This is a genomic window from Lysinibacillus sp. FSL L8-0312, assembly GCF_038003285.1.
Classification (GTDB): Bacteria; Bacillota; Bacilli; order Bacillales_A; family Planococcaceae; genus Lysinibacillus; species Lysinibacillus fusiformis_D.
On the sequence record NZ_JBBOOV010000001.1, the window covers coordinates 4,550,395 to 4,651,954 of the forward strand.

Annotated in this window: 88 protein-coding genes (1 of these 88 cut by a window edge); 58 read left to right on the top strand and 30 right to left on the bottom strand. The window is 35.2% G+C overall.

The window, feature by feature from the left end; genetic code table 11:
* A protein-coding gene (locus MHI22_RS22670) for an NUDIX hydrolase (RefSeq protein ID WP_036127689.1) crosses the window boundary here: on the bottom strand, positions 1–244 show its 5' portion. 242 nt of this gene lie to the left of the window's left edge; only the first 244 of its 486 coding nucleotides appear in the window; the start codon lies at positions 242–244; the stop codon falls past the left edge of the window.
* A 129-nt stretch (positions 245–373) separates the two neighbouring features.
* Here MHI22_RS22670 and MHI22_RS22675 point away from each other — a divergent pair, with 129 nt between their 5' ends.
* Both MHI22_RS22675 and MHI22_RS22680 read left to right on the top strand, forming a co-directional pair.
* Complete coding sequence (locus MHI22_RS22675) at positions 374–820, top strand: DUF523 domain-containing protein (RefSeq protein WP_036127686.1); 447 nt, start codon at positions 374–376, stop codon at positions 818–820.
* Positions 821–889: 69 nt separating this feature from the next.
* Entirely contained in the window at positions 890–1,624 is a 735-nt protein-coding gene (locus MHI22_RS22680; RefSeq protein WP_036127684.1) for a DUF4184 family protein, read from the top strand.
* A gap of 50 nt (positions 1,625–1,674) precedes the next feature.
* Here MHI22_RS22680 and MHI22_RS22685 read toward each other — a convergent pair whose 3' ends face one another.
* The 4 genes from MHI22_RS22685 to MHI22_RS22700 form a co-directional block, all read right to left on the bottom strand.
* Complete coding sequence (locus MHI22_RS22685; RefSeq protein ID WP_036127682.1) at positions 1,675–2,382, bottom strand: hypothetical protein; 708 nt, start codon at positions 2,380–2,382, stop codon at positions 1,675–1,677.
* The gene (locus MHI22_RS22690; protein WP_036127678.1) at positions 2,375–3,247 is read right to left on the bottom strand and encodes an ABC transporter ATP-binding protein; all 873 of its coding nucleotides are present in this window, start codon (positions 3,245–3,247) and stop codon (positions 2,375–2,377) included. Before MHI22_RS22690 ends, MHI22_RS22685 begins: the two co-directional genes overlap by 8 nt.
* Positions 3,248–3,380: 133 nt before the next feature.
* Positions 3,381–4,397, bottom strand: a complete 1,017-nt coding sequence (locus MHI22_RS22695; protein ID WP_036127675.1) for an ABC transporter permease — start codon at positions 4,395–4,397, stop codon at positions 3,381–3,383.
* Positions 4,394–5,122 (bottom strand): ABC transporter ATP-binding protein, encoded by a 729-nt coding sequence (locus MHI22_RS22700; RefSeq protein ID WP_036127672.1) that lies wholly within the window; start codon positions 5,120–5,122, stop codon positions 4,394–4,396. The genes MHI22_RS22695 and MHI22_RS22700 overlap by 4 nt, the downstream gene beginning before the upstream one ends.
* A gap of 116 nt (positions 5,123–5,238) precedes the next feature.
* Between MHI22_RS22700 and MHI22_RS22705 the strand changes: the two genes are divergently transcribed.
* Positions 5,239–5,835 carry a TetR/AcrR family transcriptional regulator gene (locus MHI22_RS22705; RefSeq protein ID WP_036127669.1) on the top strand — a complete coding sequence of 199 codons (597 nt, stop codon included), beginning with the start codon at positions 5,239–5,241 and terminating at the stop codon, positions 5,833–5,835.
* Positions 5,836–6,284: 449 nt separating this feature from the next.
* Here MHI22_RS22705 and MHI22_RS22710 read toward each other — a convergent pair whose 3' ends face one another.
* Positions 6,285–7,184, bottom strand: a complete 900-nt coding sequence (locus MHI22_RS22710; protein ID WP_340812670.1) for a hypothetical protein — start codon at positions 7,182–7,184, stop codon at positions 6,285–6,287.
* Positions 7,185–7,598: 414 nt separating this feature from the next.
* On the bottom strand, positions 7,599–8,156 hold the full coding sequence (locus MHI22_RS22715; RefSeq protein WP_340810152.1) for a hypothetical protein: 558 nt from the start codon (positions 8,154–8,156) through the stop codon (positions 7,599–7,601).
* A 289-nt stretch (positions 8,157–8,445) separates the two neighbouring features.
* On the opposite strand from MHI22_RS22715, the gene MHI22_RS22720 reads away from it, so the two are divergent.
* The 4 genes from MHI22_RS22720 to MHI22_RS22735 are packed head-to-tail and all read left to right on the top strand — an operon-like array spanning position 8,446 to position 11,861.
* Complete coding sequence (locus tag MHI22_RS22720) at positions 8,446–9,018, top strand: class I SAM-dependent methyltransferase (protein ID WP_089932113.1); 573 nt, start codon at positions 8,446–8,448, stop codon at positions 9,016–9,018.
* Entirely contained in the window at positions 9,018–9,605 is a 588-nt protein-coding gene (locus MHI22_RS22725) for a DedA family protein (protein WP_271912642.1), read from the top strand. Before MHI22_RS22720 ends, MHI22_RS22725 begins: the two co-directional genes overlap by 1 nt.
* Before the next feature lie 53 nt (positions 9,606–9,658).
* Positions 9,659–10,360, top strand: coding sequence for a response regulator transcription factor (locus MHI22_RS22730; RefSeq protein ID WP_036127280.1), 702 nt, complete (start codon positions 9,659–9,661; stop codon positions 10,358–10,360).
* Complete coding sequence (locus tag MHI22_RS22735) at positions 10,344–11,861, top strand: ATP-binding protein (RefSeq protein ID WP_445668844.1); 1,518 nt, start codon at positions 10,344–10,346, stop codon at positions 11,859–11,861. The genes MHI22_RS22730 and MHI22_RS22735 overlap by 17 nt, the downstream gene beginning before the upstream one ends.
* On the opposite strand, the gene MHI22_RS22740 is transcribed toward MHI22_RS22735, so the two are convergent.
* A complete protein-coding gene (locus MHI22_RS22740; RefSeq protein WP_340812671.1) occupies positions 11,856–12,173 on the bottom strand; it encodes a hypothetical protein in 318 nt (105 codons plus the stop codon). The genes MHI22_RS22735 and MHI22_RS22740 overlap by 6 nt on opposite strands.
* Positions 12,174–12,371: 198 nt before the next feature.
* Positions 12,372–13,265: a LysR family transcriptional regulator gene (locus MHI22_RS22745; RefSeq protein ID WP_340812672.1), complete on the bottom strand. Its 894-nt coding sequence runs from the start codon at positions 13,263–13,265 to the stop codon at positions 12,372–12,374.
* 100 nt (positions 13,266–13,365) lie between these two features.
* On the opposite strand from MHI22_RS22745, the gene MHI22_RS22750 reads away from it, so the two are divergent.
* Complete coding sequence (locus MHI22_RS22750) at positions 13,366–14,547, top strand: YbfB/YjiJ family MFS transporter (protein WP_271912647.1); 1,182 nt, start codon at positions 13,366–13,368, stop codon at positions 14,545–14,547.
* 42 nt (positions 14,548–14,589) lie between these two features.
* Here MHI22_RS22750 and MHI22_RS22755 read toward each other — a convergent pair whose 3' ends face one another.
* Entirely contained in the window at positions 14,590–15,450 is an 861-nt protein-coding gene (locus tag MHI22_RS22755; protein ID WP_036127272.1) for a YitT family protein, read from the bottom strand.
* Positions 15,451–15,482: 32 nt separating this feature from the next.
* Complete coding sequence (locus MHI22_RS22760) at positions 15,483–16,022, bottom strand: helix-turn-helix domain-containing protein (RefSeq protein ID WP_036127271.1); 540 nt, start codon at positions 16,020–16,022, stop codon at positions 15,483–15,485.
* 268 nt (positions 16,023–16,290) lie between these two features.
* Between MHI22_RS22760 and MHI22_RS22765 the strand changes: the two genes are divergently transcribed.
* Positions 16,291–16,629, top strand: a complete 339-nt coding sequence (locus MHI22_RS22765; RefSeq protein ID WP_340812673.1) for a hypothetical protein — start codon at positions 16,291–16,293, stop codon at positions 16,627–16,629.
* Positions 16,630–16,791: 162 nt separating this feature from the next.
* Here the strand turns inward: MHI22_RS22765 and MHI22_RS22770 are convergent, their stop codons facing one another.
* Positions 16,792–18,186: a hypothetical protein gene (locus MHI22_RS22770; RefSeq protein WP_089932118.1), complete on the bottom strand. Its 1,395-nt coding sequence runs from the start codon at positions 18,184–18,186 to the stop codon at positions 16,792–16,794.
* Between the two features lie 505 nt (positions 18,187–18,691).
* Between MHI22_RS22770 and MHI22_RS22775 the strand changes: the two genes are divergently transcribed.
* Both MHI22_RS22775 and MHI22_RS22780 read left to right on the top strand, forming a co-directional pair.
* A complete protein-coding gene (locus tag MHI22_RS22775) occupies positions 18,692–19,330 on the top strand; it encodes a GntR family transcriptional regulator (RefSeq protein ID WP_058843316.1) in 639 nt (212 codons plus the stop codon).
* 19 nt (positions 19,331–19,349) lie between these two features.
* Positions 19,350–20,399 (top strand): 2,3-butanediol dehydrogenase, encoded by a 1,050-nt coding sequence (locus MHI22_RS22780; protein WP_058843317.1) that lies wholly within the window; start codon positions 19,350–19,352, stop codon positions 20,397–20,399.
* Between the two features lie 250 nt (positions 20,400–20,649).
* Here MHI22_RS22780 and yiaA read toward each other — a convergent pair whose 3' ends face one another.
* Both yiaA and MHI22_RS22790 read right to left on the bottom strand, forming a co-directional pair.
* A complete protein-coding gene (yiaA, locus tag MHI22_RS22785; RefSeq protein WP_036127227.1) occupies positions 20,650–21,120 on the bottom strand; it encodes an inner membrane protein YiaA in 471 nt (156 codons plus the stop codon).
* Positions 21,121–21,704: 584 nt separating this feature from the next.
* On the bottom strand, positions 21,705–23,123 hold the full coding sequence (locus tag MHI22_RS22790; protein WP_340812674.1) for an aminotransferase-like domain-containing protein: 1,419 nt from the start codon (positions 23,121–23,123) through the stop codon (positions 21,705–21,707).
* Between the two features lie 113 nt (positions 23,124–23,236).
* On the opposite strand from MHI22_RS22790, the gene MHI22_RS22795 reads away from it, so the two are divergent.
* The 5 genes from MHI22_RS22795 (at position 23,237) to MHI22_RS22815 (ending at position 27,869) form a co-directional block, all read left to right on the top strand.
* Positions 23,237–24,160, top strand: coding sequence for a DMT family transporter (locus MHI22_RS22795; protein ID WP_089932122.1), 924 nt, complete (start codon positions 23,237–23,239; stop codon positions 24,158–24,160).
* A 76-nt stretch (positions 24,161–24,236) separates the two neighbouring features.
* Positions 24,237–24,896, top strand: coding sequence for an MBL fold metallo-hydrolase (locus MHI22_RS22800; RefSeq protein WP_101966356.1), 660 nt, complete (start codon positions 24,237–24,239; stop codon positions 24,894–24,896).
* A gap of 160 nt (positions 24,897–25,056) precedes the next feature.
* Positions 25,057–25,266: a hypothetical protein gene (locus tag MHI22_RS22805; RefSeq protein WP_058843320.1), complete on the top strand. Its 210-nt coding sequence runs from the start codon at positions 25,057–25,059 to the stop codon at positions 25,264–25,266.
* A 433-nt stretch (positions 25,267–25,699) separates the two neighbouring features.
* Positions 25,700–26,635 carry an EamA family transporter gene (locus tag MHI22_RS22810; RefSeq protein ID WP_271912657.1) on the top strand — a complete coding sequence of 312 codons (936 nt, stop codon included), beginning with the start codon at positions 25,700–25,702 and terminating at the stop codon, positions 26,633–26,635.
* Between the two features lie 292 nt (positions 26,636–26,927).
* Positions 26,928–27,869 (top strand): alpha/beta fold hydrolase, encoded by a 942-nt coding sequence (locus MHI22_RS22815; RefSeq protein WP_330493504.1) that lies wholly within the window; start codon positions 26,928–26,930, stop codon positions 27,867–27,869.
* 414 nt (positions 27,870–28,283) lie between these two features.
* Here MHI22_RS22815 and MHI22_RS22820 read toward each other — a convergent pair whose 3' ends face one another.
* A complete protein-coding gene (locus tag MHI22_RS22820; RefSeq protein WP_089932129.1) occupies positions 28,284–28,904 on the bottom strand; it encodes a flavin reductase family protein in 621 nt (206 codons plus the stop codon).
* Positions 28,905–29,157: 253 nt separating this feature from the next.
* Between MHI22_RS22820 and MHI22_RS22825 the strand changes: the two genes are divergently transcribed.
* The 6 genes from MHI22_RS22825 to MHI22_RS22850 all read left to right on the top strand — a co-directional run bounded on the left by MHI22_RS22825 (position 29,158) and on the right by MHI22_RS22850 (position 35,998).
* On the top strand, positions 29,158–29,769 hold the full coding sequence (locus tag MHI22_RS22825) for a TetR/AcrR family transcriptional regulator (protein ID WP_058843324.1): 612 nt from the start codon (positions 29,158–29,160) through the stop codon (positions 29,767–29,769).
* Between the two features lie 15 nt (positions 29,770–29,784).
* The gene (locus MHI22_RS22830) at positions 29,785–30,474 is read left to right on the top strand and encodes an ABC transporter ATP-binding protein (RefSeq protein WP_058843325.1); all 690 of its coding nucleotides are present in this window, start codon (positions 29,785–29,787) and stop codon (positions 30,472–30,474) included.
* A 46-nt stretch (positions 30,475–30,520) separates the two neighbouring features.
* Complete coding sequence (locus MHI22_RS22835; protein ID WP_340812675.1) at positions 30,521–32,197, top strand: ABC transporter permease; 1,677 nt, start codon at positions 30,521–30,523, stop codon at positions 32,195–32,197.
* A 504-nt stretch (positions 32,198–32,701) separates the two neighbouring features.
* Entirely contained in the window at positions 32,702–34,300 is a 1,599-nt protein-coding gene (locus tag MHI22_RS22840) for an ATP-binding protein (RefSeq protein WP_036124914.1), read from the top strand.
* 13 nt (positions 34,301–34,313) lie between these two features.
* Positions 34,314–34,988: a response regulator gene (locus MHI22_RS22845; protein ID WP_058843327.1), complete on the top strand. Its 675-nt coding sequence runs from the start codon at positions 34,314–34,316 to the stop codon at positions 34,986–34,988.
* A gap of 35 nt (positions 34,989–35,023) precedes the next feature.
* The gene (locus MHI22_RS22850) at positions 35,024–35,998 is read left to right on the top strand and encodes a tripartite tricarboxylate transporter substrate binding protein (protein ID WP_036124911.1); all 975 of its coding nucleotides are present in this window, start codon (positions 35,024–35,026) and stop codon (positions 35,996–35,998) included.
* 48 nt (positions 35,999–36,046) lie between these two features.
* On the opposite strand, the gene MHI22_RS22855 is transcribed toward MHI22_RS22850, so the two are convergent.
* From MHI22_RS22855 to MHI22_RS22885, 7 genes are all read right to left on the bottom strand, one after another.
* Positions 36,047–36,835 (bottom strand): ABC transporter ATP-binding protein, encoded by a 789-nt coding sequence (locus tag MHI22_RS22855; RefSeq protein WP_058843328.1) that lies wholly within the window; start codon positions 36,833–36,835, stop codon positions 36,047–36,049.
* Positions 36,836–36,850: 15 nt separating this feature from the next.
* Positions 36,851–37,864: a FecCD family ABC transporter permease gene (locus tag MHI22_RS22860; protein WP_058843329.1), complete on the bottom strand. Its 1,014-nt coding sequence runs from the start codon at positions 37,862–37,864 to the stop codon at positions 36,851–36,853.
* Positions 37,861–38,865, bottom strand: coding sequence for a FecCD family ABC transporter permease (locus MHI22_RS22865; protein WP_340810167.1), 1,005 nt, complete (start codon positions 38,863–38,865; stop codon positions 37,861–37,863). The genes MHI22_RS22860 and MHI22_RS22865 overlap by 4 nt, the downstream gene beginning before the upstream one ends.
* Before the next feature lie 87 nt (positions 38,866–38,952).
* A complete protein-coding gene (locus tag MHI22_RS22870; protein WP_058843331.1) occupies positions 38,953–39,930 on the bottom strand; it encodes an ABC transporter substrate-binding protein in 978 nt (325 codons plus the stop codon).
* A gap of 377 nt (positions 39,931–40,307) precedes the next feature.
* Entirely contained in the window at positions 40,308–41,435 is a 1,128-nt protein-coding gene (locus MHI22_RS22875) for a Ger(x)C family spore germination protein (RefSeq protein ID WP_340810168.1), read from the bottom strand.
* Between the two features lie 29 nt (positions 41,436–41,464).
* A complete protein-coding gene (locus MHI22_RS22880) occupies positions 41,465–42,865 on the bottom strand; it encodes a spore germination protein (protein ID WP_089932134.1) in 1,401 nt (466 codons plus the stop codon).
* Complete coding sequence (locus MHI22_RS22885) at positions 42,858–43,922, bottom strand: GerAB/ArcD/ProY family transporter (protein WP_330493508.1); 1,065 nt, start codon at positions 43,920–43,922, stop codon at positions 42,858–42,860. Before MHI22_RS22885 ends, MHI22_RS22880 begins: the two co-directional genes overlap by 8 nt.
* A gap of 391 nt (positions 43,923–44,313) precedes the next feature.
* Here MHI22_RS22885 and MHI22_RS22890 point away from each other — a divergent pair, with 391 nt between their 5' ends.
* The 17 genes from MHI22_RS22890 to MHI22_RS22970 all read left to right on the top strand — a co-directional run bounded on the left by MHI22_RS22890 (position 44,314) and on the right by MHI22_RS22970 (position 68,613).
* A complete protein-coding gene (locus tag MHI22_RS22890) occupies positions 44,314–44,988 on the top strand; it encodes a response regulator transcription factor (protein ID WP_058843335.1) in 675 nt (224 codons plus the stop codon).
* 438 nt (positions 44,989–45,426) lie between these two features.
* Positions 45,427–46,920 (top strand): helix-turn-helix domain-containing protein, encoded by a 1,494-nt coding sequence (locus MHI22_RS22895; protein ID WP_058843336.1) that lies wholly within the window; start codon positions 45,427–45,429, stop codon positions 46,918–46,920.
* 425 nt (positions 46,921–47,345) lie between these two features.
* A complete protein-coding gene (locus MHI22_RS22900) occupies positions 47,346–49,055 on the top strand; it encodes a methyl-accepting chemotaxis protein (protein ID WP_051891747.1) in 1,710 nt (569 codons plus the stop codon).
* A gap of 577 nt (positions 49,056–49,632) precedes the next feature.
* A complete protein-coding gene (locus tag MHI22_RS22905; protein WP_231744971.1) occupies positions 49,633–50,427 on the top strand; it encodes a nicotianamine synthase family protein in 795 nt (264 codons plus the stop codon).
* A 23-nt stretch (positions 50,428–50,450) separates the two neighbouring features.
* A complete protein-coding gene (locus tag MHI22_RS22910) occupies positions 50,451–51,782 on the top strand; it encodes an opine metallophore biosynthesis dehydrogenase (RefSeq protein WP_036127187.1) in 1,332 nt (443 codons plus the stop codon).
* A 423-nt stretch (positions 51,783–52,205) separates the two neighbouring features.
* Positions 52,206–53,033 (top strand): helix-turn-helix transcriptional regulator, encoded by an 828-nt coding sequence (locus MHI22_RS22915; protein WP_340812676.1) that lies wholly within the window; start codon positions 52,206–52,208, stop codon positions 53,031–53,033.
* An 83-nt stretch (positions 53,034–53,116) separates the two neighbouring features.
* Positions 53,117–54,100 (top strand): iron-siderophore ABC transporter substrate-binding protein, encoded by a 984-nt coding sequence (locus MHI22_RS22920; protein ID WP_036127182.1) that lies wholly within the window; start codon positions 53,117–53,119, stop codon positions 54,098–54,100.
* 67 nt (positions 54,101–54,167) lie between these two features.
* Positions 54,168–54,506, top strand: a complete 339-nt coding sequence (locus MHI22_RS22925; protein ID WP_036127180.1) for a cupin domain-containing protein — start codon at positions 54,168–54,170, stop codon at positions 54,504–54,506.
* A 478-nt stretch (positions 54,507–54,984) separates the two neighbouring features.
* On the top strand, positions 54,985–55,491 hold the full coding sequence (locus tag MHI22_RS22930; RefSeq protein WP_036127178.1) for a phage tail protein: 507 nt from the start codon (positions 54,985–54,987) through the stop codon (positions 55,489–55,491).
* Between the two features lie 17 nt (positions 55,492–55,508).
* The gene (locus tag MHI22_RS22935; protein ID WP_058843341.1) at positions 55,509–56,009 is read left to right on the top strand and encodes a phage tail protein; all 501 of its coding nucleotides are present in this window, start codon (positions 55,509–55,511) and stop codon (positions 56,007–56,009) included.
* Between the two features lie 21 nt (positions 56,010–56,030).
* Positions 56,031–56,555, top strand: a complete 525-nt coding sequence (locus MHI22_RS22940) for a phage tail protein (protein WP_058843342.1) — start codon at positions 56,031–56,033, stop codon at positions 56,553–56,555.
* A gap of 87 nt (positions 56,556–56,642) precedes the next feature.
* Positions 56,643–61,187, top strand: coding sequence for an S-layer homology domain-containing protein (locus MHI22_RS22945; RefSeq protein ID WP_340812677.1), 4,545 nt, complete (start codon positions 56,643–56,645; stop codon positions 61,185–61,187).
* 471 nt (positions 61,188–61,658) lie between these two features.
* Positions 61,659–62,351, top strand: a complete 693-nt coding sequence (gene isdC / locus MHI22_RS22950; RefSeq protein WP_082673684.1) for a heme uptake protein IsdC — start codon at positions 61,659–61,661, stop codon at positions 62,349–62,351.
* A gap of 77 nt (positions 62,352–62,428) precedes the next feature.
* Positions 62,429–63,352 (top strand): heme ABC transporter substrate-binding protein IsdE, encoded by a 924-nt coding sequence (isdE, locus tag MHI22_RS22955; protein WP_330493514.1) that lies wholly within the window; start codon positions 62,429–62,431, stop codon positions 63,350–63,352.
* 21 nt (positions 63,353–63,373) lie between these two features.
* Positions 63,374–64,342, top strand: a complete 969-nt coding sequence (locus tag MHI22_RS22960) for a FecCD family ABC transporter permease (RefSeq protein WP_036127110.1) — start codon at positions 63,374–63,376, stop codon at positions 64,340–64,342.
* 15 nt (positions 64,343–64,357) lie between these two features.
* On the top strand, positions 64,358–65,128 hold the full coding sequence (locus tag MHI22_RS22965; protein WP_340812678.1) for an ABC transporter ATP-binding protein: 771 nt from the start codon (positions 64,358–64,360) through the stop codon (positions 65,126–65,128).
* A 380-nt stretch (positions 65,129–65,508) separates the two neighbouring features.
* Positions 65,509–68,613: an NEAT domain-containing protein gene (locus tag MHI22_RS22970; protein WP_058843347.1), complete on the top strand. Its 3,105-nt coding sequence runs from the start codon at positions 65,509–65,511 to the stop codon at positions 68,611–68,613.
* Positions 68,614–69,195: 582 nt separating this feature from the next.
* Here the strand turns inward: MHI22_RS22970 and MHI22_RS22975 are convergent.
* Positions 69,196–69,522 carry an antibiotic biosynthesis monooxygenase gene (locus MHI22_RS22975; protein WP_036127104.1) on the bottom strand — a complete coding sequence of 109 codons (327 nt, stop codon included), beginning with the start codon at positions 69,520–69,522 and terminating at the stop codon, positions 69,196–69,198.
* Between the two features lie 221 nt (positions 69,523–69,743).
* Between MHI22_RS22975 and MHI22_RS22980 the strand changes: the two genes are divergently transcribed.
* The 5 genes from MHI22_RS22980 (at position 69,744) to MHI22_RS23000 (ending at position 77,038) form a co-directional block, all read left to right on the top strand.
* Positions 69,744–70,715, top strand: a complete 972-nt coding sequence (locus tag MHI22_RS22980; RefSeq protein WP_340810181.1) for an ABC transporter substrate-binding protein — start codon at positions 69,744–69,746, stop codon at positions 70,713–70,715.
* A 21-nt stretch (positions 70,716–70,736) separates the two neighbouring features.
* The gene (locus MHI22_RS22985; RefSeq protein ID WP_036127100.1) at positions 70,737–71,765 is read left to right on the top strand and encodes a FecCD family ABC transporter permease; all 1,029 of its coding nucleotides are present in this window, start codon (positions 70,737–70,739) and stop codon (positions 71,763–71,765) included.
* Complete coding sequence (locus MHI22_RS22990) at positions 71,752–72,540, top strand: ABC transporter ATP-binding protein (RefSeq protein WP_442916420.1); 789 nt, start codon at positions 71,752–71,754, stop codon at positions 72,538–72,540. The genes MHI22_RS22985 and MHI22_RS22990 overlap by 14 nt, the downstream gene beginning before the upstream one ends.
* Positions 72,541–72,658: 118 nt before the next feature.
* Positions 72,659–73,567, top strand: a complete 909-nt coding sequence (locus tag MHI22_RS22995; RefSeq protein ID WP_271912685.1) for a ferrochelatase — start codon at positions 72,659–72,661, stop codon at positions 73,565–73,567.
* A gap of 984 nt (positions 73,568–74,551) precedes the next feature.
* Positions 74,552–77,038: an S-layer homology domain-containing protein gene (locus tag MHI22_RS23000; protein WP_340812679.1), complete on the top strand. Its 2,487-nt coding sequence runs from the start codon at positions 74,552–74,554 to the stop codon at positions 77,036–77,038.
* Between the two features lie 75 nt (positions 77,039–77,113).
* On the opposite strand, the gene MHI22_RS23005 is transcribed toward MHI22_RS23000, so the two are convergent.
* Together MHI22_RS23005 and MHI22_RS23010 are read right to left on the bottom strand one after the other, a co-directional pair.
* The gene (locus MHI22_RS23005; RefSeq protein ID WP_271912686.1) at positions 77,114–78,241 is read right to left on the bottom strand and encodes an acyltransferase; all 1,128 of its coding nucleotides are present in this window, start codon (positions 78,239–78,241) and stop codon (positions 77,114–77,116) included.
* Positions 78,242–78,550: 309 nt separating this feature from the next.
* Positions 78,551–79,543, bottom strand: a complete 993-nt coding sequence (locus MHI22_RS23010) for an NADPH:quinone oxidoreductase family protein (protein ID WP_340812680.1) — start codon at positions 79,541–79,543, stop codon at positions 78,551–78,553.
* Between the two features lie 332 nt (positions 79,544–79,875).
* Between MHI22_RS23010 and MHI22_RS23015 the strand changes: the two genes are divergently transcribed.
* The 11 genes from MHI22_RS23015 to MHI22_RS23065 all read left to right on the top strand — a co-directional run bounded on the left by MHI22_RS23015 (position 79,876) and on the right by MHI22_RS23065 (position 91,583).
* Positions 79,876–80,463, top strand: coding sequence for a TetR/AcrR family transcriptional regulator (locus MHI22_RS23015; protein ID WP_036127086.1), 588 nt, complete (start codon positions 79,876–79,878; stop codon positions 80,461–80,463).
* A gap of 374 nt (positions 80,464–80,837) precedes the next feature.
* Positions 80,838–81,743 (top strand): arginase, encoded by a 906-nt coding sequence (rocF, locus tag MHI22_RS23020; protein WP_058843353.1) that lies wholly within the window; start codon positions 80,838–80,840, stop codon positions 81,741–81,743.
* Between the two features lie 279 nt (positions 81,744–82,022).
* A complete protein-coding gene (locus MHI22_RS23025) occupies positions 82,023–83,450 on the top strand; it encodes an amino acid permease (RefSeq protein WP_271912692.1) in 1,428 nt (475 codons plus the stop codon).
* Between the two features lie 200 nt (positions 83,451–83,650).
* Positions 83,651–84,424, top strand: a complete 774-nt coding sequence (locus tag MHI22_RS23030; protein WP_058843355.1) for a DUF817 domain-containing protein — start codon at positions 83,651–83,653, stop codon at positions 84,422–84,424.
* Between the two features lie 130 nt (positions 84,425–84,554).
* Positions 84,555–85,133, top strand: coding sequence for a pyridoxamine 5'-phosphate oxidase family protein (locus MHI22_RS23035; RefSeq protein ID WP_058843356.1), 579 nt, complete (start codon positions 84,555–84,557; stop codon positions 85,131–85,133).
* 192 nt (positions 85,134–85,325) lie between these two features.
* The gene (vanR, locus tag MHI22_RS23040; protein WP_197412989.1) at positions 85,326–86,018 is read left to right on the top strand and encodes a VanR-ABDEGLN family response regulator transcription factor; all 693 of its coding nucleotides are present in this window, start codon (positions 85,326–85,328) and stop codon (positions 86,016–86,018) included.
* A gap of 22 nt (positions 86,019–86,040) precedes the next feature.
* Positions 86,041–87,135 carry a sensor histidine kinase gene (locus MHI22_RS23045; RefSeq protein WP_170829796.1) on the top strand — a complete coding sequence of 365 codons (1,095 nt, stop codon included), beginning with the start codon at positions 86,041–86,043 and terminating at the stop codon, positions 87,133–87,135.
* 88 nt (positions 87,136–87,223) lie between these two features.
* The gene (locus MHI22_RS23050; protein WP_058843359.1) at positions 87,224–88,141 is read left to right on the top strand and encodes a D-alanyl-D-alanine carboxypeptidase family protein; all 918 of its coding nucleotides are present in this window, start codon (positions 87,224–87,226) and stop codon (positions 88,139–88,141) included.
* 89 nt (positions 88,142–88,230) lie between these two features.
* Positions 88,231–88,626 carry a VOC family protein gene (locus MHI22_RS23055; RefSeq protein WP_036127069.1) on the top strand — a complete coding sequence of 132 codons (396 nt, stop codon included), beginning with the start codon at positions 88,231–88,233 and terminating at the stop codon, positions 88,624–88,626.
* A 325-nt stretch (positions 88,627–88,951) separates the two neighbouring features.
* A complete protein-coding gene (locus MHI22_RS23060; protein WP_101966346.1) occupies positions 88,952–90,085 on the top strand; it encodes a CamS family sex pheromone protein in 1,134 nt (377 codons plus the stop codon).
* A gap of 211 nt (positions 90,086–90,296) precedes the next feature.
* Positions 90,297–91,583: an NtaA/DmoA family FMN-dependent monooxygenase gene (locus MHI22_RS23065; protein WP_369802718.1), complete on the top strand. Its 1,287-nt coding sequence runs from the start codon at positions 90,297–90,299 to the stop codon at positions 91,581–91,583.
* Positions 91,584–91,995: 412 nt separating this feature from the next.
* Here the strand turns inward: MHI22_RS23065 and MHI22_RS23070 are convergent, their stop codons facing one another.
* The 3 genes from MHI22_RS23070 to MHI22_RS23080 form a co-directional block, all read right to left on the bottom strand.
* Positions 91,996–92,922 (bottom strand): TIGR03943 family putative permease subunit, encoded by a 927-nt coding sequence (locus tag MHI22_RS23070; RefSeq protein WP_036127048.1) that lies wholly within the window; start codon positions 92,920–92,922, stop codon positions 91,996–91,998.
* An 11-nt stretch (positions 92,923–92,933) separates the two neighbouring features.
* Positions 92,934–93,932: a permease gene (locus tag MHI22_RS23075; RefSeq protein ID WP_340812681.1), complete on the bottom strand. Its 999-nt coding sequence runs from the start codon at positions 93,930–93,932 to the stop codon at positions 92,934–92,936.
* Between the two features lie 120 nt (positions 93,933–94,052).
* Entirely contained in the window at positions 94,053–95,252 is a 1,200-nt protein-coding gene (locus MHI22_RS23080; protein ID WP_340812682.1) for a helix-turn-helix domain-containing protein, read from the bottom strand.
* Positions 95,253–95,417: 165 nt separating this feature from the next.
* Here MHI22_RS23080 and MHI22_RS23085 point away from each other — a divergent pair, with 165 nt between their 5' ends.
* Positions 95,418–96,176, top strand: a complete 759-nt coding sequence (locus tag MHI22_RS23085; protein WP_036127043.1) for an SDR family NAD(P)-dependent oxidoreductase — start codon at positions 95,418–95,420, stop codon at positions 96,174–96,176.
* A gap of 610 nt (positions 96,177–96,786) precedes the next feature.
* Here MHI22_RS23085 and MHI22_RS23090 read toward each other — a convergent pair.
* Both MHI22_RS23090 and MHI22_RS23095 read right to left on the bottom strand, forming a co-directional pair.
* A complete protein-coding gene (locus MHI22_RS23090) occupies positions 96,787–98,448 on the bottom strand; it encodes a methyl-accepting chemotaxis protein (RefSeq protein ID WP_340812683.1) in 1,662 nt (553 codons plus the stop codon).
* Positions 98,445–99,431 carry a BMP family lipoprotein gene (locus tag MHI22_RS23095; protein ID WP_058843790.1) on the bottom strand — a complete coding sequence of 329 codons (987 nt, stop codon included), beginning with the start codon at positions 99,429–99,431 and terminating at the stop codon, positions 98,445–98,447. The genes MHI22_RS23090 and MHI22_RS23095 overlap by 4 nt, the downstream gene beginning before the upstream one ends.
* A gap of 453 nt (positions 99,432–99,884) precedes the next feature.
* On the opposite strand from MHI22_RS23095, the gene MHI22_RS23100 reads away from it, so the two are divergent.
* Both MHI22_RS23100 and MHI22_RS23105 read left to right on the top strand, forming a co-directional pair.
* Positions 99,885–100,391 (top strand): helix-turn-helix domain-containing protein, encoded by a 507-nt coding sequence (locus MHI22_RS23100; RefSeq protein WP_180957783.1) that lies wholly within the window; start codon positions 99,885–99,887, stop codon positions 100,389–100,391.
* The gene (locus MHI22_RS23105; RefSeq protein WP_340812692.1) at positions 100,376–101,230 is read left to right on the top strand and encodes an IS3 family transposase; all 855 of its coding nucleotides are present in this window, start codon (positions 100,376–100,378) and stop codon (positions 101,228–101,230) included. The genes MHI22_RS23100 and MHI22_RS23105 overlap by 16 nt, the downstream gene beginning before the upstream one ends.
* Positions 101,231–101,560 lie beyond the last annotated feature (330 nt).

Here is a 101,560-nt window from a genome sequence, read left to right on the forward strand (position 1 = left end):
AAGCATACATACAGCCATAGTTAACAACACCATCTGTCCATGTGATTTTTCCTTTATAAGTAATTTCTTCAACCGTAATACCTGTTTCTTCTTTAATTTCTCGTATAGCACCTGCTAATGGCGTTTCGTCCTGTTCAATTTTACCACCTACACCATTCCAGGCTCCCATCCATGCTGGGTAATTTCTATTCAATAAAAGAATTTGTTCACCCTTCTTTAGAAAACAAATTGTAAATTCAGCCAAAATTGTTTCTCCTTTTCTATTTAGTCGTTACTAAAAATATTGTATCAAAGAAATCATTCTATCACGTCAAAATTGCATCCTGTATGCGTGTTATAGTTAATAAAGATAGTTGAAGGAGTGAGAATCGCTGTGATATTAATAAGTGCTTGTTTAGCAGGGTTAAGTGTTCGTTATAATGGCACCAACAGTTTAGATGAAAAAATACAAAGGCTTATGTTAGAAAATAAAGCGATTACTGTTTGCCCAGAGCTGATGGGCGGTTTTTCAACCCCTCGGGAGCCTGCTGAAATTGTGGGAGGCAATGGAGGGGATGTACTTGATGGCAAAGCAACCGTTATTGAAAGGACTGGGCGTGATGTCACAGAGCTGTATTTAAAAGGAGCCTATGCGACTTTACAAAAAGCACTTGAAGTAGACGCCTCTCTGGTCGTTTTAAAGGAGTATAGTCCATCTTGTGGTAGTGCAATGATTTATAATGGGGCGTTCAATGGTACTAAATTATTGGGTGAAGGGGTAACTACAGCATTACTACGAAGGTATGGGATTGAGGTTCTATTAGAAGAGCAATTTTTATGAAAGGTCGGTTTTAACGAGAGAGTAACCTTTGTCAGTTAGAAACGTCTGAACTGGTGGGAGGTGGCTTATATGCCATTAACATTCGCACATCCAGCCGCAATTTTACCTTTTTCAAGACGAAGTAAGTACATCCATTTTTCAGCACTTGTACTAGGAAGTATGGCACCTGATTTTGAGTATTTTTTTAGAGGTAGACCAATAGGTGAGATAGGTCATAGCTTAACGGGATTTTTCATTTTTAATTTACCTCTTATTATTGTGATTTACATCATTTATTGTAAGTATGTTCGGCAGCATGTAGTTCATCATTTACCAGTATGTTTACAGGATACAGCTAACCAAACAACTTCCAGGAGTAAACGACTCAATGTCATTGTCTTTGGTTATTCAGCGTTTTTGGGTATGCTCACACATGTCATTTGGGATTCCTTTACACATAAAAATGGATTTATGGTTTCGCATCTATCTATTTTATCAGAAACAATGCCCATTTTCGGTTTTCAATTCCCCCTTTATAAATACTTACAGCATGGCAGTACTTTAGTAGGCATTACGTTGATTATCGGTTATGTCTATGTTAGAGCAGCCCATCAATCAACGAATTCATTGCTCACTATTCATCCTAAACAAAAATTATTTTTCTGGATACAGGTACTTGGATTAGCAATCTTCTATGTATGTTGCTGGTCTATTATAGATGGGGTATCAGTTAGCAATTATGGTGTATGGGTGGTCCGTATGATTGATTCATTTTTCTGTAGCTTGCTAACCATTTGTTTATTGAAAACATATTGGCAAAAATAAATAATAACGAGCATGACAGGACTTCCTTTAAGTGGGAGTCCTTTTGTTCGTTACCTCCTTTTCAGTTTGGATAAAAAGAAAAATACATAGATAACGAAGCTAGCATAAACTAGTATCCAGATGAACTGCCAATAGAACTTACTAGGGATGGATTTTATTTGATCGCCAACAGTCATTATTTCTAAAGAAAGATGGAGTGGTGGTAGAACCAAAATAAGACCTTTCATTTGCGGGATTGAATCTTTTAACGTTGCGACTACCAAGGTTAATAATAAGACGCTAATGACTCCCCACCAAGTGTTTTGTTTATTTTTGACAAGCTCTCTTGTAAAGATAGCAGAGAGAGCAATCCCCAAAATCGCTAAGCTAACATGAGAGAGAAATCCAAGAAATAGGTGTGTAAAGCTTGGTTCCTCGGCAAAAGCATGGATAGCTGTGGGATAAATAACAGAAACCATACTTAAGCTAAAAGCAATCAAAATGGCAATTATAAACAGGCTGAAATGATAAGATGTCGCACCATTTGCATGTAATATCGTTATCATTTTTTGCCCTTCATCCTCTGAATGAAATAGTGTGACGGTAAACCAGCCCATCAGGAAAAAGAGGATTATAGAGGTAAATGAAAAGCTATCTAATATAGGGTTTGGGACGAATGTGTAGTTAACAACAAGACATAAAATAAAAATAGAAAAAGGTGGAATATACTGATAGGTTCTCAAATAATTTTGTAACTGATATCGGCCTAAACTAATCATGTTGTATGAACTTCTCCTTATCATTGATCGGTATGAGTTGTTTAATAGAAGCGTTTTTATCAAGTAGCTGTTGTAAAAGATGGTCAGTACGCTGTGCTTGGATATGGACAATCACTTCATAAAAACCATTCGCTAATGGTGATTGCTGCTGTATTTCCGTTACATGTAATAGATCTTTTATGTATGTAATATTCGAAATTTCAAAAATTAATTGATTGTAGGTTGTAGGAGTAACAGATAAATCCGTTTGCATCACTTCTTTATGGTGAATCATTAGAATCGTATCAACGACATGCTCCAGTAGCTTTGTTTCGTGACAGGATAAGATAATCGTCATCCCTTGTTGTTTGAGCGTCTTCAGTGTTTCTTCCAAATCATTCTGTGTTTGCAAATCCAGCCCTGATAAAGGTTCATCTAATATTAACAAGTCCGTTTCGTTGAGCATAGCCTGCATAATCATTATTTTTTGTTTCATACCTTTAGAAAAATGGGTCATTCTAGTATCCTGTACATCTTCCAGATGAAATAGTATTAATAAATCATTTATTCTCGATAAAAGTTTTTGTTTAGCCATCCCACGGATTCGCCCCATATGCTGAAGATATTCCTTGGGGGTAAATAGAATAGTGGAAGGGGCAACCTCTGGTACATAGCCAATGTTTAAAGCTTGTTTAGAAGACATAAAGGAACCATTGTCTGGCGTAATAAGCCCAGCAATCATTTTTAAGAGCGTGCTTTTGCCAGATCCGTTTTTTCCAACAATAGCAATTATTTGATTGTCGTAGATGGTAAAGGAGACATTTTCTAAAATGGAAGTACCTCTGTATTGCTTAGTGATGTTTCGTGCGTCGAGCAATATGTTCATCAATCTGCACCTACTTATACTGAAATTCATTCATTTCATTGTAAATGATTTGTAGTATGTATGGCAAAAGAAACCATTTTTATTGAAAAACAGTAAGGAGCTGTTGATGATGAACAGAACCTTACTGTATTTTTTACAGCGACCGATATTTTTTTAAACTAATGATATTTAAGGTAATAAATACTACAGCGAAACAAGCAAGAATACTGAGATTAATTATAATATCATTGAAGGAATAACCTTTATACATAACCCCATTTAATGCGTCCGCTGCGTAGTAAAGTGGCATGATACGTCCAATATTTTGAAGCCATTCCGCCATACTATCAAGCGGAAAAATGCCTGAAAAGAATACTTGTGGAACAATAACAAGCGGAATAAATTGCATCATTTGGAATTCTGAAGCGGCAAAGCTTGAAAGCAGGGCACCTAAGGATAACGATACAAGGGCAATCATCATATTAATGAGTAAGACAAGCCAAATGGAGCCTACATGGACAATATCAAGCACATAGATGCCAAACAGTACGATAATAATTGTTTGTAGGAAGGCAAATAAACCATAACCGACCATATAGCCTGCTACAATTTCTGAGCGTTTGATAGGTGTTGCAAGTAAACGTTCCAATGTCCCAGATGTTCGTTCCTTTAACAAGGCAATCCCTGTAATTAAAAAGACAAAGAAAAATACGAAGAAGCCAATGAGCATGGGACTAAATATATCAAAAATGGCCGTATCCTTATCACCATAAACATAGTCTGTTTCTAAACTACCTATGGAGTCTTGAGAAGTCTGTAAAAGTTGAGCAAGCTGCATTGTTAAAGCTTTTGACTGGGAAGGATCATCATTTAATAAAGTTAACTTTAGTTCGTTTTGCTCTATTGCTAGCCATCCATCATACTCTTTGTCCTGTAGCTGTTTTTTCGAAAAATCATCGTCTTCAATAATTGTAAAATCTGTCTCTTTCAATTTGTCAATCAATGGTGTGGGACCATTAGAGACGACAAGTGTGACAGAAGCCTCGTTACTATTGAAAATAAAATACATTAATGACAAGACAAGAAGTGGGGCTAAAAATAATAAAGCAAGTGTCCGCTTATCTCGTTTCATTTGTTGTATGATTCTTGTGACGATAGCACCCATTCTCATTGTACGTCACCTCCAGCCTTTAAAAACACTTCATCAAAATCTTTTGCCTGATAAAAGGCTTTTAATGCCTGTGGTGTCCCTTGTGCAATAATATGCCCGCTTCTGAGCATAGCTAATTGATCGCATCTTTCCGCTTCATCCATCGCATGTGTCGTCACTAAAATCGTTTTATGTTCGTGTTCTTTTAAACGAATAAGTTCTTGCCAAATTTCCTTTTTTAAAACAGGATCAATGCCAACCGTTGGCTCATCTAAAATCAATACCTTAGGATTTTGAATAAGGGCAATGGCAAGGGACAGCCGACGTTTCATACCTCCAGAATAATTCATCACTTTAAGCTGTAAGTCATCGGTCAAACGAACAAGGCTTGCGGCATAGGCTACACGCTCCATTTGCTCCGCCTTCGATAATGAATAAAGCTTGGCAAAAAAATGTAGATTTTCTTCACCAGTTAAATCCGTATAAAGTGCATCTGACTGTGCCATATAGCCGATATCATTCAATAATTGCTTATGTGGAACAGCTAAATCTAATACTTCAATAGTGCCATTATCAGGCTTTAGCATGCCCATAATCATTTTAATTAGCGTTGTTTTTCCACAGCCTGACGGACCAAGTAAGCCCATCAATTGTCCCTTGGGAATATCTAAGGTAAGGGGGGCAATAACTTGCTTATGTTGAAATCTTTTTTCAAGGGTTTTAATAGAGATTGCATGGTTTCCCATATGGATCTCACTCCTTCACTGAACACTATGTTGATTTGATAAAAATTTTACGGTAGCATGTGAACAAATACAATCAACAGTTTGCCTGTAAGTGTTAAGTAACTGGAGGGAAGTTTGTGTCTGTACATGAAAAGATGAATTTTGAAACAAAGCAAGCCATTAAAAAGGTTTTTATCCAGCAAGTAGAGGAGGTCGGCTTTGAACGTGTGACCGTCAAAAATTTAGCGTTAGCGGCCCAAATCAATCGTGGAACGTTTTATTTACATTATACGGATAAATATGACGTAATGGAGGATTTGCAACAGGAGCTATTAATGGAATTAGAACGCTATGTCAAACATGTTCAACCAGTGGAAGCATTCCAAACATTAAAAATGGGTCAATTCTATCAACCCTTTATTAAAGTGATAACATGTATAAAAGAGCATGCAACAGCCTTTCGTATGTTATTAGGAGAGCAAGGAAGTCCTGCTTTTACACAAAAGATGAAAACTATCTTTGGCAATCATATTTTGGACAGATTATCAGTGATTCGTGAGGAAGTAAAGGATCCGGAATTTCAGCAATACTTACAAGCCTTTATCGCATCTGCCATTCTGGGTGTAATTCAGGAGTGGCTTGACAAAGGCAATGAAAATTTAACGGTAGAAGAAATGGTCGCCCTCCATTTTCGATTATTACGATTTTTAGGAAATGTAGTAGCCAATAGTTAACGGCACTGTAGCGGTTGGGGATGATAATTGTCAATCTCGTTTAACGAAAAAATGACTAGCTAAACTATCGCAAAGTACACCAATTAGAAAATGACTGCCAAGCATCCACCGGTAAGAGCAATCTAGTTGAATTTTATTTGAACCGAACAATGTATAGATTGCCCCCTATTATTAAGTGCTTCAATGTGATAAAAGATATTAAAAATTCCAGCACGATAGGCATAGCAAGTTTTAAAGCCTTACTGCTACAACAAAAGTAGACCGAAATTTTGCAGCAATAGCCTTGTTATGTTTAGCTCATAAGAAAACAACATTTCGAAGATTGTCACCAAGGTAGTAATAGTAAGGAGTATAAATAGCTAGCGCATTATGCGCATATAAAAAAGAACATGACGATGAGCCTTTTAGCTAGTCTCACGCATGTTCTGCTGATAACCCTTTGTTCAAATTTATTTGTCATAATAATCGTTCAATGCCACTTCCAAGCGTTCTTCTAAATGCTGAGAAATATAGCTTAGCACAAATTGCTCCTTATCCATCTCAATTTGAGCTGACTTGAACATTTTAGTGAAAAAACTTACTTTATGCTTCTCTGAAAAAAGCCGTAATGCTTCCGTTCGCAAAGTAGATACAATCTCATTTTCTATATGACGCTCTCTAATCTTCTGCACAATATCCTTCACACTGTTTTCTTGTAGCTCTGAAATTTGCTGTTGGAGATGTTCATTTTCTTGTTTCAATTCTACTGTTTCTTTTTGAATTTCCTCTACTTGAAGAGCGGAGTCTGCGGATAATCGCTGAATATTTTGAGCAAGAAAATCCTGATTGATGTTTACTTGTAATGTTCCTTGCTCTTCATCTGGCAAAATCTGAAAGAGGCCAGTTTGGATCATCTGCTGTAGGACGTTTCCAAGCACATCAATTTTATGTGATAAATCATCAGAATCCATAGTCGTTGCGGTAATTTGATGTTTCAGCAATTGACCATTATCATCAATGCCTAGCAATAATTTTATCCCCCTCACACGATACTCATCCTTCAATAATAAAATCATTCTTAGCCTTACTATAGCAGGCAGGTTTAAACGAATATTACCATTCACATTCGGCGATGCATTGTCAAAAATGTATTGTTCAAATGGTTTTAAATAGTAGCGAAGCATAGCGTCTGTAATATCAAACCAGCCCGCGACTTCTGCTATTGTATAGTGTTTGGATTCATCGATGTCTGTTAAATAGGCATCCTGATAAAGATTCTCCTCTAAAGGCGTATGTTGTAGTGCAACAAACAATGGGTCATCTTGCACAATTTCAAGTACCATTTCTTTTGCATCATTTACTTTAAGCATCCTTTCACACCCCACTTTATTTTTCCCATGACTAATTGTTCTCTATATAGGTTTCTATTCGTTTGGCAGCAATTGTATGCCTATTTTATGTAGGAAATAATCATTAGAACAATGGACCTTTTAATCTTTTATGACTCTTGAGGAAAAAAGTCGTTCTCAGTGGGAATGTATTGATACATAAGTGATAGCGGGGGACACATATAATGTCTACTCCAATGTGTACCTCAAAATTTAATAAATCATACAAACTTCAGCAAGTAATATGTGAGGAACTAAAGAAAGACTCAAAAATCAAATTAGTTTTCAAAAACACCCTCCAACTGTTTGGAAGGTGTTCTAATAATTTAAAATTGAATTCCTGGTGACTTTTCATTGTGTACTTCATATTTGAAAAGCCGATTTTACTTAAAAACACTATGTACTATAGTAATATGAAGCTATCTTTTTCAAGTCAGATGCTTGGAAATTAGCTAAATCAATCTTGTCCATATCCGTCCTTTTAATGACCGTGGTCATTGCAGACCCAGTAGTAGGGTTACCATAATCATCTTTGAAGTGATCTTGCCAATTGATGTGGATATTACCCATATCCTCTACATCCTTTAAAATTTTAAGTAATTTAACTGTATTTTGTTGAGCATCATTTAGCTTTTTCTTTTTTGTTATGGAATCATCAATCATCAGCTTTAAATAATAGGTATCTCCCATGCTTTCAACCCTAATATCTCGATCGCGGCCATCAGTTGTAGTAGTTCCAAATAAATCAGCAGCTATCTTGGCAATACGTTCCTCTAGGGGGATACTTGTATCATTTGCAGCTTTCATATCAATAACGATGGTATCATTTTTCTCCTTTAATTCCTTTTCAGAAGTTTTCTGATCGTCACCAATCCTTGTAGTTCCAATAGCACCAATTACAATAAATGTGATGATTAAAATAAACCACCATTTTTTATAAAAAGGTTTATTCATAAATGTTGTCTCCTTACATAATTCGTTATTCTATTAAATTATATCAATAATGGAAGGTGTTGTCAGCAGTCGCTCCATATAGCTATTTGTCAAAAATTACTCATCTCAAAGAATGAGTGATTTTTTTTATTAACCTACAAATATTCCATACAAAGATGTAACCATTATGGAATCAACCAAATATTGTAAAACCTTAAGAAAAAGTTAAGAATTCTCCTTGCAAATCTTTAAGAAATACTCTTTATAGTTAGAACCATCAACAATGTAAGCAAAGCGAGGAGAAAACGACATGCAACTCATTACCTTCCTAACTGAATTTATCAAACATCCGAAAACAATTGGAGCAATATCACCTAGCTCCAAAAAGTTGGCTCATAAAATGGTACAACCCATTTGCTTTGAAACGGCTCAATGCATTGTCGAGCTTGGACCAGGGATGGGTTCCTTTACTACAGAGCTTGTGAAAAGAAAGCAGCCAGCTACATTGCTTATTCTCATTGAACATAATGCGATTTTTTGTGAAAAGCTACGTCATCAATTTGCACATGAAGCCAATGTTGTGGTAGTCAATGGCTCAGCAGAAAACTTAAGGCAGTTTATGGACGAACTCCATATAGAAAAAATTGATTATGTCATTTCTGGGCTGCCATTTACCTCTTTAAAGTCTGATGTATCATGTTGTATTTTAAGCAATGTGAAGGATTGTTTACACAATGGAAAATTTATAACATTCCAATATTCACTTGTGAAAAAAGCATTCTTTCAAACATATTTTGAAGATATTTCTCATGAAAAAGTATGGATGAATATGCCGCCAGCATATGTACTAAGCTGTAAACTTGGTCATACGAGGGCTAGTTAATGGAGCTACAGGATCTTTTAGGATTCATTGAACAATATGGCTATTTTGCTTTGTTTTTTAGTTTATGGTTAGGCATTATAGGGATGCCGCTACCAGATGAGATGATTGTGATGAGTGGTGGCTTTTTATCTTCGTTAGAAAAAATGGTCGTATGGAAATCCTTTTTACTGACCTATTTAGGTGTTGTTTCGGGGCTTTCACTAGGGTATTTCCTTGGTAAAATCTTTGGACATCGAGTGCTCGACAAACTTATCAAAAAGAACAAGGCAAAATACCTTGTAAAATCAAAGGAATTACTAAATAAATATGGTCGCTTTGCATTAGTTCTGAGCTATTTTATTCCGATTGTTCGACATATCCTACCGTACTTGGTGGGGATGAATAATATGCCCTTTAAAACGTATGCCTTGTTTTCCTATACAACAGGCTTTGTTTGGACATTGATGTATTTTACACTTGGTTTATTATTTGGCAGTCAAATGGAAGTTATTTCGATGCTGGCTATTAAATATGGTATTTATTTTGGAATTTTCAGCGTAATCATCAGCAGTTTTTATTATTTTTATATACGAAAATTAAAAAAATAGTTAAAATGAGGAAACGTTATAATGGACAAATATTTGATTATTGGTGGGGTTAGATGAGTAAAGAAACCATTTTAATTGTAGATGATGAAAAAGAGATAAGAAATCTTATTGCTATTTATTTAAAAAATGAAGGCTATCATGTGCTAGAGGCTTGTGATGGGGATGAAGGCTTACAGCTATTAAAGAAGCATCAGGTGCACTTAATTGTATTGGATTTAATGATGCCTAAAGTGGATGGTACTGAAATGTGTATGAAGGTAAGAGAAATTGCGGAAATGCCTATTATTATGCTGACAGCAAAATCTCAGGATATGGACAAGATTGTTGGCTTAACAATAGGCGCTGATGACTATGTGACAAAGCCCTTTAATCCGTTAGAGTTAATTGCCCGCATTAAATCACAGCTTCGTCGCTATCTGAAAATGAATGGCATGAATAGCAGCAATAATGAAGAGCTGGAAATCGGTGATTTACGTATTAATACTGCAACACATGAGGTTTTTGTCAATAATGAAAAAGTCAAGTTAACACCAAGAGAGTTTGCGATTTTAGAATTGCTTGTCCGTAATCCAGGCATCGTGATGAGTGCAGAGCAAATTTATGAAAGGGTTTGGAAAGAGGAGGCTTTTCAATCAGAAAATACAGTGATGGTCCATATACGTAAAATTCGAGAGCGAATTGAAACAAATCCAAGAAATCCTCAATATATCAAAACAGTATGGGGAGTAGGATATAAAGTTGAAAAAGATCTTTAGGTTTTTATGTAAGCTCATAGGGCTCTTCAAACAAATCGGTACGAAGATAAAAAACAATATTCAGCGTAGCATTCGAATTCAACTATTTACAACGTTTATCCTATGTGCGCTGGGCAGCTTTTTGGTGTCACGTGCAGTCCTCCCATTGTTTGAGAATATCAATGAGACCGTGATGGTGGATTATAGTGCCAGTATGCAGATGATGTATTATCAGGCACAGGATACAGCAGAATTAGCGATCCAAGAAAATAGTGTTAATGTGTTAAAGCAATGGATTGACCAAGAAAATGACAAGGTGGACAGTGACCAGAATGCTTTACAAATTATTGTGACAGATGAGGGCGGGAAGATTTTATATAAAACCAAGCAGGTCAAAGAGCAAGAAATTGATCTGCATGAAGAAATAAGAAATGTCATGGATTTTGCAATCAATCAACCGTTTAACCATACGTATCCAGGTGCGATAGAAACATCACGAGAGGCATTTACCACGTTAGTGCCGCTAACCCTGCAAGATAAAAATTATTATTTCTTCGTGAGTGGGCTTCCACAAGGTGAAGCGATAACTAGTACAAGCGAAGGGCCCATACCTTTTTTCATTGGGGTTATTTTGTTTATCGTATCTTTTTTCTATAGTACCAAGCGTAAAATGAATCAAATTGAGGCATTGGCAGAGGGGGTTATGGTCATCGCAAAAGGAAATTTAGCTTATCGTATTGAGAAAAAAGGACAAGATGAAATTGCATTACTAACCGATAATATTAACCAAATGGCGGAAGAAATTATGACAAGCATCGAAATGGAGCGAAAAATCGAGCAACAAAAAAATGAGCTTATTACAAATGTTTCACATGACCTGAGAACACCTCTTACCTCTATTATGGGTTATTTACGTTTATTAAGCGAAGAGAAGTATGAGACGAAAGAGCAGTATGACGAATATTTGAAAATAGCTTTTTCTAAATCTGAGCAATTGAAAAATTTAATTGATGATTTATTTGAGTATACCAAGCTAACGAATGATAAAAATACAATAGTACGACAACAGGTTTGTGTGAATGAGCTACTCGATCAACTAATGGAGGAATTAGTACCCTTAGCAGAGGAAAAACAACGGATTTTTATGAAACATTTCTCAGAGGAAAAAATTTTTGCGGCGCTTGATTCGGAAAAAATTGTTCGTGTGTTTGATAATTTACTCATCAATGCTATTAATTATAGCGCTGATGATGGAAAAATTATGGTTTCTCTTGAAGGGCAAGACGATCATATGCGTATCTGCGTGGCAAATCAAAGTGATGCCTTTACAACGGAGGAGCTTGATAGTTTATTCGAGAGATTTTATAAAAAGGATCAAGCGAGAACAAATGTTACAGAAGGTTCGGGACTTGGGTTAGCGATTGCCAAAAGCATCGTAGAGCTTCATGGAGGAACGATTCACGCTAAATATAAAAATGAGACATTGTATTTTATTATTACATTGCCATTAGCAGCTTCATAAGTTCAATTGCAGTGGAAGAATGTAAATAGCATGTTGTTTCTGTTTATGATGAGCCAGCATTTCCTGCATGGTTGCTAGGAGAGCTGTGTCCTTGATGAAGAGTTGAATTTCTGTTTGCTTGTATTGTTTTTGAAAGTCAAAAATATAGTCTGTAATGATTTGTAAGTTATAGTGGTTTTGAATCTCTACCTCGACGAAAAACGGCAGTGTTAACTCTGGCAGTTTTGTGCTCCCTCCACGACGAATCCAGACCGCTTCCTGCACATAGTAGCGGATAGGTAATTGTCGATTACTAGCGATAAAAATATCCATAAAAAGCTCCCTTCAGTATGTAATTACAGCCTAAAGGAAATGTATTCAGTCGTCAAAAGAAAACATAAGCTGCTCAGCCAAGGATTATGTGCTGAACAGCTTTTTAGTAGAAGGTGGATAGTAAAGGATAGCGTTACTAAAGTGGTGGATAGCGTTATCAAAGTGATGGATAGCAATACCAAAGTGATAGAAAGCATTTCAAAACTTTTGGCTAGTATTCTCGCAACGTTGGTAAGCATCAAGAGATTCTAAAAAATACTGTAGTATAGGAGACTGTACATCATCCTTACGATAAATAAACCACGTAGGAATTTGTGCTTGCTTGTTCGTGATCGCATGCAGTGCCAATGCTTGTGTGGCACTATATTTTTCCGTGATGGCACGAGGAAGTAAGGTAAAACCTAATCCCGCAGCAACACAGCCTAAGATTCCATCAAGTGTTCCAAACTCCATTCGATTTTGTGGGCGTACACCATCCTCATGTAACCAATGATCTAAAATAGCCCGATAGGAACAGCCATGACGGAATGTAATTACAGTGCTACTCGCTAAATCTCGCAGCTGCTTAATTGGTTTATGCTTGCTAGATGTGACAATAACAAGCTCCTCGTAGACAAACTCCTTTACCAATAGATTTTCTTTATAAACAGGTCCAGTGACAAATGCACCATCTAATTCATAATTTTCTAACCGGTCAATATTATCCTGTGAAGGGCTTGTCAAAATGGTAATATCCACCTGTTCATGAGCTTGATGAAATATGGTTAATAACGCTGGTAAGTGTAGTGCTGCAGTCGTTTCCATTGATCCAATTCGTAATACACCTTTTGGTTCTCCTGTATCCTGAACAATCTCAAAGGATTTTTCATAGAGGTGAAGCATTTTTAAGACTAGCTCGTAAAATTGTTCTCCTTTCGGTGTAAGCTGTATTCCACGATGTCCGCGATAAAAAAATGTTGTGCTATACAGCGTCTCAAGACTTTGAATTTTCATAGAGATGTTGGATTGCGTGTAATTAAGTGCTGTGGCAGCTTTAGAAAAACTACCTGTTTGGACGACTGTCCGAAAGATCGTTAAATCATTAATATTCATAGATCCTCCAACTATCAGTTTTTTTGATACCTATTATAACGAATTGAGTCTATTTGTGATATCTGGATATTTGTTATAGTAAATTGGAAGGAGTGATTCTATGCACAAGCAAACGATTCAATATGTAATTGGTGGGATTTTTACATTGGTAATCGCCATGGGCATCGCTCGTTTCTCCTATACAGTTATTTTACCGTATATGCAAGAAACATTTGAATTTAGCCGTGCAACAGCAGGATATTTAGCCACAAGCAATTATTTAGGCTATCTAGTAGGAGCATTGGTGGCAGGGCGTTTACCTATAGCAAATAAACGCATTCCTTTTTTACAGCTAGCACTCGTTATTAGCATTTTAACTACTGCCTTCATGGGCATTACGAATGCAATCCTTATATGGTACATACTGCGGTTTATCTCAGGTGTAATGAGTGCCTTTATTTTTGTCGTCATTGCGAGCCTTGTCCTTGATCAGTTAGCTAGCAGTCGTAACATGCATCTATCAGGACTTTTCTATAGTGGGGTAGGGACAGGTATTGCTTTAAGTGCCATCATTGTTTCACCAATACATGCCATTTTTCAATGGAATGGAACTTGGATTGCTTTAGCTCTGTTTTGTGTCGTATTGTTTGTGCTGATTATAAGATTCATCAAACCGATCCCACCGTATGAACAACACTTAGTAAGTCAAGCCATTGCGCCTCAGAAAGCTCCACCGAAGACGTGGCTAAAATGGTTAATCATAGCTTATAGCCTTGAGGGGCTTGGCTATATTGTCACAGGTACCTTTATTGTGTCGATTGCACAGGAGTCAACAAGCTTTCATGGAGATGCAGCTTTTGTATGGTTTGTAGTGGGCGTTGCGGCGATTCCTTCATGTATTGTATGGTCGAAGCTAGCACAGCATTATGGCTATGTAAGAACATTACTGATCTCTATGCTATTGCAAGCATTTGGTATCGTGTTACCTGCATTTACAACGAATACGCTTACCCTTTATGCCAGTGCCTTTACTTTTGGTGCAACCTTTATGGGCATTACAACAGTTGGCACAACATTAGCAAGACATATTGTACCGATAAACAGTCATCAAATTATAGGCTATTTAACTGCTGGTTATGCATTTGGCCAAATGATTGGCCCATCCATAGCAGGGACAATGGCGAATATGACGAATAGCTATCAGTATGCATTGATAGGCGCTGCAGCCGTAGTAGTGCTTGGGGCTCTATGTTTAATTGGTGGAGTAAAATATGATAGGACGACTGCTCCCATAAGTGAATAAAAAAAGTAAGTAAGACCTATCTGTGTCTTACTTACTTTTACATTAATGGATATCTCGTTTCTTAAAGTTCCCACCACGAACTTCTGAAACATCAGAAATGACAACAAAAGCACCTTCATCGATATCCTTTATAATTGAAACTAATTTATTTTCTTCCATACGGTTAATGACACAGTTTAAAATTTCCGTTGGTTCGTTAGAGAAACCACCACGTCCATGTGTATAAGTAACACCACGTCCTAGACGAGCTTGGATCGCGTCCCCAATTTCCTCAGATTTTGCACTAACCACACGAACTTCTTTTGATTTCTCTAAACCAACTTGGATAATATCAATAACATTTTTTGCAATATAATATGTTAAAGCTGAGTATAAAGCACTCTCTAAGCCAAAGATAAAGCTTGCCCCTAAGAAAATAAAGGCGTTGATAAATAAGATAATATCGCCGACTGAAAATGGAATTTTACGTGATAATAGTACAGCTAAAACTTCAGAACCATCTAAAGCACCACCGTTACGTAATACAATCCCGATACCCACACCGAGCAGCATACCACCAGATAAGACAATCAGTAAGGGATCATTTGGGCCTAAAATGGTTTTAACATCATGTAAAAGCACCGTAGAAATGGATAATGCTGCGATACCAGCACTACTCATTAATGCAAAGGTTTTTCCAACTTGCTTATAACCGATATAAATGAACGGAATATTTAAGACAAAGAGCAGTATGCCTAACGGGATTCCGAAGAGGTGAGCCCCCATAATACTTAGACCCGTTACACCGCCGTCAATGACAGCATTTGGAATTAATACAGCTTCTAGTCCATAAGCGGCAATCACTGCTCCAATAATAATCATAATTAATTTTCGTATATTTTCTAGTGACTTTCCTTTTTTCATAAATCTTCTCCATTTCTTTACGTCAATAGTACTTAAGGTTTTGGAATAATATTTATCGCAATTGTTTTAGTCTCAGAACCTTTATTTGAGTCGGCCATATTATAGTATTTAGTGAGTAAATTGTTAAGATCATGTTCGAAGCTTACAAATTGATCAGTAGTTAAGGTTAAATCATGTAAAGAAAAAGTAGCTAAGTCGCTTTCACTTTCTTTTTCTTCAAGTGAGGATAAATAATGTTGATATTTAGACAGTAATGTTAATTGATAATAGGACATATACGTTAATTTTTGCTTCTTCGTTAGTTTTCGCCAATCCTCCTCGCTAAATTTTGCCGCATGTTCATTTAAGGCATAAAATTTTTCTGTAACTGAACGGATTTTTCGCTCTCTAACAATTTTGATGATGTTTTCGTCCATAAGGATTTGAATGTGGCGATATAAAGTAGCTTGTGGCACATCCTTAATGATTGTAATCATCTCTAAAGTACTTAAGCCTTCCTTTTTCATATGCAACAGAGCTTGTAAAATCTTCATTCTCACAGGATGTATTAAGACATCTGCTTTGCTGTGCATCAATTCTCCTCCTTCTAAAAATGAGATGGCTTTAAGGAAAGAAAGTAATATTATCAAAATGAGAACGTTATCAAATATAATATATTTTTTTTAAGATGTACAGTCATATGGCAAGTGAATTTTCCTCTTTTATAGAAGGAACAGGAAATAATTCATTGTATCACTCTCTACTAAGATGGTAGATTAAAAACATAGCAACTATCGTCCCCATCATTAATATCTTCAAAGTCATAGCCTAAATAAATACTTGTAAAAAGGGTGCAAAAGGATGAAGTATAAAGTTTTAACTATTTTACTTTGTGTGATGTTTGTATCTGGTTGTATGCCTAAAGTTTTGACTTTTGTAGGAGAAAATGAAAACTGGGAAGTGCAGTTTGAGGTAACTTCCGACAAAATGAAAAGTGATCAGTGTGGTGCAACGAGTGGCACTATTCGATATATTGGTGATCAACCTCTGCCTAAAGAAGTGAACTATACACTTAAACATGGTATAGAAACTTCTGGTTCAGATTCATTGGATAAAAACGGCGTAATTCTAATGGGGGAAGGCTGTTCCAATGCACTACAAGATACAGAGGTAGAGATAACGATCGCCAATCAGAAATGATTCCTTTAACAGTAAAATAAACACTATAAACTGTATTTCTGAATGCACTTTTAGAAAAATGTCAAAAAGAGAGAAATCGATGGTGTTCGATTTCTCTCTTTCTTTTCGCCTAGTTACGTCTACTCTCATTAGGAGAATTCATTTCGAAGTAGTTTTATTTAATTAAATCAAAAACACCGCAACTATCGTCGTCGCAACAAGCCCAATGACCACAGGGATTAAGTTTCGTCTTGCTAGCTCAAATGGGCTCACATTACAAATGGCAGCGGCTGGAATTAATGCCCAAGGAATCAATGTTCCGCCACCAACCCAAATAGCTGTGATTTGTCCTAAAGCAGTTAATGTTGCGGTTCCTTCACCAATGGCATTGCCAAATAGACTGCCGACAGAGCCAGCTAGGGAAATTCCCGAAAAGCCTGAGCCATCTAATCCTGTAATAGCGCCAACCACTGCTAAAGTGACCACGGCAATTTCCTTTGTTAAAGGTACTACCGCAGCAAGACCAACACCAAGATCATTGACAATTCCATGTGAGGTAGCGGGTAAATGGTCACCGAGAATTTGTGTAAAGCCAGCATCTCCAAGATAGAAAAAGGCGGCAATAGGGATGACAGGTCCGAACACTTTAAAGCCGAATTGGAATCCTTGAATCAAATAGCTTGTCGTCTTTTCGAGCCCCTCAGCTTTGTGAGTAACAACACTAAGCAAAAGTAAGATGAAAACAGAAGTTCCTCCGATTAAAGCTGTTGCATCGCCACCTTGCAATTTAAAGACAGCCATTGCAATGACATCTAAGACGAAAGCAATGGGAATGAGTACAGCAAAAAATCGTCTTTGCCCGACAGACAGTAAATTTTCCACAATTTCATGTCTATCTTCACCAGCTTCACCGACAGTATTCAAAAGTAAGGTTCCTCTTTTCATATCTCGTCGTAAGAAAAAATAAGCAACAATTGTCGTTACAATCCCCATTGTAATGACGAGTGGAATACTAGCTGAAACGACATCACCAACAGGAATTCCAGCAGCATCAGCCGTTAGTTTTGGAGCCCCTTGTATGACAAAATCACTTGATAACGCAATACCGTGCCCAAATAAGTTCATCGCCATGGCAACGCCAAGTGCTGGGAGGCCAGCCCGAATCGCAACAGGTAAGAGCACCGCCCCTAACAGTGCGACTGCAGGGGATGGCCAGAAAAACCATGAGATAAACATCATTAATAGACCAATCGTCCAATAGGCGAGTGCTGGTGTTTTAATAATCTTCGTGAAAGGTGCAACCATAACCTCATTAATACCAGAAGTCATCATCACTCGACTCATGGCAACAATAATCGAAATAATAAGAATCGTTGATAGCAGCTCTGTAATAGCATAAATAAAGCTGTTAAACACACCACTTATGGACGAAGTGAAATCGCCAGTCGCAACAATCGCTAGCATAAAGATGCCTACTACACAAATGAGGGTGGTATCGCGACGTTTAACCATAAATCCGATGATGAGTACAATAAAAACAACATAAATCCAATGGAGAGCTGTGAATTCAATCCCCATACGTTTCCCCCTCAATATTCTGATTCTATAGAATATGAAGAGAAAAAAAGATGGTGATGATTTTGAAAAATTTTGACCTAGGTGAAATGCTGTGTGAATTGAAAATAGAAATAATTAACTAATAATGATGGGAAATTAAGTTATTAATGAAGTGCTCAAATTGTAAGGAGAACTTTAAGCAATCTAAACTATAGGATTTTCTAGTGTCTTTATCTGCATCTTTGCCAACTATCTCAATGAAATGCCTCTTATTATAAACAAGTAATCAACTTAACAACCACTTTCTTAGCAAATTAAAGGGCCTCTTAAAAGATGCTTGATGTTATACAATAGTGGCCGAAAACTACACCTCAAACAAGATAATTGAAAGAAATGGATTTTTATATTAAAATACTTTTATAGATTATCGATAATCTATAATCCATAATATATAACACCTATAGCTAATCACCCTATACACTAAACTATGTTAAAATAAAGGATATAAATTTAATGGAGTGGTTTGATGGGGTTTGATGAAAGTTCAATTTCAAAAAAAACAATTGCTGAACAAATAGCTGAACGATTATTATTTCGCATATTTTCTGGTTATTATGAACAAGGTCAGCGCTTAATCGAAGCGGAAATTGCAAAAGAGTTACAAGTAAGTCATGCACCTGTCCGTGAGGCTCTTTATCTTTTACAAAAAGATGGTGTAGTCGAAAAAGTACAACATAAAGGTGTAAGAGTTAAGACTATATCGGATCAGGAATTGAAGGATTATTTGGAAGCGCTTTATTACCTATTGGATTCTGCACTTACAAAGTGTGAACCTAAATGGAATGCCGATTTGCAAAATGAACTATTACTTCGTTTTGAAGCGATGAAACAAAGAAAGTCTGCTGAAAATATTTATGAATATGTTGTTTCGTTTGCGCACTTGTTACAATTGTTTTTTGATGTTACAGGAAATATTGCGATGCTACGATTCTTTAAAGAAACCATATTTGTTACAAATGTAGCTGCACAAACAAAATGGAAAATGGATCTAGTTGAATCTTACCATCTGTCCATCAACACGTTTATCAGGTGTATAGAAGTGTCGGATTTTAATCATGCACGAGTGGCTATTAAAGATGTTATTTTATGGTACCAATTTAAATAATTTTATGGGGGTAACATAAATGAAAGCTGCAGTTTGGCATAATGTGAAAGATATTAGAGTCGAAGAGGTTGAATTACGAGCTTTAAGAGAAGAAGAAGTGAAAGTAAAAGTAGCATGGGCTGGTATTTGTGGAAGTGATTTGCATGAATACGAAGAAGGTCCAGTTTTTGTACCAGTTGATGTAAAAGCTGAATTAACAGGTGAAGTTGCCCCGCTTACAATGGGTCATGAATTTGCTGGGATTATCGAAGAAGTTGGCTCTAAGGTTACAGACTTTAAGGCAGGAGACCGAGTTGTCATCAATCCTACATTAACTTATAGAAACAAACATGAAGATGTCGATCGATATGATGGATTTAACTTCATCGGACTACATGGAAACGGTGGATTTGCGGAATATGTCAATGTCCCTGTAACAAATGTACACCGTTTAGCAGATAACTTAACATTAAAAGATGGTGCACTAGTAGAACCAATGGCTGTTGCTGTACAAGCTGTCAAAGATGCTGGGGTTACATTAGGAGATTCTGTAGCCGTATTTGGGGCTGGACCAATTGGATTGTTAACAGTAATCGCTGCAAAAGCATCTGGTGCAAGTAAAGTTATCGTATTAGATTTATCCGATGATCGATTAGAAAAGGCAAAAGAATTAGGTGCAACCCATGCCATTAACTCTGGTAAAGAAAATCCTGTACAAGCCGTTCGATCGATTGTAGCAGGTGGGGTTGATGTATCCTTTGAAGTTGCGGGAGTAGCTCCTACCTTTAAACAAGCAATTGATGTTACAAAACCACGCGGTAACATGATGATCGTTTCGATTTTTGCAAGACCAATCGAATGGAATCCAATGCAGCTTACAAACACAGGTGTTAATGTACTGTCATCAATTGTTTATACACCGTCAATTTTCCAAAGAACAATTGATGCAATGAGCTCTGGTCAACTAAATCCACAGGGTATCATCACAAGTCAAATTGAATTAGATGACATTGTTGACAAAGGATTCAAAACGTTAACAAACGACAAATCACAATCTAAAATTTTAGTCGCGATAAGTGGAGAAAATTAATAACATGGATAGATTAAAATAAATCTATCCTAACAAAGGGAGTATGGCTTATTATAGTCATGCTCTTTTCTTATAGCCTGTTTGATGATTCAAAACTGTTTTTCAAAGGATTTGCTGAACTTCATTGAGGGGAAGAGGGGCGTTGCAGCTTAAGAAAGCGTTTATACTCGATATTTTTGAAATATAATAAGAGAAGAAAAATGACAAAAAGAATCGAGAATGAATTTCACGATTCTTTTTGTCATATAGTTTAATTTCTTTCTCTTGCCCTCTGTGTGTCTCTAATATTTTTTTGAACTGTTATGGAGGCAAATAAACTAAGGACAAATGACATACCATAGAATCCTTTTTCGCTTAAAACAATACTTCCAGCATTATATAAACCAATACCCATTAATAAAATAGATACAATAAGTGCAATCCAACTAATACCATAATAAATAGTAGTAACTGGTATTCCCTCATCTTTATCTCTTACTGATTTTTGTAAAGATACTGCTGAATAGAGCCCGAATACTAAAACAGCTAAGTAATATCCTTTTTCGTTTAGTTGCATCGTTGCGTTAAATAGGCCTATAAGATAAGCAGTAACACCTACGAACAGTGCTGCCCAGGAAGCACCCTTGAAAGCAGCAGTCGGTTCTCCCTCTTTCCTTTCTACTTTTATTTTCGGATCAGGCTGTTTTCCCTTATCTAATGATGTCTCATTTTGATTAGACAATATCTTTCTCCTCCTTCTATCTCTGTATCAAAACATTCTTATTCTACAGGGATGTGATGAGAACAGAAATTTCTCTAAAACTGGCTTTTCAGTAATAAAGCAACCCCCTTTGAAGGAAGCGGCTTTATACTTGACCGTTATTTTGCTGCACTATAGATAGTCAATGTGGCTTCATCAAATTTAAAGGGACGATTATTGTTCCTTGGTAAATTTGCCCTTTACCCCGAGACAATTTTTTCTGTCCTTTGTTGCAATTCCTTTTTAGGGGCAGGAATCTGTTGTACCGATAAGAACTAGGTGTATAACTTTTTTTCATTTTATTCAAATAGACAGCAGAATATGTTAGGTAGATGTGGCTGCCTATTGTTGCTTTGCCCACTGTTATTGACGAACAATGAACGAAATAATTTAAATGGTTGATAATAGCTAAGGCATAAATAAAGCTGCGTAAAACCTGACTTATGGTTGAAATTAAATTGGTCAGTTGCAACAATTGTATTTAAATGCTAATAAAAGGCTTTTAAAGAAAATTTAAAAGCCTAGGCCCATTTGAAAGTGAGTAGCTGGTTTCAAAAAAGTACCCCTCACGTAGAAAGAGATTGTGCCACTGCAACCAACCTTTTTACTCCTTCCCTTAGCTGTTTTTCATTTGCATAAGAATAGCTTAAACGTATCCAGGATGATAGTTGTTTTAATGGATCACAAATTTGACCCGGTACAAAGGATATAGATTGTTCAATACTTTTAGATAGTAATAATTCAGTTGGAACATTATCTGGGAGCTGCACCCATAAATTCAGACCCCCTTTTGGGCTAGTCCATCGCCAACCTGTTACAGCTAGCTCTTCTTCCATGATTTCCTTTCGAATCTGTAGGGCGATCCTAATTTTCTCCAAATGCTGTTGCAATCTTAGGGATGAAAAGTAATGGAGAAAAATTTTTTGATTGAGAAGTGGTGAGCCATTATCAGCCAATGATTTTTCTATTAGGAGTGAGTTCATTAATGATGATTGACAAATCACAGTCGCAATTCTCAAGCCAGGAGAGATATATTTGCAAAAGCTTCGGATATAAATGACTGTTCCAGCACTATCGTACGTGTAAATGGGTGGTGGTGGGGCTTGATCAAAATAGATGTCGTGATAGGCATCGTCTTCAATTAATAGAAATCGATATTGTTCAGCTAGTTCGACTAATTTTTTGCGCTGCTCGACAGAAACAGTATAACCAGTCGGGTTATGGAATGTGGGGTTGAGATAAAATAGGCGCGGCTTGTATTGTTTAATATAGTATTCAACCTGTTCTAAATCGTAGCCCTCTGGATGGATATCAACCGTTACAATCTGTGCTCCTTGTGCTCTAAAAATATCAATCGCAGCACTGTAGCTTGGACGTTCAAATAAAACGACGTCTCTTGGTTTAATAAAAGCTTGAGCGATTAAGTGAATCGCTTGCTGTGAGCCAGAAGTGATTAACAGATCATCTGCACTCAAATGAGTTTTATACTGGTTGATAAAATAGTGAGTGAGTGTTTCACGCAGCTCTAGATCACCTTGTACAGTTGAGTAGGTGGCAAGTACTTTAGGATAAAGGTCAAACACTTCCTTCACATAATCTGAAAAATAATGATTAGGCAAAAGATTTGGATCAATCAACGCCTGAGAAAAATGATAGGAAACAGAGGGTTGATGGATTTCGGATAAATGATTTTTTTTTACGTATGCAGAAACAATGGGATTGTCCTGATTTAGATATTCAAGATTTTTCGTTACAGTTGATTGGACATAATAGCCTGCTTTATCTTTTACATAAACTTTGTCATGCTGTTTTAGTAATTGATAAGCTTTTAATACCGTTAATCGATGAACATTCATTTCAGATGCTAATTGTCGGACGGAGGGAATCTTGTCATGTTCTTTCCATTCTTTACGTTCTATACGGTGCAGTACATAATCGTAAACTTTGTTAAAAAGATAATCTTCATTTTGATTTGCTTTGCCCATATTGATTCCTCCTATTCAAAACGATTGTACCACGAACCTATCTAATCTGTTCTATCCCTTTTAATCTGTTCTATTGTCTTTCTTTTATGATAGAAAAAGAGGAGGAGGTTTATATGGTACTTATTAATTATTTTTTCATGTGTTTGATTTTTGGAACGACTTTTTTAGCGATTAAAATTGGTGTTGATGCAGGAATGCCTCCGTTTTTATCAGCTGGCCTCCGTTTTTTTATTGCCGGTTTATTGCTATTTAGTTTTATGGTTTGGAGAGAAAGAACGACAATACGGGTGTTATTTCGTAAAGAGATGTTTTTTACAGGAGTGGGCTTAACCTTTGGGACGTTTGCCACATTATATTGGGCAGAACAGTATGTGACATCAGGGATTGCAGCTGTCTTATCTGCTACAGGTCCAATGATGATCATTATTATACAGACATTCCTATTGAAGCAAAAAGGAAATCGAAAATCATTTATTGGTTGTGTTGTCGGAGTCATTGGTGTTACGTTCTTGATCTTACCTAGCCTTTCAATTGAGATTAGTCCCTTCTGGATGGTTGGTTGTTTTGCCATAATACTAGGGGAAGTTTTTTATGCATCTGGAACCATTTATACGAAGCATGTCATCCGAAAATTTGAAACGACATCTCCAATTGCTTTAAATGCAGCGCAAATGATGCATGGTGGGATTTTATTAATCGTTTTGTCACTTTTTACTGAGAACATTCAGCTTCATTATCTTTTAAGCCCAGCTTCAATTGGCTCTCTTCTTTATTTAATTATTTTTGGTTCAATGATCGGCCATAGCATTTATTATTGGCTTGTTTCCCGAACGAATCCTGTTTTTCCTTCTACATGGCTGTATATCTCACCAGTCATTGCCGTTACATTAGGTGTGACCCTCTATCATGAATATATTTCTTGGCTAACAGGCATAGGTACTCTGACGATTATTGCTGGAACGGTTCTAGTCAATTTCGAAACATTGAGGGAGTTGCTTTGGCGCAATAGGACTATGCTTCAGGATGTGAAAAATTAATATAGCTTGAATAAGAGAGGTAAGAAATTCTATTATTCTACATTGATTAAATCAAATTTAAAAGGAGAATGAAGCTATGAAAATTTCTAAGGGAGTAGAGATTCTGGCTCTTGAATTTAATGGGAACATCATTCATCCAACACTTTTATGGGATCAGGAAATGGCTGTTTTAATAGACACTGGATTCCCAGGTCAAATGGAAGATTTGCGCGTAGCAATGGATAAGGTAGGCATGTCGTTCGATAACCTAAAGGTTGTGATTTTGACACATCAGGATATAGATCATATAGGCAGCCTCCCGGAAATAGTGCGAAATTGTGGAAGTAATATAAAAGTCTATGCGCACGAACTAGATAAGCCTTATATCCAGGGGGATTTACCACTTTTGAAAGACGCGCACATAGCGAATCCACCCAAGGGGAAAGTGGATGTGGCCTTGAAAGACGGTCAAGAACTACCGTATTGTGGCGGAATTCGAGTGATCCATACTCCAGGGCACACGCCTGGCCATATCAGCTTATATTTAAAGCAAAATAAAACACTTGTTGCTGGAGATTCGATGTATAGTGTAAACGGTACACTGGGAGGAATTCATGTTCCAACTACTTTGGATATAAAGGTCGCTCGTCAATCTTTGAAGAAATATTTAGACTTAGACATTGAATCTGTAGTTTGTTACCACGGAGGATTATGTAACGTAAATATTAAAGAGCAGATTCAAAAATTTTACAAATAATGATCTCTTTTTTTGAGGAACTATTGCTAAGTGTAAATGGAAGTCTGTTTTATTGTTAGCCAGCTCATGTTATAATGAAGAGCTTAAGATGATTAAGACCTTTTTATAACGGATGCCAAGAAAAGCCTCCGCAAAATGAAAAATATGGAGGTGTAAGAGAATGAATAAGCGTTGGACGATTAGTGAAATTCAAAAGTTTGTTGAGAATAATTCGGAAAGTAAGTTGCTAACGACTGAATATCATGGTTTTTCTCAAAAGTTATTATTTAAATGTGCATGTGGAAGTAACTTTGAAAAAACATTTACGAAATTTAAAAATAAACATCAACGAAAATGTGATGTATGCCAACCGCCAAAAGAGTCACGCTAAATGTATTGCCAATTTTTACTAAAGAGAAATAGACTTTTTCTATGTGACTGATAGAAGAAAATGTTGATTAAAATCACTTTACTCTTATAGGTAAGGTGATTTTTTTGCCTAGGATTACTACTGAAAAAGATGGTAAAGTAACATACTTAAGCAAATACAGAATAAAACATCACCAATTTAACCTTCTGTATTAATGAAATATCATGGATAGAAGCCAAACCCTTGATACATCTGGGTTTGGCTTTTTTAATATTTCCAAAATTTTTCTTTTTTCACTGAAAAACTCGGTTTGTAAACCATTATTGCCGAAAAAAAGATTGTAAAATAACAATCAGTGATTTATATTGGAGATTATGATTTTTTTTCAAAATCTCAAAATCATAATCGAAATTTAATTTATATACAAGTTTTAAGAGGGAAGTGAATTAGCAAAATGTATCTTTATCCCCTATTAGTCATTATTGCAGCTAGTAGTTTTGGAATCGTTTCAACTATCATAAAACTGGCAATGCGTAGTGGCTTTTCGGTATCCGAGGCAGTGACAAGTCAATTTTTTGTTGGCTTCTGTATAGCAGTATGTATCTGCTTAGTTACAAACAGGTCAAAATTTAGCTTTAAAGGTGTTAAAATCCTTTTATTTGCAGGTATCTTAACTGGGTTAACAAATATTTTATATGGTCATTCTTTGAACTTTTTGCCAGCTTCCTTGGCAGTAGTACTACTGTTTCAATTTACATGGATCGGTATGTTGATCTCTTGTATTACAAAACGGCAATTTCCAAGCAGAATTGAATTAATCTCTTTAATTATATTGGTAGCTGGAACCATACCAGCTGCTGGAATAATTGATGTTGATTTATCCCAAATACCTTTGCAGGGATGGTTATGGGGATTAGCAGCTGCTCTTTGTTACTCTTTATTTTTATATGTGAACGGTAAGGCAACTGCAAGTATGACAACCTCTAACCGTTTAGTATTGGTTTCTTTTTTTGCTTTTATGATTACGGCGGCTTTTCAGTCTCCAGAAATTATTTGGAATGGTACTTTGTTTAATGAGGGGCTTTGGATTTATGGATTGGCATTAGGGTTATTTGGCATGATTATCCCCGTTTTCTTATTCACTATTGCAGTTCCTAAAGTTGGATTAGGTATGTCCTCTATATTGAGTGCTGTTGAATTGCCAATCGCCGTGATGGTATCTGTTATCCTATTAAGCGAAACGGTTACCATTTTGCAAATAGCAGGTATCGTCACGATCGTTGTCGGTATAAGCTTACCAACATTGCTAGATAAAGATGGATTGTTAAGTAGCGTCAAAACTAAGTACAAAAAATCCAGCAAAGAAGTAGCGAAAGGGTCTTCGATTTGAAGATCCTTTTTTCATGACAATCAAGCAATGTGATAACAATTCGGTTTTCTGATACGAATTTAACGTCCTCCTTAGTAGATTCAATTACACCTTTTATGCAACGCTGTAAATTTTTTTGTTCATACTCCGTTCATATTGTTGTCATAAGCAGTACACCTTCGTTGTATAAGCTATCCTTAACGGTTTATGAAAGTAGCCGGAATCCACTTAGAGATAACGAAAGGGAGGTGTGGCACGAGAGCAATGGAGAAAACGGTGATCGCTTACCGTTCTATACTATCGTGCAAACATAATGAAAAAAATGATCCTCATTTTAAGTAAATTAATAGCAGTTTTTGCTGTAGCCATCATACTTTTTTTAGCGATTGTTTTCCTAGTGAATATTGTCTGCTCTAAAATAGAGCAAGGAAAAATAGAAACTTATGGGCAGTCTGTAGCAGTGGACGGGAAAACGATGAATGTCTTCATTCAAGGAGAAGGCGAAGAAACCGTTGTGCTTTTACCTGGTTATGGAACAGCGGCACCAGCACTTGATTTTAAATTTCTAGTAGATGAATTATCTCCATTTTACAAAGTGGTTGTCATCGAGCCTTTTGGTTATGGGTTAAGTGATCTAACTGAAAAAGAACGTAGCACAGAGAATATTGTTAGTGAAATACATGAAGCTTTACAGCGTCTTCATATTGAACGTTATATTTTGATGGGTCACTCCATTTCAGGCCTTTACGGATTGGATTATGTGAACAAATATCCAGAAGAGGTGAGTGCATTTGTCGGGCTTGATAGCAGTGTTCCAACGATAAGCGAGAAAAAGATTGATTCTTCTATAATAAGAACTATAAAACTACTTAAAAAATCGGGTTTAGCGAGATTGCAAGTAAAGCTAGGGGATGACCCATACGCCGTACTACCATATGATGATAAAACAAAAGAACAATTGAGAATTCTTAAACACAAAAACATGTACAACCCAAGCCAGTTAAATGAAGCTGAAATGATGTATGAAAATTTTAAAGCAGCTGAAAATAGATCCTTCCCAAAAAATCTCCCTGTGATTTTCTTTATACAAGAAAATCATCCAGTAACTGACAGATGGATACCAGAGCATAAAAAACAAATAGAAGATTCTATAAATGGGAAAGTGATGACATTTGAAGGGGATCATTATTTATATCGTACCAAAGCAAAAGAAATCGTTGAAGGCTTCAGAGAATTTATGAAGGAAGTACAGTGAAGGTACTGAGAAAGATCCTTTATTTTATCTTATATTGATGGTCAGTAAGCACCTATCTCGATTGGGGAAATAAGGATGAGCCAACTAAGTGCCTCCGACCAAGTGTAATATATTTGTTGTAGTTAATTATTTTGTGCGTATGAACAGCCAGTATCTATTTTGAAGCCAATTAAATAAAGTTCTTGAAACGAATAACCAGGCGCTCATATGAGTACCTGGCCTTTTTTATGCAGTATTAGAAGTGTTCAAAAAGGTTCTGAAAGGTGTAACGATAACGCTGAAACCATCATCAGGAGGCTCATGGCAAAAATCATGGGGAACAGCTCTGTAATGACATAAATAGCGCTAACCAACTACTTACTTAATAGAGTATGGGTTTACTTTTATACTGTATCTAGTACAACTTGATTATGTTTAGATCTCTGAACGGAAGTTGTTACCTAGCTTGCTTCCCAGACCAAAATAATGCCGAAAATTATAAATAAGTGGGCTCCATTTATTTGGATCAATATGATTTTCTTCAATAATAATTTCCTCATGAGCATGTACATGTATCGTTTGTGTCTCAACAATTGCAAAAGTAGGAGAATAATCTGGGATACGAATATGTTTTACCTTTGCCTCGATTTGAATGGGACACTCCATAATCCGAGTAGGAATGACCGTTGTAGAATTAATAGGTGTGAATCCACAAATATCAAATTTCTCTTTTCTATATGTAAAACCAATTTGTTTCTTAAAATCTGGAACTGTTTTTTTTCCTGTGTAAGGAGCTAACTGCTCCACATTTTCCCATAGAGAGGGGTCAGGAATATTAATGACACATTCAGGATGTCGTTCTAAATTTTCTATTGCTTTTCCACCAAGGCCAATACCTAAGACAATACAGTCTCCTAATGCCCAAGAAGATGACAAAGGGCTAATATTCACTGTTCCATCCTCATTTAATGTACTCAGTAAAATTACAGGAAATCCATAATATAAAATTTTAGGATTTATCATTTTTGTATTTGGTATTTGCTTTATTATTGTCATTTTAAGTTCCTCCTACTAAATATTTTCGCTGTCATAACTCATTGTAAAATATAAAGATTTCGATAAGCATCGAAGTGTTGATTACAAAATAATTACTTCAACAAAAGAATATGGAGGAAAGGTAAAGTTTAAAGTTCTTCATTTCGTCTCCTTGATATTTCTACATTTTTTATGCCAATTTCCTTGACTTCATAAGAAAAATATGGAAATATATAAATAAACCGTTGGTCGGTTTATTTATAGGAGGTTTATGATGGCAAGGACAAATAAAAACTATGAACATAAAAAAAACGACATTTTAATTCGAATTTGGGAGGTTCTTCTGCAATATGGTTATGAAAAAATGACACTTCCGATAATCATAAAGGAATTGGGCATATCAAGAGGAGCCTTTTATCATTATTTTCAGTCAAAAGAAGAATGTGTAGATGAAGCTGTTAAATTGTTTGTTGAAAATGCGGTAGTGGAAATAAAGACGATGGATAATAAGACATTATCCGCAGATGTAAGACTTAAAATGGCAGTTCAAAATAGTATTTCTCTTTTTCATCAAAATAAAGAGCAAGATCGAATGATGAATCAACCTGAAAATGCTGTATTCCATCAAAAACTGATGATAGGTCTAACTAAATATCTTGCTCCGTATTTTGCAGAAATCATTGAACAGGGAGTGGAGGAAAAAATTTTTTACACAAATTATCCCTTAGAAATAGCTGAAATGTTATTGACACTATCAAATTTTTATTTAGATAAAGATTTATTTCATTGGGATCCAGAAACCATTCCATATAAAATAACAGCCTATGAAGAATTGATCAATAAAGGTTTAGGAACAACTGATAATATTGGCTTTTTTACTAACTAAAAAGGAGATTGGTAAATGGAAGCTGTTTTAAAATTACAAAATATAAGCAAAAAATTTAATGATTTTGATACAGTTTTACAAGAAATTAACCTTTCATTTTTTGCCCATACGTTTAATGTGATACTCGGACAAAGTGGTTGTGGGAAATCAACACTCATCAATATCATGTCAGGACTAATGAAGCCAACAAGAGGAAATGTTTATTATAAAGATTTAGATATTTCTCATGCGGAACAAAAAGAGATGATTCAATTCAGACGCTATAATTTCAGTAATATTTTCCAAGACTATTTACTATTGTCGGAATTAACGGTACGGGAGAATATTGAATTAGGGAAAACAGGGAATGCTCAAGATTTAGAATTCCGTGAACTTATAGCAAGGCTAGGGATCGAAACATTAGCAGATCGATTTCCCAATGAATTATCTGGTGGTCAGCAACAACGAGTTTCTATCGCACGTGCAATGATTAAAAATCCTGAAATTTTGTTTTGTGATGAAGCAACAGGAGCATTGGATGAGCATAACAGCAAACAAGTTGTGGACTATTTAAAGGAATTAAATAAAACCTATGGTACACTCATTATTTTTTCTACACATAACCTCAAAATTTCCACAGTGGCAGACCGTATTATTGTCATGAAGGACGGTCTTATTGAGGACGATTATTTAAATACTTCTCCACGGAGATTCTATAATGAGTAGGGTGTTTAAACAAATTTTCAAGAGTTTACTATGTGAAAAAGCGACTATGTCTGTGTTATTTTTTCTGAGCTGTTTAGGCTCATTTATGTACTTTTTTGTTCAAGTATCTATAGATGGGAATCTAAAACATTTGGCTTACAATAAAGCAAATGGGATATTAATTAATAGCTCGCAAAAAGAGCTATTGATTGCATTGCATTCTAATCAAATTTTAGCAGCTACTTTTTTAATCATTTTTTCTGTAATTGCAGCCTTTGCATTTTATATGTTTTTTTTAAAATATTACCGTAATCATCTGAAAGAAATTGGTTGCTATAAGGCTTTCGGATGTTCAAATAAACAAATAATCGCAGTTATGTTTTTCATTAATAGTAGTCTTTCTTTTATTGCCTTTATAGTAGGCTTCATATTGGGATGGGTTTGCTCAGATGTATTATTACAATTATATCGTTCATCTTTTGATATTGAATCACTTCAAAAGGGAATTTTCCCTTCAAATTTAGCAATAGGTTTCCTATTTATTGTTGTATTATCGGGAATCATGGCAATAGTGCCATACTATAAGTTTTTAAAATTTGATATTTCCTCATTATTATGTAATTTCCCTGAAGAACACCAAAATAAATGGATAGTTTTCATTAGCAATAAACTATCCAATGCAGTTCCAATCAAATATCGGCGCTCATTTCGCATAGCTTTACGTAAGCCATTAGCAGTGTCTTTACTATTCCTGTCAGTAGGCTGTTTTACAGTTTTATGGATTATGAGCATGTCACTTCATTTCAGCAGTCAATATATTTATGAAACCCAGACACTTGGTAGGTCCTATAAATATGATATTCAGTTTGAAAATTATCAGCCGTATCATCCACTAGAAGAAGATAGTACTTTCTATTTAAGAAGTAATGTGAAGATTTCATGGAAAGGAAATGAAATTAATCAACAAGCAATAGGATTTCATAAAAAACCAAATTTGTTTCAATTTTATACATTAGATCACAAGGAGCTTTTCTTACCTAAAGAAAAAGAGGTGTATATAAATGAAGCTTTATCTGAACTCTATGGAATACGACAAAATGATTATATTGAAGTAAATATTAAACATAAAATCTATAAACTAAAAGTTGCTGCTATTGTGGGAAATGCAGAGAATAAGACTATTTATCTTTCAGAACCGCAATTAGCAAGTATGTTATCCATAAAAGAGTCAAGCTATAACGGAATACTTTCAAACACTGTTCCTAAACAGTATGAGAATAAATCAATAATAACAGAAAAGGAACGTTTAGCTTATTTACAAAAAAATAATGTTTCAAATAAAATAAGTGCAGTGATAAATCAACTATTAGGATGTATGATTGGCTGTTTGCTTCTTTATCTTGTCATACTGCTAAATTTTCAAGATTGCACAAGAAATATTCTTATTTTAAATATGTTAGGGTATTCTGCAAAATCCATTAACAAAATGTTAATCAGTATTTATAAACCTCTTTTAAATGTGGCATTTATCATTATGGTTTCATTAAGTGTTATAGTTTGTCAGTTCATACAAAAAAGCCTCTCGATAAAAACGGGTGATTATATACCGTTTCAAACGAATTTGTTTATAATTGGCGGTATATGGTTGTTGCTAAATCTACTTTATCATCTTATCCACTGTAGATTTAATAATAAAATTGAAAAAATTCAAAATGCAGAACAGACTAAAAAATACATCCTTTAACACCAACATAAGTAAAATGATGTGACTATTAAGGAGATAGCAAACGAAGATGTTTTGAATGTAAAGAAATGCACTTCAAGGAACAGTGCATGGTAGTTGAAGATGCTGTTTGTTTTATCTTTCGTACGAGGGAAACTAAGGAATACAACATTAATTTTATGAGCAGGGTAAATCATATTACTATGTGAATAACTTCTTCTACTGGTAGAAATCTAAAGAGAATTCAATCACCATTTGATTATGAACGGTGGGGATTATTTAATGCTTATACAGTAAGCAATTTCGAAAGAATGGATGACAGAAATGAGCGAACTAACTGTATCATCTTTGTTTAAATGTGAGCATTCACCATATCCTAAGGGGTGCTTGAAAAGATGTATAAAATAGTGGTTGTAAAGTACAATAAGATGGGATATTCATAAGCTAAATTTCATTACGAGAGTTATCTACTATTTTCTTCATTCAATATAATTCTGTCTCTCTAATTTAGAAGGGTTAAATACGATGTTTAAAAATAAAAGGATTACATTAAAAACGAAAATACTAGGGTTAATTAGTTCCCTTATACTTCTCATTATTACGCTGCTTGCAAGTGTCTTTGCTTATTTACAAGCAGTAGATACTAGAAATCAAGTAGAACAATTAGCATTACAAGCGGCAAAATCGATTTCACTTATGCCTGAATTAAGAGATGCAATTGAACAAGAGGACTTAGAAACTCAATTTCGTCCTATCGCTGAGCAAGTGATAGATCAGGTAAACGCAGCAAATATTATCATTGAAAATCGTGATAAGATCATTTATTCTCATGTAGAAAATGATATTGAGGAAAGTGGTTTAGATGATACCAATGATCTAGCACTGCTATTTGGAGGCTCAAATATTTTTGAAGTTGAGCGAAGCAGTGGCTCCGTTATTATTGGGAAAGTGCCAATAATGGCCGACTATGGTGATTTCCAGCGCATAATTGGAGTCGTTTCGGTAGAGTTTTTGGAAACAGACATTTATCGAAATATTATTAGTAGAATTAAGACCATTGTCATTGCCTCTATTGTGATACTAATGCTCGGTATCATAGGTGGTATTTTTCTAACAAAAAGTATTAGAAAGGATACCTTAGGTTTAGAACCACACGAGATTTCATCGCTATACCTAGAAAGAAGCGCAATTCTTTTGTCTATTAAAGAAGGAATTCTTGCGATTGATCAAAATGGATTGTTAACATTAATCAATCATTCGGCTAAGAAAATGATGAATCTTAATGAAGAAAGATTAATTGGTCAGCATATCAATGACGTTCTAAAGAATTCAAAAATTGAAGAGGTTTTGCAAACAGGAAAAATGATGCACAATGTTGAGATTCTCTTGAATGATATCGTTTTTATCTTTAACGTTATTCCTATTATAAAAAACAATCAAATTATGGGGGCTGTATCTAGTTTCCGTGATAAGACTGAATTAAAGAATTTAATCAATACTATATCAGAGGTTAGGGCTTATTCAGAAGGCTTACGAGCGCAAACCCACGAATACACCAATAAATTATATTTAATATCTGGTTTGCTCCAATTAGAACGATATAAGGATGCTTTTGATTTTATTCAAAAGGAGTCAATCACCTATCAACATAGAAATCAAATATTATTTAATCAAATTCATGATGCTAATGTGCAAGCAATTTTGTTAGGGAAACTAGGGAAAGCTTCTGAAAAGAAAATAACATTAGAAATTGATCCTGATAGTCATGTCGATCCTTTGCCAAGCAATATTGAGGTAACAGATATTATTACAATTATCGGAAATCTCATTGATAATGCCTTTGATGCGGTCGCTAATCAACAAAGTAAGAAGGTATTGTTTTCAATTACTGGCTTTGGTAATGACATCATAATAGAAGTAACAGACAACGGAAAAGGGCTGTCTGAGGAACAAATAGATACCATATTCACTTTGGGCTATTCTTCTAAAGGGGAGAATAGGGGGTATGGCTTATTCAATGTTAAACGAATTGTGGAGTCATTAAGGGGCACAATTGAAGTGCATAATGATAAGAGTGGAGGAGCCATTTTTACAGTATACCTGCCAAAAAGGGCTTTCATATGAGGAGAGAAGTAAAGTGATAAAAGTTGTGATTGCAGAGGATGACTTTCGAATTGCACAAATACAAGAGGGATTTTTGAAGAGAGTATCTGATGTAAGCTTGGTTGGGAAGGCGTTAAATGCTAAAGAAACATTGAACCTGCTTGAGCAAGAAGAAGTTGATTTACTTCTATTAGATATTTATATGCCCGATGAGCTTGGAACTGATTTACTTCAGAAAATAAGGGGAGACTATCCAAATGTAGATATTATTATGGTTACGGCAGCAACTGAAAAAGCTATGCTAGAAAAGGCTATGCGTTTTGGCGTTTTCCACTATCTTTTAAAGCCGGTAACAATGGAAAAGTTTATTGAAATCATCGAGGAATATAAAAGGAAAAAAGAGCTCTTTAATAGTAGGGATGAAATCGATCAGTCAATTATTGATAGTTTCTTTGGCACTTCTGTCCAAACTGTGATGAATCAAAAGGACCTTCCTTCAGGGGTGGATCGTTTAACCTTGCAAAAAGTCAAAGAAATAATGTTTGAGCTTAAAGGTGGCGTTTCAATTGAGGAAATGGGGGAAAAGATGGGGGCATCTAGAACAACGGCAAGAAGATACCTAGAGTATTTGGTTTCAATCAACGTCTGTACAGCTAAACATGATTATGGAATTGTCGGAAGACCTGAAAGGAAGTATTACCTAATATGACAAAACACTGTAAATTTATGATAAAGGTCTAACGAATGAAGAAGAAACAACTCATGTTATTCCTACTGTTCATGATAATTCTCTTTACTTGCTCTACAAATGAATTTAAAATCGAGGAACCAATCACAAAAGAGGTAACGATTATTGCACCTAGCTCAATTGGTGGGGGATGGGATGTAACAGCTAGGGCTATGCAAGATATATTGATAAGTGAAAATTTGATGAATCAGAATATTTCTGTTATTAATAAAGTCGGTGTTGGCGGGGAATTAGGCTGGAAATATACAAAGGATCAAACAGATTCAGTAATAGCCATTAATTCAAGTCTACTTATCACTAATTATTTATTGGGTCAAAGTAAATTAACGTATAAAGACTTTACACCAATTGCCACCTTAGCGACTGAATGGGAAGTTACCATTGTTTCAAAAGGTTCGAAAATATCCAGTGCTAAACAGTTAATGGACGATCTCAAGAAAGATCCGCATGCTTATAAAATCGGTGTTTCCCCAAGGCTTGGAAATGATGATCAACTTTCCTTTGTATTAGCTAGTCAACAGGTTGGGCTGAAAACGGAACAGCTCGACTTTTATGTTTATGAAAATAGTGAACAAGTGGTGGAGGCATTATTAAAAAAACAAATCGATGTTGCCACGATGTCTTTATCAGAGGCGAAAAAATATGCTGAATCAAATCAAATAAAATTACTAGTGATTTCTTCTGAAAAAAGATTAAAGGAGTTACCAGAGGTTCCGACATGGGCTGAGCAAGGAATTGATTTAGTTTTTGAACATTGGCGTGGAGTGATGGGGCCTCCGAACATGTCAAATGCTGAAATTGAATTTTGGGATGCAACAATCGAAAAAATGGTGAAGACTGAGAAATGGAAGAAAACGCTTCAAATGTATATGTGGAATGATTTTTATAAAAATAGAAGAGAAACGATTATTTTTCTAGAAAATCAAAGTAGGATGTATGAACAATTAATGGGTATTCATATGGATTCGTAAATAAAGGGGCCGCTACATCTTAAAAGTAGCGGTCCCTTGTACTTAGTACTAGCTTAATGATAAGCCGATAGGAATACACAGTGGTGTTTGATCAACAGGATTTTCAATAATATAGCAATCAAGTCCAAATGCTTCTCTAATCATGCTTTTGGTAAATACTTTTTCAGGCGGCCCCTCTTGAAAAATTTTTCCTTTAACAATGCTAATAAGGTGGTCAGCATATTGTGCTGCCTGATTTAAATCATGTAAAACCATAACAATTGTTCGACCATGAGTTACGTTTAAATTGCGTAACAATTCTAGTATTTCAATTTGATGAGCCAAATCTAAATAGGTTGTTGGTTCATCTAATAATAAAAGATCTGTGTCTTGTGCTAAAGCCATTGAAATCCAAGCCCTTTGCCTTTGCCCTCCAGATAGCTCATCCAATGTACGATCTACAAAATCGGTCATTTTGGTGGCCATTAACGCACGGTTTACAATCGCATCATCTTCCAGCGTTTGTCTAGACAATAAACCTTTATGTGGATGTCTACCATAATAACAAAGATCTTTAACAGTTATATCTTCCGGAGCTTCTGGACCTTGAGGTAAAATAGCCAATTTCTTTGCAATTTCTTTAGAAGATTGCTGATGAATGGCTTTTCCATCTAAATAGACTATTCCTTCTTGAGGTGTTAATAATCTAGCTAAGGAGCGCAAAATAGTTGATTTGCCGCAACCATTCGACCCAATAATAACACTAATCTTACCTTCAGGAATGACTAAATTTATATCATCAAGGATTTGAGTTGATCCATAGGACAGTGAAAGATGCTCGGCTGATAATGTTGTCATAAATGTTCACCTTTCTTATGCTTTTTTTCGTTCAGCACGTAATAAATATAAAAAATATGGTGCACCAATCACTGCTGTAATGATACCAGCAGGTATTTCTATTGGAGGAAATAGACCTCTACCTAGGCTATCAGCGACTAAGAGAAGGATAGCACCGAAGAGCGCAGAAGCAGGAAGTAAAACGTTAAATTTAGATCCTACAATTCTTCTGGCAATATGAGGAGCGATTAAACCAATAAATCCGATAGAACCTACTGTGGCAACACATACGCCAATTAAAATAACGGAAACGCTTAGTAAAATATATCGCAAAAATTTTGAGCGTTCTCCAAGACCTGTAGCTATATCATCACCAAGGCTCAAAATATCTAATTTAGCAGTTAATCCAAATAGTATTGGGATAAGAATGAGGCATGGCAGCAAAAGATACACTTGGTCCCATCCTCTTGCCCAAAGACTTCCAGTCAACCATAAAAGAGTCATGCTTACATCATCTGGAAACTTAATCATTAAATATTCTATCCCTGCTTGACATATTGCTCCTAAAGCTATTCCCACTAAAGCCAATGTATTTGGCTGAGCACCTTTTTTATAAACAAACAGCATTAGAATGGCAGCAATGATAGCTGCTCCAATAAAAGCTGAAAGGGGAAGAAAAATAATAGGTGACGTTGGGAATAGAACAATGATGATAACGGCTGCTAAACCAGCCCCTTTCGTAACGCCGATTACATCTGGAGAGGCTAATGGATTACGGAGAATTCCTTGCAAAATTGCTCCAGCTGTTGCTAGTCCAGCTCCTACGATGATAGCGATTATAATACGGGGAATACGATAATTGTTTAGTATAAATCTTTGACTTTGTGTTCCTTCCCCAATTAAATTGTGAATGATTTCTGATGGTGTAATGTAAATAGCTCCTAAACCTAGACTTACTATTGATAAAATGAAGATGATGATTAAAAGCACAGGGAGAATAAGCTTAGGATGAAAATATTGTTTTTGCCTAAACTGTTGTCTATTATTCATTGTTTAATATGCCTTCCTTTCCTTGCTAAATAAAGGAAGAATGGTGCCCCAATGATAGCTGTAACAATTCCAACTGGCGATTCAAAAGGGTAAGCGATAAATCGAGCGAGAATATCTGCGTAAACTAAAAGTATAGCCCCAAAAAGTGCAGAGAATGGAATGATTCTTTGATAATCTCCTCCTAGCACTCTCCTAACAATATGAGGAACAATTAATCCTACAAAGCCTATTGGACCTGCGACAGCTACAGAAGAGCCAGCCAAAATAATGACCAGTATGCCAGCTAGAATACGGATGCGATTTACTTGTTGTCCGAGACCTTGGGCAGTGCTTTCTCCTAGGGCAAGTATAGAAATAGATCGAGAAAGTAATAAGGCAATGAATAGCCCAGAAATAGACCATGGAAGAATGATCATAACATGTGTCCATGATTTTCCATTAATTGACCCCACTAGCCAATACAGAACATCCTTTGCCTGCTCACTAAAAATAATGATTCCTTGAGTTAAAGAGGACAAAAGAAAATGTACGGCCATTCCAGCTAACGCCAGTTTTACATGAGTCATTCCCCCTCCGGAAGCAAAGGAATAGACTGTTATTCCTCCTATTGCTGCCCCAATAAAAGCAGAGAAAACAAGCGATGGGGAAGAGAGAGAAGGAAAGAGGGCGAAAGCAGTGACAATAAACAATGAAGCACCTGCATTTACACCAAATACTTGTGGGGAAGCTAATGAATTTCGAGTAATCGCCTGCATAAGAGCACCTGCTACGGCTAAATTAGCACCAACTAATGCTCCGATGATAGCTCGGGGCAATCGAAGGGTCTGAATAATTAATTGATCTTTTGATGGATTGGTTTCGAAGAAGGACTTCAAAACCATTAATAGATCGACATCTGCTACCCCTACAGAGACACTAATGATAATTCCTAAAATTAATAAAACGATTGCAGTTATTGCTGTACTATATATTTTTACTTTACCTTTAACTATAGATTCCATTAACTACAACACACTTTCTTACAAAAGATAAGACTTACTAGAAAGAAAAGTAAGTAGAATAGCTTACTTACTCCTCTTTTATTTATTTTATTTTTCATTCAGCTTTGTTAATGTGTCTTTAGCAATTGCTTCTGCTGAAATAATGCCTCGGAATCTTGTCCATAAATCTCTATCAACACTATAAATCTGTTCATTTTTTACTGCTTTTAAGTCTTTCCAAAGTGGATTTTCCTTCCATTCATCAGTAAGCAGTTTGCCTTCATTATTAGCTAAAAGTAGTACATCTGGATTGATTTCTACAAGTTGTTCCAGACTCATTTCAACATAAGGTTGTTCGTTCTGAATGGCCACCTTCAGACCTAATTGTTCAAGCAATTCTCCATCATAAGAAGAAGTAGTATGTGCTTGAAATGATGTATCTCGTACAACCGCAGGTAAAACAGTTAGATTCGAATCATGGCTTAGCTTTGAATTAATTTCGTTTATAATTTGTTTATGTTCATTTAATCTCTTTTCAGCAGCTTCCTTTTGATCTAATGTTTCTGCAATTGTTTTAAAAGAGTCCAAATTATCCTGGTATGTCGATTCACGACTTTTTAAGACAATTGTAGGAGCTATTTGCTGCAAATCTTTGTAAATAGCACTGTGTCGTTCAGCATCTGCAATGATTAAATCTGGCTGTAAAGAGCTAATAACCTCTAAGTTAGGCTGTTCACGAGTCCCTACAGATGTATAATCTATGTCACGACCAACAAGCTTGGCAATCATATCCTTTTTATTATCATCCGCAATTCCTATAGGCTTGATTCCTAAAGTATTTAAAGAATCAACAAAAGATAGCTCTAGAGTAACTATCTTTTGAGGAGTGTTAGTAATAATAGTTTCTCCCATCTCGTGTTTAATTGTTCTACTATTAGATTCTTTTGCTTCCGTAGAAGTTTGTTCCTTTTTCTCTGTTTCTGTATTTTTTTGAGTAGCATTGCATCCAGTTAAAACCATCATGACTGTTAATAGGAGCAATAGCGTTATACCACTCAATTTCCCTAACTTAGTAAATCCTTGCATTAGTCTAATCATTCCTCTCTGGTAATATAAATGAAAATGATAATCATTAACAGGGATTATAATAGAATGTTCAATGCGGAGGGTCAATATAAAGAAAGTTATGTGACATAAAATTAATAGGAGTAAAAAGTTCATTTTGAACATTTTGTTCATAGCGGGTGACTAAGTTGAATATTCGCTTCGATAACATCGGGAAAGTGAGGGGAATAAACAGATATTTTATTTTCACCACCTACATACTTCCTTTAAATTCATACGAATAGATACGATTTTTTTGACATACAAAAATCCCCTTTAAGTTTCAACGTATTGTAGTTTTTTTACGTTCTAATGAAAGGGGATAATATCATGTCCTCAACAGGGTGAAGGTGATCTTTTTATTTTTTAGCTCCTTCATCCTTTATGAAAACATTTATATTAAATTTTTTAATTGAATTTTCAGTAATGGAGTTTAATTCATCTACAGTCCATGATTGGGGCTTGAAACGATAAGCTTTTTCTGAGAAATTGAAGACATCAGTGTTTATTTCCAGCCCTTTATTAAATGTACTTTGAAACTGTGATAAAATAATATTTTTAATATCATTTTCAATTGTTTCTTTTCCAATATTTTTTGGATTTTCTCTGATAGAAGCTTTTATTTCTAAATTAAGTATATATTTAGGAATCGAATTATCCACAATTTCTATATGATAATCTATAGTATCAATAAACATCGAAACAGACTTATCCTTTATTGATAATTTCATGTTTTTAAAATCCTTATTAAACCAATCTAACCCTGATAGTTCTTCTTCCTTTATCCAGCCATTGAATTTTTGATGTGAAAGAAAATAGGCACCACTTATTTTTAATATATCTTTAGATGTATTATCCTCCATCCAATAATCTTCACTAATCTGTATGGAAGGAACCATTATTGATCCAACTGGTTCATAATATCTTTTAATCATGTCTTGTACAGTACTGGTTGAGATGAACGAATTAAAGAATAATTGTTCATTTGGATCATAAGGAAATGTTAAGATAGGTGGTTTATAAAAGAGACCATGTACATTCATTATCTCTTTAATATCATCATCTTCAAATCCATAGGCTAAAGTATTGTAACGTAAATAGTAATCCCTACTAAAAAAATCAAAAAATTCATCTAAATGTCCATCCAATATATTTTTGGAAATAAAGAAAGTTTGTATATGTCCATAATACAAAGGGTTAACAGAATTCTTTTCTATATCATCGATTGCTCCCTGTATTGTTTCACCTTCTCCATGTCCAACAACAATTGGAGCAGGCTCAGATGAAATGCCAGGATCTGAGCCCGCAACATTTGTAAATCCGAAAGCTTGAAAATATAAATGATACGCATCATTAGAATAATCTATACCAAGAGCGGTAATATAAACTTCACTTTGTATTTCCTTCGTGCCTAAACAACCGCCTAGCATAAATAATAAAGGAAAAATGAATGTTATTTTGAATATGCAAGTATAGTAATGGGACAATTATAATCTCCCTTCTGCTGAAAAAGCAGTCAGTCTTTTATTTTAATTCTAAATGGCATTTTTAAAAAACCTTTAATAAGATTGGGTATACTTACTTTGTAAAATGTAGAAAGGTAAGGATGCCCGAAACTTTCTAATGATGAGATATATGTTAAGAAAAATAAGACGCTTAAAACAAAGCCATACATTCCAAAAAAGGAGGCAATTACTAATGTAGCAACTCTTATTAAAAATACATTTCCTAGTATATTTTGATTAATTAATGTATAGCTAGATATAACGGTAAGTGCTCCAATTACTAATGTTGATGGTGATGTAAATCCTGCTCTTATGGCAGCATCACCAACTATTAAGCCTCCTAAAACTGCAACTGTTTGACCTACAGCTTTAGGTAAACGTATGCCCGCTTCTCGAAAGAGGTCAAAAAAAACGAGCATAATAAGAATTTCGAACGAAGAAGAGACGGGTAGTCCAATTTTAGATGCAGATATTGAAACTAGTAAGGGAAAGGGTAACTGGTTAAGTTGATGGACAGTTAATGCAATCCAAAACCCAGGTAAAAATATACTTGTTAATAAAGAGGTAATCCTTAAAATTCGTGAAAAACTCACAAATAAAAAATTAGTTTGATCATCTTCCGGGGCTTTCAAAATAAGTAGTAAATTTGCGGGTCCAATTAAACAGCTTGGACTTCCATCTACCAATATGACAAAACGGCCCTTATTGAGAGAACTTACTACAAAATCGGGTCTTCCTGAATAATCAAGGAGAGGGAAGAGGGTCAACTTATCATAAAGTAATTCTTCAATATGATAACTACTTGCAATATTATCTACTTTTATTTTATTTAGTTTGTTTTGTACATTCTTTAAAGTGGTCTGATCAATATTGTTCTCAATGTAGAGCAATAAAACTTTTGTTTTACTTATATCACCAATTGTAAACTGGTCACTTGATAAATTTTTACTTTTTAATCTCATTCTTATTAAAGAAAAATTGGTATCTATATTTTCAATAAACCCGTCTCTGGGTCCTCTTAATGAGACTTCCATATTTGATTCTTCAATGGATCGTTCAGGTAGTTTAGCTAAATTGGTTGAATATAAGCTGTTTGATGGAACATGAAAAAAATATAAAAAACCTGAGAAAATTTTGCTATTTATTTCATCTGTCTTCGTTCTGAACTCTTTTCTCTCCTGTACTTCTAAATAGCGATTTATAATTTCGACATCGTGTAAATGGCCTTGTTCAGCCAAAAATCTAATATTTGGTAATAATGAATTCAAAAAAAGTACACTATCAATTAAACTATGGCAATAGATAAATATAACTTCATGTTTTTCGTTATTAAACATATAGAATTTACTACTTACCGTTATATCTGATTGGTGACTTAATTCTTTATAAAAAAAATCCCTATTTTCAGTCAAGATTATGAACTCCCTTTTGCTTTTTTTCTAATACGTAGAAAACAGTCATAAATAAGAATAAAAATACAAAAATAGAAAGGAGATAAGTGCTTTTTATAAATGACAAAAAATCAGAAACAGACCAAGGAATTAATAATCCTATTGTTAAACATAGATAACAAATGAATAATATTAATTTTCGGTTTTTAAAAAAGGAAGATACAATATACATAAATAAACATATGCGAATAAAAGCCACTGATAATATTTGGAGAACAGATAAAGAATCCAATCTTGTAAAGTACTTACCAAATGATAAAACCCTCCATTGCTCGTTTAGAGGAAAGAGCATTTTCTGGGTTATATAAATGCCGAATTCAGATATAGTAGTCGCAATGGAAATAAAAACCAATATGACAAATACAATAGAAAAAACGAGTATTCCTTTTCTTTTCATTCTCTCTTTTACATAACCATTTAAAACAATTAAAATAAAACCCATTTCTAAAATACCAATACATATGTATAATATTCCCCATAAAATGGACGGAGTATTACTTGTATATACTGGTAACAATAGTTCATATTCATTGTTCATTGAGTTCCCTAAGTTGAGGAGTACAAACAAAAAAATGTAGAGTGAACAAATAATTATGGACTGGATAGCTATGGTTTTGATCCCTTTTAAGGAACCATAAAAGCATAATAATATAAATAAAATAACTGTTATAAAATATGGATAATCAGAGTTAAAACTTTCATCTGCCCAAATAATTGTAAACTTGAGTGAGACGAAAGTGGATGAAATAAAATAAACTATATATGAAGTAATGATGAATAAATAGAGTGGTCTGCTAGTCTGGACAGATGTTAATTCAAGAAATGAAGTATTATTTGTTGTAATTCTAGAAATAAACAAGGCAAAAAAGAATATTGGGATTACACTAGCTAATGCACTTATCCATGCTTCACGTTCGACCACTGTGAAAATTGTGGGAATTAAAACGAAATGTGCTAAAAAACTAACTGATAAGAATAACAAACAATATACATGTATTGGTTGTAAAACTTTGTTCATTTTATCTTAAACCCCCTCCTAACAATACTCCCCATGTTTGTTGTCATCTAATCTAAATAGACTTCTTTTTATTATTAACACACATGAACCCCGTTATAGCTCTAGCTCAAAATTTCACTCTCTTCATGGAAGTTAAAATGAGGCATTGCATAAATAATTAATCTAACAATGATGCTACTAATTATCAAAGCAAGTTAAAAAACTATCAAAAGTAGATTTTGATTTATTTTATATAACTGCTAAGATTTAACTAAATTAAAGCCTTTTTTAACAGTGCGAAACTGAGAAAAGGTTTATAAATTATAAAAAAATTACATAGATTATAAAATTTAATGAATATTTTTATGATTTAAATGAAAAGGGGGACTTTTTCAATTTGCTTAAGAAGAATATGATCATTTTAGAAAACAATCTTTATTTGAAAATGGGTTTAGTGAAAATACTGGAAAGTGATTACAATATTTATTCAGACATTGACTTATCAAAAAATCTTTATGATTTAATGAAACATTACAAGCCAGATATTATTGTCATTAATGATCTAAGTAAAAATAACCTAAAACATGTAAAACGGATTCGATCCGAATATCCTAATACATATGTTGTTATTCTTACTTCAATTATTTTAGAGGACGAGATTCATGAGGCTTTGTTAGCTGGCGTCTCAGGTTATGTTTTATATAATATAAAATCAAAAGAATTAAGAAAGGCAATAGATTTAATTTCCGAAGGTGAATACTACTTTAATAGTTCGACAATGACCATTTTTATAAAAAGTTATTTAAAACTTTTTGATTCGAAGGAAATCATATCTCATCTTTTTACAAAGCGTGAATATGTCATTTTGCTCATGCTTGCAGAAGGTAAAAATATACAAGAGATTAGTCAAACACTCAATATCTCGGAAAAATCGATTAATATAAATATTAATAAAATTTATAATAAATTATCAGTGAAGACTCGTATTCAAGCAATAGATAAAGCAGTTAAAAACAGGTGGATTCCTTATAATTTAGCTATATCTAATTTATATGTAAATTATAATAAAAAACGTACATTACTATAATAAAAGAAATCCGAATATTATTTATATTCGGATAATTTTGTTTTATTGGGGAATACTCCCTTTTAAGCAGCTAGCTCATTTTCTTTTAACTGATTTGTATCTACATAAAGCCTTTGACACCAAAATCGTTAATTGCCATAACGAAATTTCTTATATTACAAATACTTCTTTTTTCTTATATCTAATTATCAAATTATGCTTCATTTGAAACAAATGTTGATTTTGAAGACATGTGAATAGATGTTATGGTATTTGTTAATTAGAGATAAAGAGGTACCTAACATAGGTATTTTTGATTATTTCGAATGAATTTAATAGGGATTCTTTGCTCGATAGGTTTTAAAAAAAGTGCAATAAACCATAATGTAGTTACCAGTTCTATATATGCGTATTTTCGGCGTATTGATAGACAAATTAGTAAGAAATAGAGGTGAGAGTATGTACAATTTTTTAGATCGTTTCACTTTACAAAAGGTGCAATTATTAGATCATATCCATAATGAAAAACGTTTCTTTTCTAGTCAGGAGTTGGCTAAAAAAATGGATTTATCTGAAAGAACCATCTTAAAAATAGTAACAGAACTCTCAGGTGATTTACAAAAATTTGATGAAGCTACTTTTTTAAAAGAAATTAAACATAAGCAATTTAAATTAGATTGTAAAGATTATTTTTCAATTAAAGCAATAGAAAGATATTACTTACAAAATTCTTTAGCATATAAAATCTTTAATGATATTTTCTACAATAAATTAGTCGATTTTAATATGTTTATTATAGAGAATTTTACAAGTCAAGCTTCTATATATCGCCAAATTAATAAGATTAAACCTTTATTAAAAGAATTTCAATTAAAATATACATCTCAGGATTTTATTACACTTGAAGGATCTGAAAAACAATTTCGCTATTTCTATTATTTATTCTATTGGAATTCATGTTGGGGAGAAATTTGGCCTTTCACAGGAATATCTAGAGAAGAAATATTAGAAGTAATTAAGGGGTATAATCGAGAACTTCCAATATCTGTTTTATATTTGCTGGCGATTTGCTTAATACGAGCTAAAATGGGTTTTGTCATAGAAGAAGACGCAGCATATACAAGATACACAGAACATCATTATCAATATGAAAAGTTTTCACAAACATTTAGTTCTTTATTTAAAAAATTCACAGCCCTTAATGATGAAGCAATAGAAAAAGAGATAAAGTTTTCATTTTCATTTCTAGAATCTCAACATCGTTATGAGAAAAATGAAAGTACAATAAGTTTAATGATGAATTTTGCTCAATACCATAATCAAGAATTATTTGTGCAAGCTACTTTGTATTGGATGGAGAAATTCAGGGAGTTTTTTTCTATTACTTTAGATATAGAGGAATATGGCGTATTGTTTGTAAACTTACTTAACCTTCATTATTATACGTTGAATTTTTCTGGTCCTGCATTTCTATTTAAAGAGGATCTTTATAAAAAGAGATTTGATAGTCATGCCACTATACAAATTGAAATTATGAATCAATTTTATGATTATCTCTTAGAGAATGAAGCATTTTATAAGATTTTTGAACGTAGGGAGCTTTTAATTGGTAGATATCATCGATTACTAAAACAATCAATCGACGTACTTAAAAGAAGCACAATAAAGGTAAAAATATACTCTGTGATAAATGATGTTCCTTATTTATTTGATAAGGTCAAACGCGTTTTTTCGCATGTTGATTATTGCACAAAAGATGAAGAAGCCGAATTGATAATCACTGATCGCCTATACTTAAATATTGCTAAAGATAAAGAAGATATTTTTGTGTGGAATTCTATACCTGAAAGGGAGGATTTTTTCAGACTAGGTAAAAGACTTCAAAAAATTTATTTTACTAAAGAACAACAGCCAGACCAACTACTTTTAAAAACATTATTAAGTCAAGTATAGAGTGGGGGAATTTAATTGATCTTGAGAAAAGGATACTGGGATAAAAATTATTGGATTATTTGGAATATTGAATTTAAAAATGATAGAAGGAGAATATAAAACTAAGTTATACATGATGAAAAATATTATTGATATAAATCTATTATCATTGATTTTAAAATACATACTTTTTTGTTGGGTTTGATGTTTTCTTGAAAATTACTGAAGGAAAGGATACTAGACTCATAGATGATAAAAAGTTAGACAGAGCAGACTATACATCAGAGGTTAGAATGCTACCGTGCTATATAAAATAGTTTGGATAATAGAGACACGAACCAATGATAAAGTAAGACAAACTTATTACCTATTGTTATTAAATGAATAACCAGTAAAACAAACAAATTTTCGTTTACTACATTTTCAAATCAGAGGGGATAATTATGATGTTACGCAATCTTTCCACAATGAAAAAATTATTAATCTTAATGTTAATATCCATATCTACAGTTGGTATTATTCAAGTGGTTGGGTATAACACGATGAAATCTTTAAAAAATAATATAGAGGATATATTTAAGGACCGCTTAGAACCAGGGATTATATTGACTGATTACAGGCTAAATAATCGTATTATTTTAACAGATATGTATAGATCCTTCCTTTATACTGATGAAAAAACGATAGAATTAATCAATAATGAGGTGAACAAAGCTTTTGAAGATAATGAAATGAATCTTCAATTACTTAATGACACCAACTTGAAGTCAGATGAAGCAGAAATTATAAGTGAACTGGTGGAACAATATCCAATTTTTAAAGAGACTATGGAGCAAGTATTCCAACTGAGTCTTGCTAATAAGAATGAGGAAGCGTTAAACCTCTATTATTCTATAGGTGAGCCTGAGTATAATAGTATTTTATCAAAAGGTTTAAAGTTAACAGAACTGAATAGAGATTATGCAAGCTCTTTATATAAAGATAGTGTAGACCAAGTAGATAAAAATACTAGAAATACAATGATCATTTCAGTGGTATTAAGCATACTGTATGTTGTAATTGGGTTTATTGGTGTTCGAAAATATATAACTGCTCCAATAGAAAAAATAAAAACTGCTGTTCAACGAGCAGAAGCGGGAGAATTAAATTTTAGTGTAGATTATAATTCTAAGGATGAATTTGGGATATTATCTACCTCACTTAATCGTATGATTGCTCAATTACGAGATTTAATTGGTCAGGTAAAGCAATCGTCTGAACATATGGTAGCGTTTTCTACAGAACTCACGGCAAGTACAGAACAAACAAATTCAGCTAGCGAGCATATTGCGACTGTTACGTTAGATATTGCAAGCGGATCAGAGCATCAAGTTAGAACGATAATAGAAACAGAAGATATTGTTACACAAATGGTACAAGATGTCCAAACAATTGAAAGTAATTCAACTAGCGTATCAGAGGCAGCTATCCACGCAGAACAAATATCAGTGGATGGGAATGAAATCATTAAAAACGCTGTTCAACAAATGGACAAAATCCAAACTTCTATCGATAATCTAAATAATGTGATCTTTGGTTTAGGTGATCGCTCTTCAGAGATTGGACAAATCGTAGAAGTTATAACAAGTATTGCTGAACAGACTAACTTACTAGCATTAAATGCAGCGATTGAAGCGGCAAGAGCAGGGGAAAATGGTAAAGGTTTTGCTGTTGTTTCAGAAGAAGTTCGAAAATTAGCTGAAGAATCCTCTTTATCCGCACAGAGAATTTCTGTGTTAATTGATGGAATTCAAACGGAAACGAATAGAGCAGTAGAATCAATGCAGTTCACAACAAATGAAGTGGTTATAGGTATGAATAGTGTGAACACCGCAGGAGAAGCCTTCAAAAAAATTCAACATGCTACCAAACAAGTATCTGTTCAAGTTCAGGGGATTTCTACTTCGGTAGAACATATGGCTATAGAAATGAATAATATGACTGATTCGATGAAGCAAATCAATGGAATCGCCCAAAGTTCTGCAGAAGGAACACAAAATATTTCTGCAGCTACAGAGGAACAGCTAGCCTCAATGGAAGAAATTACAGCATCTACTTTTACACTTTCTAAAATGGCAGAAGAATTACAAAATAAAACAAATATGTTCAAAGTATGACGTGTATGATTTATTTGAAATTCTTAGGCAAAGATAAAATGGTTTGATAAACAGACATTATGAACTATAAGCCAATAAATTAGTATTAAATGTTACTATAGTATTTCACACGAAATGTATTTACATTTAACTATTTAACGCTCGACCAGGAACTCATATAACAAGTGAGTTTCTGGTCTTTTTTATGTGGAATCATAAGAATTAGACAGATTCCTCATCAATGATATAAATCCATATGTTTAAGATTTTATATGCATATGAAGATGCAAGCGTACCTCTTACAAAAAATATAACAGCTTTAGCACAAGTGTCTTCTAATATATACGGTTATGATTTTGCATTGGATCGACTATCAATCCATTAGTTGCTACAAGGATTTAAGATGGGGTAAACCTTTCATTGCTATTACTATTTACAACTTCGCGGCTTTCTATATTTGGGGGATACAATGAATCCCTCAATTTTTTACTAATTATTGAGGACGTTAAATTATTTACATAACCAAGGAAGTGTTGAAATAGTATTAAAAGTGTATGCATATATTGAACTTTAATCCTCAAATATAGGAGTGGGGCAAGTGAAGGATATAGAGTTGTTTTTAAAGAAATTACATTACTTTGATAATAAATTTAAGTTATTTATTTATCAAAACAAGGATCATCTACTAGTTGATTATTTAGAGTTGTGTGCGTTAATTGATGAGTATTCTTCTTTTATTATAAATCATGACAATGAAACACAATGGAATAATTTAGGGCGGTCAATTGAAATAGTATCATTAGTTCAAAATCTACGAAAGAACTCTTCTGTTTGTGTCCAAATCATGGAAAAATACCGGGCTTTATTATTAAGTCATGAAGAAAAGGAGATGACGGATTACTTTCGTAATATAGGAGACTGTATTGGCAAGGAATTCGGAGGTTTTCAAGTTACTAGTCAATCGAAGGTGCTTTTAATAGGATCTGGGTCTTTTCCTATAACATTATTAATGGTTGCGGAACAAACAGGAGCAGACGTTTTTGGAATTGATATTGATGATGAGGCGATTCAGTTGGGGAAACATGTAGTAAATAAATTAGGAAGTCATTTATCCATTCAAATTGACAAGAAGACAGTAGAAGAGCTCGCAGTTATGGAACAGATTAGTCATATTATATTTAGTTCAACTGTAAGCAGGAAATATGACATATTAGACCAATTATATGATGTAACAAATAAAGATGTGCTGATTGCTATGCGTTATGGAAATGGGTTAAAGTCTCTTTTTAATTATCCAATGCAGAAGGTAAACAAAAATAAATGGCATACAATAGAAGAAATTATCCACCCTCAACATGTCTTTGATGTTGTTTTATATCAAAAGGTACAATGATTTTAATAGGTGAGGAGAAGACTATGTCTTATTTTAATAAAGTATTACTGTTAGGAACAGGGCCTACAGTAATTCAATTAGCTGTGAATTTCAAAAATTATTGTAATAGTAAAGTAGCTATTGCAGGTCGAGAATCTTTACGCTCCAACATTTTCTTTGACACGATCGTTCAGCAACAACTTGCACTCAAAGTATTTATTCAAAATACACAACATCAGGCTGTTGCGGGAAAATGTACGATTGATGCGTTTTTTAAGGGTTATCATAAAATATCTGGAAATTGGGATACCGTAGTTCTTTGTGTTACTACAGACTCTTATCTTTCAGTATTAGCACAAATTGATACGAAAGTGTTGAAGCAGGCTAGCTGCTATATATTAATGTCACCTACATTTGGTTCTAGTCATTTAATAGCAAATTTCCTAAAGAATCTAACTCCTCAGGCAGAGATCATTAGTTTTTCAACATATTATGGGGATACTAGATGGATAGATGGAATACCATCAAATGAAGTATTGACAACAGGAGTGAAGAAAACAGTTTATGTAGGTTCAACTTACTCAAAATCACATAGACTAGATAAATTATCTGAATTATTTCATCATTTAGGGATTCATTTAAAAAAATTAGCTTCTCCCCTTGAGGCAGAAACAAGAAATATTTCTTTATACGTACATCCTCCCTTATTTATGAATGATTTTTCATTAAAGGCAATATTTGATGAGGATAGTATAACAAAGTATGTGTATAAGCTTTATCCTGAGGGTCCTATTACTTATACAATAATTCGGCATCTATTAAATTATTGGAAAGAAATGATGGAAATTGTGAAACACTTCGATATTCAACCTCTCAATCTATTAAAATTTATGGTAGACGATAATTATCCATTGCAGCCAGCAAGTATAGACGGACAAGAAATAGAGAATTTTAATAAACTCGAATCTATACATCAAGAATATCTGCTCTATATTCGTTATGCATCCTTATTAATTGATCCATTTTCTATACCAAATAAAGAAGGAAGATACTTTGATTTTTCTGCCGTTCCTTTTAGAGGTATTTATAAAAATCTTGATGGAGAATGGGATATTCCTAGAATGCCAAAAGAGGACTATTTCCGTATGAAAATCATTCAAGGGATTGCGCATGCCCTGAAATTGAAAAGCCCGACGCTTGATTATTTTGTACAAACCTATGAAGAAAAACTACAACAAGTTGTGGCTTCATCTAAGCATAAAATCTTTTCTGATGCCTTTCAAATAAAATCTTTTTCACAAGAAATAGAGATGATTTGTAAGGAGTTAATTTTGAGTAAGAAAACAAAAGAAGGAGAAGAAGAATATATAAAATGATAAAAAGCTATTAAGTTTACAATAAGGTTTAACAAAAAAGCCACTATAGCGGTGTGCGAAAACTAAGGGCAATTAGCGGACCTTTCAAAATTCTTTAGACATGGCTCAGTTTCCGAGTTTTTCATGCGTAGTGCAAGCCACCAATTAGTAGATGGGTGGTTCTATTTCAAATTGACAATGATAATCATTATCGATAAGGTGGGGATAGTCGAAAGTCATCATGCCCACCTTTTCGCATTTCAGGGGCTAAACATGATCAGTAATTTGGCTGAGATGACTCAACCCGCCGATTGATTATGGAATCCTTAAAATCAGTTCTCGATGCCACTGAAACTTACTTTGAGCAGTAGCTTGTTGAGGGGTCCATGCTATTTGTTGTCAAAAGCCATTACTAGTAAACAATTTTGAAACGAGGTATGCAATTTGAAAATCGATGTGAATCAGTTAGCAGAACATTTAGCACATATTCCTTTCCAAGTAGAAGGAATATATCGATATACGAGTTATTTAGGTGTGCCGTACGCTGATTATACAGATTCCTTTCCTGGATTTATTTTTCCACTTACAGGGAAAATACAATTTCAATTTAATGGCACGCCTTATATCTTTTCACCAGGAAAAGTTGTGCATGGTGGTGCAAAAATGAAACTAGATCAAAAAAATTTTGATAATGCGAACTGGGAATATATTCTTGTTTTATACCGAATATGTAACTCAGAAATACAAGAGTCCAGTTTTTCTCATCAGCATTTTGAATTATCGACTGGACAATCTCCTCGTCTTATTGAATTACTTATGCGTCTTTGGCATGTGTATAATCAGCGCGGAGGTATTTCAATGTTTCAGACCGAAATGCTGTTTCGCGATGTACTGAATGAAGCCTTATTATGTGTTGCTAATAGGCAAAATAGCTGTGAATCACATACTTTATTCGAACGGGTATCTTCTTATATTCATGAATACTATCATCAAAGCCTTACAATCCCCTTGCTTGCAGAACAATATAACGTGAATCGAAATCGACTTTCTTATGTATTTAGAAAACATGCAGGTATGGGACCAGCAGAATATTTATTAAAATATCGTATCAACATGGCGCAAAAAATGCTTTTTACAAGTGATGCGCCTGTACAACATATTGCGCAAACTGTTGGAATTGCTGATCCCTTTTATTTTAGTAGAGTGTTTAAGAAACAATTTGGTCTTTCTCCTACTGAATATCGAGAGAAGTTCATCAATAATCCATGCTAATTTCAACAAGCATCCATTCAAATCCGAAAATTCCTTTACTATACTAATAGCGTATCAAAGATAATTTGTTGGAGGAATTTCGGATGCACAAGATCAAAGGACTATTATTCTCAACGCTATTATTAGCAGGCATACTAGCAGGTTGCAATGAAACATCAGTTGAAAAGAAAGGCGTAGCTACAGAAGACACTTCTACCTCTGCGGTTAATGCAGATGCAACTCATTGGCCAAGAACCATTAAGGATGCTTTGGGTAAAGAAATTGTTATCGAGAAAAAACCAGAAAAAATAGTTTCCCTATGGTATTTTTATCCTGAAATACTAGTTGCATTAGGTGAGCCGCCTACAGCTTCTACTGACAAAGAGTATCTATCTTCTTTATCTTATTTAAATGGAAAGCTAGATTCAACTGAAGAATTAGGAGATAAATTGTCTCCTAGTATTGAAAAAATTTTATCGACTGAGCCTGATTATATTTTAGCAACGGAACATCATGAAAAATTATATGAGTCACTAGAAAAAGTTGCGCCAGTCATTACGCTGAAATCTAAGGACATCTATGATGACTGGCAATATGGCCTTCGTACAGTAGCCGAGATTATTGGAAAGGAAGACGAAGCGGAAAAAGTAATTGATAAAATGATGCAAGAAATTACAATTGGTCGTGAAGCATTAAAGTCGATTCAAGGAGAGTCAGTAGCACTTGTGTTGTCTTGGGATGGAAAAACTTTTAATGTTCTAGGTGAAGAAAATCCTGTATATATTCTTGCGTTTGATAAAGAAAAGGGATTGGGGCTTACACCAGATATCACATTTAAAGGAAAAAATAATCAGTTTACTGCATTCGAAGGAATTTCAACAATTCAAGCAGACCATATTTTCCTTATAGGTGACATTACAAAAAAGGAAACATTAATGAGTGAATTACAACAAAGTAATGTATGGAATAATATGAACGCCGTAAAAAAAGGGAATATTCATTTAATGGATACTTCCGCTATTACTGGTGGTCCATTAGCTATTGAATACGCTTTGCAAAATATAACAAATGCCCTGCAAAAACAATAAAACGAAGAATTTAATTCGAGAAACAAACAGTGTTAAGAAGGTCAATAGATGATAAGGAGAGATGGTTATGCCCTACCAAGTTATAAATATAAAAGAAAATTTGTCTCAAATAAATGAGCTCTGGTCTCCGAAAGTTGTAGGTGAAATAAACGACTTTCAATTCAAACTAATTAAGATTGATGGAGATTTTATATGGCACGAGCATCAAGGTGCAGATAAGGTATTTATTGTGCTAGAAGGAGAAATGTTCATTGCTTTTCGTGATGGCCAGGTAAAAATTTCTAAGGGAGAGATGTTTATTGTTCCGGGAGGAGCAGAGCAAAAGCCTTTCGCTGAAAAGGAATGCCATATTATGTTGGTTGAGCCTAAAGTTGCTGTAAACACTGGCGGTATTGAGTCTAAATAAACGGCATCAAACTCTACAGAGGAACTAATGTTTGTCATTAGTCCGAATTCAATATTTGAGAAAAGGGTTCACGGCTAACTGAATGGGCAGTAAATGGATTAAATTGCTGTATCGCAAATCGTAGAATTAACCTCTAGATAAATAAGTAGGACAAGAGGCAACATACAATGAAGGAGACCGTTCGTGTTAATTAAACGGTCTCCTTTTGTTTTTCTTATATTTATACTTCACTTCATTACATGTGGTCTATCTTCTGGATTCTGATTACCTACCTTTGCTACAGCATATGCAATAGTAAAATGAGATTGTTTATTTGATTTCTTTCTATTGATTTTAATGAGTAGCTAAAATTGAAAAGATTGAAATTCATTCTAGGTAAAATATATTATTTTCATTTAATGCCATTTTTTTAACCTGATTTTAACCTTTCTACATTAATTTAGTGTAAGAGATACATCATTAAAGGAAGGTGTTTTAAATGGATCCATATGTTGGAGAAATTCGAATGTTTGCAGGTAATTATGCTCCAGATGGCTGGGCATTGTGCAATGGGCAACTCATATCCATTGCAGAAAATGAAGTACTTTATTCCTTAATTGGTACAACTTATGGCGGGAATGGACAAACGACATTCGCGTTACCAAATTTTCAAAGTAGAGTAGTTGTCCATCAAGGACAGAATCAAGCAACTGGTACGAACTATGTGATAGGTCAAATAGGAGGGGTGGAAACTGTCACTTTAAACACTTCACAGCTTCCAGCTCATACGCATCAAGTAAATGCTTTCTCACTTGAAGGTACAACACTGAGTCCTGAAAAAGCTGTTTGGGCAAAAAATATACAATATTCAACACAACCAGCAAATAGCACAATGAATGCAACAGTCGTTTCAAGTGTTGGAGGAAATACTCCTCATGACAATGTAATGCCGTTTCTGACAATTAGTTTTATTATCGCTCTTTACGGTATATACCCATCATTTTGATTAGGAGGAATGAAAAGATGAGTGAGCCATATGTAGGTGAAATCAGATTATTTAGCTTTGGAAGGGTCCCAAGAGGATGGGCATTATGCGATGGTCGAGTTTTGCCAATTAATACAAACCAAGCCCTATATTCCATATTGGGAACAACTTATGGTGGCGATGGCAGAACGACATTTGCATTGCCTGATTTAAGGGGGAGAGTTCCCGTTCATGTAGGTAACGGTGTCTCACTAGGACAAAAGGCGGGAGAAGAGACACATGTATTAACTATAAACGAAATGCCAGCTCATACACATGCAGTCAACGGTAGCTCGGACAGTGCTACGGTGAAAGCGGCTGCGGGTAATGTATGGGGGGCATCCACTAATAATATCTATTCTGATAATCAACTGAATACTTATATGAACACACAAGCATTATCAACATCAGGAAGTTCACTGCCCCATCAAAATATGCAGCCTTACAGTGTGGCAAATTATTGTATGGCTCTAGTAGGAATTTATCCATCAAGAAATTAAGAAAAAAGGAGATGCAGGAAAATGTCAGAAGCCTATATTGGAGAAATCAGAATATTTGGCGGTAATTTCGCACCAAAAGATTGGGCTTTATGTAATGGTCAGCTCTTATCAATTACTTCCAATACAGCATTATTTGCCATTTTAGGTGCAAATTATGGAGGAGATGGAAGGACCACCTTTGCTTTACCGAATCTAAATGGTAGGGCAGCGCTTCATCAAGGAACAGGAGCTGGATTAACATCGAGGAGTGTTGGAGCATCAGGGGGTGAAGCTACTGTTACGCTATTAACAACTCAAATGCCTAGTCATCATCATATAGCTGCTTGTAACAATGTTCAAACTTCAAATAATGACCCAACTGGAGCAATATGGACAGAGCAACAGGGAAGAGGCTCTGTCCCTGTCTATGCGACACAAGTAAATACACAAATGAGTTTATTGGCAATAGATGTAGTGGGTGGGAATCAACCACATAATAATATGCAACCATATCTTGGGTTGAACTTTATCATTTGCTTAGCTGGAGAATGGCCTCCAAGGAGTTAAGAATGAATGAAATGAAGGATGTGAAACAATTATAAAGGAGTAGTGTAGAGAATGGGGAAAAAGATAATAGCCATAACCTTGTGTTTTATGTTAGTAGTTTATAGTCAATTGACAGTCATATTGTTTGTTGCCCCTTTAAAAGCAGAGGCGGCTAATTGTGGAACGTCTAATTATCCAACTTGTGTTCAAGATTTAACACAAGCAAATTGGCTAAGTGATACAACGAACGGATTTGAAGTGTCTGGCATTGTAGGGAATGATGGTATTCATTTATTCACGTATAGTAATGATGCACAATTTCCAGCTGGCTATTATTTTAATGCAGATGAATATTCAACACCAAAATCGATTAGAATTTCTGCAGGTGAAAGTTTTTCAGGTGGTGTCTTTGATTTAAAAACGTTAAAGATTAATACTATCAATTCACATGCCGAAAATGATGCCTTGTCTCTGACGATTCAAGGGTATGATGAAGTAGGAAATCCAAAAGGAAATCCAGTTATTTTTAAGACAATTGCCAAGCATGACCCTATTTATGATATACCTATTAATATTGAGGGTATTAACTCTTTTATCATTACTGCAAGTGTGCAATTTATCAATACTGTACAGGCGGGGTTGTGGGATTTAACGTTTACGGAATTTACGATAGATATACCAAATAATAACCCTCCCAATAACCCACCGACATCTAGTAATGGAACCGTAAATGTAAATGAGGGGCAAGTGTATACATTTGATAGTACTTCCTTCACTTTTAATGATGCAGATGCTGGAGATACTTTGAAACAGATTCAAATCTCTACAATTCCTAATAGCGGACAACTTTTTCTCGATAACAATAATAATCAGCAATTTGAGGCAGGGGAAGCTATTGCAAATGGTGAGACAATAAGTAAAGCTGACTTAGATGTAGGTAAATTCAAATATATGACGGAAAATGGCTCTTCTGCATCTTTTACATTTAAGGTAAGTGACGGTATTGACTATAGCACTGTCTATACAATGAATCTAGTCGTCAATGCACGTCCTTCCGTGACCATTCCAACAACTATATCTAGCCCAACAAATAGCAATCCAATTTCTATAACGATTGTTTTCAGTGAGCCAGTGACTGGTTTAGCGGCTGGAGATATAACTGTTACAAATGGAACTATTCTATCTATCACAGGAAGTGGTGCCACATATACTGCCCAAATATCACCAAGTGTGGATGGAGCAGTGAAAATTAAAATTCCTGAAAATGTAGTTGCTAATAGCAGTGGCGCATTGAATAAAGCATCTGCGGAATATCAAATAATCTATGATAGTACACCACCTACGAATATTGAACTCAGTAATACTACTATAGAAGAAAAGAAGCCCATTGGTACAACTGTTGGAACAATGACGGCAACAGACTCAGGAAGTGCACAAACTTTTACGTATTCACTGCAATCTGGGGATATAAGCTTCTTTACAATTGATGGAAATGTATTAAAGACAAATGCCCCGTTTGCCTATGATACGAAAAATAGTTATAAGATTACGATAAGAGTAACAGATGCTGCTGGTAATACGTTTGATAAGGAATTTACAATTCAGATTATTAAAAATCATGCCCCAACAGGCACTATTATGATTAATGGTGGAGCAGGCTATACAAATACTACTAATGTTACTTTAACAATGACTGCAAGTGATTTAGAAGGAGAAGCGATAGAAATGCGCTTGTCAAATGATGGTACTACTTGGTCCGGTTGGGAGCCGCGTTTATCTTCAAAAAATTGGACATTGTCACCTGGTGAAGGTAGTAAAACCGTTTATATGCAACTAAGGGATACTGGTGGCAATATATCGAATACATTATCAAATACAATTGTATTAGATACGACCCCTCCTACCATAACAGGAGTGACAAATAACGGTGTTTATAATACAGACGTAACAATTAGTTTCAGTGAAGGAACAGCGACATTAAATGGTGCTCTCTTTACAAGTGGAAGCATTGTAAGTACATCTGGAAATTATACTTTGGTAGCAACAGATAACGCAGGTAATACAACAACAGTTTCATTTGTGATTGATAAAACGATGCCACAAGCTGTAGAGGTGACGATTAAGTCGAATAATCATGATCCGACAAAGGCCAAGATAGGGGATACTATTACATTAACAATTAAGACAGATAAAAGTATTCAAGCACCTACAGTTAAGATTGCAGGAAAAGCCGCAACTGTCAATGGAGCTGCAACAAACTGGCAAGCAACATATATGGTAACAAATGGAGATATGGAGGGGACAACACCCTTCACCATAAATTTCAAAGATTTACTAGGCACTCCAGCAACAGAGGTCACTGATGTAACTGATGGAAGCTATGTCATAGTTGATAGTAGGAAGCCAACTGTTCAGCAGGTGACAATGGCATCTAATAATGCCAATCCATTAGTCGCGAAGGTAGATGATATTATCACAATAGATTTTGTGACAAGTGAGGATATTCAATCACTCAATGTAACGATTCTCGGACAAACAGCCATCATAACCGATAAAGGTGATGGAGATGCTAAAACTTGGCAAGCAAGCTATACACTGAAATCTGGGGACACAGAGGGACCAATTAGCTTTGCAATTGATTATCGGGATTTAATGGGGCATGAGGGCATACAGGTAACGGAGGTTTCTTCAGGATCAATTGTGATATTTGATAAAAAATCTCCAGAAGTAACAGCTTATTTCCCAATACATCAAGCAATGGATGTACAGTTTACAGAAAATCTCGTATTAACATTTAATGAAAAGGTTTTACCTGTAACGAATAGAAATATTGTCATTCGTAATAGTTCAGACAATCAAGTTGTTGAAACAATTGAAGTTACGCAAGCAAACGTCTCTATCATTAATGAATCCGTGACAATTAATCCTACATTAGAATTAACCCAAAATACAGCTTACAGTATTCAAATTGATGCAGGTGCCTTTACTGATTTAGCGGGTAATGTGTATGAAGGTATTACTGATAATACTACCTGGAATTTTACAACGGGCGCACTGCCAACATATACAGTTACGTATGACGGTAACGGAGCTGAAGGAGGTAAAGTGCCAATTGATTCGAAGCAGTATATTGCTCACGAATTAATTAAAGTTATAGGCAATACAGGTAATTTAATGAAAGTCGGCTATACATTTATAGGATGGAATACAAGGTCTGATGGAAAAGGTGTTACTTACAAAGAGGGGCAAACCATTCAAATGGGGAAAGTGAATTTGATGTTGTATGCTGTATGGACAAAAAACATTGTACCGGGAGATGGAGGATCGTCCACTCCAAGTCCAGCACCTGAACCAGGTCTGCCAAGTAATCAAGTAAAGGTGAATGTTGTAGATCCGAATAAGCCAAACGAGGTTCTTCTTCAAACAGTGTTAACACGTCTATATATCAACGGTGAGATACAAGATACGGTAGCGTTTTCAATTGCCAATGCACAAGAGTTTCTTCGGAAATTAGTGAAGCTGGAAGAAAAACAATCTCGAATTGTCATACCAAATATGGAACCATCTGCAAGTGAAACAAAGGTGATACTTGCTAAAGAGGCAGCTAAACTATTAGTAGAAGGAAAATCTAGCTTTGGGATAGATATGAGGAATGTTAAAATCGAAATTCCATATAATTCAATGTCAGATTTCAACGAGGATATTTATTTCCGAATTGTACCGATTAAGAGTACAATCTCACAGGAAGATATTGAAGAGCGTGAAAGGGCATTGGGATTAACAAAAGGTACGAAAGTGAAAGTTATCAGCCAACCATTAACAATTGAAACGAACTTGCAAAATCGTCAAGTGTCATTGCTACTACCACTGCCAAAGAACCTGACATCCGTGCAAGAAAGAAATATAAGGGTTTATGTAGAACATAGTAATGGTACATCGGAATTATTGTCTGGAAGATTGGTAGAATTCAATAAAGGGCAGACAGGTATCATTTTTGATGTACAGCATTTCTCTACTTTTTCTTTAGTACATTTAGAACAAAAAGAGCTAGAGAGAACATCCGTCCCTTACATCCAAGGCTATGAAGATGGTACTTTCCGTCCGAATGAAAGTGTTACACGTTCACAAATGGCCGCAATGTTGGCAAGAAGTTTGAGTAATAATAATGTACCAGAAGTAACTGGAACTTTTTATAGAGATACAGCTCATTCATGGGCTAAACATGATATTGAGTATATCCGTACACAAGGAATCATGGAGGGACGACAAGATCATTCTTTTGGCCCCAATGATGAAATAACAAGAGCTCAAATGGCAGTTATTGCTATGCGTTGGCTTAATAAGCAATGCTCAGAGGAGACGACTGCTACTCCTTATTGCAATCTAAAGATAGGTGATAAGAAATACCATGATGTAGCTTCTACGCATTGGGCTGCCCAGGCAATAGAGGCTATTAGTGAGATGGAGATCATGGTAGGTTCTGGAAATGGACAATTTAGCCCAGATGAAAAGCTAACACGTGCCCAAGCAGTAAAGGTATTAAATCGAATTTTTAATCGTCCAATACCAACTTTAGATTCAGAACCAATCTTCAAGGATATACCAAAAGAACATTGGGCCTTTTTTGAAATTCAAGCAGCTACAATGAAATAAAAACATAATGAACTTTTTAACGGATTTGGAATTGCATAACTTCCAAATCCGTTTCTTTATTATTGATTTTTTATAACTGATAAAAGACTCCATATTCGATTCATCTAATTCTAGTAACACTGCACGAATTAAAAGCACATTCCTTAATCGAGCTACAGCAGGAGATGACCCGAAAAAACAAGAGATAATCAATTTTAAAATATGTCAATGGAAGTTTTATTTTGAGACACCACTTTTTTCATAAAAATAGAGATTTTTTTCTTATCAATCTGTTTTCATTGCTTCATAGACTTTTTGATTCTTACTTAACTTTTAAAATTGTTTAGGAAAAATAATCTATTTTGTATTAGTATTGACAAATTAATGTATACATAATATCATTCAATTAGTGATAATGATTATCATTATCATAATTAATATGTCGAACACGCAGAATAATAAAAAGGGATATTTTCTAATATCCCTTTTTATATGCATAGTGTTGATAATGATTATCAATTGAAAGGGGGTTTTACTATCAAAAGGTTAATTTCAGTAATGTTAGTCGCATTTTTAACAATTTTCGTTACACCTAATTTAAATGCTTCTGCTGCGCTTGCAGATGGGAAATATACAATCAATTACCAAGTGAATAAACCAGATTCTTCATCTGCTTCGATGGCAAATGATTACTTTTTGAAGCCTGCAACAATTATTGTTCAGAATGGTACTTCAGTTGTACAAATGAAGATGAAAAAAAGTGCGTGGATAACGAAATTTCAATCAAGTACAGGCGGTAATAAAGTCGTCAGCGAAAATAAGGCAGAGGATACACGTATCGTCCAATTTGCATTACCTGCTTATACATCGAAAACTGCTGTTACGATGAAGGTGGACATTGATGACTTAAATTATCATCATGAATATACAGTAGATTTTGTATGGGATGCGGCATCATTGAAAAACGAAGATGGTAGTGCAGTAGCAGCTACAACAGTACAAAATAACTCTAACACGACTAAAAAAACAGATAATACTGGTAAAACAGATATTTCGTCAGTTAAAGAAAAAGAAGTAAATCCACAAACAAGTGATGCTTTTCCAATAGGTATACTTTTATTGTTCTGTGTCAGTGGATTTATCCTATTTAATTTTAAAAAACGCATGAAGGAAGAAATCCATTGAAATATTTCGGAAGCACCCTCATCTACTTCACTCAGGTAGGAGTAGATGAGGGTGCTTTTTAAAAGGAGTGAATGGACATGATAAAAGAAACAAAAGTAAATAGTAGAAAGTTACATATGGTGGTGCTATGTATTATTTTTGTCGTTCTTTCAGCATGTACTAATTCAATTAAGGAAAATGAAAATAAGGTAAAAGAAAAAAAGGATGAAAATAAGACAACTGTTCAAGATGAAAATCGAATTATTCCAACGACAGTTGCAGTTGCTCATATTTTAGATGCACTAAATTTAGATGCCGTCGCTATTCCTACGACGATATATGATTTACCTAAACGATATGAGGGTTTACCCGAGGTTGGTAGTCCGATGTCACCTGATATGGAAATTGTAAAATCCTTGAATCCAACAGAGGTTTTCTCAGTGACTACGTTGGAGGCAGATTTGAAAAAGACATTTGATGAAGTTGGTATTAATGCTTCATATGTGAATTTACAGAGTATTGATAGTATGAAAGCTGCTATTTTAGAAATTGGAGAAAAATATAAACGGACAGAAGAGGCCACGAAGCTAGTGACGGAGCTAGAAGGAAAGATTACAGCCATTTCAATGAAGGCAGAATTAAATGAATCACCAAAGGTGCTGATTTTATTAGGCATTCCAGGTAGCTATTTGGTGGCAACAGAAAATTCATATATTGGAGACTTAGTGAGATTGGCTGGAGGTCAAAATGTGATGAGCGGGCAAGAACCGGAATATTTACCGTCTAATACGGAATTTTTACAACAAAGCAATCCAGATATTATTATTCGTCTGGCACATGGTCTGCCTGAACAAGTTGTGGAAATGTTTAATGAGGAATTTACTACGAATGATATTTGGAAGCATTTTGACGCAGTAAAAAATGGACGTGTTTATGATTTAGATGAACCGTTATTTGGCACAACAGCAACGCTTGCAGTACCTCAAGCGCTAGAAGAATTAATTAACATTATGTATCCATAATGAGAAATGTAGAGGACTGAGATGAATAAAAAAATAAGTAGTTTTTTAGTTGTAAGTCTATTACTTTTAGTCGTTATTATATATTCAGCCATTACTGGCTCTATTAAAATGGATACGATGGAGTTTATTAGGGCTCTTTTTGGGGAAGAAAACTCAAATTACACAGTCATTAAAGATTTACGATTTCCACGGATTATTGTTGCTTTATTTGCAGGAGCATCATTATCCATTTCCGGCGTATTATTGCAGGCAGTTATGCGTAATCCATTAGCCGATGCAGGTGTAATTGGCATCTCAGCGGGAGCATCATTTGTACAATTATTAATCATTACATTATTTCCAATGATGTTTTTCTTTACGCCATTATTAGCTTTTTTTGGAGGAGCCTTTGCTTGCTTTTTAGTATTTATGTTGTCCTGGAAATCAGGATTAAATCCTTTGAAAATAATTTTAGTGGGTATTGCGATTAATGCGATGTTTACGGGTCTAACAGAAGCCTTTGTTACGCTATGTAGCTATATGAATGTGATGGTTGGCGGTGTAGGTGGCTCTAATTTATCGATGCGAACTTGGAGTGATGTACGTTTAATTTCATTTTACGGTTTGATTGGTTTACTAGCTGCTCTTCTAATAGCCTCTTGGTGCAATTTATTGGCTTTACAAGATAAAACGGCCAAGAGTCTAGGCTTTAATGTAACACGTGCACGACTATTTATTGCAGCGATAGCGGTATTACTAGCGGCTATTTCAACTGCTACAGCTGGTGTTATTGCATTTGTCGGTTTATTAGTACCGCATATTTCAAGAAGGTTAGTAGGATCAGATCATAAATGGTTAATACCATTCTCGGCATTAGCTGGTGCCCTGCTAATTTTAACTGCCGATACATTAGGTAGAATATTAGTTGCGCCACTGGAAATACCAGCATCCACAATCATGGCGATAATCGGTGGACCATTTTTAATCTTCTTAATTCGAAAAGATAAATAAAGAGAGGTGAGTGTATTGAACGTTTCTCAAATTAAACTATCTTATGATCAGAAGCAAAATCATTTAGATGGGGTTACGACAACTATTGAAAAGGGAAAAATCACGACGATTATTGGCCCGAATGGTTGTGGAAAAACAACATTATTAAGTGTTATTTCACGTAATAATATGCCGCAACAAGGATCAGTAACGTTAGAACAGAAGGATATAATGACATACAAGGCCAAGGAATTTGCGAAAAAACTAGCCATTGTTTATCAGCAAAATTCAGTGCCGCAAGATATCACGATTGAAAAACTAGTTGCTTATGGACGGGTACCCCATCAACAATTAATGAAAAGAAATGTTGAAGAAGATGAGGCGGCAGTCAATTGGGAACTGTCAGCAACAAATTTAACACAGAAACGTACATGTAAATTGGATGCATTATCGGGTGGTGAACGTCAACGTGTTTGGATTGCCATGGCACTTGCTCAAAAATCATCCATTCTTTGTTTAGATGAGCCAACAACATATTTAGATATTTTTTATCAAATAGAATTAATGGAGTTAGTGAAGAAATTGAACAAAGAACATGCTCTAACAATTGTGATGGTGTTGCATGATATTAATCAAGCAATAAAATATAGCGATCATATTATTTTGATGAAAGACGGTAAAATATTATGCGAAGGTGCACCTATAGAAACCGTAACAGCAGAACGGATGAAAGAAGTGTATGGTGTAGAAGTGATTATTCAAACGCATGAAAGTGTTGGTACATATATGATTCCATTAAGCATTTAGGAAAATTATATGAGACAGATTAGCAGCTTCTTAGAGTTAATGAAGGTAAATTTTTAATCCTTTTAAATTTACAGTAAATATTTCAATGACAGTATGTTATTTAGCATTATTTACACAAAATAAAATAACAAAACATATTTTAACTTTCTTGACAATAATAGTTTGTGAGTTATAATTGGTGAGAATGAGAATCATAATCAATTAAAAAGGTAGATTTACTCACTAACATCCATGTAATTAATAGATGTTTTTCTTTTAATTTTAATTGAGAATGGGAATCATTTGGGTTTGTGGTAGTACTAGTTAAATTGTTTATACAAAAGGAGGTAATAACGCTTAGGATAGGTTGAAATAATTAAAAAACTCAGGAGGTTAGAGTATTGAAGAAATTTTTACAATATGTAGCAATGATAGTGTTGATGTTAGGTGCAGTATTACCTGGCTTGGGAATGGAAGTAAAGGCGGAAGAGAATACCGGATCTAGCTGCGTAGTTGACTATTCGGCAAATATCAAAATGCTCAACGAACAGCAAACAGCAGATTCAATGATGAATAGCTATGTTCAAAAAGAAGCTACTGTTCAACAAAAAGATGGTCAATTTACAGTAGACATTACTGTGCCACAAGCATATACAGCGTGGTACCAGGATTTTAAAGTAGAATCTGGCGGAGAATTAAAAAAAGCTATTGAAAAAACAACAGACACTAATGGTAACGATATTTACACATTCGTAGTCGATCAATATGAGCAAACAATAAAGGCATGGGTTGATGTTTATATTCCAATGCTATCGTATGATCATGACTATATAGTGTATTTAAAAATTGCTGATGTTACGGAAGTTAATCGTGTATGTGATGAAGCAACAGAACAACCAGAAGATAACAAAGATGAAATTATTACAAAAAACGTTCCTTTCACATTTTTAACAAATAATAAAACATATGATACGTATTTTAAAAGTTATATTAATTATGCTGATTTAGCGACAATTGGTGAAGAAAAATATGCCTATATTAAACTAACAGGTCACACATATGCATTTACGACACTAAAAGTAGGCAGTGAAAACGGAGAAGACGTAAAAATCGTAAGCTCTGAAGGAGAAGGCAATTCATTAGTACGTGTTATAAAGGTAAAATTAGATGCTGATTTAAAGGCTACAGTGATTATGTCAGGTGACAAGTATCCAGCAACACCGTTTACGTTTGATTTTGCACCGATAAAAGAACAAATTGTATATTTACCTGAGCATTTCAACTCGAACAATCAAGTAATTGAGTTTGGACTGACACCTGTTAGCTCTGGTGCACCTGCTCATACAATAATCGCATCCCTTTTAGGACAAGCATATGCTACAAAAACAGCAGACAATAAAATTGCTGTAACAATTAATTTAGTTGTAAATGGTACAACGAAGGGCTTTTCTGTAAAACAAGGAAATAAAATGATTGCAGAATGGACAGCAGGGGACACGAAAAATGTCATTAAATTTACAGTAGATTCATTAGAAAATTTAGCATTCACGTCAACAACTGAGCGAAATGGGAATGCATCCACAATGAGTACGACAGTTGAAAAAGTACTATTAACGGGTGAGATTGCTAAGCAAGAGGAGAATAGTTCGGAAGGAAATACCAACGGCAGTGAATCAGGTTCTGGGGAGAACAATAATAATTCAAATACCGGTGGCAATAACAATTCTAACACTGAAAACAATGAACAATCAACTAATGGGCTGTATACAGTGAACTTTACGTTCTTAAATGAATCAGGTACGGGTAGCTCTATTATGAACACATATGTTGATAATCAAGCATATGTAGTGAAAAATGGCTCTTCCTATCAAGTTCAATTAACACTAAAAAATAGTTCATGGATTACTGGATTTACAGTGAATGGTGCAACACCTAGTACAATTAGCGATACAAATGATGTACGAGTAGTGCAATTTACAGTATCGAATTTAGCTACTCTTCAAAATGCGTGGGTAAAAGTCGATATTGCGGATCTTAACTATCATCATGACTATAATATTCTATTAAAATTTGAAGAAGCGTCACTTTCAAAGATTAATGATAGTACAACATTCCCAAGTACAGGTGGTTCAACTAATAGTGGTTCAACAAATGGTAGTTCAACTAATAGCGGAACAAATACAAGTACTACAGGGAACTTTAGTCAAGAGGGAGTAGTTAAATTTGAATTTGCAAACAATACAAAAGAGATAGCTGTCTTCCTACAAAAAGCAAAAACAGTATTTGAAAATAACAAATATAAAGTTATGCTTTCATTAAATATTGAAAATAACTTACAAAATTTTATTGTCAAACAAAACGGTAAAGAAATTGCAAAATGGTCGAATAAAGTAGCTTCATTAGTACCGATTGCAACTGCAAAAACAACAACACTTTCATTTGAAATTGCTACACTAGATAATCTTGTTTTTGAAGCAATAACGGCGGATAAGACGATTTCCACAAATGTATCAGCAACGACAACAAAGACAAATGAAAAGAATACTCGTCAGTCCATTACGTATAAAATGGTGGCTGATCCAAACGGTAATATGGCTGATTTTATTACAAACTATTTAGCACCATACTTCACGAAAGCTGAATTAGTAACACTTGACGGTAAACGTTATATTGAAATGACACTAATTGGTAAAGCTTATGGTTTTGAAACACTTGCTTATATTGATGAAAATGGTAAGCAACAAAAAATCGAAGTGATAAGTTCTACAGGCGAAAAAATGGATCAAGTACGTGTTGTACGTTTACCATTAATTCAAGATCGCAATGGCGTAACGAAAATATTTGTAGATTCAGGTAGTTTAGGTTATGGGGCGTACACATTATTCTTTACGTTTGATGTGCCAGCTTTAGAGGAAGAAACAACAAACTCTAATAATACAGAGAAAACGGATAATATTAAAAATCCTTTTACAGATATTGGTAATATATTCAGCAAAGATGAAATTTTAGCTTTATACGCTGCTGGAATTTCAACAGGTACAACAGCTACAACATTTAGTCCAAATAAAAATATAACTCGTGCACAATTTGCAGTAATGGTCGCTCGAGCTTTAAATATTCAATCTGCTAAAGCAACCGCGTTTAAAGATGTTAAAGGTCAGTGGTTTGAAAATGAAGTACAAGCACTTGCAGAGGTAGGTATTGTAACAGGTGTAAATGCCACAACATTTAACCCAACAGCAAATATTACACGTCAGCAAGCAGCGGCAATGATTTTACGCATGCTTGAATATAAAGGCTATAAAGTAACGGTTGATAAAAATGCCTTATCCTACAAAGATGCTAATCAAGTAGTTGACTACTCAAAGCAAGCCGTATCGGAATTACAGGCACTAGACATTATGACAGGGTCTAATGGCTATTTAAATCCAGAAAGTAATTTAACACGTGCTCAAATGGCGAAGGTTTTAAAACGATCACTAGAATTAGTCAATTTAATTGATTAATAATTAAAGCAAGATACTATTACTATCCCATAAACTCCTCTAACAGTTGGATGAGGTGACTATATCATGTGCTTCTATGAGGTTTTCAGCTTGAGCTATTGCCGAAGGGGGTCGCCTCATCCAATAAAAAAATGCAATTCAAGTAGAAATTGAATTGCATTTTTTAAACATTTATACATCCGATTTTTTTTGTTTGCCTAAAACAAGCATTTACTTTTCTAGGCTAATCTTATAGTGAAGACATGCGAATGTTAAGGGAAGCGTTCTAAACATAAAATTTGGCCAATATTAACTGCAAAAGTAGAAATACGGTGATTTATTTTGAAAATAGTTCATAAAAACTGTTGTCTTAGAAGAAGGATCCACAATAAATTATTGTGGAGGTTTTATAAAATAATTTAAAAAACGTTCTTAAACGATGCGAGTTTGAAATGCCAGGCTGTAAACTCGATGAAAAACGTCTAAGAACGTATAGTTATTATTCTTGTATTTTTACTGATATGTGTAATGTTAATCTTACAGATGGAAGAGGGAGCTGGCACATCTTTATCCTTTTAAGAAATCCTTGTACAGAAATTGCTGCTACTTTACTAAAGTTGCAGCAATTTCTGAAATAACAACCCGGTTACCCATTATTGGGGAAGACTCATTGTTTTCTTTGTTACCAATCTCTTCACGACGGTGTAAATTTTTAAAGTCATCTGATTCGCGCCATGCTTTGAATTGCTCGACTGTATCCCAGAACATCATAACGTTCATTTCATCGTGATCTTCTGGTTCAGAGCAAACGTTCACTTCAACTTTATTAAACCCTTCCCAGTTCAATAAATTTTTATCAGATATAAATAATGGTGCCATTTTATGAGCAAAACCTTTTTTTACTAAAAAACGGTTAGTTACTGTAATCATCTATTATATTGACCCCTTTATGACGTTTTTAATTGATATTGATTTTCATTATCAATTAAAACATACATTAATTGGCTATGCAATAAAAAATTTTAAAAAATAACATTAAAAACGTTTGTTGACAATTATTTTTATTTCAAATAGAATCATAAACAACTATATGAGAATGATTATCAATTTCAATTTGGTTTTTTTAAAAAAAGAAAGGGTTGGTAGTTACCATGAAGAAGTTTAAATTTCTATTAGTAGGTGCGTTAGCATTAGTATTAACAGCATGTGGAGAGGAAAGTAAACCAGCAGATGTGGGTGCTTCAACAGATAAAATAGAAATGGAACAACAAGTTGAAACAGGGGGGGCGGTAACATTAATAGATGACCTTGGAAATAAGCATGAATTTGAAGCAATACCGAGTTCAGTTGCTACATTAAATCCAGGAATGATGAATATTTTGCTTGCATTAGGTGCAAACGTTACTGGTCGACCAACGATTACATCTGATATGAAGGCAGAAGTAAAAGCTATTCAAGAGATAGGTAACCCACATGAACCATCATTTGAGCAAATTGCTGCATTGAATGCGGAAATACTTATTGTGCCACTTAGCTTCCAGCAGTTCGCTAAAACGGTAGAAGCTACAGGTACGAAAATTGTGTACTCAAATATGAATTCAGTAGATGATATAAAAAAGACGATTACAAAATATGGAGCATTATTTAATAACACAGCAAAAGCGGAGAAGTTAGTTGGACAAATTGATGAGGAAATTGCAAAAGGCTCAACAAAATCAACGTTAGATGCTCTCATTGTTTACGGTGCACCAGGTACATATTTAGCCGCGCTTGATAATTCACTATACGGAGATATTTTAAATAAGGCAGGTGGTAAAAATATAGCAGCTGATTTACCAGCGACAGATAAGTTTCCAACATACGCAACATTAAGTGTTGAGAAAATTGTTGAACGTAACCCAAAAATAATTATGCTAATTACGCACGCCAATCCAGCAACAGTAAAAGAAGGTTTTGAAAAACAATTGAAAGAAAATGCAGCGTGGAAAAACTTAGATGCAGTAAAGAATAAACAGATTATTATTTTACCAGCAGAATTGTTTGATAATCCTGGTACACAAGTTGTAGAAGCTATTGACTATATGCGCGGGCTTTTAAAGACAGCTGAAGAAGCAGTTAAATAATTTTATTGTGGGGAAATAACGATGATAGCAGAAGCGGAAAAATATGCACACCCACTTGCTAAAAAACGAAAAATAGCGCTAATTGTGTTACCTATACTATTAATCATTGTGAGTATTGGCAGCCTTATGATAGGACAAGTTTCGTTTTCAGTAAGTGAAGTGTTTAATGGAATTTTTAGTTCAGAAGATACTATGGCACGACGAATTGTTTGGGAAATCCGAATGCCCCGTATACTAACGGGTATGATTATTGGTGTTTGCTTGGCTATTGCGGGTTCGATTTTACAAGGAGTCATGCAAAATCCATTAGCCGATCCAGGAGTTATTGGAATTACTTCTGGCGCTGGAATGATGGCTGTAGCGGTTATGGTTGTATTTCCTGGCTATATTATTTACTTACCTATAGCAGCTTTTTTAGGTGCTTTTGTAGCGGCAATGATTGTGTATTCATTATCGGTGAAAAAAGGTGGCACATCCCCAATGCGAATTATTTTAGTTGGGGTAGCCATCAATGCACTTTGTGGTGCAGGAACAAATGCATTAATGATTCTTTATAGTGATCGTGTACAATCTGTATTGCCGTGGTTGTCAGGCGGTTTAACGGGTGTTGGTTGGATGCAATTAGAGATGATTGTCTACTATGTCCTTGTAGCTATTATATTATCAATTTATGCGATTAAACATATTCGTATAATGCGTCTAGGCGATGAAATGGCAAGTCTTTTAGGACACAATGTTGAACGCAGTCGATTTTTTTTAATTGTATTAAGTACGTTACTAGCAGGGATTGCAGTAAGTGTTGCTGGTTTAATTGGTTTTGTAGGTTTGGTAGTACCACATATTTTACGATTAATTATCGGTGGAGATCATAAGTATTTAATACCTACTTCTGCATTGGCTGGTGGCTTACTTGTTGTTTTCGCAGATACAATTGCGAGAACTGTATTTGATCCTATTGAATTTCCTGTTGGCATTTTACTAGCATTTATCGGAGGGCCATATTTCCTGTATTTAATTCATAGAAAGGGGAATTCCATTGCTACGAACTGAGCATATCAATTACCAACATGAGTTCACCAACTTCCAGTTAGATGATATTTCCTTGACAATCAATGAAGGAGAAGTTGTTAGTTTAATAGGACCAAATGGCTCGGGAAAATCAACTTTATTACGTGTAATTTCACGTCTTTTAAAGCCGAATAGTGGGGCAGTATATTTAGATGAGCGGAATATTCATGAAATGAAGTCTAAAGAAGTGGCTAAAACATTAACGATGCTCCCACAAATGAATAATCATCAATTAGATTTAACGGTGCGTGAGTTAGTTGAATTTGGGCGTCATCCGCATAGTGGAGGGAAAACGTCGCTGTCAAAAGAGGATATAAAAATTGTCGATTGGGCAATTGATGTAACTGGATTGAATCACATGCAAAATCGGGTACTACCTTCGATGTCTGGAGGAGAACGCCAACGTGCTTGGATTGCAATGACTGTAGCACAGCATCCCAAAGTTTTGCTATTAGATGAACCAACAACATATCTAGATATTGCTCATCAATTAGAAGTGATGGAGCTTGTAAAAGAGTTAAATCATAAATACAATATGACCGTTATCATGGTGTTGCATGATATTAACCAAGCCGCACAAAATAGCCAACGTCTAATTGTATTAAAAAATGGGAAAATTCATTATGATGATTCACCCCATTGTGTAATATGTAAAGAAATGTTTCAATCCATTTTTGAAATTGATGCTGAAATTTATATGCAGCATGGAAATCCTGTCTTTACCCCAGTAAAATTGTGTTCAAGTTCTTGTAAATGAACGTATTTTTTCTATGGTCACAAGATGCTTCTGTTAGAAATAGTAATTTGAAATTTATGAAGCATCTGTAGCACATATAAAATTAACTTATTCCATTGAAGTAAAGGAGTTTATAAAAATGATTGGTATAATTTATTACGCTTATGGCGCACCAAAATCTTTAGACGATGTTACACCTTATTTTTCACATATTATGAATGGTAAAACGCCACCACCTCATGTGATTGAAAATATTACAGCGCAATTTAAAAAATTAGGTGGTGTTGATCCGTTAGCAGCCAATACGAGCCGTATTGCTAAAGGGTTGGAACATGCTTTACAGCAACGCTTAGCCCAGCCTGTAAAAGTATATAATGCTTACAAACATACAGAACCTTACATTCCAGATGTTGTTAACACGATGCTTGAAGATGGTATCTCAACTTTTATTACGCTACCTGTAAATCCGATTATGTCTTCAGGTGCTGCTGCGTTTCATGATGAAGTAAGTGCATTGCTAGCTTCTCATGATGTTACTATTATAAGTGGTCAAAATTGGCATTTAAATACAGAATTACTTGCTGTTTATAAAGATCGTGTTCATCGTGCCTATGAATGGATTCCCACTGAAAAACGAGTGCACACTCATGTTTTATATACCGTGCATAGTCAGCCGATTAATCCTGAACGAAATGAACTGTATGTACGCCAATTCTCCGAATTAGCAGAGGCCATCTCAAAAGCTGCTCAAATTGATAACTGGCATATTACCTATCGAAGTAGTCATGGCAAAGGTGACTGGCTTGCTCCAGATGTAAAGGAAAAGATTAAAACATTACATGCAGAAGGTGCTCAAGGTTTTGTCACATGTGAACTCCTTTCACTTTCTGCGGATATTGAATCCTATTTTGAAATCGGAAGTGAATGTCAAAAAATTTGTGAAGAACTTCAAGTTGATTTTGCCCAAGCGGAATTTCCAGGTGACAGCTACGATACCATTCAAGCATTAGCTACCATTGTTGAATCATTTATTCCAGCGGCACAATAATAAAGGCTCAATTATTTACAACACCGAAGCGCTCCCACGGATGTAGTGGTTTAGCCAAGGCGACAACATACCTTAGTTTAATGGAGTTTCTTGTATTATAACGCCAAATTTTATGACTATAATGTAACTGACGAACAACTAAAAGACGCTTTAAATCCACCGTCTGAAGCAGCAAAATATTAGTGAAGATGAAGTTACTCACTGGAGGAAAATTGCTGGTCGTCAAACTGCTTTAAAGGATGAACATTGTGTAATAGTCGTTCGCCCTGTCATTATAAATAAGAAGATATAGCCATCTGATACCGATATTGAATTGGTGTCAGATGGCTTTATTGTTTTAAAATTAGAAAAGCAGCGGATACAGTTTAAGCACACTTCTATTACTGTTCCTTGCTCCGTTTTTAAATAATATTGCTAAAAAATGCGAGATAGTTAGTTGATGATAGAAAATAGCTTTTAAATATTTTTGTGAATAAAGTTTAGGGGACTGGGGCTAATATTCATTTAATCGATTTAGACAAAATAATTTTAGCAATCAACTAATTATTAACCTAGAATTTAACACTGATAGAGCTTTAATTTTGTTCAGCTATTATATTAAGAAAGTAATAAAACAAATGTAAATGAAAAAGAACTGATTACATATAATCCCTTTAAGTAGGTGAACTTTATGCCTATTCTATCTATTTTTCTATATTATAGAAATTTTCTATGAAAAGATTACCTATATAACCAATCTAGTAGTAAAATTACCTTATTTTTAGCGTTTATTTATTGGTAATCTAGTTATATTATTGTCTTGTAAAGCAAATTACAGTTTGATTGGGATATTTAATCTTGGTAAATTTAGAAGTTTGCTTTCCCTATAATTGGTTGTAATTATTATTTGCGAGAACAATTTATACATATTTTAACAATTGAATAGCGCGATAATATTGTTCTCACAGAATAATATAATTTATTAGAATTCTGGAGGAATATACTATGAAGAAACAAAACAAAGGTCGTAAATTTTTCGCAACTACTGCAACAGCAGCACTTGTAGCATCAGCAATCGTACCAGTAGCATCGGCTGCCGAATTTAATGATGCAGATAGCATTTCATCTTGGGCAAAAGAAGCTGTACAATTTTTAACTGACAAAGGCTACATCCAAGGTGATGAAAAAGGGAACTTCAACCCAGCTGGTACGCTTACTCGTGCAGAAGCTGCTGAAATTTTATCAAAAGCTTTAGATTTAAAAGCTACAGGAACAGAAGATTTTTCAGATGTTGATGAAAATGACTGGTTCTATAATGCAGTACTTGCAACTTCACCAGAATTATTTGATGGTATGGGTAATGGCAGATTTGAACCTAAAGCTCAATTAACAAGAGAACAAGCTGCGAAAGTTATCGTACAAGGCTACCAATTAACAGGTAAAGCAGACCTTAGCCAATTCGCAGATGCTTCGAAAGCTTCTAAATGGGCTGTATCTTACTTAGAAACGGCTGTTGACAACGGCGTAATCAATGGTAAAGGTTCATTATTAGCACCACAAGATAAAATCAGCCGTGAAGAATTCGCTACTATGGTAAAACGTACAATTGATGCAACTGTGAAAGAGGTAACACCAGCTGTAGCATCTGTAAAAGGGTTAAATGCAAAAGAGCTTGAAGTAAAATTCAACACAGCTGTTGATGCAAAAGATGCGGCAATCACAACGAAGTATGCTATTGAAGGCGTAGCTATCACAAGTGCAGTAGTGGCTGAAGACGGCATGTCTGTTACTTTAACGACTGATAAGGAGTTAAAATTAACTAACGGAAAAGTGACTGTAAAACCAGTCAAAACAAAAGCAGATGCTAAAGTTTTAACTGAAGAATTTAACAATTTATTAACTTTTGCAGATACAACACCTGTTAGTGTGAATACTGTAGAAGCAAAAGGTACTACAGCAGTGATCACTTTCGATGAGCTTGTACAAAATGAAGGAACAGTAAGCTTAAATGGTACTGAACTGTCAAAAGATCGCTATACTTTATCTGGTAAAAAATTAACAATTACTGGATTGACAGCTGAGCAAACTTATAAAGTAGATATTGTTGGTGCCACTGATTTCGCGAATAATATCGCGAATCCTATCGCTGTGAACTTCACAGTTGCTAAAGCAGATGTAGATAATTCAAAACCAACTGTTTCAACAGCTGTAAACGGTACAGAAATTACGTTTGATTTCTCAGAAGAATTAATGAAACAAAAATTTGTTGTAGATGCTGATGCTTCAGTTGAAGGGTATGCGAAAGTAACTGTAGGATCAACTGTTTTCTACTTAAAAGATGCTGATTTGAAAGATGTAGCTGATAAAACTGTATTCACGATTGATGCGAAAGCAGTGTTAGGTTCATCAACATTTATTAATACAAATATTAAAGTAGAAGGACAAAAAGATGTAGCTGGAAATGCTGGAGACGTATTTGAGTTCAATGCTATTCTAACTAAAGATACAACGCCTGCTACACTTGTCTCTGCTTCTACAAAAATGTTAGTAGCTGATGATGTGAAGGTAACTACAGATGTAGATGCTTTATACCTTACTTTTAGTGAGCCTGTCAAAGTAGATGGTATTTTAACAATTAAAACTCAGAACGGTATTGCTTACACTGCTGGAAAAGAAATAGCGGTAAAAGACGTTAAAGGTACTGGTTACGATGTAGATGGTAATGGCAAAATTGAGGGTGCAGAGAAAAACACAGTTAAAGTTGACATTGATTTAGATAGCAATTCAACATACACATTTGAATTATCTGCTGGAGCAGTGAAAGATTTATCTAAAAACGTGACTGCAGAGACGATTACATTTAATGTTACAACTGGAACGTTCGAAGCTACACCTGAAACGCCTACAGATTCATTAGTATTTGGAGCTACACCAGTTGTTGTAATAAATAACAATGTATTCACTGTTGAATATGCTACAGATGTGACTGCTACAGCAACAAATGCTGCTAACTACACACTTGGCGGAAAAGAGCTACCTGCTGGAACTCAACTTCAATTTGTAGATGGTACTAAAAAAGTACGATTCACTTTACCTGAAGGTTCTATTACTGCTAATGGTAATTATGTACTTGAAGCTAAAAATGTAGTTGATACAAAAGGAAATACACTTAAAAATGGGAAAGCTACAACTCAAGTAACACTGAAAGAAAATATTGTCCCTGTAGCTTCTCAAGTAACAGTAGTAGATAATAAAACATTTATCGTAGACTTCTCTGAAAGTATTGTAAATGAAGCTACACCAACAGGTTTAACAGTGAAAATTGCTGGCTCTACTGTGAAAATTACTGCTGCTGTTGTAGAAAACGGTAAACTTAAAGTGACAACTAAAGATCAATATGCTTTAACAGATAGCATTGTAGTAGAATTCAAATCAACTAACTTAGCTGATGTGAATAACAATAAAGTAAAAGACGGTTCTATTTCAAAATAATTCAACCTGTCAATTATAAGAAGCCCTGTAGAGATATCTCTACAGGGTTTTTAGTTTTATGATAATCTATGAATTTTATTTATAAGGGAACTTTTGCGGAATAGGCCCAAAAGCAATCCAATGGTATTTGAAAAATCTGCCCATTAACAGCACAATCATCCATGTAATAAATAGAGCAAAGATAAAGCCGCCAGCACTCCATAGGTGATAGAGGACACTATTGCCGCCAGTACTAATTTGTCTGTAAAGGAAAAGGAAAAATGGATGCAATAGATAGACGCCAAATGATACTACTCCTAAGTTTATGAAACCGTTGACCCATGCATGGTTCCATTTATTATAGATCCAATAAGAAAGCTGTAATAAGACGATACAGGCTGTTAAAGATTGGAGCTGAAAAACTAGTTCAAATATGGTGCTGTTCACTAAATAGGTTTGTGACGAAAAAACATAGTAATATAAATAAACATTATAGATAGTAGATAATAGCCCTACACACCATATAAAAAGGAGGGGGATAGGAAAATTTCCTTTTTTTAATTGAAGCCATCCTTTATATTTTTCAAAATAAATACCTAAAAATGCACCAGCTAAAAAATAGCAAATATAAGAGAAAGAAATACTCCCTCTATAGGGATACTGCCAAAACTCTGCATTTAATAGAATAAAGGCCCATTGAAGAACGAAGCCAATCCAAATTAGATGAGGAGATAGGGCTGGCTTTTTCTTTAAAACATATAAGAATAAAGGGAATATAAGATAGAACTGTACAATGATAAAAATATAATATAAATGAGTGTACGCTTTTCCTATTAATAGTTTTTTGAGAAATTCAACACTAAATAAAGCATGCCATGTGGATACTAAATCATGTGTCACATAAAATTGCATGGCTGTATAATAAAAAATAGAAAAAAAGAGATAAGGGATGAGAATTTGTGTCACTCTTTTTTTATAGAAACGAATGATAAGCTCTTTCGTTAGTTCTTTTTGTATATAGTTGTAAAATAAAACGAATCCGCTTAAGAAAATAAAAACAGGAACAGCGAATTTGGGAAAAATATTGAGAAATACATATAGTGGATAAAATTTTGATTCATTAGATAATGCTGTAACTGGTGTACTAGTAGAATGGATGAGGAGTACAGCAAGAATGGCTAATGCACGTGTAATATTTAATTCATTGATATGTGCTCGCTTCATATGATCATCTCCAAAAGTTGATTATAGTTTTCAGTTCCCAAAATGCTGCCTACATACTCTATGGGTATGCTTGTTAATGTTAAATTAGACAAACATTATCGTCTGAATTTGTTTAAAGTGAGCAAGTGGGTCGTTCATGAATTACTATAAATGGCCATTATGTCAGGGAGATGTCAGCCAAAAAAAAGCTACCACGCTTTATATGCGTAGTAGCCTTTGTATCATTGATGATGACTATCAATATTTTCTGGGAAATAAAAAGGGGAATGAGATAGTATATCAAACCTTTTTAAATTTAAATCGAATAGCTTATAAAGTAACAAGAATTCTTCCTCTTGCTTGGCCTCTCAGTAAAAGAGGTAAAACATTTGGAAGTTGCGGTAGTGTGACCTCTTGCTGAATGAAATTGCCAAGGTTTGCTGGTTTAAAATCTGTCGCAAGGCGCTGCCAGATGTTTAAGCGAATATCCATTGGACAATAAACAGAATCAATTCCAAGTAAATTTACCCCTCTTAAAATGAAGGGGAAGACACTTGTAGGAAGCTGTGTGCCTGCAGTTAAACCACTAATCGCAACAGCACCTCCGTATTGAATTTGACTTAATAAAGAGGCGAGTGGCTCTCCGCCAACAGAATCAACAGCAGCCGCCCATTTTTGTTTACCTAATGCTCTAATCTTCCCATCATAAACTTCTTCCCGAGTAACGATTGAAGTAGCCCCAAGATTATTTAAAAAGTCCTGTTCAGCTTTTTTTCCTGTGCTTGCTTCTACTTGATAACCAAGTGTTGAAAGAATAGAGACCGCAAAACTACCGACACCACCTGTTGCGCCAGTAACAAGAATTTTTCCTTTTTCAGGGTTAATGCCATTGTCCTCTAATTTTTTGATAGACAATGCAGCCGTAAATCCTGCAGTACCAATTACCATTGCTTCCTTGAGTGAAAGCCCTTTTGGAAGTGGCACAATCCATTTAGCAGGGATACGAGCATATTCACTAAAACCACCAAAATGGGAGACCCCTATTTCATAGCTAGTCGCAATGACCTCATCACCTTCGTTAAAGCGAGGGTCTTCAGAGGAAACAACGACTCCAGCTAAATCAATACCAGGAACAAAAGGATAGGAAGTAACGATTTTACCATCAGGAATAGAAGCAAGACTATCTTTATAATTAATGCTTGAATAATGAATCTTAATTAATACCTCACCTTGTGGTAGGTCTGCTAATGTCAATTCGTTTACTTTAACTGTAAATTCTTCCTCTTGATTGACAACTAATGCTTTAAAACTTCCTATTGTCATAGTAAACATCCCCTTATCATTTAATTCCAATAAACAGTAACAAAATTATTCTGACCGGTCAATATAAAATTGGAGTTTACCTATTCTTCCTGTATAATAGCTTTAACTTGATTCAGTATATGTTTTTGTATTGTTATGTACAGAAATCCCTCTCATTTATAATGGGAGATAGCCGTTGAATCCTCATAAAGCCGCCAGCGGATGTCACAGTTTTTTGAAATGAGCTTTCGAGCAAAATCAAAAAAATCTGGATGCATTGTTTCTTCGCGTACAAGCGAAGCGTCAGCGGCAATTACACTGAGGCGTAATTGATTAAATCACCGGAGGCATCTATGAAAAAGAAAGAGGAAGAACGTAAAAAACAAATTATGAAAGCAGCCTTTAATGCTGTTTCAAAGTTAGGTTATGATAAAGTTACACTACAAGACATAGCCGATCATGCCAATGTTTCAAAAGGGGTAGTTCACTACTACTTTACAAGTAAACAAAATATATTATTGGCATTACTGGAATCCACTACGAGCAAAATCTATAGTGTTGAAATACAAGAAATAGGCAAATATCAAACAGCTATAGAAAAGCTTCAAGCCTACTTAAACGCTGTTTTTGTGTCACCCCAAGATAATAAAAAGTTTTACAGAGTCTATTTAGATTTTTTAGCCAAGGCAAACGGCAATGAGGATTATAAAAGAATCAACTTAAAATTTTATGAGAATTGCTGGGGAATTGGTCAAGAAATTATTGAATTAGGAAAAAGGGAAGGTGTGTTTAGCCCAAACATTGATTCCTTAGCCTCTGCAAAAATGATGAGAGCAATGATTGATGGTTCGTTAATACAATGGTTAACTTGTGATTTAGAAGAACAGCATAAATTTTATAAAGAAACCTGTTTGAATAGTATTGTGAAATTATTAAAATAGGGATAATAAAGCCTAATTACTATTGTAGTAAGGCTTTTTTTATGTAGAAAAAAAGGGGTTGATTTGAATAAATTAGAAATTATTTATCAATATATTATCTTTTTTGCTAAAATTACCGTCTTAATTTTCAAAAAAAACAATGGAAATAGAATATTTTTAATATTCATTTTGGTAGTTTATGTAAAATAATCGCTTAAAATAGGAAAAATTTGTTTTAATATTCACTGAAATAGCGTTTATGCAATCGTTTATACAAGTAAATATCTATGTTTTCAATAATTTAAACTGTATAAAAATTAAAAATAATGTCGAGTTGAGTCAGTATATCATTTTCTTTATACTGTGAAAGTAATTATCGGAGAGGAGAAATGATCATGAATAAAGAAGTGACAATTATTGGGGTACCCATGGATTTAGGCCAAACTAGAAGAGGGGTAGACATGGGACCAAGTGCTATTAGATATGCAGGGGTAACGGAACGACTTGAGGACCTTGGTTATTCCATACATGACGAAGGGGATTTAACCATTGACATCGAACAGGAAGATAAAGAAATAGAAGGAAAGACAAACTTAAAAAATTTAAAAACGGTCACAGAAAGTAATGAAAAACTAAGCCAGAAAGTAGATCATGAAATTTCCTTAAAACGTTTTCCTTTAGTTTTAGGTGGAGATCATAGTATTGCGATTGGCACATTAGCAGGTGTCTCAAAGCATTATGAGAATTTAGGTGTCATTTGGTATGATGCACACGGTGATCTAAACACAGGTGAGACATCTCCTTCAGGAAATATTCACGGTATGTCTTTAGCTGTAAGTTTAGGTCTTGGCCATCCTGCACTAACGAATATCGGAGGCTATGCGCCCAAAGTTAAGCCTGAAAATGTTGTGATTATTGGTGCTCGTGATTTAGATCCAGGTGAAAAAAAGCTTATTAAAGAAATTGGTATTAAAGTGTATACGATGCATGAAATCGATCGTTTAGGGATGACAACTGTAATGTCACAAACAATTGATTATTTAAAGGAGCGTACAGACGGTGTTCATTTATCTTTGGATTTAGATGGACTTGATCCAAACGATGCGCCAGGTGTAGGAACCCCAGTTGCAGGTGGTATTAGTTACCGTGAGAGCCATTTAGCGATGGAAATGCTATCAGAAGCAAATATCATTACTTCTGCAGAGTTTGTTGAGACAAATCCAGTATTAGATCAATATAATAAAACGGCAATTGCTGCTGTAGCTTTAATCAGCTCTCTATTCGGTGATACATTACTGTAAACAAAGGATAGTGACATCATTTCTCTCGTAAAGGAAGAACTTTTCTTAGACTATAAGGTCGCCACAACCAAATATAAGAAAGTAGCTCTCCCTAAATAAAGTTTACTATAGAAAAAGCAAATGCTCTAGCACATCAATAGCCTTTATTTTGTCAGAAAATTGACAGTTTATAAAATATATTAACTTGAACATCTATCAATTATTTAAATTTCAAATAGTTATCTGTCGTGCACGAAAAAAAGAAAGTGCTTACAAGATAATTAGTGTAAGGAGTTTTTTATGGCAGCAGAACAATATGAATTGAAAAGAAGTATGAAAGCTAGACACTTATTTATGATTTCTCTCGGAGGATGTATTGGAACTGGTTTTTTTCTTGGCTCAGGGTACACCATTAATCAAGCGGGGCCAACCGGTGCCATTCTAGCTTATTTAGTAGGCGGAGCAGTAATGTATTTAACAATGCTATGCTTGGGTGAATTATCTGTTGCTATGCCAGTATCTGGTTCATTCCAAACATATACGACGAAGTTTATCGGTCCTGCCACTGGTTTTGCTGTTGGCTGGCTGTACTGGCTAGGCTGGGCAGTAACTGTTGCACTCGAATTTTTAGGTGCTGGACAACTTATGCAAAGGTGGTTTCCTGATTCTCCAGTATGGATGTGGTGCCTAATATTTGCTGCACTGCTCTTTGTCTTGAATGGTTTATCTGCAAAAGCCTTTGGCGAAGCAGAATTTGTCTTCTCAAGCATTAAAATTTTGGCCATCCTGATGTTCCTTGCGGTTGGGGGAGCAGCTATGTTTGGGCTGATCGATATGAAAAATGGAACAGATGCCCCATTTCTTACTCATTTTTATGAGGGTGGTCTTTTTCCAAATGGTTTAACAGCACTGCTCATTACCATGATTACCGTGAATTTTTCATTTCAAGGTACAGAATTAATCGGTATTGCTGCTGGAGAGAGTGAAAATCCCGAAAAAACAATCCCTAAATCTATTAAACAAACCGTGTGGCGTACGCTGTTCTTCTTTGTGTTATCTGTCTTTGTATTGGCAGCTATGATTCCTATGGATAAAGCGGGTGTTGTTGAAAGTCCATTTGTTGTTGTATTAGATAGTATAGGGATTCCGTATGCAGCAGATATTATGAATTTTGTTATTCTAACAGCTTTATTATCGGTCGCTAACTCGGGTTTATATGCTGCAACACGTATGCTGTTTTCTCTTTCCGTTGAAAAGATGGCAAGTCCATTGTTAGGGAAGGTGAATAGAAGAGGAATTCCAATGAATGCATTATTGATTACCCTTGCTGTTGCTGGTTTGTCATTATTGTCAAGCGTATTTGCCGCTAATACCGTATTTGTGTGGCTTTTATCCCTAGCAGGTTTAGGTGCACAAATTGGGTGGATTGCAATTACCGCTTCTCAAATTGCATTTAGACGCTCCTATTTACGCCAAGGAGGAAAAGTGGAGGATTTAAAATTCAAAGCACCATTCTATCCGGTTATTCCTATTTTAGGATTATTGGCAAACTGCATCGTTATGGCAAGCTTGGCTTTTGATCCAGCTCAACGATTAGCCCTTTACTGTGGTGGAGCTTTCTTCATTGGCTGTTATATTGTTTATTATTTAAAAGTGAAAAAAGTTACAAATTTAGTAATAAACCAACAAGAAGTCCAGTTAAAATTAGATCAAAAAATGTATCTTTAAGTAATAAGAGTAGCTGTATTATGTGGCTACTCTTTTCTTTATTAATAAAGAACAACAAGGACGAAACTACCAAAGAATAGTTCCAAAATAAAACGAAAAAATTTATCGTTTTTCGATAAAAAAATATTGAAATAGGATAATTTATCGTTTATTCTTCATACAAGAATAAATTTAGTTTTGAGCTAATCTGAGGTGGATTCATGTTAAAAAATTTTGTTAAAGATTTAGGAATCTTTACGTATCAACAATCGTTATCCTGTATTTTTCCTGTTGTAATATTTATTACACTTGCATTTTCTAGAGCTGTTCCAATACCAGGTGTAGCAAGATACGATTTCATTCTAGTCATCTGTCTATTGACGCAATACTTGATGTATAGATTTGGATTAGAAACAAAGGATGAAATAAAAGTCATCTGTCTGTTTCATATTATTGGACTTGTGCTAGAACTGTATAAAGTAAATTTTAATTCTTGGTCTTATCCTGAAGAGGCGTGGTCAAAAGTGGGAGGTGTGCCATTATATAGTGGATTTATGTATGCTAGTGTGGCGAGTTATATTTGCCAAGCCTGGCGTAGATTCGATTTGAAAATCGTGAGTTGGCCAAAAAGTTATGTAGCCATTCCACTAGGAGCCATGATTTACTTCAATTTCTTCACCCATCATTTTATTTATGATTTTAGATGGCTGTTAATGGCATTACTTTTTGTGGTGTTTTATCGAACAATGGTCAAATTTAAGGTGCGAAATAAAATCTATCAAATGCCCATCGTTGCGTCTTTCTTTTTGATTGGCTTTTTCATTTGGATTGCTGAAAATATCGCTACTTTCTTTGGGGCATGGTCATATCCTAATCAAGAGGTAGCATGGTCGATTGTGCATTTTGGCAAAATAAGCTCTTGGTTTTTACTTGTAGTCATTAGCATTCTGATTGTTGCACAGCTTAAATTATTTTATCGAGATGCAGGTGAATAAATAAAGTGCATAACTAACTTTCATTTCAATATTTGAAAGTTGTACCCATCCCTTTTCATAAAACTGTCCCTTTTTTAGAGGGCAATCCTGCTGTAGACTCCTCTTTAGTAGAGGATAGGGGGATAAAAAGATGAAAACAGACATTCGAATGCTGCAAAGAGCTTGTACAGATGAAAAACAAATTCAACCATTTTTAAAAGACGCACAAACCGCTTTTCTTGGTTTAGTGGATCAACATACACCATATGTTCTGCCACTAAATTATGTCTTCAAAGATGGGAGTTTTTATTTCCACGGTGCCAATGAAGGCAGGAAAATAGACATCCTAACAGCCAACCCAAATGCATGTATTTCTATATGCGAGAATTATGGAACAATGGTAGATCCCATTCCTGCTAACACGGATACAGCTTATATGAGTGTCATCGCAAATGGTTTGGTGGAAATTGTCACAGATTTAGATGAGGCTACTGTGGCAATGCAGGCAATGCTTGATAAATATGTCCCAGGTTATTATCACGCCCCTTTGTCGAAAACACATATCGAAAAGTATCAATCATCACTCGGGAGTAAGACGCTTGTTCTGAAAGTAAGGCCAACCAATTTAACCGTAAAAGAGCATAAATTAAATGAACAAATGCACTATTATTCAGGCAGAGTGGTAACACAGGATTTGAATCGGAAATCTACTACTGTGGCGACCAATTGAACAAATTAAATATCGAATAACGATAAGGCTTGGGATTCAATATGGAAAGTAGAGTTGGAAAGAGGCTTTTTCCATCTCTACTTTTTTATTGCGCTTTAAATAACCTATTCTTATTAATAGATATAGCTATTCGTAAGTGCTATAATGCCTGTGAAAAATCATTGGAAATTGTGTAAGTAGAAGGAGAGGACAATTCATTTGAATATTTTAGTTGTTGACGATGAAAAAGAAATTGCAGATTTAATTGAGTTATATTTAAAAAATGAAAACTACCATGTATTTAAGTACTATACAGCTCAAGAGGCTCTGGCGTGTATTATGCGGGAAAATGTGGATTTAGCTGTTCTCGATATTATGATGCCAGAGATAGATGGCTTTACCATTTTACAAAAAATCCGAGAAACATTTAATTTTCCAGTGATTATGCTTACGGCAAAGGAAGAAGAGATTGATAAAATAAATGGATTTTCTTTAGGAGCAGATGATTATATAACAAAGCCATTTCGTCCATTGGAATTGGTTGCTCGTGTCAAGGCACAAATAAGAAGATTTACATTGTACAACCAAGGTTCGAAGCAAACAGAAGATATCATTGATTTCGCTGGTTTGATGATCAATCAGAACACACGGCAGGTCTTTTTAAATGAAAGACAGGTATCCCTAACCCCTACGGAATTCGCAATTCTATGGTATTTGTGTACAAATCGAGGGAAGGTCATTAGTTCAGAGCAATTATTTCAAGAAATTTGGGGGGACAAGTATTTTAACAGCAATAATACCGTAATGGTTCATATACGACATTTAAGGGAAAAAATGAAAGATTCTGCGGAAAACCCAAAATTTATTAAAACTGTTTGGGGAGTGGGGTATACCATTGAAAAATGAGTTTGGCGGATTGAAGAGGAAGATGATTTTACAAATCGTTTTTATTCTTATTATAGCAATCATAATAGGTTTTATAATCAACTTTGCATTCATTGATGGTGTTTTACAAGCTCCCTTTGCAGATGCTTTTATAGCCTTTTGCGAAAATGTCTTGCAGCTCGATTACTTTGCTGCACAAAATGCCTACAATGTGTTATTTCAACAAAATAAACCTCTTTGGCTTACTATAGGATTTATCCTATTATTGTTGATCATTTTTTATATTGCCCTCTCTCGTTTTACTCGTTATTTTCATCAAATTAGTAACAGTATCACTATGCTTGCAGATGAGTCAGAGAAGGAAATTCATCTTCCGACAGAGCTCGATTTTTTAGAGAAGAAATTAAATGATGTGAAATATAAATTAGAAAAGCGTGCAAGGGATGCACAAGAAGCAGAACAACGTAAAAATGATCTGGTTGTTTATTTAGCCCATGATATTAAAACACCCTTAACATCTATCATTGGTTACTTAAGCCTTTTAGATGAGGCAAGGGATATGCCTGTTGAGCAAAAAGAAAAATATGTAACGATTACATTAGAGAAATCCTATAGACTAGAACAATTAATCAATGAGTTTTTTGAAATCACAAGATTTAATTTACAATCCATCGTTTTAGAGAAAGACCTTATTCCTCTTAACTATATGTTAATGCAAGTAGCCGATGAGTTTTACCCATTGTTAGCACCAAAGGGTCAAAAAGCCATCGTCAATATAGATGGAGAGATGACTATCTATGCAGACAGAAATAAATTAGCAAGGGTATTTAATAATATTTTAAAAAATGCAATTGCCTATAGTGAACCCAATAGTACAATCGAAATTAGTGCACAAAATGAAAACAATCAAACGTTTATTTCATTTAAGAATACAGGGAAGACCATACCGCCTGAAAAATTAAAGATGATATTCGAAAAGTTTTACCGTTTAGATAGTGCAAGGTCTACACAAACGGGTGGTGCTGGACTTGGTTTAGCCATTTCAAATGAAATTGTGCAAGCCCATGGAGGGACGATTACAGCTACTTCTCATCACAATCAAACCGTGTTCATAGTTATGATTCCAGCCAATTCTTAAGAAACCTTAAGAATTCACTAATAGTTAATTAAAAATAAGCTCCTTTTTTTATGGTTCAATAAAAGCATAAAGAGAAGGAGTTGTTTTTATGTTCACAAGAAAAGGTATTGTAAGTATATTGTTCCTGTTCATGATCGTATTTGTTTATTTGATATTGAAAGAAACACCTGTAACATTACGTCAGGAGATGGTTGATTCACCAAAAGTAATATCGACGATGAGTAGCGATATGCTCAATATCGATTTATATAGTTCTAATGCCATTTTAGTGAATTTAGATGAAAATCAAGTACTATTAGATAAAAATAGTGAGGAAGTCATTTATCCTGCATCTTTGACGAAAATGATGACTGTTTTAGTCGCGATTGAGCAAATTCCAAGCTTACAAGATGAAATCGTTTTACCTAAAAACATCTTTAATGATTTATACGAGGAAAATGCTTCAGTGGCAGGTTTTCTTCCGAATGAGAGGTTGACGATAGAGGATTTATTGTATGGTTCCATGCTGCCATCAGGTGCAGAGGCATCCATTGGTTTAGCTGAATATGCTGCTGGTTCAGAACGGAAATTTGTAAAGCTTATGAATGATAAGGCGCAGCAACTGGGAATGAAAAATACTCATTTTATGAATACAACAGGACTGCATCATCCAGATCATTATACAACTGTGAAAGATATGTCACTACTCTTACAATATGCCTTAACAAATGATGAGTTTCGAAATGTTTATACAGCAGAAAGATATTCTATTAAGTCAACGAACCTTCATCCGGAGGGTATTACATTTACTAATCGAATGTTTCAGCATATGACATCAAGTGTATTGCCAGGAGGGAAAATCCTAGGTGGCAAGACGGGTTATACAGAGGATGCAGGATTATGTTTAGCAAGTTTAGCAACTGTTAATGGACAAGAATATGTGTTAGTGACAGTAGGAGCTGAAGGAGGTCCTCGGACGGAGCAATATAACATTACGGATGCATTTTCTGTGTATAGTCAATTGTAAAACTGGTGACTATTTTCTATATGTTTTAATTTTCAATCTTTTTGAAAATGCTATATAGTGAATATATTCATCTTGAAGGAGAGGGTACTATGGGAAGATTAGTTCATTTTGAAATCCATGTAAATGATATGGAGCGGGCAAAGCATTTTTATGGGAAAGTATTTGGCTGGTCATTTCAAGACTGGAGTGACTATGCAGGCATGCCGTACTTTGGAGCAGTGACAGGTGAGGAAGATGAACTTGGTATTAATGGTGCGTTAATGCAACGACAAGGTCCACCACCAGAAGTCAATCAAGCGTTGAATGGCTTTGCTTGTACCATGGGTGTCGAAAGTTACGATGGAACAGAAGCCAAAATTCTTGAAAATGGTGGCAAAGTAGCTATATCGAAACATGCTTTACCTGGGATGGCATGGCAAGGCTATTATATCGATACAGAAGGCAATATTTTTGGCATTCACCAACCTGATAAAAATGCAAAGTAGCATTCGCTCCATAGTCGAGGGGTAATGCTCAAAAATGGGGAAGCCGCTTCAGTTGGAGGCTGCGCTGGGAAAGTGAGGAAGTTGCTTAGAAAAGATTGGTCTCGGCTCATTGGAAGAGCGACCTCCTTATAAACATGAAGAAACCACTCCAAAGCTAGAAGACTGCACCTGATCAAAAATAAACTTTTCTCACAACCATCTACAATAGTAAATCTCACTATAGAATGGTGATATTTGTAAATATATGATGTTTTGTTTTGTAAAATTTGGTATGGTTAAATTATGGAAATGTTAAATATCTACATATGATCAAGGAGTATTTGTGATGAAAAAGAGAAAGTGTTTATTTAGTTTAATCGCATCCATAGGGTTATTAGCATCTTGTAGTAGTGGTGAGGTTGAGCCTGATACGACGAATGAAAAAATGTATATTTCATCTATTCAAAAAAAGGAAGCCTATGAAATTCAACAGCCTGCAAAAAGTAATATTGCGCGAGGCTTAATGGTTAACAATATGAATAATGCGTTAAATATAAATGAAATAGAGAGGGGACTCATGGATTTATCTGTGAATCATTTTGCAACTGAAAAGCATTATTTGCAGGAAGGTCAATATTTGGATGAGCAAATGATTAAGCAATGGTTAGCTAGAAAAACAGAGGAAGGTATTGGCTTGAATCCAGCCATTGAAACTAGAACTGGTGATGTTTTAGAGGATGAGAAAAAGTATCCGCTAATTCTCTCTCATGTAGTAGAACATAATTTTATTCATAAGGAAAGTAACAAGCTAGAGGGAATGTCGATTGCGATATCGTTAAATGAATTTTATGATATACGTGTATCGGATGACAAAGGGTTAATTTACACAGGACAAGTGAAAGTAGATCAAAATGATGATGATAGCAATGATGTGAAAAATTACGGCAAAAAAATAGCTGGCAAGATCATTCAGGATATAAGAAACAATAAAAAGATACCGGAAGTCCCTATTTATTTAACTTTATATCAGGAATCCAATATAAATGATATTATTCCTGGCTTATTTTTAGCTGAAACCTTTATTGCAAAAGGAGAAAATACTATAGCAAAGTGGTCTGAGATTGATAAAAAGTATTACTCATTTCCATCAGAGGCATTATATAGCTTAGATCAAAATATGTATAATAAATTATTAATTTTTAAAGAAGATATTCAAGCAGGGTTTAAGCATTTAAACCCTAAAATTATAGGGAGACTTCGCTATGAAGAGGGCAAATTAACAGATATTAAAATGGAAGTACACGCGCCGCTAATCAATGATACGGAATTAGTAGGCTTGTTACAACTGATTAGTACAAATTTAAATACGATTTTATTTGAGTACATCCCTATTACCGTTCGGATCATTGATCAGAAGAAGGATGTGGGAATTGTTCTATGGGAACCGACAGAAAAACAAATTTTCGCAAATCCTATCTAACTATCATGTAAAAAGTCGTCGCAACTCAAATGAGAGACTCATGATTTTCCATGAGGCATAGTAAACGAAAAGTAATAAATAGCAATCAAAATAACAGGTCCTCATTCATTAGGTACCTGTCTTTTTTTGTATGTAAAGGATTTGGTTGCAATATTTAAAAAGTAAGCCTATTATGAAAATGATAATCATTTTCAATTAAAGAGAGGAGAATATAACAATGAGAAGACATCTTATTATTGGCATGCATATAGCTGTACATGGTAATCATGGTAAGAAGGGTGCATTACTTGATGAACATATTGCATTTGCACAGCGTGCTGAGGAAGCTAAATTAGATTTTTTATTTAAGGCTGATTATTTAGTAGCACATCCAGAATTAATGGCTAAAACAAAAGGAACGGTTGGCTTAGATCCTAGCTTTTTAATGGCAACGGTGGCACGAGAAACTAAGCAGATTGGTTTAGTGACTACCATCTCGACATCCTTTATACCACCATATTTGATTGCACGTCAATTGCAATCGTTGAATTGGATTAGTGAGGGACGAGTAGGCTGGAATATCGTCACTTCCATTGATGGGGCCAATAATTTCAGTAATGAACCTATGGCTTCATCAGAGGAGAGGTATGCTAAAGCCTCAGAATGTATAGAGGTCGTGAAACAGCTATGGCATAGTCATCCCTATGAAGTATTGGAAACAAATGGTGATTTAGAGAAAATAAATGAGCTTGTCAAGCCGATTGAGCATGAGGGTGAGTTTTTCCATATTAATGGCCCTTTAAATCTACCTATGCATCCAGCAGGAGATATACCATTCTTCCAAGCAGGTGCATCGGATGTAGGTCGTCAATTTGCGGCTACTGTTTCCAATGCGATTTTTGCAGCGACACCTGCTATGGAGGTGGGTGTTGAAATGCGTAATGACTTGCGTAAACGCGCAGTTGAGGTTGGTCGTTCAGCCGATGATATTCGGTTATTACCAGGGCTCTATTTCTTTATAGGCGATACATATGAGGAAGCACTCGAAATGTACCGTCAAGCACATGCACATTTAACACTTGAGCGTCGCTATAGTGCTCTAGAATCAGTGATAGGCATGGATATTCGTCATTTGGCACTGCAAGATCAGATAACGGCTGATATGCTGCCGCCAAAAGATCAAAAAGTACGTAGTAAAACACATGCCGATTTGGTGCGTCGTTATATTATCGACAATGAACCAACTGTTGAGGTATTGCTTGCACGTCCAGAAGTAATTGGCTCAGCTCACCTTGTGGCAATCGGCACACCACAGGACATTGTCAATCAAATCATTACTTTTTATGAGGAGGGTGCATTGGATGGCTTTATTGCTGTACCGGGTGGACCTCCGAAATCTTTAGATTTATTCTTTAGTGATGTAATCCCTATGCTAGTAGAGCGGGGGCTATTCCGTGCTGAATATGAAGGGAGCACATTACGTTCCCATTTAGGTCTAGATGTACTATTACCCAATTAATAGATGAAAAAGGTGATGTCAACGGCAGAAACAGTCATTTTGAAAGGCGAGGGGTTGATTTCTGTTCCGCCAGCGTCCTTTCCAGGGGCGTCCGATAAGCCGCTGCTCCAATCCACCATGTGGTAAAAGGATAGACTCTTATTTTCGATGTGGAGAAGTGATGAGTGACAACACCAGTAGTGAATACCTTCACTTTATTTGAAAAACTTTGCTAACAAGAAATATTTTTATAGAGTGGAAGGCTACTTGACTCCCGTAGGATAGCAAGACAGGCGAGCCTCGGCGCTCGCCCACAGGAAAGCAAGTAGCCTGCAACGGAAATCCTTTTTCACCTTTCACAAAAATTCTATGGATCGTTTTGTTTTTCAACACTATGAAAGGGCAAAGATATAAACTTTGCCCTTTCATGTTGCTAGAAACTCATTCGAATATTTATAGGGTAAAGATATGGTGATTCAGGCTGTTCAATTGTTACCCAATCATCAATATGAATAACGGGTAGGCTTGCACCCTCATAAGTTGTTTGACCGATTGTACCGATTACCTCAATCCATGTATCCTCTTTGATAGTTGGAACCTCAGGAAATTCTGTCAAAAAGCCTACGATACTTGCATCAGCAACACAATGGGTAATAAGGAATCTTGAAACCACTAGTTGCTTTTCTGTAAAGCTATCTTCTTTCAAAACAAAGCCTTTTAACTGGATTTGCTTCCCTAAATAGTTTGCTAGATGTTGATGCATGTCCTCGTAATAAATCGTATAATCCTCATCTGTCATTTTCAGCATAGTTTGTTGAGATAGCTGTTGCTTTAATTGTTCATATTGCTTTTTTGTCATTTCCTGCTTTTCCTCCATTAGTTTAGGGTCAGGATCATGCTCGTCATAGATATTTTCATCAATCGTTTCATTTGAAGTGAGGTAATCCTCAATTTTGGATGGTTGACTTTGCTGAGTGAGAAAGAAGGCCCCACCCTTTTTATCAGCGATTGCAGCATCTAAAATTTTGGCAGGCACGAAGAAGCCCGTCAAAATCGGTGTCATAATAATAAGATAGGCTAGCCATTTTTTGCGTGTAAAGACTGAATGACCATGGTCATGATGTGAACAGCAAGCATGTCCACTGTCGTCGCAATGATGGGTCGTCTGGGTAAATGATATGACTCTTGTTAGCTGAACAAGAAACAGTATAAAAAATAAAATGGCAGCTGTTTGGCTAAGGCTTTCATATTTGGGGTTAATGAATTTTGTTAGTTCCCCGGTCCAATGCAGGCTCGCAATCATAGCTGAGAAAGCAAGTAGAATAAGGGCTCTTAGCGCTTGCTGAACGTGAAATTTCATGGTTTTCCCCCTTAGAGATACGGTGAAAGAATCCATATACTAATATAGACAATGATAGCCACTAAGGCGGCTAACCAGAAGACAAATTTGAAGCGAAATACGCTCATTAACATAATGGTATTTTTCAAGTCAATCATGGGACCAAAAACAAGAAATGCAAGAATGGATGGGGTTGAGAAAGTAGCACTAAAGGATGCCCCAATAAAGGCATCTGCCTCCGAGCAAAGTGAAAGAATAAAGGCTAAGCCCATCATGACCAAAATAGAGGAGGATACGCCATCTCCAATTTCTACGAGTATTTTGGTAGATACATAGGTTTGGACAAAAGCAGCTAAAAATGCCCCAATAATTAAGTATTTGCCCATATCAAAAAATTCATCAATGGCATGTTTGAACATATTGAATAGTTTTGTGACAAAGGATGTTGGTTGGTTAGCTGTTGCCAATGAATGAGGTTGTAAGGAGCTTTTAAATTGTGAACCTTTAAAAAACAAGCTAATGAGTAATGCTACGACAATAGCGATAACAAAACCTAGCAGCATTCGTAAGCTGGCTATTTTCAAATCATTTCCAAATGCCATATAGGTAGAGAGAATAACGATTGGATTAATGAGTGGGCCAGTTAACATAAAGCCTATAGCTGCATGTATCGGTACACCTTTGGCAATCAATCTTCTCACAATAGGCACGATTCCACATTCGCAGGCTGGAAATAATGCGCCTACAAGACAGCTCATGACAACGGCCATTACCGCATTTTGAGGAATCCACCTTTGAATATGTTCCTCTGTGATAAAAATCTGAATAAAGCCCGCAATGATGATACCAATTAACACAAACGGTAATGCCTCAATTAAAATACTTAAAAAAATAGTATGCAGACTGAGTAAAGAGGAACTTAAATCACTTAATGCTGAGATATTGAATAACAGGAATGGTAGCAAGCTTACTAATAGCATGAAGATGAACCAAAAATTCAATACATATCTTGAAAGATGGAGACGTTCCACATGTACCTCCTTAAAGTGTAATGATTACGTTTTAAAATATGCAAGTGGTACTGCAAGTATGACTTTTACTATGTAAAAAGAAAGTAAAAGCTGGTCACGAACATTCTTTTACTTTCTTTATTATTGATGGACATCCTTATTTCTATATTGCTTAGGGGTGATACCTGTAAATTTCTTGAAAACTTTTATAAAATAGCTTTGATCTGTGAAATTAAGTAATGAACCAATGTCTAAAATGGGGTAGCTTGTATAGGTTAATAGCTTTTTTGCCTCTTCAATCCTTTGTTGCTGAATATATTCACTAAAGGAAATCCCTACTTCCTTTTTAAACAAGGAAGAAAGATAATTGGGGCTTAAGTGGCAAATTGCTGAAAGTTGATTGAGTGTTATTTCACTATATAGTTGATTTTCGATCGAATGGATGCAGGTTGTAATGGGTGCTGAATATTTGTTTTGCTTAGCTTGTGACACACGACGTGTAAAATCATAAATAGCTTCCTCCATTAACGAAAGAATGTCGATTAAGCTGCTTTGATCCTCAAGTTTTTGAATGTAAAAATCACTTAATGTAAAGGCTGTTTCTTCATTTAATCCACCTTCAATAGCAGCACGACAAATTAGTGCAATTCCTGTAATCATCAAATATTGTACACTTCTTAAATGATTGTGCTTTGAAAGCACTCCAAGTTGTGCTTGTCCGACAATGGAATAGTTCAAGACTTCGTTTAATTTCTCCATCCGCCCATTTTTCACATTGTCTAACAATATTTTTTCATAGTAAAGATTTGTATGCACACTATCTTTTCTTCTTGCATAGGAAAGTTCAAGCGCAGTATGTCCCTCATGACGAATAAGGGGCTTTAACGCGTGGTTGTGGTGAATCACAGCTGTTTTAGATATTTTTTTTTGGTAGATTGAATAATAAACAAATAAACTGATGGCTAAGCATTGCTGATAATGGAGAGTAGGAAACAAATCAGGCTCATGATAAATAGTTGATTTTATAGTGTCTTCTATTACTGGTGAAAGGGACGGTCCAACAACAAGCGCCCCTAAATATTGATTGTCTACTGTTAAGTTAATATAAAAATAATTGCATTCAGCTATAGAGAAAAAAATAGGATAGCTATTTGAAGTCGTATGATATGGGTATGTTTTTAGCTGTTCCTTTAGAGAAATATAGGATGGATTACTGGTATATTCTGCTGATGAATATTCAAAAACTACTTCTCCCGCTACATTAATATAAGAGACAGGGAGATGATGTATTTCAGAAATTAGTTGACTTATATATTGAAGATCGATAGTGGATATTTTCACATTTCTGCACCCCCGTTCGTAATAATACTATCAAAATGAAAGCAGTTTCAATTTTTATTGTATAGACAATGAGAAAGTACTATTTTGTGTAAAATAATACAATAAAAAAGAGAGAAGTAGCAATAAAATAGACAATGACTTCAAAATGTTAGGGAGGAATAGAAGATGGATCTTTTGAATAAAATTGCAGTTGTAACAGGTGCTGGAAGCGGTATTGGAAGAGCCAGCAGTTTGAAGCTTGCTAGCAATGGTGCAAAAGTGGTAGTCGTTGATTTCAACAAAGCAACAGGGGAAGAGACATTAAGCTTGATTAAAAAGCAAGGTGGAGAAGGTATCTTCGTTCAGGCAGATGTTTCGAGAAACGAAGATGTTCAAAAATATGTAAATGTTGCTGTTGATACTTATGGACGCATTGATATATTTTTCAATAATGCAGGAGTTATTCAAAAAATTTCTCCATTAACAGAGATTGAGGATGTAGAGTATGAACGTATTATGGCTATCAATGTGAAAGGTGTATTCCTTGGCTTAAAATATGTTTTAAAGGTAATGGAAGAACAAGGTAGCGGCTCTATTATTAATACGGCTTCAACAGCTGGAATTCGTAGTGAGCATAGTATGGCTGTTTACTCTGCAAGTAAGCATGCAGTAGTAGGTTTAACAAAAGCAGCTTCTTTAGAGTATGTAAAAAAGGGGATTCGAATCAACGGAATTTGTCCAGGAGGCGTAGAGACAGCATTAACAAACAGTGTAACAACTATGTTTGAAACAGGTGGCTATATTCCAGAAGAAATTCCAAATATGAGAATGGGACGCTATGCAAAACCAGAGGAACTGGCTGAAATGGTTGTTTTCCTAGCATCAGACAAAGCAAGCTATATGACAGGCTCAATTGTGGTAGTTGATGGCGGCTTAACTTTATAATAAAAAGAGGAAATCCAGTGAACATTATTCACTGGATTTCATGTTGTTGAAAAAAGGTAATGTCAACGGCATAATAAGCAATTTTGTAAGGCGAGGGGTTGATTTCCGTTCCGCCAGCGTCCTTTCCAGGGGGCGTCCGATGAGCCGCTTCACTCACTGCGTTCGCTCCAGGGTCTCCTCTGTGACGCTAAATCCCCTAGGAGTGACGCTGGCTCCACTCCAATCAGCCATTCTGCAAAAGTGTCTTTTCCTGAACAAAATAGCCCATTATTTATATTATAAGAGAGGATAGCCTCTCTTACTTTCAATGTGGAGAAGTGATGTGTGACAACACCCCTCCATAAAGAGTAGTAAAGACCTTTGCTAAAAAAGGCAATATTTTTGTGGGTTGGAGTGGAAGGCTACTTTCCCCCCGTGGGATAGCGAGACAGGCGAGCCTCTAAACGGAGCGGTAGCAGAGGAAGCGGCTCGGCGCTCGCCCACAGGAAAGCAAGTAGCCTACAACAGAAATCCTTTTTTACCTTTCATATAAATTCTATGGGTGGTTTTGTTTTTCAACACTAAGAAATCCAGTGAACATTCATTCACTGGATTTTGTTTGGCAAAGATATTATAAGGTGAATTTTTTCAGCTCATGCATCAATGTATCTGTCATACCTTGCAGATCGTCAATTTTAGCGCTAATTTTTTGGAAGGCAAGTAACTGATCCTGTGTCGAAGCTGAAATTTCTTCTGTACCTGCTGCTGTTTCTTCTGTAATGGCTGAAATATTTTCTATCGTACTATTCACTTGCTGGCTCATTTCATTCGTTTGAACCATTTCCTTTGTAAGGCTTTGTAAATCATGATGAATGTCTGCGATATGTGTCGCAATGACAGCAAATGATTGTTCCGTTTCTACCATTGAATGGGACTGTTCATTTGAAAGCTGATATCCTTGCTCAGCCGTAGTAAGAATATGTGAGATGCCATCCTGTATATGTGTGACCATAGAAGTAATTAAATTTGTTGCATTCTCCGTTTCAGAAGAAAGCTTTTTCACTTCCTCTGCGACAATGGCAAACCCCTTACCGGCTTCTCCAGCACGGGCAGCCTCAATGGCAGCGTTTAAAGCTAATAGATTTGTTTGGCTAGCAATAGTGTGGACAGCATTGGCCGCTCCTTCAATTTCTGAAGTGAATTGCGAAAATTGCGTAACAGCCTCTTTAATATCAAGTGATGTCGTCGAAATATCTTTTGCAATGGTTGATTGTTTTTCTAATGAATACTGACCATTTTGAACAGCCTCTAATGCCTGTTTACCATTGTTAGCGGATTGCTCACTTGTTTGCATAACCCCCTTAAATTGGTCGGTCATATTATTCATAAGGATGGCCACAGATTGAATATCTTCTGACATCGTATAGCTACCTTTTGCTAATTCGTCAGTAGATGTGGCGATTTGATTACTGCTTTCATGAATATTTCTCATATGGCTTGTCACATCTTGTGTGAATACGTTAACATCCTTACCGATATGATCGATGGATTGTACAGTACTTTTCAAATTATTCATCATCTGTGAAAAGCTTTCCGATAGTTGATCAATCTCGTATCGACTGTTTGGTTGATAGGAGAGTGTAGAGGTATCTATAGTTAAATCTCCTGTAGCTGCCCCCTGTGCACACTCTACAATCTGATTAATCGGTTTGGTAATTCTTTTTGCTGCCACATAGGAATAAATAATCGTTGCCAAAATTAATAGCACACTGCCGATGATTGTAGTGGTTGTAATAAAACCAATTTTTTGCTTTGTCACTTGTATCATCTCTTGATACCATTCGTTCGTTTCTTTTTTGAGCAAATGCATATCGTTTAAAATACCTTTAATTCGGATAGATTGCTTTTTTATTTCAGAGCGGTTGTTTTCTTGAAAGCCGCTTTCTGTAGCTTTTTCTAGGTCATCAAATTTATCAGAAATTTTGTCGATAATCTGTTGATGGTCAGGTATTCTTGTGAGAGCAGCCAATGCTTCTAAATTGCTTTTTGTTTCTTGTAAAATAGCAAGTGCTTCATTTTTATTCGCTTCACTATCTAAATAGGTATAATTATTTAATGATTGGCTGGCCACAACCAAACTTTGCTCCAGCTCTTTCACTGCAAGCAAAAGTTTCGTGTCATCCTGTGCGGTTGTTTGGATATTAAATGTTTGAATGATAATAAAGCCAATCATAGCCATAGCCAGTACGATTGGGATGAGTGTATTCATAAATAATTTTTTACGTAATGTCACTGGCCATTCCCCTTTTCTGCAGTAACTTTTATCTTGCCCGAGATAATGGCTTCTTGTGCCTTTTCAATGGCAGCCTGTTGCTCTGATGTTAGTTGAATGACACGAATATCAGCTAGTCCCACACCTTGATCTGCTAGCCCTAATGCAAACGATTTTTGGGTAATTTTTCCGTCCTCTACTAATGTTTTAGCAAGTTGATAGACAGCAAGATCCACATTTTTTAGCATGGATGTGACAACCGTCTTTTCGGCAACAAAAAATTGATCGATATCAACACCCGCTGCATAAATCCCCATTTCCTCGGCCTTTTTAATGGCGCCGAAACCAGTAAAGCCAGCTGCATGATAAATAAAATCAACGTTATTTTTTATATATTGATCTGCTATTGCTGCACCAGCCTGCGTGTCATCAAAGGTACCCGCATATTCGCTCATAATGTCAATAGTTGGTTGTACATAACGAGCTCCTTCGATAAAGCCATTTTCAAAGTGATGAATAACAGGGGCATCTGCACCACCAATAAAGCCAATTTTCCCTGTCTTGCTTGTCATAGCAGCAACCATACCAACTAAAAAACTGCCTTCTTGTTCTTTAAAGGTAATCGAAATAATGTTGTCAACATCAGATTGCCCATCAATCAATATGAATTGTTGGTCGGGATATTGTTTCGCAGTTTTCTCTAGTGCTTCCTGTACAGAGAAACCAAGACCAATGATGATATCATATTTTTCTGCTACAAGCTCGTTCAGCTTGTCCTCATAATCACCATCAGGAGCCTCTTTGTAATCAAACAAAATGCCAAGCTCATCTCGAGCCTTTTCGAGCCCTTTAAAAGCTGAATCATTAAATGATTCATCGCCTAGTCCCGCGTCTGATAGTAAAACGCCTATCTTATATCCTTCAGTTGATGTCTCTGTCTGTGCGGATGAACAGCCTGTTAGCAATAGACCCATCAAAAGAAAAGTAATCATCAATTTCTTCAAAATGTTTGTACCTCCTGTTGTTTATAGCCTATATATCGGCAAAATGTGAATTTTTTTAGTCTGATGTCAGACTACAATGAAAATAAATTTTTATGTAGAGCATAAGAATAAATAGTCATTTCTATATACATAATAAGTTAATATTATAAACCTAGATGACTAATTAAGTAATATATTTATGAAGGTTTCTACAGCAAGCTCTGTATGCCTAATCAATAATAAAGCCTAACGCAGATAGCGTTAGGCTTTCATGTTGTTGAAAAAAGGTAATGTCAACGGCATAATAAGCAATTTTGCAAGGCGAGGGGTTGATTTCCGTTCCGCCAGCGTCCTTTCCAGGGGGCGTCCGATGAGCCGCTTCACTCACTGCGTTCGCTCCAGGGTCTCCTCTGTGACGCTATGAGCTGCACCCAAAATATTGGACTTAAAAATCTACTATAGGGGGTGCAGGTAGTGATTTCTGATGAACAAAAATTAGCCGCAGTTCTAGCTTACTTTGAAGAAAAAGAAAGTACGTATCAGATTGCCAATCGATTACAGAGGGATCGACAGTACATTCGATTATGGATTGAATTATATCGCTATCATGGCATCGAAGGAATTATTCGTCCTCAAGGGTTCACGAATTACGAAGATTCTTTTAAAATAAAAGTAATTCAACACCTGATAGAGACGGGCGATTCGCTCCTTCAGACTGCTGCGAAGTTTAATATTCCTTCCCGTGAAACCGTTCGGAGATGGAAAAAACAATGGATGTCAACGGCTGGTGAGGTGCTCTATCAAGTAGAAAAGGAGCGCCAATCAATGCCAAAAAAACAACCACCTTCGTCCGATTTAAATGGAAAAACAACGGATGAGTTAAAAGCCGAAATTGAGTATTTACGGATGGAAAATGCCTATTTAAAAAAGTTGAAAGCCTTAGTTCAAGAAAAGGATGCCTTCAAATCCAAGAAAAAGTAAGAGCTGTCTATGAGCTAAGGTTGGATTTTCCTCTTCAAGCTCTATTAAAAGTCGCGAAACTTAAGAAAAGTACGTATTATTATCATCTCCAAAAATGGGTAAAACCAGATAAATATCAAACGATCAAAGAACGAATTCAGACGCTTTTTCATTACCATAAGGGGCGTTATGGCTATCGTCGTATTTGTTTAGCCCTCCGAAATGAAGGGTTTTTCATCAACCATAAAACGGTCCAACGATTGATGCAAGAATTGGGCTTAAAAGGGACGGTACGCCCTAAAAAATACCGTTCGTATAAAGGGACAGTCGGCTATGTCGCAGAGAATGTCATCCAACGTGATTTTGAAGCCACTGCACCCAATCAGAAATGGGTAACCGATGTAACGGAGTTTAAAATAAACGGTCAAAAAATCTATATATCCGCTGTATTAGATTTATTCAATCGAGAAATCGTTGGGTATGAGGTATCAAAATCACCTAATTTTGAGTTAGTTCAACAGTCTTTTAAGAAGGCGTTTACGTATACAAAGTTATCGAAAAAGAGTGGCTTAATCGTCCATTCTGATCAAGGATGGTTATATCAAATACCACGTTTTAAAGCGTTATTGGCAACACATGAAATCAAGCAAAGTATGTCACGGAAAGGAAATTGTTTAGATAATGCCGTGATAGAAAGCTTTTTTGGCATTATGAAATCAGAATTTCTATACGCAACAACGTTTAAGAACTACGAAGCATTCAAAAAAGCGTTAGTAGACTTTATCCACTACTACAATCATGAGCGGATAAAAATAAAACTCAACGGAAAAAGTCCAGTTGAGTTTCGAAGAGTTTCTTAAAAGTTCAAATTTTTGGGGTCAGTTCACTAAATCCCCTAGGAGTGACGCTGGTTCCACTCCAATCAACCATTCTGCAAAAGTGTCTTTTCCTGAACAAAATAGCCCATTATTTATATTATAAGAGAGGATAGCCTCTTACTTTCAATTTGGAGAAGTGATGTGTGACAACACCCCTCCACAAAAGAGTAGTGAATACCTTCACTTTTTTATGGATTGGAGTGGAAGTCTACTTGACTCCCGTGGGATAGCGAGACAGGCGAGCCTCTAAACGGAGTGATAGCGGTAGAAGCGGCTCGGCGCTCGCCCACAGGAAAGCAAGTAGCCTGCAAC

What these genes read in the sequence shown, in the direction of transcription:
- MHI22_RS22680 (WP_036127684.1), top strand. Translation starts at nt 890, where the DNA reads ATGCCATTAACATTCGCACATCCAGCCGCAATTTTACCTTTTTCAAGA.
- MHI22_RS22685 (WP_036127682.1), bottom strand. Translation starts at nt 2,382, where the DNA reads ATGATTAGTTTAGGCCGATATCAGTTACAAAATTATTTGAGAACCTAT.
- MHI22_RS22690 (WP_036127678.1), bottom strand. Translation starts at nt 3,247, where the DNA reads ATGAACATATTGCTCGACGCACGAAACATCACTAAGCAATACAGAGGT.
- MHI22_RS22695 (WP_036127675.1), bottom strand. Translation starts at nt 4,397, where the DNA reads ATGAGAATGGGTGCTATCGTCACAAGAATCATACAACAAATGAAACGA.
- MHI22_RS22700 (WP_036127672.1), bottom strand. Translation starts at nt 5,122, where the DNA reads ATGGGAAACCATGCAATCTCTATTAAAACCCTTGAAAAAAGATTTCAA.
- MHI22_RS22710 (WP_340812670.1), bottom strand. Translation starts at nt 7,184, where the DNA reads ATGCTTAAAGTAAATGATGCAAAAGAAATGGTACTTGAAATTGTGCAA.
- MHI22_RS22715 (WP_340810152.1), bottom strand. Translation starts at nt 8,156, where the DNA reads ATGAATAAACCTTTTTATAAAAAATGGTGGTTTATTTTAATCATCACA.
- MHI22_RS22720 (WP_089932113.1), top strand. Translation starts at nt 8,446, where the DNA reads ATGCAACTCATTACCTTCCTAACTGAATTTATCAAACATCCGAAAACA.
- MHI22_RS22725 (WP_271912642.1), top strand. Translation starts at nt 9,018, where the DNA reads ATGGAGCTACAGGATCTTTTAGGATTCATTGAACAATATGGCTATTTT.
- MHI22_RS22730 (WP_036127280.1), top strand. Translation starts at nt 9,659, where the DNA reads ATGAGTAAAGAAACCATTTTAATTGTAGATGATGAAAAAGAGATAAGA.
- MHI22_RS22740 (WP_340812671.1), bottom strand. Translation starts at nt 12,173, where the DNA reads ATGGATATTTTTATCGCTAGTAATCGACAATTACCTATCCGCTACTAT.
- MHI22_RS22745 (WP_340812672.1), bottom strand. Translation starts at nt 13,265, where the DNA reads ATGAATATTAATGATTTAACGATCTTTCGGACAGTCGTCCAAACAGGT.
- MHI22_RS22750 (WP_271912647.1), top strand. Translation starts at nt 13,366, where the DNA reads ATGCACAAGCAAACGATTCAATATGTAATTGGTGGGATTTTTACATTG.
- MHI22_RS22755 (WP_036127272.1), bottom strand. Translation starts at nt 15,450, where the DNA reads ATGAAAAAAGGAAAGTCACTAGAAAATATACGAAAATTAATTATGATT.
- MHI22_RS22760 (WP_036127271.1), bottom strand. Translation starts at nt 16,022, where the DNA reads ATGCACAGCAAAGCAGATGTCTTAATACATCCTGTGAGAATGAAGATT.
- MHI22_RS22765 (WP_340812673.1), top strand. Translation starts at nt 16,291, where the DNA reads ATGAAGTATAAAGTTTTAACTATTTTACTTTGTGTGATGTTTGTATCT.
- MHI22_RS22770 (WP_089932118.1), bottom strand. Translation starts at nt 18,186, where the DNA reads ATGGGGATTGAATTCACAGCTCTCCATTGGATTTATGTTGTTTTTATT.
- MHI22_RS22775 (WP_058843316.1), top strand. Translation starts at nt 18,692, where the DNA reads ATGGGGTTTGATGAAAGTTCAATTTCAAAAAAAACAATTGCTGAACAA.
- MHI22_RS22780 (WP_058843317.1), top strand. Translation starts at nt 19,350, where the DNA reads ATGAAAGCTGCAGTTTGGCATAATGTGAAAGATATTAGAGTCGAAGAG.
- MHI22_RS22790 (WP_340812674.1), bottom strand. Translation starts at nt 23,123, where the DNA reads ATGGGCAAAGCAAATCAAAATGAAGATTATCTTTTTAACAAAGTTTAC.
- MHI22_RS22795 (WP_089932122.1), top strand. Translation starts at nt 23,237, where the DNA reads ATGGTACTTATTAATTATTTTTTCATGTGTTTGATTTTTGGAACGACT.
- MHI22_RS22800 (WP_101966356.1), top strand. Translation starts at nt 24,237, where the DNA reads ATGAAAATTTCTAAGGGAGTAGAGATTCTGGCTCTTGAATTTAATGGG.
- MHI22_RS22805 (WP_058843320.1), top strand. Translation starts at nt 25,057, where the DNA reads ATGAATAAGCGTTGGACGATTAGTGAAATTCAAAAGTTTGTTGAGAAT.
- MHI22_RS22810 (WP_271912657.1), top strand. Translation starts at nt 25,700, where the DNA reads ATGTATCTTTATCCCCTATTAGTCATTATTGCAGCTAGTAGTTTTGGA.
- MHI22_RS22815 (WP_330493504.1), top strand. Translation starts at nt 26,928, where the DNA reads ATGAAAAAAATGATCCTCATTTTAAGTAAATTAATAGCAGTTTTTGCT.
- MHI22_RS22820 (WP_089932129.1), bottom strand. Translation starts at nt 28,904, where the DNA reads ATGACAATAATAAAGCAAATACCAAATACAAAAATGATAAATCCTAAA.
- MHI22_RS22825 (WP_058843324.1), top strand. Translation starts at nt 29,158, where the DNA reads ATGGCAAGGACAAATAAAAACTATGAACATAAAAAAAACGACATTTTA.
- MHI22_RS22830 (WP_058843325.1), top strand. Translation starts at nt 29,785, where the DNA reads ATGGAAGCTGTTTTAAAATTACAAAATATAAGCAAAAAATTTAATGAT.
- MHI22_RS22835 (WP_340812675.1), top strand. Translation starts at nt 30,521, where the DNA reads ATGTCTGTGTTATTTTTTCTGAGCTGTTTAGGCTCATTTATGTACTTT.
- MHI22_RS22840 (WP_036124914.1), top strand. Translation starts at nt 32,702, where the DNA reads ATGTTTAAAAATAAAAGGATTACATTAAAAACGAAAATACTAGGGTTA.
- MHI22_RS22850 (WP_036124911.1), top strand. Translation starts at nt 35,024, where the DNA reads ATGAAGAAGAAACAACTCATGTTATTCCTACTGTTCATGATAATTCTC.
- MHI22_RS22855 (WP_058843328.1), bottom strand. Translation starts at nt 36,835, where the DNA reads ATGACAACATTATCAGCCGAGCATCTTTCACTGTCCTATGGATCAACT.
- MHI22_RS22860 (WP_058843329.1), bottom strand. Translation starts at nt 37,864, where the DNA reads ATGAATAATAGACAACAGTTTAGGCAAAAACAATATTTTCATCCTAAG.
- MHI22_RS22865 (WP_340810167.1), bottom strand. Translation starts at nt 38,865, where the DNA reads ATGGAATCTATAGTTAAAGGTAAAGTAAAAATATATAGTACAGCAATA.
- MHI22_RS22870 (WP_058843331.1), bottom strand. Translation starts at nt 39,930, where the DNA reads ATGCAAGGATTTACTAAGTTAGGGAAATTGAGTGGTATAACGCTATTG.
- MHI22_RS22885 (WP_330493508.1), bottom strand. Translation starts at nt 43,922, where the DNA reads ATGAACAAAGTTTTACAACCAATACATGTATATTGTTTGTTATTCTTA.
- MHI22_RS22890 (WP_058843335.1), top strand. Translation starts at nt 44,314, where the DNA reads ATGATCATTTTAGAAAACAATCTTTATTTGAAAATGGGTTTAGTGAAA.
- MHI22_RS22895 (WP_058843336.1), top strand. Translation starts at nt 45,427, where the DNA reads ATGTACAATTTTTTAGATCGTTTCACTTTACAAAAGGTGCAATTATTA.
- MHI22_RS22900 (WP_051891747.1), top strand. Translation starts at nt 47,346, where the DNA reads ATGTTACGCAATCTTTCCACAATGAAAAAATTATTAATCTTAATGTTA.
- MHI22_RS22910 (WP_036127187.1), top strand. Translation starts at nt 50,451, where the DNA reads ATGTCTTATTTTAATAAAGTATTACTGTTAGGAACAGGGCCTACAGTA.
- MHI22_RS22920 (WP_036127182.1), top strand. Translation starts at nt 53,117, where the DNA reads ATGCACAAGATCAAAGGACTATTATTCTCAACGCTATTATTAGCAGGC.
- MHI22_RS22925 (WP_036127180.1), top strand. Translation starts at nt 54,168, where the DNA reads ATGCCCTACCAAGTTATAAATATAAAAGAAAATTTGTCTCAAATAAAT.
- MHI22_RS22930 (WP_036127178.1), top strand. Translation starts at nt 54,985, where the DNA reads ATGGATCCATATGTTGGAGAAATTCGAATGTTTGCAGGTAATTATGCT.
- MHI22_RS22935 (WP_058843341.1), top strand. Translation starts at nt 55,509, where the DNA reads ATGAGTGAGCCATATGTAGGTGAAATCAGATTATTTAGCTTTGGAAGG.
- MHI22_RS22940 (WP_058843342.1), top strand. Translation starts at nt 56,031, where the DNA reads ATGTCAGAAGCCTATATTGGAGAAATCAGAATATTTGGCGGTAATTTC.
- MHI22_RS22945 (WP_340812677.1), top strand. Translation starts at nt 56,643, where the DNA reads ATGTTAGTAGTTTATAGTCAATTGACAGTCATATTGTTTGTTGCCCCT.
- isdC (WP_082673684.1), top strand. Translation starts at nt 61,659, where the DNA reads ATGCATAGTGTTGATAATGATTATCAATTGAAAGGGGGTTTTACTATC.
- isdE (WP_330493514.1), top strand. Translation starts at nt 62,429, where the DNA reads ATGATAAAAGAAACAAAAGTAAATAGTAGAAAGTTACATATGGTGGTG.
- MHI22_RS22960 (WP_036127110.1), top strand. Translation starts at nt 63,374, where the DNA reads ATGAATAAAAAAATAAGTAGTTTTTTAGTTGTAAGTCTATTACTTTTA.
- MHI22_RS22975 (WP_036127104.1), bottom strand. Translation starts at nt 69,522, where the DNA reads ATGATTACAGTAACTAACCGTTTTTTAGTAAAAAAAGGTTTTGCTCAT.
- MHI22_RS22980 (WP_340810181.1), top strand. Translation starts at nt 69,744, where the DNA reads ATGAAGAAGTTTAAATTTCTATTAGTAGGTGCGTTAGCATTAGTATTA.
- MHI22_RS22985 (WP_036127100.1), top strand. Translation starts at nt 70,737, where the DNA reads ATGATAGCAGAAGCGGAAAAATATGCACACCCACTTGCTAAAAAACGA.
- MHI22_RS22995 (WP_271912685.1), top strand. Translation starts at nt 72,659, where the DNA reads ATGATTGGTATAATTTATTACGCTTATGGCGCACCAAAATCTTTAGAC.
- MHI22_RS23000 (WP_340812679.1), top strand. Translation starts at nt 74,552, where the DNA reads ATGAAGAAACAAAACAAAGGTCGTAAATTTTTCGCAACTACTGCAACA.
- MHI22_RS23005 (WP_271912686.1), bottom strand. Translation starts at nt 78,241, where the DNA reads ATGAAGCGAGCACATATCAATGAATTAAATATTACACGTGCATTAGCC.
- MHI22_RS23010 (WP_340812680.1), bottom strand. Translation starts at nt 79,543, where the DNA reads ATGACAATAGGAAGTTTTAAAGCATTAGTTGTCAATCAAGAGGAAGAA.
- MHI22_RS23015 (WP_036127086.1), top strand. Translation starts at nt 79,876, where the DNA reads ATGAAAAAGAAAGAGGAAGAACGTAAAAAACAAATTATGAAAGCAGCC.
- rocF (WP_058843353.1), top strand. Translation starts at nt 80,838, where the DNA reads ATGAATAAAGAAGTGACAATTATTGGGGTACCCATGGATTTAGGCCAA.
- MHI22_RS23025 (WP_271912692.1), top strand. Translation starts at nt 82,023, where the DNA reads ATGGCAGCAGAACAATATGAATTGAAAAGAAGTATGAAAGCTAGACAC.
- MHI22_RS23030 (WP_058843355.1), top strand. Translation starts at nt 83,651, where the DNA reads ATGTTAAAAAATTTTGTTAAAGATTTAGGAATCTTTACGTATCAACAA.
- MHI22_RS23035 (WP_058843356.1), top strand. Translation starts at nt 84,555, where the DNA reads ATGAAAACAGACATTCGAATGCTGCAAAGAGCTTGTACAGATGAAAAA.
- MHI22_RS23045 (WP_170829796.1), top strand. Translation starts at nt 86,041, where the DNA reads ATGATTTTACAAATCGTTTTTATTCTTATTATAGCAATCATAATAGGT.
- MHI22_RS23050 (WP_058843359.1), top strand. Translation starts at nt 87,224, where the DNA reads ATGTTCACAAGAAAAGGTATTGTAAGTATATTGTTCCTGTTCATGATC.
- MHI22_RS23055 (WP_036127069.1), top strand. Translation starts at nt 88,231, where the DNA reads ATGGGAAGATTAGTTCATTTTGAAATCCATGTAAATGATATGGAGCGG.
- MHI22_RS23060 (WP_101966346.1), top strand. Translation starts at nt 88,952, where the DNA reads ATGAAAAAGAGAAAGTGTTTATTTAGTTTAATCGCATCCATAGGGTTA.
- MHI22_RS23070 (WP_036127048.1), bottom strand. Translation starts at nt 92,922, where the DNA reads ATGAAATTTCACGTTCAGCAAGCGCTAAGAGCCCTTATTCTACTTGCT.
- MHI22_RS23085 (WP_036127043.1), top strand. Translation starts at nt 95,418, where the DNA reads ATGGATCTTTTGAATAAAATTGCAGTTGTAACAGGTGCTGGAAGCGGT.